The organism is Chryseolinea sp. T2, assembly GCF_037203685.1.
Lineage (GTDB): Bacteria > Bacteroidota > Bacteroidia > Cytophagales > Cyclobacteriaceae > Chryseolinea.
The window spans coordinates 749,730-865,072 of the sequence record NZ_JBBCAU010000001.1 but is presented as its reverse complement, the minus strand read 5'-3'; the positions used below and the strand labels follow the sequence as shown (position 1 = coordinate 865,072).

General features: G+C 47.5%; 88 protein-coding genes and 1 riboswitch (2 of these 89 cut by a window edge). Of the genes, 41 read left to right on the top strand and 47 right to left on the bottom strand.

From position 1 onward, the window contains the following. Positions 1 to 1,512, top strand: partial view of an ABC transporter permease gene (locus tag WBG78_RS03660; protein ID WP_337325012.1) — the 3' portion only. It extends 894 nt beyond the left edge of the window; only the last 1,512 of its 2,406 coding nucleotides appear in the window; the start codon falls outside the window, past its left edge; it ends in the stop codon at positions 1,510 to 1,512. A gap of 72 nt (positions 1,513 to 1,584) precedes the next feature. On the opposite strand, the gene WBG78_RS03655 is transcribed toward WBG78_RS03660, so the two are convergent. The 6 genes from WBG78_RS03655 to WBG78_RS03630 form a co-directional block, all read right to left on the bottom strand. Then, entirely contained in the window at positions 1,585 to 3,540 is a 1,956-nt protein-coding gene (locus tag WBG78_RS03655; protein ID WP_337325011.1) for a CehA/McbA family metallohydrolase, read from the bottom strand. A gap of 110 nt (positions 3,541 to 3,650) precedes the next feature. Beyond that, complete coding sequence (locus tag WBG78_RS03650) at positions 3,651 to 4,013, bottom strand: hypothetical protein (RefSeq protein ID WP_337325010.1); 363 nt, start codon at positions 4,011 to 4,013, stop codon at positions 3,651 to 3,653. Positions 4,014 to 4,073: 60 nt separating this feature from the next. Then, on the bottom strand, positions 4,074 to 5,198 hold the full coding sequence (locus WBG78_RS03645; RefSeq protein ID WP_337325009.1) for an adenylate/guanylate cyclase domain-containing protein: 1,125 nt from the start codon (positions 5,196 to 5,198) through the stop codon (positions 4,074 to 4,076). 41 nt (positions 5,199 to 5,239) lie between these two features. Continuing rightward, positions 5,240 to 6,484, bottom strand: a complete 1,245-nt coding sequence (locus tag WBG78_RS03640; protein ID WP_337325008.1) for an RNA polymerase sigma factor — start codon at positions 6,482 to 6,484, stop codon at positions 5,240 to 5,242. Between the two features lie 66 nt (positions 6,485 to 6,550). Continuing rightward, positions 6,551 to 6,895: a YciI family protein gene (locus tag WBG78_RS03635; protein WP_337325007.1), complete on the bottom strand. Its 345-nt coding sequence runs from the start codon at positions 6,893 to 6,895 to the stop codon at positions 6,551 to 6,553. A gap of 49 nt (positions 6,896 to 6,944) precedes the next feature. Beyond that, complete coding sequence (locus WBG78_RS03630; protein WP_337325006.1) at positions 6,945 to 7,394, bottom strand: carboxymuconolactone decarboxylase family protein; 450 nt, start codon at positions 7,392 to 7,394, stop codon at positions 6,945 to 6,947. A 165-nt stretch (positions 7,395 to 7,559) separates the two neighbouring features. On the opposite strand from WBG78_RS03630, the gene WBG78_RS03625 reads away from it, so the two are divergent. The 4 genes from WBG78_RS03625 (at position 7,560) to ppk1 (ending at position 11,226) form a co-directional block, all read left to right on the top strand. Beyond that, complete coding sequence (locus WBG78_RS03625; protein WP_337325005.1) at positions 7,560 to 7,895, top strand: hypothetical protein; 336 nt, start codon at positions 7,560 to 7,562, stop codon at positions 7,893 to 7,895. Between the two features lie 134 nt (positions 7,896 to 8,029). Next, positions 8,030 to 8,566, top strand: a complete 537-nt coding sequence (locus tag WBG78_RS03620; RefSeq protein WP_337325004.1) for a PPC domain-containing DNA-binding protein — start codon at positions 8,030 to 8,032, stop codon at positions 8,564 to 8,566. A 78-nt stretch (positions 8,567 to 8,644) separates the two neighbouring features. Further along, positions 8,645 to 9,088 (top strand): hypothetical protein, encoded by a 444-nt coding sequence (locus WBG78_RS03615; protein WP_337325003.1) that lies wholly within the window; start codon positions 8,645 to 8,647, stop codon positions 9,086 to 9,088. A gap of 122 nt (positions 9,089 to 9,210) precedes the next feature. Further along, complete coding sequence (ppk1, locus tag WBG78_RS03610) at positions 9,211 to 11,226, top strand: polyphosphate kinase 1 (RefSeq protein ID WP_337325002.1); 2,016 nt, start codon at positions 9,211 to 9,213, stop codon at positions 11,224 to 11,226. A gap of 376 nt (positions 11,227 to 11,602) precedes the next feature. On the opposite strand, the gene WBG78_RS03605 is transcribed toward ppk1, so the two are convergent. The 5 genes from WBG78_RS03605 to WBG78_RS03585 all read right to left on the bottom strand — a co-directional run bounded on the left by WBG78_RS03605 (position 11,603) and on the right by WBG78_RS03585 (position 17,560). Next, positions 11,603 to 13,183, bottom strand: a complete 1,581-nt coding sequence (locus tag WBG78_RS03605; RefSeq protein ID WP_337325001.1) for a Na+/H+ antiporter — start codon at positions 13,181 to 13,183, stop codon at positions 11,603 to 11,605. Positions 13,184 to 13,233: 50 nt separating this feature from the next. Then, positions 13,234 to 14,784 (bottom strand): glycoside hydrolase family 32 protein, encoded by a 1,551-nt coding sequence (locus WBG78_RS03600; RefSeq protein ID WP_337325000.1) that lies wholly within the window; start codon positions 14,782 to 14,784, stop codon positions 13,234 to 13,236. A gap of 119 nt (positions 14,785 to 14,903) precedes the next feature. Continuing rightward, on the bottom strand, positions 14,904 to 15,713 hold the full coding sequence (locus WBG78_RS03595) for an alpha/beta hydrolase (RefSeq protein ID WP_337324999.1): 810 nt from the start codon (positions 15,711 to 15,713) through the stop codon (positions 14,904 to 14,906). A gap of 39 nt (positions 15,714 to 15,752) precedes the next feature. Then, positions 15,753 to 16,550: a sulfite exporter TauE/SafE family protein gene (locus WBG78_RS03590; RefSeq protein WP_337324998.1), complete on the bottom strand. Its 798-nt coding sequence runs from the start codon at positions 16,548 to 16,550 to the stop codon at positions 15,753 to 15,755. A 47-nt stretch (positions 16,551 to 16,597) separates the two neighbouring features. After that, positions 16,598 to 17,560, bottom strand: a complete 963-nt coding sequence (locus tag WBG78_RS03585; protein ID WP_337324997.1) for a sulfurtransferase — start codon at positions 17,558 to 17,560, stop codon at positions 16,598 to 16,600. Between the two features lie 132 nt (positions 17,561 to 17,692). On the opposite strand from WBG78_RS03585, the gene WBG78_RS03580 reads away from it, so the two are divergent. The 4 genes from WBG78_RS03580 (at position 17,693) to WBG78_RS03565 (ending at position 21,944) form a co-directional block, all read left to right on the top strand. Then, a complete protein-coding gene (locus WBG78_RS03580; RefSeq protein WP_337324996.1) occupies positions 17,693 to 18,640 on the top strand; it encodes a GlxA family transcriptional regulator in 948 nt (315 codons plus the stop codon). 97 nt (positions 18,641 to 18,737) lie between these two features. Beyond that, entirely contained in the window at positions 18,738 to 19,070 is a 333-nt protein-coding gene (locus tag WBG78_RS03575; protein WP_337324995.1) for a DUF6958 family protein, read from the top strand. Further along, on the top strand, positions 19,067 to 21,205 hold the full coding sequence (locus WBG78_RS03570) for a histidine kinase (RefSeq protein ID WP_337324994.1): 2,139 nt from the start codon (positions 19,067 to 19,069) through the stop codon (positions 21,203 to 21,205). The genes WBG78_RS03575 and WBG78_RS03570 overlap by 4 nt, the downstream gene beginning before the upstream one ends. After that, positions 21,198 to 21,944, top strand: a complete 747-nt coding sequence (locus WBG78_RS03565) for a LytR/AlgR family response regulator transcription factor (protein ID WP_337324993.1) — start codon at positions 21,198 to 21,200, stop codon at positions 21,942 to 21,944. The genes WBG78_RS03570 and WBG78_RS03565 overlap by 8 nt, the downstream gene beginning before the upstream one ends. 21 nt (positions 21,945 to 21,965) lie before the next feature. Here WBG78_RS03565 and WBG78_RS03560 read toward each other — a convergent pair whose 3' ends face one another. Next, on the bottom strand, positions 21,966 to 22,214 hold the full coding sequence (locus WBG78_RS03560) for a hypothetical protein (RefSeq protein WP_337324992.1): 249 nt from the start codon (positions 22,212 to 22,214) through the stop codon (positions 21,966 to 21,968). A gap of 266 nt (positions 22,215 to 22,480) precedes the next feature. Between WBG78_RS03560 and WBG78_RS03555 the strand changes: the two genes are divergently transcribed. The 9 genes from WBG78_RS03555 to WBG78_RS03515 all read left to right on the top strand — a co-directional run bounded on the left by WBG78_RS03555 (position 22,481) and on the right by WBG78_RS03515 (position 31,831). Then, positions 22,481 to 23,233, top strand: a complete 753-nt coding sequence (locus WBG78_RS03555; protein ID WP_337324991.1) for a sensor histidine kinase — start codon at positions 22,481 to 22,483, stop codon at positions 23,231 to 23,233. Beyond that, the gene (locus WBG78_RS03550) at positions 23,199 to 23,921 is read left to right on the top strand and encodes a LytR/AlgR family response regulator transcription factor (RefSeq protein ID WP_337324990.1); all 723 of its coding nucleotides are present in this window, start codon (positions 23,199 to 23,201) and stop codon (positions 23,919 to 23,921) included. The genes WBG78_RS03555 and WBG78_RS03550 overlap by 35 nt, the downstream gene beginning before the upstream one ends. 103 nt (positions 23,922 to 24,024) lie before the next feature. Further along, entirely contained in the window at positions 24,025 to 26,304 is a 2,280-nt protein-coding gene (locus WBG78_RS03545) for a cation:proton antiporter domain-containing protein (protein ID WP_337324989.1), read from the top strand. Positions 26,305 to 26,385: 81 nt separating this feature from the next. Further along, positions 26,386 to 27,645, top strand: a complete 1,260-nt coding sequence (locus tag WBG78_RS03540) for an Ig-like domain-containing protein (protein ID WP_337324988.1) — start codon at positions 26,386 to 26,388, stop codon at positions 27,643 to 27,645. A gap of 67 nt (positions 27,646 to 27,712) precedes the next feature. After that, on the top strand, positions 27,713 to 28,264 hold the full coding sequence (locus tag WBG78_RS03535) for an RNA polymerase sigma factor (protein ID WP_337324987.1): 552 nt from the start codon (positions 27,713 to 27,715) through the stop codon (positions 28,262 to 28,264). Then, positions 28,248 to 29,522, top strand: coding sequence for a hypothetical protein (locus tag WBG78_RS03530; RefSeq protein WP_337324986.1), 1,275 nt, complete (start codon positions 28,248 to 28,250; stop codon positions 29,520 to 29,522). The genes WBG78_RS03535 and WBG78_RS03530 overlap by 17 nt, the downstream gene beginning before the upstream one ends. A 74-nt stretch (positions 29,523 to 29,596) precedes the next feature. Continuing rightward, positions 29,597 to 29,971 carry a cupin domain-containing protein gene (locus tag WBG78_RS03525; RefSeq protein ID WP_337324985.1) on the top strand — a complete coding sequence of 125 codons (375 nt, stop codon included), beginning with the start codon at positions 29,597 to 29,599 and terminating at the stop codon, positions 29,969 to 29,971. Between the two features lie 113 nt (positions 29,972 to 30,084). Further along, on the top strand, positions 30,085 to 30,981 hold the full coding sequence (locus WBG78_RS03520) for a hypothetical protein (RefSeq protein ID WP_337324984.1): 897 nt from the start codon (positions 30,085 to 30,087) through the stop codon (positions 30,979 to 30,981). Further along, positions 30,965 to 31,831, top strand: a complete 867-nt coding sequence (locus WBG78_RS03515) for a hypothetical protein (protein WP_337324983.1) — start codon at positions 30,965 to 30,967, stop codon at positions 31,829 to 31,831. Before WBG78_RS03520 ends, WBG78_RS03515 begins: the two co-directional genes overlap by 17 nt. A gap of 45 nt (positions 31,832 to 31,876) precedes the next feature. Here the strand turns inward: WBG78_RS03515 and WBG78_RS03510 are convergent, their stop codons facing one another. From WBG78_RS03510 to WBG78_RS03445, 14 genes are all read right to left on the bottom strand, one after another. Next, positions 31,877 to 34,369, bottom strand: a complete 2,493-nt coding sequence (locus tag WBG78_RS03510; RefSeq protein ID WP_337324982.1) for a PAS domain S-box protein — start codon at positions 34,367 to 34,369, stop codon at positions 31,877 to 31,879. Positions 34,370 to 34,436: 67 nt separating this feature from the next. After that, entirely contained in the window at positions 34,437 to 35,501 is a 1,065-nt protein-coding gene (locus WBG78_RS03505) for a protein-glutamate methylesterase/protein-glutamine glutaminase (RefSeq protein WP_337324981.1), read from the bottom strand. Beyond that, entirely contained in the window at positions 35,470 to 35,916 is a 447-nt protein-coding gene (locus tag WBG78_RS03500) for a chemotaxis protein CheD (protein WP_337324980.1), read from the bottom strand. Before WBG78_RS03500 ends, WBG78_RS03505 begins: the two co-directional genes overlap by 32 nt. 56 nt (positions 35,917 to 35,972) lie before the next feature. Then, complete coding sequence (locus WBG78_RS03495; protein WP_337324979.1) at positions 35,973 to 36,830, bottom strand: CheR family methyltransferase; 858 nt, start codon at positions 36,828 to 36,830, stop codon at positions 35,973 to 35,975. A 112-nt stretch (positions 36,831 to 36,942) separates the two neighbouring features. After that, a complete protein-coding gene (locus WBG78_RS03490) occupies positions 36,943 to 39,090 on the bottom strand; it encodes a HAMP domain-containing methyl-accepting chemotaxis protein (RefSeq protein WP_337324978.1) in 2,148 nt (715 codons plus the stop codon). A 26-nt stretch (positions 39,091 to 39,116) separates the two neighbouring features. Continuing rightward, entirely contained in the window at positions 39,117 to 39,593 is a 477-nt protein-coding gene (locus WBG78_RS03485; RefSeq protein WP_337324977.1) for a chemotaxis protein CheW, read from the bottom strand. Positions 39,594 to 39,597: 4 nt separating this feature from the next. Beyond that, positions 39,598 to 41,604, bottom strand: coding sequence for a chemotaxis protein CheA (locus tag WBG78_RS03480; protein WP_337324976.1), 2,007 nt, complete (start codon positions 41,602 to 41,604; stop codon positions 39,598 to 39,600). Continuing rightward, positions 41,597 to 41,974, bottom strand: a complete 378-nt coding sequence (locus WBG78_RS03475; RefSeq protein ID WP_337324975.1) for a response regulator — start codon at positions 41,972 to 41,974, stop codon at positions 41,597 to 41,599. Before WBG78_RS03475 ends, WBG78_RS03480 begins: the two co-directional genes overlap by 8 nt. A gap of 94 nt (positions 41,975 to 42,068) precedes the next feature. Next, the gene (locus WBG78_RS03470; RefSeq protein ID WP_337324974.1) at positions 42,069 to 42,956 is read right to left on the bottom strand and encodes a transporter; all 888 of its coding nucleotides are present in this window, start codon (positions 42,954 to 42,956) and stop codon (positions 42,069 to 42,071) included. 97 nt (positions 42,957 to 43,053) lie between these two features. Next, positions 43,054 to 43,797, bottom strand: a complete 744-nt coding sequence (locus WBG78_RS03465; protein ID WP_337324973.1) for a LytR/AlgR family response regulator transcription factor — start codon at positions 43,795 to 43,797, stop codon at positions 43,054 to 43,056. Positions 43,798 to 44,190: 393 nt separating this feature from the next. Beyond that, the gene (locus WBG78_RS03460; RefSeq protein WP_337324972.1) at positions 44,191 to 45,381 is read right to left on the bottom strand and encodes a trans-sulfuration enzyme family protein; all 1,191 of its coding nucleotides are present in this window, start codon (positions 45,379 to 45,381) and stop codon (positions 44,191 to 44,193) included. A 140-nt stretch (positions 45,382 to 45,521) separates the two neighbouring features. After that, a riboswitch (SAM riboswitch) is annotated at positions 45,522 to 45,625 on the bottom strand. Positions 45,626 to 45,750: 125 nt separating this feature from the next. Then, a complete protein-coding gene (locus WBG78_RS03455; RefSeq protein ID WP_337324971.1) occupies positions 45,751 to 48,666 on the bottom strand; it encodes a gliding motility-associated C-terminal domain-containing protein in 2,916 nt (971 codons plus the stop codon). 191 nt (positions 48,667 to 48,857) lie between these two features. Then, positions 48,858 to 51,155: an ABC transporter permease gene (locus tag WBG78_RS03450; RefSeq protein ID WP_337324970.1), complete on the bottom strand. Its 2,298-nt coding sequence runs from the start codon at positions 51,153 to 51,155 to the stop codon at positions 48,858 to 48,860. 184 nt (positions 51,156 to 51,339) lie between these two features. Next, entirely contained in the window at positions 51,340 to 52,563 is a 1,224-nt protein-coding gene (locus tag WBG78_RS03445; protein ID WP_337324969.1) for a multidrug effflux MFS transporter, read from the bottom strand. A gap of 247 nt (positions 52,564 to 52,810) precedes the next feature. Between WBG78_RS03445 and WBG78_RS03440 the strand changes: the two genes are divergently transcribed. Both WBG78_RS03440 and WBG78_RS03435 read left to right on the top strand, forming a co-directional pair. Beyond that, positions 52,811 to 53,503, top strand: coding sequence for a hypothetical protein (locus tag WBG78_RS03440; RefSeq protein WP_337324968.1), 693 nt, complete (start codon positions 52,811 to 52,813; stop codon positions 53,501 to 53,503). Positions 53,504 to 53,603: 100 nt separating this feature from the next. After that, on the top strand, positions 53,604 to 54,125 hold the full coding sequence (locus tag WBG78_RS03435) for a hypothetical protein (protein ID WP_337324967.1): 522 nt from the start codon (positions 53,604 to 53,606) through the stop codon (positions 54,123 to 54,125). A gap of 449 nt (positions 54,126 to 54,574) precedes the next feature. Here the strand turns inward: WBG78_RS03435 and WBG78_RS03430 are convergent, their stop codons facing one another. Both WBG78_RS03430 and WBG78_RS03425 read right to left on the bottom strand, forming a co-directional pair. After that, complete coding sequence (locus WBG78_RS03430) at positions 54,575 to 56,098, bottom strand: gluconokinase (protein WP_337324966.1); 1,524 nt, start codon at positions 56,096 to 56,098, stop codon at positions 54,575 to 54,577. Positions 56,099 to 56,107: 9 nt separating this feature from the next. After that, positions 56,108 to 56,998, bottom strand: a complete 891-nt coding sequence (locus WBG78_RS03425; protein ID WP_337324965.1) for a helix-turn-helix transcriptional regulator — start codon at positions 56,996 to 56,998, stop codon at positions 56,108 to 56,110. A gap of 505 nt (positions 56,999 to 57,503) precedes the next feature. On the opposite strand from WBG78_RS03425, the gene WBG78_RS03420 reads away from it, so the two are divergent. The 5 genes from WBG78_RS03420 to WBG78_RS03400 all read left to right on the top strand — a co-directional run bounded on the left by WBG78_RS03420 (position 57,504) and on the right by WBG78_RS03400 (position 66,132). Beyond that, a complete protein-coding gene (locus WBG78_RS03420) occupies positions 57,504 to 60,767 on the top strand; it encodes a SusC/RagA family TonB-linked outer membrane protein (RefSeq protein WP_337324964.1) in 3,264 nt (1,087 codons plus the stop codon). A 13-nt stretch (positions 60,768 to 60,780) separates the two neighbouring features. Further along, on the top strand, positions 60,781 to 62,391 hold the full coding sequence (locus WBG78_RS03415) for a SusD/RagB family nutrient-binding outer membrane lipoprotein (RefSeq protein WP_337324963.1): 1,611 nt from the start codon (positions 60,781 to 60,783) through the stop codon (positions 62,389 to 62,391). A gap of 137 nt (positions 62,392 to 62,528) precedes the next feature. After that, positions 62,529 to 63,644 (top strand): bile acid:sodium symporter family protein, encoded by a 1,116-nt coding sequence (locus tag WBG78_RS03410; protein ID WP_337324962.1) that lies wholly within the window; start codon positions 62,529 to 62,531, stop codon positions 63,642 to 63,644. A 123-nt stretch (positions 63,645 to 63,767) separates the two neighbouring features. Next, positions 63,768 to 64,718, top strand: a complete 951-nt coding sequence (locus WBG78_RS03405) for an RraA family protein (protein ID WP_443092760.1) — start codon at positions 63,768 to 63,770, stop codon at positions 64,716 to 64,718. Positions 64,719 to 64,851: 133 nt separating this feature from the next. Continuing rightward, positions 64,852 to 66,132, top strand: a complete 1,281-nt coding sequence (locus WBG78_RS03400; RefSeq protein WP_337324961.1) for a mandelate racemase/muconate lactonizing enzyme family protein — start codon at positions 64,852 to 64,854, stop codon at positions 66,130 to 66,132. Between the two features lie 136 nt (positions 66,133 to 66,268). Here the strand turns inward: WBG78_RS03400 and WBG78_RS03395 are convergent, their stop codons facing one another. Then, positions 66,269 to 67,252: a GlxA family transcriptional regulator gene (locus tag WBG78_RS03395; RefSeq protein ID WP_337324960.1), complete on the bottom strand. Its 984-nt coding sequence runs from the start codon at positions 67,250 to 67,252 to the stop codon at positions 66,269 to 66,271. A 691-nt stretch (positions 67,253 to 67,943) separates the two neighbouring features. On the opposite strand from WBG78_RS03395, the gene WBG78_RS03390 reads away from it, so the two are divergent. Together WBG78_RS03390 and WBG78_RS03385 are read left to right on the top strand one after the other, a co-directional pair. Further along, on the top strand, positions 67,944 to 68,099 hold the full coding sequence (locus WBG78_RS03390; RefSeq protein ID WP_337324959.1) for a hypothetical protein: 156 nt from the start codon (positions 67,944 to 67,946) through the stop codon (positions 68,097 to 68,099). 63 nt (positions 68,100 to 68,162) lie between these two features. Further along, entirely contained in the window at positions 68,163 to 69,470 is a 1,308-nt protein-coding gene (locus WBG78_RS03385) for a hypothetical protein (RefSeq protein WP_337324958.1), read from the top strand. Positions 69,471 to 69,600: 130 nt separating this feature from the next. Here the strand turns inward: WBG78_RS03385 and WBG78_RS03380 are convergent, their stop codons facing one another. Further along, positions 69,601 to 71,499, bottom strand: coding sequence for a sigma-54 interaction domain-containing protein (locus WBG78_RS03380; protein WP_337324957.1), 1,899 nt, complete (start codon positions 71,497 to 71,499; stop codon positions 69,601 to 69,603). 116 nt (positions 71,500 to 71,615) lie between these two features. Next, a complete protein-coding gene (locus tag WBG78_RS03375; protein ID WP_337324956.1) occupies positions 71,616 to 71,945 on the bottom strand; it encodes a VOC family protein in 330 nt (109 codons plus the stop codon). A gap of 153 nt (positions 71,946 to 72,098) precedes the next feature. Here WBG78_RS03375 and WBG78_RS03370 point away from each other — a divergent pair, with 153 nt between their 5' ends. After that, positions 72,099 to 73,064 (top strand): GlxA family transcriptional regulator, encoded by a 966-nt coding sequence (locus tag WBG78_RS03370; RefSeq protein ID WP_337324955.1) that lies wholly within the window; start codon positions 72,099 to 72,101, stop codon positions 73,062 to 73,064. Between the two features lie 27 nt (positions 73,065 to 73,091). Here WBG78_RS03370 and WBG78_RS03365 read toward each other — a convergent pair whose 3' ends face one another. Then, on the bottom strand, positions 73,092 to 75,137 hold the full coding sequence (locus WBG78_RS03365; RefSeq protein ID WP_337324954.1) for a PAS domain-containing sensor histidine kinase: 2,046 nt from the start codon (positions 75,135 to 75,137) through the stop codon (positions 73,092 to 73,094). A gap of 139 nt (positions 75,138 to 75,276) precedes the next feature. Continuing rightward, entirely contained in the window at positions 75,277 to 75,840 is a 564-nt protein-coding gene (locus WBG78_RS03360) for a Crp/Fnr family transcriptional regulator (RefSeq protein ID WP_337324953.1), read from the bottom strand. 271 nt (positions 75,841 to 76,111) lie between these two features. Between WBG78_RS03360 and WBG78_RS03355 the strand changes: the two genes are divergently transcribed. Beyond that, entirely contained in the window at positions 76,112 to 78,541 is a 2,430-nt protein-coding gene (locus WBG78_RS03355; RefSeq protein WP_337324952.1) for an ABC transporter permease, read from the top strand. Positions 78,542 to 78,637: 96 nt separating this feature from the next. Here WBG78_RS03355 and WBG78_RS03350 read toward each other — a convergent pair whose 3' ends face one another. Then, entirely contained in the window at positions 78,638 to 79,342 is a 705-nt protein-coding gene (locus WBG78_RS03350) for a DNA alkylation repair protein (RefSeq protein ID WP_337324951.1), read from the bottom strand. A 250-nt stretch (positions 79,343 to 79,592) separates the two neighbouring features. Here WBG78_RS03350 and WBG78_RS03345 point away from each other — a divergent pair, with 250 nt between their 5' ends. The 5 genes from WBG78_RS03345 (at position 79,593) to WBG78_RS03325 (ending at position 85,934) form a co-directional block, all read left to right on the top strand. Next, positions 79,593 to 80,753 (top strand): homogentisate 1,2-dioxygenase, encoded by a 1,161-nt coding sequence (locus WBG78_RS03345; protein ID WP_337324950.1) that lies wholly within the window; start codon positions 79,593 to 79,595, stop codon positions 80,751 to 80,753. Between the two features lie 43 nt (positions 80,754 to 80,796). Next, complete coding sequence (gene hppD, locus WBG78_RS03340) at positions 80,797 to 81,933, top strand: 4-hydroxyphenylpyruvate dioxygenase (RefSeq protein ID WP_337324949.1); 1,137 nt, start codon at positions 80,797 to 80,799, stop codon at positions 81,931 to 81,933. Between the two features lie 2 nt (positions 81,934 to 81,935). Next, complete coding sequence (fahA, locus tag WBG78_RS03335) at positions 81,936 to 83,222, top strand: fumarylacetoacetase (RefSeq protein WP_337324948.1); 1,287 nt, start codon at positions 81,936 to 81,938, stop codon at positions 83,220 to 83,222. Between the two features lie 131 nt (positions 83,223 to 83,353). Beyond that, a complete protein-coding gene (locus WBG78_RS03330; protein ID WP_337324947.1) occupies positions 83,354 to 85,171 on the top strand; it encodes an aromatic amino acid hydroxylase in 1,818 nt (605 codons plus the stop codon). Positions 85,172 to 85,280: 109 nt separating this feature from the next. Further along, positions 85,281 to 85,934, top strand: coding sequence for a methyltransferase domain-containing protein (locus WBG78_RS03325; protein ID WP_337324946.1), 654 nt, complete (start codon positions 85,281 to 85,283; stop codon positions 85,932 to 85,934). A gap of 5 nt (positions 85,935 to 85,939) precedes the next feature. Here the strand turns inward: WBG78_RS03325 and WBG78_RS03320 are convergent, their stop codons facing one another. Then, positions 85,940 to 86,296: a DUF4907 domain-containing protein gene (locus WBG78_RS03320; protein ID WP_337324945.1), complete on the bottom strand. Its 357-nt coding sequence runs from the start codon at positions 86,294 to 86,296 to the stop codon at positions 85,940 to 85,942. Then, positions 86,293 to 91,473: a kelch repeat-containing protein gene (locus tag WBG78_RS03315; RefSeq protein WP_337324944.1), complete on the bottom strand. Its 5,181-nt coding sequence runs from the start codon at positions 91,471 to 91,473 to the stop codon at positions 86,293 to 86,295. Before WBG78_RS03315 ends, WBG78_RS03320 begins: the two co-directional genes overlap by 4 nt. 622 nt (positions 91,474 to 92,095) lie before the next feature. Here WBG78_RS03315 and WBG78_RS03310 point away from each other — a divergent pair. Then, a complete protein-coding gene (locus tag WBG78_RS03310; RefSeq protein WP_337324943.1) occupies positions 92,096 to 93,649 on the top strand; it encodes a GAF domain-containing protein in 1,554 nt (517 codons plus the stop codon). A 28-nt stretch (positions 93,650 to 93,677) separates the two neighbouring features. On the opposite strand, the gene WBG78_RS03305 is transcribed toward WBG78_RS03310, so the two are convergent. Next, complete coding sequence (locus WBG78_RS03305; protein ID WP_337324942.1) at positions 93,678 to 94,208, bottom strand: DinB family protein; 531 nt, start codon at positions 94,206 to 94,208, stop codon at positions 93,678 to 93,680. A gap of 230 nt (positions 94,209 to 94,438) precedes the next feature. On the opposite strand from WBG78_RS03305, the gene WBG78_RS03300 reads away from it, so the two are divergent. The 4 genes from WBG78_RS03300 (at position 94,439) to WBG78_RS03285 (ending at position 98,223) form a co-directional block, all read left to right on the top strand. Further along, complete coding sequence (locus tag WBG78_RS03300; protein ID WP_337324941.1) at positions 94,439 to 94,855, top strand: BlaI/MecI/CopY family transcriptional regulator; 417 nt, start codon at positions 94,439 to 94,441, stop codon at positions 94,853 to 94,855. A gap of 5 nt (positions 94,856 to 94,860) precedes the next feature. Continuing rightward, the gene (locus WBG78_RS03295; protein WP_337324940.1) at positions 94,861 to 96,417 is read left to right on the top strand and encodes a M56 family metallopeptidase; all 1,557 of its coding nucleotides are present in this window, start codon (positions 94,861 to 94,863) and stop codon (positions 96,415 to 96,417) included. A gap of 117 nt (positions 96,418 to 96,534) precedes the next feature. After that, entirely contained in the window at positions 96,535 to 96,942 is a 408-nt protein-coding gene (locus WBG78_RS03290; protein ID WP_337324939.1) for an SET domain-containing protein, read from the top strand. Positions 96,943 to 96,993: 51 nt separating this feature from the next. Next, complete coding sequence (locus WBG78_RS03285) at positions 96,994 to 98,223, top strand: hypothetical protein (protein ID WP_337324938.1); 1,230 nt, start codon at positions 96,994 to 96,996, stop codon at positions 98,221 to 98,223. A gap of 5 nt (positions 98,224 to 98,228) precedes the next feature. On the opposite strand, the gene WBG78_RS03280 is transcribed toward WBG78_RS03285, so the two are convergent. The 3 genes from WBG78_RS03280 to WBG78_RS03270 form a co-directional block, all read right to left on the bottom strand. Next, positions 98,229 to 98,981, bottom strand: coding sequence for a hypothetical protein (locus tag WBG78_RS03280; RefSeq protein WP_337324937.1), 753 nt, complete (start codon positions 98,979 to 98,981; stop codon positions 98,229 to 98,231). 255 nt (positions 98,982 to 99,236) lie between these two features. Then, positions 99,237 to 99,809, bottom strand: a complete 573-nt coding sequence (locus WBG78_RS03275; RefSeq protein WP_337324936.1) for a hypothetical protein — start codon at positions 99,807 to 99,809, stop codon at positions 99,237 to 99,239. After that, positions 99,799 to 100,305, bottom strand: coding sequence for an RNA polymerase sigma factor (locus WBG78_RS03270; protein WP_337324935.1), 507 nt, complete (start codon positions 100,303 to 100,305; stop codon positions 99,799 to 99,801). Before WBG78_RS03270 ends, WBG78_RS03275 begins: the two co-directional genes overlap by 11 nt. Positions 100,306 to 100,732: 427 nt before the next feature. Here WBG78_RS03270 and WBG78_RS03265 point away from each other — a divergent pair, with 427 nt between their 5' ends. Continuing rightward, on the top strand, positions 100,733 to 101,467 hold the full coding sequence (locus WBG78_RS03265; RefSeq protein WP_337324934.1) for a DoxX family membrane protein: 735 nt from the start codon (positions 100,733 to 100,735) through the stop codon (positions 101,465 to 101,467). Between the two features lie 32 nt (positions 101,468 to 101,499). Here WBG78_RS03265 and WBG78_RS03260 read toward each other — a convergent pair whose 3' ends face one another. The 7 genes from WBG78_RS03260 to WBG78_RS03230 form a co-directional block, all read right to left on the bottom strand. Continuing rightward, positions 101,500 to 102,687, bottom strand: coding sequence for a VWA domain-containing protein (locus WBG78_RS03260; RefSeq protein ID WP_337324933.1), 1,188 nt, complete (start codon positions 102,685 to 102,687; stop codon positions 101,500 to 101,502). Continuing rightward, positions 102,659 to 104,923, bottom strand: a complete 2,265-nt coding sequence (locus WBG78_RS03255) for a DUF5682 family protein (RefSeq protein WP_337324932.1) — start codon at positions 104,921 to 104,923, stop codon at positions 102,659 to 102,661. Before WBG78_RS03255 ends, WBG78_RS03260 begins: the two co-directional genes overlap by 29 nt. 4 nt (positions 104,924 to 104,927) lie before the next feature. Continuing rightward, on the bottom strand, positions 104,928 to 107,924 hold the full coding sequence (locus WBG78_RS03250; RefSeq protein ID WP_337324931.1) for a DUF4132 domain-containing protein: 2,997 nt from the start codon (positions 107,922 to 107,924) through the stop codon (positions 104,928 to 104,930). Between the two features lie 12 nt (positions 107,925 to 107,936). Then, positions 107,937 to 109,016: an ATP-binding protein gene (locus WBG78_RS03245; RefSeq protein ID WP_337324930.1), complete on the bottom strand. Its 1,080-nt coding sequence runs from the start codon at positions 109,014 to 109,016 to the stop codon at positions 107,937 to 107,939. A 4-nt stretch (positions 109,017 to 109,020) separates the two neighbouring features. After that, entirely contained in the window at positions 109,021 to 110,592 is a 1,572-nt protein-coding gene (locus tag WBG78_RS03240; RefSeq protein WP_337324929.1) for a DUF5691 domain-containing protein, read from the bottom strand. Continuing rightward, complete coding sequence (locus tag WBG78_RS03235) at positions 110,592 to 111,938, bottom strand: SWIM zinc finger family protein (protein ID WP_337324928.1); 1,347 nt, start codon at positions 111,936 to 111,938, stop codon at positions 110,592 to 110,594. Before WBG78_RS03235 ends, WBG78_RS03240 begins: the two co-directional genes overlap by 1 nt. A gap of 154 nt (positions 111,939 to 112,092) precedes the next feature. Beyond that, positions 112,093 to 114,513: an ABC transporter permease gene (locus WBG78_RS03230; RefSeq protein ID WP_337324927.1), complete on the bottom strand. Its 2,421-nt coding sequence runs from the start codon at positions 114,511 to 114,513 to the stop codon at positions 112,093 to 112,095. Positions 114,514 to 114,849: 336 nt separating this feature from the next. On the opposite strand from WBG78_RS03230, the gene WBG78_RS03225 reads away from it, so the two are divergent. Further along, positions 114,850 to 115,343, top strand: the 5' portion of a protein-coding gene (locus WBG78_RS03225; RefSeq protein WP_337324926.1) for a hypothetical protein. The gene runs 187 nt beyond the window's last position; only the first 494 of its 681 coding nucleotides appear in the window; the start codon lies at positions 114,850 to 114,852; its stop codon lies beyond the right edge, outside the window.

The window sequence follows — 115,343 nt, the reverse complement described above, 5'->3', positions numbered from 1 at the left end:
GCGTGTTTCAATTACACGAATCTCTCCCTTGCGCGGTCATTCAGAAGAGCAAAAGAAGTCGGTATCAGAAAGACCATTGGCGCCGTAAAATACCAGGTGATCATGCAATTTATTGTTGAGTCTATAGCTATTGCGTTGCTTGCCCTGGTACTGGCGCTTGTGATATTCCAGTTTGTTAAGCCTCACTTTATCAGCATGGAAGAATCGCTACAGGATCAGCTCGTTCTCGACCTATCGCCGCAGATGGTGCTCGCATTCGTTGTATTTGCAATTGTTATCGGCGTCTTCGCTGGTCTGGCTCCCGCCATCTCCTTTGGCCGCATCAGCGCATTACGGGCATTTAAGAACTTTGCTTCAACGTCGACGCTACAGGGAATTTCATTCCGTAGAGCGCTGATCGTTTTTCAGTACGGCATCTCAATCATTGGTATTACCACAACGATGCTGATCTACACACAATACAAGCACTTCATTCATTATGACCTTGGATTTTCCACAGCCAATATTTTAAACATCGGCCTGCAGGAGAATGGAAACAGCGTCAAAGCAGATCGTCTGAGAAAGGAACTGCTGGAGTTGCCCGAAGTCAAACAAATTTCACAATCAGCGTTGGTAAGCAGTCTGGGAGGAATGTGGGTAAACAGCATGAAGTATACCAAACATCCGGAAGATTCTGCAGCAGTATACTACAACACCATCGATGAAAACTATCTGCCACTTCATGAGTACACATTGCTATCGGGACGAAACTTCAATTACAAAGCAACGGATTCTCTTGAATCGGAAGTAATTGTTAACGAAGCCGTATTAAAGCGTTTTAACATAGCTGGCGGCGACCCCCATAAGGCCATCGGAGAAGTAGTAACTGTGAATAAGAAGAATTTAATCATCGTAGGAGTTCTTAAGGACTTCGTTTACAGCAAGCCTACAGACAATGTAAACAAGGAGGTCGTCATGCGTTACTCAAAGCATCCCAATTACCTCAATGTAAAGATTGAATCAGAAGACTTGCCAGCAACCTACGCTCGCATTGAATCCATTTGGAAGAAGATTGATCCTGTTCATACTTACTGGGCCACATTTTACAGCCAGCAGATAGAAGACAGCTTCAAAGGATTTAATGCAAGCGTAAAGATTGGAGGTTTTCTTTCAACACTGGTGATTTGCATTGCTTCCATCGGCTTGTTGGGTATGGTGGTTTACACGACCGAGATCCGCATCAAGGAAGTAAGCATTCGGAAGGTTCATGGTGCAAGCGAAAGTGGGCTGCTGGTGCTGTTGGGCAAAAACTTTCTGTTGCTGTTGCTGATTGCTGCTGTTATTGCGCTACCTCTTACTTACATCTTCTTCACGCAGGTACTATTGCCCAAAATGGGCGACGCTGCACCCGTCACGTTGTTCGACATGCTGAGCGGAGCAGCCGCTATATTGCTACTCGCACTTGTTATGATCACCTCGCAAACCAGAAAAGTAGCAAGGACAAATCCTGCGGAAGTTCTTAAGAGCGAATAGGAGGTACTAAATGATGTGCACAGTTCTGCAATCAAAGTGCGAACTACAAAGAATGAAGCAACGATTAGCTGGCTAGTTCGCCTGCTTCAGAATCTCTTCATATACACGACGCGCCCGATCGTAAGCTTCTTTAGCTGAAGTTCTTTCTTCGCTGCGTATGTTTCCCTGTTTCGTCTTCCAGCATTGATCAAGTGCCTGAATGCACCATTCAACACTGCGTTTTTCAGCTATGGGTTTGTTGTCGATAATCACAAACACAGGATTGGTATGAGCGCTTCCGGGAATTCGAAGCGCTACCCATGACGACTGTTTGATAGCGTATTGAAAGTTGATGTCATTCCATTTGCCATCTGCAGAAACAACAGCGGTATCAACCGGTACTCCATTTACAATGAGTTCGACCGGGACAGTTCTCGTTGATCCGAGGCGGGCTCTTTCGATGTGCCAGTAAGGTTGTTTCGTAAAATCTGAATTGGCAATGCGTTTGCCTTCTTCCGTTTGCACAGCGGGCAGGTTGGCAATAGCTTTTGCAGATACCTTGACCGTTGCGGCCTTCTTAAGCATCAGACGACTATCCCTGACACCCATCTCTACATCATTCACAATGAAGTCTATGATATGCGAACCGCCTTCAGTCACATACGACCTCCCCGACTTGATGTTGGCGATAAAGTTATCATAGGTGAGTTCTCCCTGGGGTTTGAAATAGCTTCTGCCCAGACCGACCCGTTCATCGTAGATGCAGGGAAAGTCAGTCTCTCCGCTGAGCCGTGTGGTGAATCCGCTGTTGAGTGTATGATACCACATATTCAATTCCCACGGTAGCGGTGTGTCGCCGGCGCTGTAAAAGTCAACGGCGCGTTGCGTAACGGTAACGATATATTCATTGGCACCGATGTTATCCATTTTGGGCAGGACGTAATTCGGCAAATCTCGGGTTGGCGTAACAGGCTCCAGTCCCCATCCCGAGTGAGCATAGCCTGTAATTCCACCCTGGGAATGCGCCCATTCGAGAACAGGCAGTGTCCAGCTGGGCCATTCCTCTATGGTTTGCTTTCCCATGTAGTCATCGTCCTTTAACCGAAGCAAAACAATATGACCTGCATGCGAAGATGGAAATCCCGACACTTCAACATCCTGGCGAAGAATGTTCCTGCGTGTAGATAACGGGTTGTCTTTGCCGGTAAAGAATTGTTTCTGATAGTACCAGCTTGGTCCCCAGGCAAGAACTACGGCCACATTAACTGCTTCCCCCAATGACTGACGCCACATGTCCCCAGGCTTAACTCCCTCCTCTGGGCTTTCATAGTGCATACAACCCGCAGCATGCACATGATGATCGGAACTAAACCATCCCATTGAAGGCAGATCAACCCAGCGTTTCAACTGGAAGGTTGCCTCCATTTCTTTGACACCTGATGGAACAACCAGCTCTGATTGCTGTGGCGTGTACTCCGGTCCGCGTGTATAAGTGACGTTGTACTTTCCAGGAGGAAGCATGACGTGCTCTCCATTAGAGCGATAAACCTGTGGCTGAAAGAAGAAGTCAGGGTATTCGTCATAAGCAGCAACGCGACGGCCGGGCAAAGGATAAATCCCCGTTAATTGTTTAGGGACTTTATATCCGCTCTCCGGCCGGTCAAATATTGGAGTGAATTCCCTTTGCGCAGCTGCCAATCGTATGTCGCTGTTACCGATCGTTGTGACGCTATCGTCTAACAGGCGTTCGACGCCGTCGCTAATGATGAATGACGCCATCGTTGGATTTCCATCAACGTCTTTAACGTTCAGCTTCACCAGCACCGAAGGCTGAATGTCGAACAATATGTTCAGTGTATTTCTGAAACCAATGTCCTGCGTGCCCTGCCCGATATTGAAACCAAGCTCTGCTTCACGTCGGCCCGCATCCTTACAATAGATCTGTAAGACGGCATACTCGAGTTTCAATCCCGACAAATGCGGAAGCAAGGGACGATTCCGATAGATGGATAATTCAAGGAACCGGTTGGCAACCTGCCCTTCAGACAATCGCTTTTCGTCCTTTACTTTTGGATCAAAGGAGGGAGCAAAGATCGGACTTATTGCGTTGGGACTTTCAGCAATTAGCTGGGCTGTTGCTCCTGCATCGTTAACGACTTTTATAGGAAAGTTGCCCAGCCATTTTGAATGAGCTTCGCGGATGCCTGGCCACGATCAAGTTTCACACGTGATTCCGGGTTAATGCTGACAACGGCAAGGCAATAGGGGTCAAGGATCTCCTGTATCGCACTGGAAACTTCCTGACCCGGTTTCTGATGTTCAAGTGCCTTAAGCTTTTGCTCGTCCGCTTTGCTCATTGCACTACCCAGAAAGGCAAGTGCATCTTTTAACCGAAGTGCCTGCGCCAGCAACGGCTGTGAATCAACTTTTGAAGATGTGGGTGCATGTGAAGCGTGATCATGTTGTCCAAATGCAAAGGCGATGGGCAACAGCAGAAGGATAACAACCGAAGCCTTTTTCATATTACCAATGTACGAGTAAAGGGCGACGAAGCATTAGGTTTCTATCACAAACACTTTCTTCTACTCCGCCCATTCAACGCTTATAACATCTACCCTTGTCGCCTTACCTTTCAAAGAGAGCAGGCCGAGGTCCTCCGCCCTGATTGACGAGTGCCCGCCAACTTTATCATACAGATACTTCGAAATCAGAAAGCTCTTGCCATAAGTATTGCAGATGCTTTGGAGACGAGCGGCAGTGTTGAGGGTATCTCCGTGATAGGCGATGTCGCGTTTTACTTCCCCTATCTCGACGGCCGTTACGGTGCCCGCATGAGCACCAGCTTTAAATTCTGGAAGGTGGTCGTAGTTATCCAGGTAATATTGCCTCCGTTCCTGAAACTGCTTCTTACAAGCGAAGAAGAACATCAGGCAGGATTGATCCCGTAACCCCTCACTTTCGGGCCACATCACCACAATCTCATCGCCTGCGTACTGGTAGACCTGTGCATAGAAAGGATACAACACTTCATTAATGTCGTCGAAACAATCGCGGATGAAGGCGCTGTATTTCAGATGGCCCAACTCTTCTGCAGTTGTTGTTGATGATTTAAGGTCCATGAACATGAAGATCCGATCCTCTTCCCGGGGATCGCGATATCTTCCCATAAGCAACGGAACAATGATTCCCGGTCCGTACTTCTTGTTCACCTGATTGATGAAGTTGATCACGGCCGCCATCACAAAATAGTATACCACCAACAGCAGAAGCAATGCCTGCCAGGACTTATCATTCAATATAATGCCGTTGGCGTGCAATGTTGGCGCGAGCCACATGTCGACAATGACGTAGCGCAGGAGAGCAAGAATAATCACCTGCACCAGAAACGAAATGAGTGTCTTGAACAGAAGCAATTTTCCTAGAGGAAGCTTTCTCATGACATTCCTGTCGAGATAATAACCGGTCAGGCCTAGTATGAGTCCATAGACGATACCCAGTGAAATGGCGATTAACAATAACGTCCCATATTCCAATGCCAGCGGATTGTGAAATGTTGCTGTCAGTACACGCGACTGAAGGTGCATGATCGTGACCAACAGAATGTTTGCCAGTATCCAGAAGTTGGTTTGGGTGCCGAGGTAAGTAAGGAGAGGATATCTTGCTGTGTAGCGGTGTGCAAGTGTAGTGTACTCGAACTTCTTAGCCATGCTTTCGAAGATACGCAGAAATTACCATGTCCTGTAGCGAACTATGCGTTCGGGTTTTTACTAAGCTTATTGAGATGACGAAGTATGGTCAAGCGATTTGTTGGCGAAGACACAAGGTTTAGCGCCGTCTGAAAATTACTTCGTGCAAGGTCATTGTTGATGCCGGTGTACAGGTGCCCCAATAATGAGAAGTAGTGAGGATTGTCTGTCAGTTGTAACTTCTCAGCCTCAATGATGGCCACTTCCTTTCCGCGAACTTTTGAAAGCGCAAACGTTCTGTTCAAGGCTGCTATTGGTGAATACTCTAACACGAGCAGGTGATTGTAGTAATCCAGAATCCTGGTCCATTTTTCAAGCGTGTCTTCCTTGTGGGTATGCCAGTAGGCAATCGCTGCTTCCAGATGAAAGCGACTGACCTCGTCGCCAACTGAGGCGAAGTTCAGAAAGTAGCTCCCCCTTGTGATGAGATCCTTGTCCCATCGGGAATCATCCTGATCCTCGTAGAGGATTGTTTCGCCCATTTCGTCTTCGCGCGCATTGAACCGGGACGCGTGGAAACACATCAGTGCGTACAGGGCCTTCGTTGCAGGTGTGTCGGTAAGCTTGTTGTCGATCAGCATCATGTTTAGTCGCATGGCTTCGTCGCAGAAGTCACGTCGGAGGATTCTGTTCTGTGAGGCGGAATAATAGCCCTCAGAAAACAACAAGTACAATGTCATCAGCACATTTGGGAGTCGTTCCGGAATCTCCTCCAATAGCGGTTGGCGAATGTCGATGTCTGCATCCTTTAACTTTTCTTTCGCGCGATTGATGCGCTTGTACACAACATCTTTGCTGGTAAGAAATGCGTCGGCAATCTCCTGAACTCCGAATCCGCAGAGAAGATTCAGGGCAAGGGAAATCTGAGACTCCGAGGAATTAACAGGATTACATACTGTAAAGATCATAGCCAGCTGACTATCGGCGATGTTCTTTACTGAAAAATCAAGTTCAGGCTCTTCTGTCGTTTCCGTGAGAGTCGATATTTCCTTAGAAATCTTCTTTTCAAATAATGTGTCGCGCTTCAGATGATTCCTGATCTTGTTTCTTGCAACGGCATATAACCAGGCTCGCGGATTGTCCGGTGTGCCTTTCAAGGACCAGTCTTCAGTTGCTGATAAGAATGTATCGCTTACAATGTCTTCAACCAATTCGACATGTTTGATACCAAATGAATAGCTCAATACCGAAACGATGTTCCGATATTCGGAGCGAAACAGATCGGGAAGTAGCTCGGGTTGATTCATGAATAACAGTGCCTTCACCGGCTAAAGTGAAGGCACTAAATTAGGACAATAAGTTTGTGCCCCTAACTAAGCATTTGGAATGGCCTGGCGAATTTCCACCGAGGCTCCCCAGTTAAGAATCGGGCAACCCTTTGCTATATCGGAAGCCTCTTCATAGCTATTGGCGCGAACAATGATAAGGCCCCCGACAGATTCTTTTACTTCAGCATATGGCCCATCCGTTACCACGTTGCCTTTCACCACCCGGCCGCTGGTGTCCAGGCGTTTTGGAGGAGCAACCAATTTGTTTTGTGCAGCGATTCCACCGATCCATTCCTGAAAGGGCTTGATGAGATCCTGCATTTGCTGAGGAGATGGCGCAGACTCTTTGTTGATTAGATCGCGATGAATGATCAATAAATACTCGTTCATAAGTAATGCTTGCTTTGCTTAAAAATAGGAAGTTTAGTTAATAGTCGGATCAGGCGAACTGACCTACCTGATAGGTGCCTACTTCGTTACCGAATGTAATGTTGAGGCGATTCCAGATGTTGATCGTTGACACTGCAATTGTAAGATCAATCAATTCGGCATCTGTAAATTGAGATTTTGCGGCTTCGTATACGGCGTCGGGAACATGGGCCTTGTTCACTGCCTCAGCAAAGGCGAGAGCTGCACGCTCGCGATCAGTAAAAAACGGTGTTTCGCGCCAGGCGCTAAGCGTATATAATCTTTGCTCGCTTTCGCCGCGGTGGCGAGCATCCTTGCCATGCATATCGAGGCAATAGGCGCAGCCGTTAATCTGTGATATTCTGAAATTAATCAGCTCACGAAGTCCGACTTCCAACGAAGATTTGTTCAAATGACCTGCCAATCCGAAAACGGGTTTCAATGCTGCCATGTGTTCGAAGATGTTCAATCTGGTTTCCATACGATAATTGTTGTTTTATGCATGGAGGACAAGCGATCCGGGAATTTTGGACAAGAACCTGAAAAAATTTCAAGAGAATTTTTCAATGGCTATTCAGGCCTCGTATGAGGGTATTCCGGTGCCTTTGGAACGAATGTTGTCCGAATTCCGGAAAAACCGTATCATATGAAAAGCTTGCTTTTATTAATGGCGCTCGGGGGCGCGAGCTATGTTGCCCATGCTCAAACAGATGCACAGCATAAAGGTGATACCACTACGCAGGCACCTTACGAAAATAAGGTTGACAATCTATATCGGCAGCAGGAAGACATGGTTGAAATCAAGCCAGAAGATATCCCGCAAGAACTTAAGACTACGTTAAAACAATCGCGCTACCAGGGCTGGGAACAGGGTTCGTTGACTCGTTCGTCTGATGGAAAAGTCTACGAATTGCACATGAACAAAGGCAAGAAAATGAAAGTCTATCGTTTTGATGGCCAGGGTAAGCTGGTGAACGATTAACGACAGGGCAGGATTGAATTTAACATATCAGGAAACTGTAGCCTATCGACACTAATTGTCCCACGATTGGGGTTATATCGGTACAACCTTTTAGTGGCTCTGTCACTTCAATAAAAACAATCAATTGAATTTCTATGACCAATGTACTCTCGTATACGTTGTGCTTCGCGATCATCGTTGCAGAATTTGTTGGCAATCTTCAAACATTTGCGCAGGCCATGACCACCAACTCAATTGTTGAGCAGAAAATTAAGCCCTACACCGCAGTGCCTGGTGGCTATCTAATTGTACTCCGGGAAGGCGAAAAATTATTCGATGCACTTGAACGGCTGGCTGTTGACGAGCATGTACCATCCGCCAATTTCACTGGAATGGGATTCGTAAACATAACCTTTGGGTTCTTTGACGCCAACAAGAAAGAGTATAAACCTGGAGAATTCCGAAATGTAGAGCTGGCCAGCATGCACGGAAGCATCGCATGGAAAGAAGGAAAGCCTTCTGTACATGCGCACGGGGTTGTAGGCGATCAAAACTTTGAGTCACATGCCGGACATATCCTCAACGCCACGGTAAGTACTGGTTCTCTTGAAATACTGGTGGCGGTTCACGACAAGAAGCTGGAACGAAAAAAAGATGAGCGGCTTGGGGCTGATGTTTTAAATCTTTATTAATTCAGGCATCAGCCAAAAATCACCCAAAAAGAGTGAAACCTGCGTACGGCCGGACCGTTATACGGTCAAAAATGCCTTATGAAGTTTCTGCCTGCAATCCTTTTCCTTTTGGTATCAGCTTATTGTTCCGGCCAGGTGGTCAAAGATGCGGATGTGCCAGCCGTTGTAAAGGCCACTGCAATAAAACAGAACAAGAATGAGGCAGTACAATCCTGGGTGCTGGACAAGAACCGTGGTAAATACATAGCAACAACCCTTCACGCCAACGTTCTTCGCGGTATAGAGATCAGCTTCGACGGTAAATGGTTACAGACAACGGAAAGCATTCTTCCCCAAAACATGCCTTCGGCAGTGATTGGAGCCGCTAAAAAGGAATATCCAGAGCATGAGCTCAGCAACCTTTTCTACATAACTCAGCCCGACAAAGCCTCCTATTACACAATTGACGCATCATCTGACGATGAAGATGTTACTCTTACCATAGATCCATCCGGAAAGATTTTGGAAAAGGAAGTCCAATAACGGACTCGCAAAGGCCAGTCGTCCGGGCCGTATTATGAAATTGTTATATTCCCCCGGTTCAGTTGCGCAGGCATTGCTCAAATGAGTGATCTTTGGTATCCGTGCCAAATGCGCGGACTCTCATGGATCAAAACAAACATTCCAACCGATACTTCGATCGCGACATCAGCTGGCTTAAGTTCAACGAGCGAGTACTGGAAGAAGCCGCGAAAGTTGACGTGCCCCTTTTCGAGCGACTGAAATTTCTTGCCATCTATTCTTCAAACCTGGATGAATTTTACCGGGTTCGTATGGCATCAATCATGGCCTTAAGCAAAGTTGTTAAAGAACGGAAGAGGTGCCTGGATTCCGTCCACTCAATTATCCGTAGTCAGCAAGACCAGTTTGGCGACATCCTCAGAAACCAAATCATGCCCGAGCTGAGCCAGAACAACATTGAGCTGCTGTATAATGTCGATATCCCTCCGGCGCTTTATCCTTCGTTACGGGAAATCTTTTACAATCAGATCGCCGGGTTTCTTCATGTTGAACAGCTTACGAAACACACGAAGCTGTTCCCCGAGAATAATAAACTGTACCTAACGGTATCGCTGGTGGAAAGCAATGATATGTTTGTAGTCAACATTCCCTCCGATAGTTTAAGTCGTTTTTACTCTATTCCGCTGGAAGGCAAAATCTTTGTGGTGATAATCGACGATATCATCTGTCACCATGTTTCGGCGTTGTTCGGTGGTCGGGAGGTCCGTGATGTGCATGCCTTCAAGGTCACGCGCGACGCGGAAATGAATCCAACTGACGAAATGGGGGTGACACCTACAGACCAGATGGAAAAACTGCTTGCCGTCAGAGATCTTGGATTTGCTACAAGACTGCTTTACGGGGCCGCCATGCCCGAGTACATGCTCCGTAAGCTGGTCAGGACTTTCAAAATGGACGACGCATCGCACATTGCCGGAGGACGATATCACAATCTGCGTGACTTCTTCTCTTTTCCCAAGGGAAGTCCTCATCTAAACTACGATGCTCAGCGGCAAATACGACTTAACATCCACAACGGACTTTCTATATTCGACAGGATCGATCAGGGCGACGTGATGTTGCATACACCCTATCACAGTTATGACATGATTCTTCGGTTTTTCAATGAAGCGGCAATCGACCCGTTCGTTGAAAAAATCTATGTCACACTCTATCGCATTGCCACCGACTCGGCCATTGCTCATGCGCTTATTTCCGCAGCTAAAAACGGAAAGAAAGTCTATGTTTTAGTTGAGCTGAAGGCGAGGTTCGACGAAGCTAATAATCTGCGCTGGTCGTCGAGAATGAAGGAGGCAGGAGTTAAGATAATGTACAGTGGTGCACGAATGAAAGTGCACGCAAAGACTGCTTTGGTCACACGCAGGCAGGATGAGTCAACGCGAAAATACGGCCTGTTTGCAACGGGCAACTTCAATGAAAACACGGCCCGCGTTTATACGGACCATATTCTGTTTACATCCAATACAAAACTTCTCAGTGAAGCACAATTACTGTTTAAGATCCTTATCAAGAACTCAAGACAACCTGATCCGGGAAAGATTGTGTTTAAGGAATTGATCGTTGCTCCATTCAACATAAGGGAGTCGTTCTTCGCTTTGATCGATCACGAAATTGAGTCAGCACAAAATGGACGACAGGCATCCATCATCATTAAGATGAATAATCTGGAAGAAGAAACGCTCATTGATAAGTTGTATGAGGCCTCTGCAGCTGGTGTTCAAGTCCAGTTGATAGTGCGAAGTATTTGCCGGCTCATTCCTCAACAACCAGGGTTAAGTGAGAACATCACTGTCCGACGCATCATAGATCGATATCTTGAACACGGGAGGGTGTTTATATTCCACAATGGCGGAGACGAGAAGATATACTGCGGATCGGCGGATTGGATGAATCGAAATATTTATCATCGGATTGAAGTGTGTTTTCCGATTTTCGATGCGCAGATCCGAAGTCAATTACTAGCGATTATTAAGTTACAGCTACGGGATAATGCAAAGGCTGTGATGATCGATCAATTGATGAATAATGTTCCTATTAGCAATGGCGAGGAGAAGGTCAGATCTCAGAGCGGGATTTATGATCTTGTTTACAACCAGTGATGAGTGGTGTATTACAGCAAGGAAGAGGCGCTTTTTGAGTAGGTGCGAAACAGGGTTCCGACTTTGTGAAAGTCGTTAAGTACGGGGTAGTAGCCAGATAGCTTAAACACCAATTAGACCAAGAGTACGCTCATCTTATAAAACACTGAATGAAAATGCCCAGAAGACAGGCACAAAGTCACTATAAGGTCACTATAAGGTCGCTATAAGGTCACTGTAAGGTGGTGGGAGTGGATTCCAACTGAGCATGTATACGTGGCGGATTTTAGGAGCATACCTTAGTAGCAAAATACAAGCCACTAATAGCAGCAAAGCGTTAAGCGCAAAATGTAAAACTCTAAATGTAAAATGTAAAAGTTTGGCGTCGATGGGGTTATCACATAAACCTTAGCTTCTCCTCTTCTATATCGAGCTGCTGAAGATACTTTCTGATCACTTCTTCGTCAATGTGTCCGTCGTCAGAATTTTTCGTGAGTAACCACTCGCGCTGTTGTTTGATCACATCAAGATAAATCGCCCGTTGCTCCTCAGGCATATCGAGATCCGCGTCGTTTCCGTTAGTCTTCGATTCCCACTTGTTAACCATATAACGAAGGGAGTTGTGTTGGGTTGCCTGATCACCGTATTGACTAGTCAGATGACCTAGTGCTTTCTGAGCGAGACCGCGCTTCAGCAATATTTCTGCGTCGTGATCAGGGATGTAGTCTTTGTAGTCGGGAAGTTCTATCTTCTTAATGAGCCATGGCAGCGTTAGCCCCTGAACGACAAGCGTTGCAGTGATGACAATAAAAGTGATAAACAAAATCAGGTTCCGGTGCGGGAAGGGAACGCCATCCGTCAGATGAATGGGAATAGACAGTGCCGCAGCGAGCGACACAACGCCACGCATACCTGTCCAACCCAGTAAGGTAGGTGCCTTGAGTCCCGGGTTCCGGTCTGCAACCGTAGCGAACCTGCCGACGATCACTGTTGTAAGCACAGCACCATAAGCTGCAAAAATTCTTACTAATATCAAGACGCCGGTGACCAGCAGTCCATAACCAATCGCCGCTGTGACGCTGACGCCTTCCTGGGCGAGTCCCCCGGTAATTTCAGAGAGGTCAAGGCCAATAAGCATGAACACCAATCCATTCAATACAAACACGAGGCTTTGCCAGACATTGCCGCCGCGTAGCCTGGATGAGCTTCGAAGGAAATCGTGCCGCTTAACCGATTGAAAAAGTCCGCCGCTTACAACGGCAAGTACACCCGAGCTATGCACTTCTTCCGCTGCGATGTACATCACGTAAGGTGCTACAAGAGTAAGGACTATATCCATGTTTTCGTCGGTCGGCAGATATCGATGCGCCTTCATAAACAACCATGCTACGAGCAGGCCGACGCCAACGCCGCCAATCACCATCCACACAAACGTCAAAGTTGCCTGAAGGAAAAAGAACTGACCGGTTGCTACGGCTATGAGCGCGAAGCGAAAGATGATGAGTGATGAAGCGTCGTTCAGGAGGCTTTCTCCTTCCAGTATTGACGACATGCGGCGAGGCACTTTGACGAACTTCAGAATTGCACTTGCACTTACGGCATCAGGCGGTGAAACGATTCCTCCGAGAAGAAATCCGAGTGCAAGTGATATACCCGGGATGAAGAAATTTGCTGCTATTGCTACTGACGTTGCTGTGAGGAAGACGACGATAAAGGCGAAGCTGCTGATGATTCTTCTCCAACGCCAGAGTTCCTTCCAGGAGATCGCGAATGCTGCATCATAGAGAAGTGGCGGCAGGAAGATAATGAAGATCAACTCAGGGTCTATGTGCAGGACGGGAAGTCCGGGAACAATGGAAATGAGCAGTCCCGCCATCACCAGTAGCACAGGGTAGGCTACCTTGATCTTGTTGGCCAGCATAATGATCAACAGGATGGCGATTATAAGTGCGAGATAAAATGGAAACTGATCAATCATTTGGATGCAATGTGAAATCGATTTAAAATGTTTTCACCTGATGCAATATACTACCAGATTGGTTTCAATTGTTGAAGTTGGATTGTTCCCGCGCTTATTCCTGAAGACTTTCCATACATTAAAATTTCATTGAAGACTTCGTCAGGGAACGTTATCGCGGTCAGCGTAGCAGATCCCTTGTCGAAGAACAATTCCACGGAGGCCACGTCGACAACGGCCCGGAAGGATATCGTGTCATCGTTTGCAATACGTGGAGCGCGTATACGGTTTAGAAAATCCTTGTGAAATGTTGATGGCATTCCGGTACCGCGGTCAATATAAAATTCATTAGCAACCGGGTCGAATCCGACCAGAACTTTTTGACCTCGGTCATTTCGGAGCTCAAGAACAAAATCGGATTTCTTTACTGATGCATCAATCACCAGAGGTATTGAAAGTGAATCTTCCTTTGTAACCAGATTCAAAGTATCAATATCCGATGCAGCATTCAACGTCTTTGATTCGGACACCAGTTCATCCAACTCATTGACGGGAAGTGAATTTACGACATAGCCATTCTGAGTCTTATGTAATGAAAGCGTACGCGGTATGGTGGTTGCACTTCGCCATGCGGTAGTTGGAACACGCTCTGCATAGATCCAATTGCTCATCCATCCGATGAAAATGCGCCTTCCATCAGTAGCCGGTACGTTGGCGAATGTAACACCGGCGTAATCGTCAGGGCCATAGTCTATCCATCCGGAATTTTTTCCGGGCGTATCAGAAATGAAACGTTTACCATCAAAGCCACCAATAAAGTACTGGGTTCCTGAACCGCCATTTGGAGCACCCGGATTAATGCTGACGAACAGTACATATTTAGTGTTGCCTGTTTCATCTCTAAGTTTAAAAAGGTCGGGACATTCCCACACGCCTCCATGGTCACCATCGGTTTTTCCAAACTCGCTAAGTTTGCTCCACTTCTTCAGGTCAGGAGATCCGTAGAACTCAATGTGGTCCTTAACGGCAAGCGTCATCACCCACTGCTTGGCCTCGTCGATCCATGACACTTTAGGATCCCTGAAGTCGCGAATGTTTGGATTTTTCAGGACCGGGTTGTTGTCGTACTTTTTCCAGGTCCTTCCTTTATCGGTGCTGTAAGCGATGCCCTGCGTTTGAAAGTCGTTCTTCCCCTCGCGTTCTGCTTTGGCGTCGTGATAGGTGAATATTGCCACTACCGGTGGATTGTCTTTGGTGCCAAATCCGCTGGTGTTATTAGTGTCGACAACCGCGCTCCCTGAAAAGATGTAACCAAGGGAATCGGGGTACAACGCGATGGGTAGGCGCTCCCAGTGTACAAGGTCCTTGCTGACCGCGTGTCCCCAGTGCATCGGTCCCCACACGGTTGTATCTGGAAAGTGCTGGTAAAAGAGATGGTACTCTCCGTCGAGAAAGAACATGCCATTCGGATCGTTCATCCATCCGCTGGCCGGAGTAAAGTGTATTTGTGGTCGATACTGTTCGACTGGCGGAGGCGCCGGGGAATTGGTTTCCTTGTTCTCCTGCCTTGGTGAACAAGCAGTAATGAAGGCAATGCAAATTGCAATCAGGGGAATTCTCATACCAGTCTTACGGATAAGTTGAGTTTGATTCAATTTAGGAATTTCGGAACAGCTTTACTGACATTTCCATATTCCGGATGCCTCTACAGCCATGTCCGCAGCTGATTCCAGGATGCTTTTTACCAGCTATCCGTACTTAAAATGCTTCTTATAGCCTGCAAATACGCAGGCTTATCGGTCATGCCATTATGACCCACGCCCTGAAGCGTGATCAGCGTATCGCCTGGCTTAAGCAGCGCCTTAAGTTTAAGCGACTGTGAATATGGAATCACTTCGTCACGGTCGCCGTGAATCAGCACGATGGGCATTTCACACTCGTGCAGACTTTCGTTGGTTGACAATTTATACTTCAAAAGGAAAGTGGGCAGAAATGGAAAGGAGTGCTTCATCATATCCGTAAGGCTGTAATATGGAGCCTGCATGATCAGCATGCGTGGATTGTTGCGTGCCGCCATTTTAGCTGCCAATCCGCTTCCCAAAGAATATCCCAGTGCTATCACATCATTCTCATGATAGTGCTTCAATAAATAATTGTAGTATAGCTGAACGTCATCGACGAGCTGCGACTCACTTTCTATGGCACCCTCGCTCTTTCCGTAGCCACGATAGTCCAGCATCAGGACGTCGTAGCCGAAATCCTGGTATGTTGAAGCAACACTACCCCATGAATCCAGTGCGCCGCCATTGCCATGCAGGTATAAGATAACACCCTTCGATTGTTCCGTCGTGAATAACAGACCGTGAAGTTGTATGCCATCGTCTGCTTTGAGAAATATTTCGCTGTAGGAACCGGGAAACTGAAACTGGTATTTCGCATGTATCCGATCAGGAAGAAAGATCAGTCGCTCCTGAAAGACGTAGGCCAGGATGCAAATCGCGAGATAGACGGCCAATATTACAATCAGTGCAACCAGCATGAACTTAGGCATGCATGCAAGATACAATGCGGGGGCGGACCAGGACAGCTGTTACGTTCCAAATACTGTTGAGAGATTATGAATTCCGATTGCAATTCCAACAGTGGAGACGACTATGGCAAAACCTGTCTTGAGCTCAGAGGCCTGTACATGGCTGTTCAACCATCGTCCTATCAGTACGCTCGGGATCGCTACAGCCATGAGAGAGGCAATTAGTTGGAAATTGATCTGTAGTCCCGCTGAAAGGTCACCAACGAACGAAACTGCTGACTTCATTGCAATGATTGTCAACGATGTGCCTACTGCGCTTCGGATTTCCAAACCTGCGAGTATTACCAGCGATGGAAGAATCAGAAATCCTCCACCTGCTCCTACAATACCTGTGATCAACCCGACGCCAAATCCAACCGGCACCAGCCATCGGTAACCGGTTCTCTGTACGGATTGTTGATGCCGGCGCAAAAGCATGCTTAGCCCTGATGATATCATCGTTATCGAAAAAATGAGCATCACAAATGAGTCGCGCGTGATGGTAAACATTTGAGCGGCCACTAATACATCAGGAATAATCGTTATGAGACAAACCCGTGCCAGACACGCCCCAACAATACAGGGAAGGCCAAAGAATAGCACCGCATACACATTGATGCTCTTAGCAGTTGGATCCCTGAGGGCTCCAACTGCTGCTGTTAGTCCCACAAGAATAGAAGTGTACGTGGTTGCCAACGTGGGCTCTACCCGAAACAAGTACACCAGGACCGGCAGGGCGAGTATAGATCCGCCCGCTCCGATCATTCCAAGGCACACGCCCATCAGGCTGATCACAGCATATCCAAAAAAGGCATCCATAAAGAAAGATTATTCAGCAGCGATTAAGTTGAACGGAGACAAATCCGTCACTTTGGTGCTTCTGTTTTCTCCATCGGCAACGATGGTATGCGGCTCCATTCCTGCATCGACCCGTCGTACAGTTTCATCTGATAGCCCAGCATCCTGCCGGCCATATATACAACACTGGCTGTTTGGCCTATGAAGCAATACGTAACCAACTCCTTGTCAGGTGATGCCACGGGCGAGAAGTAACCTCGTAATGAATCAAGGGATTTGAATTCATTTTTGTCGTTCACGAGATCAAAATAGGTTATGTTCTTCGCTCCTTTGATGTGACCGTCACGGGGGTTGCCTGTGGGTTCTCCGTCGTAGTATTGTTTTGCACGTGCATCCACAACGAGACCGCTATTGGAATCCAGCGTTTTCAATACATAGTTCTTGTCTACGAGACGATCTCCCTGGTGAAGTGTAACGTTACCCGTCTTTGCATTCTTCTTCACGGAAGTAACTGCGTAGCCTTCACGCTTCCAGGCATCAAAGCCTCCATTCAGGAATGATACTCTTCCCTGCAATCCAAGATTCTCAAGTGTGAGGAACATTCGCGCGGTCGGACTTACTTCATTTCGAACATTATATAAAACAATGTGAGAGTTATCGTTAACACCAAACGAACGCAAAAGATCTGTTGCCTTCTTAACATCCGGTGCATTGTAGCTACCCTGAGGAGAATTAGGAGCGAGATTTTCGGGCCACAGATACTGTGCCCCTTCTATGTGCTCCTGATCAAAATCAAACTGAAGAAAGCTTACATGAAGCACGACAAGATTGTTGTCCTTCAAATGCTCATGCAACCACTGAGGTGACACGAGGATTGGTTCTTCCGCGGCGTTTGCCCGGGAGACGGTGAACAATAGCAGAGTTATCAAAAGGGTGCGCATAAGTTTAGCTTTGGTTCCACAGGATTCAACGTTAAAGTTGCTTACAGAGACGCCCTGATAAGGCATCGGGATGAGCCAACCAGCGGACATATCCGGCCACTTTGCCATAACCAATCAAACACCCGCCACCATAAATTTATTCAATGCCCAAACCGATCGAAAGGGAATGTCAGTATAACTTTGGCAATCATCGGGATTCATCACCCAGAATGGGTCATCAAAATGAAAGTATCGGCACCACGATCTACAATATGCTTCCTCATTTTACCCCGTGTTCACCTCATGGATCTCTCTGGTCCGGTCCAGGTATTTTACGAGGCGAACAACCTCGCGTCGGGCAGTTACGACATTCAGTTCGCCGGCATAAATGTTCAGGAGCGATCAGAGCAAGGCCTTGCTTTGGCGGGATTAACCAACATCGATCAGGTCAGTCTTCAATCGTCTGATTTCATATTTGTTCCGGGCATTGATTTCAAAACCTTTGTTGAAGGGGGTTTATCCTCTTCAATTACAAGAATCCGCGAATGGCTCCGCTCTCACTTTGCACGAAAAGTAAACATTGCCAGTGTTTGCAGCGGATCCCTGGTTCTTGCTGAAGTTGGAATCCTCGATGAAAGACGATGCACCAGTCACTGGAAGTGTATTGATTATTTCCGTCAACGCTATCCCCGGGTTAACATCGTATCGGACTGTCTATACGCCAACGACGGTAACATATTCACCAGCGCCGGAATGACTTCCGGTATTGACATGGCTCTCTCTATAGTCGAGCAACAGCATGGCCCTATACTGGCAGCAAAGGTCGCGCGAGAGATGGTTGTTTACCTCAGGCGTCACGAGACGAACAAACAGGAAACCATTTACCTTGACTACAGAACCCACTTCAGTCCAGGTGTTCACAAGGTGCAGGATCATATTCTATCGCATCCATCGGAGAATTTCACGCTTGATGAGCTCGCGTCCGTGGCCAACATGAGCACGCGATCTCTTACGCGCCTGTTCAGGAAGTCGACGGGCCACACGATCAACGAATTTAAGACCGCAGTTCGTCTTGAGCTGGCCCGTACGCTCCAGGGCAACACTGATTATACGGCCGAAAAAATCGCCAGCCTCTGTGGATTCGAAAGTGCCCGTCAGCTTCGGAGATTGCAAAGCCGACAGCCAGGCTAAAATCGTCAATTGCTGCCCGCAGACGCAAGCCAATCAATGGTCCTTTTACGATCGCCTGCGTTACTCCACATTGCCATTTGGTAACAGCATCGTTCGAATGAGCAACTCAGAAATCCTGCTTTGGCGAAAGGGTGAAGCGCGTGGACCCGCAATTTCACTTCTCATTTACGAGCATGTAGCATTGGAAATACTCAGTGTTCTTCAAGCCAGGAAGTTGGAAATTGACTTGCGTGAATTAATTGATGAACTTACAACCAGACTATCGGGAACTTTCCGCGGTGACATTCAATGGTACATACTCCACGTCAAAGAGGATCTGGAGCAGCGGGGTTGGATCAGAACAAAAGTTAACCGCGATCATGTTCAGATTGTAGGCCTGTCACGATCAAAGTCGGCCACCCTCAAACGCGCGCCGATCGTTATACAATGAATAGCGTTTCTAAAGCTTTTCTACTGGTTGTATTTGCGCTAACCTTTAGCGGGATGTCTCTGCTGGCGCAGTCCTCAACGCAGAGCCTCCGTACGATTGCCGGAGCAAAATATACTTACGAGACCGCAAGAATTGATTCACTTAATCAGGCAAGTTTATTTTATCTCAATCTAGGGATGAAAGACAGTTCCGACTATTTCGCGTTGCACGCATTAGCTGAGGCAAACCACGCAGGATATGTTCAAGGAAAGTTCGAGGCAATTAATAACCTTGGCAGCGTCGAATTGCTGCTAGGGAACTTCGCCAAGGCCGAAGAATACCTCACTCAGGCGACCGATTTATACGAAACTGTTTCTCCTCGAAATGACTCTGTTCTGATTGCGTGCTATACAAATCTCGGATTGGCACGGTGGGCTCAGAGCAAATTCGAGTCGGCAGTAAGCGTATATCGGAACGGAGAGAAACTTGCGATGATACGAAAGGATCAGAAACAGTTGAGCGCCTTATATGTGCATCTCAGTGCGCTTGAAGCACAACGTGGACACTACCGAACCTCCATCGAATATGGACTAAAGGGCCTACCGATCTGGCGAAATCCGGCCACTTTCGATGCTGGCGGATTCTGCACGTTGTCATTTGTATATAATTCATTTGGTGATTACAGATCATCGCTTGCATACTATCACGAGGCGATCAGGATGATGAAGGCCCAGGCAATCGACTATGATCGCACACTCTACACATTTATAGGCGAAACTTTTCTTCTGGCTGGAAAATATGACTCAGCGATGTACTACTACAATGTGGTTCACGAAAAATCCATTTCCCATAGCGTGACCCGGCCTGCGTTAAACTCTCGTGATACCTACTGGTGTGATTCGAGAATGGCTGAAGTGGACGTTATGAATGGCGACATTGAAGTAGGAATAAACAAGTTGAAGAAATCGCTGACAGGCTTCGCAAGTATAGATGATATTAATCAGGTGATGTGGACGCTCCTGAGGATGATGAAGGCATATGAGCTAGCCAATGATCCTGCGCTATCAATGGAAGCTGCTCGCAGTTTGTTAGCGCTCTCTGCTCAAAAGGGAGCGCGACAGTATGTCCGGGATGCAAGTAGTATGCTCTCAAAGTTGTATGAGCGTGAAAGCGAGTATGATAGTGCATACAAGTATCTTAAGCAATACATCCATTACAAAGATATCATTGATTCGGATCAGGTGCAGCAGCAGCTCGCCGCATTGCAGTCTCGTTATGAGCAGCAGGAACTGCAAGCTTCACTGGGCAAGAGCGAGCTTCAGTTGCATCAGGCCAGATCTCAAAAAATCTACTTTGCGTCAGCGCTGATGATGGTGGTGGCAATAGGCATGATTGCGTTCAGGAATGTATCCCTTAGAAGAAAAGCAGAAAACCAACGTCTCGCTACGATTCAAAATGAATTGCGTTTGCAGAAGCTTGAAGGTGATTCAACGAAGGCGGCGCTGCAACACCGGGCTGCAGAGCTCGAAATGCAGGCATTGAGGTTGCAGATGAATCCTCACTTTATATTCAACTCACTAAACTCCATTAATCGATATATCCTAACTAACGATAGAGCCCTGGCATCCGATTACCTCACTACATTTTCAAAGCTCATCAGACTTATTCTTTCCAATTCACAGTTTTCTCATATCGGCCTTGACAGCGAACTGGAAGGACTGAACCTCTATCTGAAGCTTGAGTCACTTCGCTTTGAAAACAGATTTGTCCACAGCATCACAATTTCGGAGGATATCGACCCTTCGGAGTTGAAAGTTCCGCCGCTTTTTCTGCAGCCTTACGTTGAGAATGCCATCTGGCATGGATTGATGCACAAGTCAGAATCTGGAATTCTTAACATTGAAGTCAGGAAGACAGACCAGCAATTGCAATTCACAATTACGGACAACGGTGTTGGCAGAGCACAGGCTGCCGCTTTGTCGAGCAAGTCGGCAACGCGACACAAATCGCTTGGTCTCAAGATTACCGCCGATAGGATTTCCCACATGCTAGGCAATGCTTCCGACTACCCAATTTCAATAAAAGATCTGGTTAATATCGATGGCTGTGCTGCCGGCACTGAAGTTACTATCAAAATCCCTGTAATGTATGATTAAGACGATTATCGTTGACGATGAGATCCATTGTCTTGACACACTGAATATCCTGTTGAAAGAGCATTGTCCAACCATGAATGTTGTACAGCAATGCAAGTCAGGGGAGGAAGGGTACCAGGCTATCAACTTTCATAAACCTGACGTAGTATTTCTGGATATTGAAATGCCCGGAATGAACGGCTTCGACATGCTAAAGAAGCTCAGCGATGTCAACTTCTCCGTGATCTTCACGACGGGGTATGACCAGTATGCAATCACGGCCATACATCTTAGTGCACTTGATTATTTATTAAAACCTATTGCTCCATCTGACCTCATAGGGGCAGTCCGCAAACTGGACAGCAGAAAACAGTTTCCCTCAAAAGAACAGTTCGGTATACTTCTTGACAAACTCAGTAACCCGAGAGGCAGCATTGCCCGGTTCGCCATCCCAACATTTGACGGGTTTGAGTTGGTTAGCGCCGAAGCAATCATTTGTTGTACTGCTGATGATAATTACACCCGCTTTCAACTCAAGAACGATCGTGAGATCATTGCATGCCGTACTTTAAAACAGATAGAAGAGAGTCTCGAATCGTTTCCATTTTTCCTCAGGGTTCACCACTCGTACCTGGTGAATATGAATGAGGTCGTTCGTTATGTGCGTGGCGAAGGAGGATACCTTGTGATGAGCGACGGCAGATCGGTGAACGTATCGCGGAGCAGGAAAGAATCGTTGCTTCGTTTGTTCGTCACTTAGGGACAAAATTATCGGCGGTGGTTAGTTAACCCAGGGGCTCTTGTTCCGGTTCCGGTTTAAAGGGGCAGCATCCTTCTTTTTGGCTGCCTTTCGCTTGGCCTTCTTTGACGACCTCTTTGCTTTCTTCTTGCTTTGCCAAACATCCAGCGGTTCGCCGTATGCCGCCTTGGCACCCCGTGTCTTTTGAGGGGACTTTCGCTGACCGAAAGCGTTCGACCCCACTGCGGTCATGATAACGATAAATAAGACGACGAACGGAAGCTTCCTCATAATGCTAGAACGTTTCAGCGAACAATCCATTGCCTGATCCTGAATCAGGGCATCAAATATAAGACTTCCTGGCAATGGCAAAGAAGGATGCGGGGAACTTAACGTGGCTGCTGGGCGCCGGCGCGGGCCTGGCTTGAATCAGTGACCCTGCATCCGCAGATCCTTCCCTGCATAAACCGGGCCCTCCAACAGCCAGGGGAGGCAAAACCCAAACGAACCGCCATCTCCACAATCTTTAGTAAATTTCCGCCCGGTCGACAAAATCCATGAACGACACATTGTTCTTCATTCTCCTATTAGTTCCGGCGATCCTGCTTGTCGGGATGATCATTCTGTTCATCAGGCTGAGGCAGTCGGATGGGGAAAAGCGCAAAATGGCTGAGCAGATCGAGCAGCTGCAGGGAACCTTCAACACCCTTCAGCTTGAAACTCTGGAGTCCAAACTCAATCCACACCTTTTAAAGAACATTCTCAACTCGATTCAATCACACGCCTATCAAACTTACTTTGCTCTCGACAAGCTGGGAAGCGTTCTGGACTACATTTTATATGAAAGCAAAAGCAGGTTTGTTACACCAAGAGAAGAAATAGACTTTGCGTTAAACCTCATCGAGATCAACAAGATCAAGATCAGCCCGCTGTTTGAATTAAAAGTAAAAAACCGGATTGATGAGACAGAGCCGCTGTTGCATCAGAAGCTGATGGCACCAATGGTCTCAACTGACCTTATCGAGAACGCATTTAAGCATGCCGATTTGCAGAGCGCTGACGCTTTCATTTCTATTGTATTTGAATTCAAGAATGACACATTCCAGCTGACGGTGTCGAATAAGATTTCAAGGCGACAACCTATAAAGAAGGAAAGGAGTGGCATTGGAAAGAAGACTCTGGAGCAGAGATTGAATATCATCTATGGGAGTACATATTCCCTTGACTCCTTCATTGAGGGAGATGTGTACATTGCACACCTAAAAATCAACTTACTTGATCACAAAGTTAAGATGCTTACTGTTGGATGATGAGCTGCCCGGGCTTTCTTATCTCAAAATGATATGCGATCAGCTGGAGGAACTTGAGGTTGTAAAAGCGTTTAATGATCCAATAATCTTTTTGCGGGACCTTCCGAATCTTGAATTCGATCTTTGCATCCTGGATATTGAGATGCCCGGCATGAACGGACTTGAGCTTGCCACGATGCTGAAGGACAAGATGGTAATCTTCACGACTGCCTATAACGAATACGCCGCAGAGGCCTTTGATCTTAATGCCGTTGACTATGTACGAAAGCCCGTTCAGCGCGAGAGGTTACACCAGGCTGTTTTAAAGGCCCGGGCGCGACAACAGTCTCTTCCGGGTGAAAAGGGCTACATTCAATTGAACACAGACAAGGGAAAATCCCTCATCCACGTTCGACAATTGCTTTACTGCACCGTTTCCCAAACCGATAGCCGCGACAAGCTCGCCTACTTGTCTGATGGCTCCCAGTTGACCTTAAAAAACATTTCCTTTGAGCGCCTAGCTGAATTACTGCCGAAAGGGCAGTTTGTGCGGGTAAGCAAGAAGGACCTTATTGCAGTGCGGGCAATTCAAACCTTTGCGTACAACGAAATTACGACCACAGTGTCAACCCAGACTGGAACACCCCTTAAATTGCCTCTGAGCGACAGCTACCGCAAGGAATTTTTGCGAAGCGTTCAGCCCGACTAGTCATTACATATTTTAGCCGACTCGTTACAAAAAGCCGCGCTTTTCAGGAATGGACTTTTCTGATAGGATTTAAAGGTAAATTTTTGCGCCAAACAAATTTGAGATGAAGCTCTCCACGTCCAGGAACCTGCTCTTTTACTTGTTCATAATTGGCGCATTCGGTGCTCTGATTTACTGGATCGCCAGTGAGGGTACGGCGATGGAGGCGGGGCGCAGCATTGTGAAACCGGAAGCGGGAGATTCATTCGAAGAATTTGTCTCAGGTTTTCTTCACAACCTGAAGCATCCGCTGGCCATCCTGCTTGCTCAAATTGTATCGATCATTTTAGCAGCACGATTTTTCGGATGGATCTGTCAGCGCATAGGCCAGCCGTCGGTGGTGGGTGAAATCATTGCAGGTATCGTACTCGGTCCGTCACTGGTCGGCTTATACTGGCCCGAATTTTCAGCTGCCTTATTCCCCGCGCAGTCACTCGGCAATCTTCAGTTCCTCAGCCAGGTGGGCCTGATACTGTTCATGTTCATCGTGGGCATCGAACTCGATCTGAATGTATTAAAAACAAGAGCGCACGAAGCGGTTGTTATCAGTCACGCAAGTATCATCATACCGTTCGCGCTTGGAATGGGCCTCTCCTATTTTATCTACGAGTCGCTCGCTCCACAAAACATCAACTTTCTATCTTTTAGTTTGTTTATGGGGATTGCGACCAGCATCACCGCGTTCCCTGTACTGGCGCGTATTGTCCAGGAACGAGGGATTCACAAAACGCGGCTCGGTGCAATCGCCATTACCTGCGCTGCTGCTGATGACATCACAGCATGGTGCATACTGGCGACTGTCATAGCCATTGTTAAGGCGGGTTCATTCCAGAGCTCGATATATGTTGTCATCCTCGCGCTTGTATACGTGTTTGTCATGATCAAGCTGGTGAGACCATTCCTGAAAAGAATTGGCGACTTACATGCTTCGAACGAAAACCTGAGCAAATCCGTAGTCGGGATCTTCATCGTTACGCTGATACTTTCATCATACGCGGCAGAAATAATTGGTATTCACGCGCTGTTCGGCGCGTTCATGATGGGAGCGATCATGCCTGAAAGCCCCAAGTTCAGAAGTGTATTTATACAAAAAGTTGAAGACGTGGCAGTAGTTCTTCTGTTGCCGTTGTTCTTTGTCTTTACTGGTTTGCGAACACAAATTGGGTTACTGGATGATCCCGCGTTGTGGAAGGTGACAGGATTTATTATTCTGACTGCCGTGGCCGGTAAATTTGTAGGCAGTGCAATAGCGGCAAAGTTTGTAGGTCAGAGTTGGAAAGACAGCCTGACTCTGGGTGCATTGATGAACACCCGGGGCCTGATGGAACTCGTTGTTCTCAACATTGGATATGACCTCGGTGTTCTTGGACCGGAGATATTTGCAATGATGGTGATCATGGCATTGGTTACCACTATCATGACTGGCCCGGCACTTGACATCATCAACTGGTCATTCAAATCGACGCCGGAAGTTGTATCCAATAAGATCAGAGAGATAAGTCAATACAAGATCCTGATATCCTTTGCCAATCCGGAAACAGGAAGAACGCTCCTTCGTCTTGCAAACAGTTTGATGAACAAAGTAAAAGACAACTCATCGGTTACTGCCATGCATCTTTCGGCTGTCGACGAGCTTCATTACTATAACATGGAAGAATACGAGCGTGAAACGTTTCTTCCTGTAGAGAACGAATCTCAGCGGTTGAAGCAGCCTGTCGTCACACTGTTTAAAGCTACCAATGATATCGAAAGCGAAATTGCAGAGGCAGCAAACACAGGAAACTTCGATCTGCTGCTTATTGGTTTAGGGCAGTCTATTTTCGAAGGAAGTCTCCTGGGGAAGGTGCTCGGATTTACGACCCGGTTTATTAATCCCGGAAAACTTATACAAACAGTTACGCGCAAGGGGAAAATATATAACAACCTGCCCTTTGATGAACGCACCGTTCAGATACTGACGCGCACAAAGATCTCGGTGGGAATCTTAATCGACAAGAAGGTTGAAAAGGTTCAGCGGATATTCATGCCGTTGTTCAGTGCAAATGATGCCTTTCTGATCCAATACGCGCAGAAATTCATACATAACGCTGAGGCGCAGATAATCGTACTTGATGCTGCCGGGAAAGTGAGGGCCAGCACTGATATGAAAGAGTTGATCCATTCCATCGAACAAAAGGCACCCAATCACATCGCCGTATTGCAGGAAAAGACCATTGACAAGTCTCTGTTCGAAGGGTGCGACCTTATGGTGCTCAGTCTTGACAGCTGGAGGATGGTGGTTGATGCTAAAAGCCGCTGGCTTTCAGACATCCCCTCTACGCTGATTCTGAGTCATCAATCATAAACAGAGGCACTAACAAAAAACTTCAAAGGTTTCCAACGTTTGGCAATGGGGCTCCGTCTAACCCCATGAAAAGCCACACGTATGAAACCTCATGAAATAACTGATCGTCGCCCCTTTCGGGCATCCATACTCGCTGTATTCCTGTTCTCGTTGCTTGTCGCTGGTTGCGACAGTTTTGAATCCGATGTTACTGATCCGACGGTCAAGGTCTCCGAAGACGAGCTTTACGTCCTCGCCGATGGTGAAACAGTGATCGATCTTAAGTCACTAATAGCTTCCAATTTCGCTGGCAAACTTTCCGTAACGGAACTGCCGCAACTCGGTACTCTGCAGCCTATCGCCGAAGGACTATTACGATATGCTCCCAACAAGGGCGTGAAACGATCACGTGATCGCTTTGAATTTACCGTCTTTAACAACAACAGCATTGTTACGAAGGACACGATCTATATAAACGTCGAGACAGACTCGACAAACCTTCCATGCAACATTTACCCAGTCGCTGACTATGTAAACCGGTTCGATGGAGAAAGCGTCAGTGTGCCCGTTCTCCGGAATGACATTCTCTGCGGAAAGTCCGTTAGTCTTTCAGTTTATCAACCTGTTTCTGGTTTCCTGCCTCATCATGGAATGGCAGAGGTGAACGGGACAACGGTTGTCTATACGCCGGGTGCGTCGTTTACCGGGAAAGATACCGTCATCTATAAAGTAACAAACGCGCAGAATCCGGCGTCATTCGGTTATGGATTCGTTTACATCAACCGCGACTCGGTATGTGGGTTTGCATTAGCGGATGATATCTACACTCTCGATACACTAAAACGGCCAACAACATATTTCCTTGATGTATTTGCGAACGATGTGCTTTGTGATTCGCTTGACGACTACAGTATCAGCGTTGTTACAGCGCCCTGGAACGGAACTGTAGCGCGTAGCGGAAGAGGATTCACCTACAGCCTTAAAGCACAACGCACCACCGTAACTGATGAATTCACTTATGCAGTGAGCAAAGGCGGAGTTCAAAAGACAGCGAGAGCTGTGATACGACTCACGGGAAGCCAGGGACCATGCTCCTTCCAGGCGCTGTCTGATTCGCTGGACATTACAGCTCTTAGCACTTCAATTGTTTATATCGATGTATTGAAGAACGATCAGCTCTGCGATTCGCTGAAGACGTTCACAATAACGCGGCAACCAAAACATGGAAATGCCACTATTGACAATGCTTCGAAGAGAATCAGATATGAGAGAGTAGTGTTAAAGTCTGATTCACTGCAGTATGAGATCTGCAACGGCAAAGTTTGCACACGGGCTACAGCCTATATCAAGCAACAGGATTAGCACATTTTGATCAGACAACAAACTAAATTTCCCGGCCCGTTGACTATTAGAAGAGACCCTCGCGGTAATGCAACAATATAAGGAGCTGTTGGCAGGATGTCATAGAGAGGATGCGAACTCACAGCGCATCCTCTATGACCTTTTTAAGGCCCGACTGATGGGGCTATGCCGGCGGTACACCAACAACCGCGAGGAAGCAAAAGATGTATTGCAAGAATCATTCATCAAGATATTCCGGAAGATTCATCAGGTGACGGAATCAGGAAAGCTCGAATCGTGGATGAAGTCCGTGGTGGTGAACACGGCCATCGACCACTTCAGAAAGAAGAATGTTCTGAAAACCGGTCCGATCGATGAAACGGTAACGGAAGAAGTTAAGGCTAATGCCGAAGCACAAGTAAGTGACGAGATTCTGATGACTATGGTTAATCAGCTGCCAGATGGATGTCGTCTCGTGTTTAACCTCTACGTTGTTGAGGGATACAGTCATGCCGAGATTGCCACGATGCTTGATATCACGGAGAGCACGTCGCGTTCGCAGTTAAACTATGCTAAGTCGGCGTTGAAAAACAAACTTAAATGTCACGACGTGACACAGTATTATGAAAAATTTGCCTGACGAAGAGCTGTTCGAAAGAATAAAAGTCCGGCTTCAGAATTTCGAAGAAGCACCGGATGAAGACGTTTGGGCGGGCATCGGGTCTGCCATATCGAAGCCCACGTCATCCACACAGACCAGGAACAGGTATGCACTCATACTTGTGCTGATGCTTTTGAGTGTCGGGCGCGGTTATCTGTTTCAGACCAGTGATCCGGATGCAACAATAACATCCTCTTCTTCATCAGCTCAGGCGTCATTAAACGCCGACACGAACACTCCTACTAGTAACAATGACATAGCCAGCGATATAGACAATAAGATAAAGGACCAGTCGCCTGCGCAGAACGAGAACATGACTGAATTGAAAGACATGAATCTGACATCAACCAGTCAATTGCGCGAAGCGAAATCTGCAGGCGTCATCAAGGAAACGGCCGGACATACAATGCCCATTGTTTTGCCGGATGCCTCACCAGGAACCAATTCCGGTTTGCACATGGATTCAGTAAACCACTCAATAGTATATTTGGACTCATCATTACTCATAGACTCCATAAAGATCGATGATGTCAGTGTAAAACGTGATAGCATAACTCAGGAGGAAATCATTGTATCTGCGAAGCCCCGTAAGCATGAAAGCCGATGGCGGATTTACGGCATGGCGACTCCATCACTGACTTTTCAACATGTTAATCCATCTACGAGTGATGACGCGACCTTCGACAAACTCAATAGTCCCGGTGTTCTTTCCAGCGAGCGCCTTTCATTCTCTTTCGAAGCCGGCGCTCAGTTTCTCGTTGCCAGACGACTTAACGTCTTCGCGGGCCTCTCCTACTATCAGCAATCGGCAGAATTATCGCTGGACCAAATCATCTCGGGCTCTTCAAACATTGCCTCCAATGGTGGACTTGAATATGAAGTTCAGCCTAACACCATAACAACTACGATTGATTACCACATGCAAAACATCGGGCTCATTGCTGGCGCATCATATGTTATCAGCGTTGGTAAACTTGTGCATCAGTTGGGTGGAGGCATGCAGTACGAATACGGTTTGATTAACCGCTCAACCGAAACTGATAGTCGTTCGACAAAGAACTTTGTGAATTTTAGGATCTTCTATCGCGCCGAGTATGGCCTGAATGAACGGATGAGTGTGTTTGTGCAGCCCGTATTCTCGCGTTCATTGTTGAATGACGAAGTAATGAATGGTGCACTCAATGTTAAACAAAGTCGCGCAGGGATTGGATTCGGAGTACTCTATCGCTTCAGGTAGATCTCCGGAATGTTCGCACTTGATTGTGCGATCTGCTATATTGAGTCGCGGCCGCACATTAAACGGCCCTGACTATGGAACCAATCAACTCTATTAATATCGCCGAAAAGTTCTCTCTGTTTGAGTCGTTGTGGACGCCGCATATTATCGGAGAGCTTAATGGGCAGTACGTAAAGCTTTGCAAGCTAAGGGACGACTTCGTTTGGCATAGTCATGAAAACGAAGATGAACTTTTTATGGTTTTCAAAGGAACGCTGCTCATGGACTTCCGCGATGGAAGAACCGTTGAAGTTAAAGAAGGTGAGATCCTTATCGTTCCCCGTGGCGTTGAACATCGTCCGCATACGAACGGTGATATCGTGTTTAATCTGCTGTTCGAGCCGAAAGAAACACTGCATACAGGTACCGTTGAAAGTGAGAAGACAGTAAAGAAGTTATCCTGGATATAGTTCACGAGGCCAATCAGATAGTGCTAATCAGCGGCTTAGGCGATCGCCTGAGGAGAGGTCCGATTTCCGGATGTTCGAATTTTCCTTAAATTTAACAAACCCCTCAGCCTCTCATGCTTCCACTGGCGAATCCGTTGCGCGAAGAAAAGCCATTTGAGATTAATGCCTGGGCTATTATTACGTCTATCGGCTGCGCGCGGATGCTGAAGGATATCATTCAGGATCTGTTTCTAAAGCAGCACTCGCCCACAAACCTTCTTATCGACGTGCCCGTGCTGGCAGTATTCATAATGTTATTGGTCTTCATTCTCCGGGGACAAATAAAGACGGTACCGTTGTGGGTAGGCTTCGTCCTGCTGATTTTTGCAGCGTGGAGTTTTATCAGGCTAGGAGGTGTTGAAGGAAGTTCGGAATACAATTTCATGGCATTGGGAGTAGCCTTTGCGTTGTGTTACCGGGGCAAAGAATTGGTTATTATACTGAGCAGCCTTTTCGTAGTAATTGTCTTTATAAATCTTGATCAAATGGTTCAGGGCCGAATCACTACGTCTCTGTTCAGGGCAGCAACTCATAGTTATGACAGCTACTTCACGTCGATGTTCGCGATTTGCGTTGTGCTGCTTATTTTCAAAGGCATGCTTAAAAGGGAGACGCGCAAAGTGAGACAAGCTCGTGAACTCATAGCGGCACAGCACGCCCTCATTCGCAGGCAGCACGAAGAACTGCGGCGTCATCGGATGGTACTGGTCGAAGCAACCAGGAGGCTACATGAAGATGTCCAGGGTTACGACGACGATATCCGCGGTCAGGATGAAGCGCTGAATAATTACATCTACCTGTCAACACAAAACCTGCGACTATCAATGTCGCGAATGAAATCAGCGCCGGGTGCGCTGCTCAATTCCAGGGGCCTTACTGACAACCTAAAGGACCAAATTGACGAACTCAACCTTGTTGTTGCAAATCTCATCACCAACCTAGAAAAGACAGATCATGATCATCGGAATTAACCGCATCATGTCTGCTCTGGAGAGCCGGATCTTTTATTATGGCCTCGTGTTGTGTGCGATTTTCAGATTGATCAGGTGGATCAATGAATTCTCCACCGGCCAACCCGAACTGGTGCTCTGGCTTGGTGTTGTAAACATGGTATTGCTGGCTGGAATGATATTTCTCAGGCGATATAAAACCGTCTCCTTCATTGCCCTGCATTTCATTTTTCTCGTCACTACGTGGTTTACCTGGCAATCGTCCGGCGGCTATCAGGGCATAATCCCCTATGCATTTATAGCGATGATGGCGTTCGCCATATTTACTTCACATGGGACCCTACTCGGCATCACTCTCGCCACCTATGCATTTCATGCGATCTACCTGACACAAACCTATGAGAATGATATCAATTACAGTGAACCATTGCTGGTGACACAGATCAACTACCTGGCCTGCGTATTCGTGCTGATCAGCCTTTGCCTGTATGCAAAGAATAGATTCTCACGATACAGAGAATACATTCAATCAGTTAACAACAGGCTCGATTTATCTGCGAATACTCTTAGTGAACAGGCTAAACAACTAAGAGTTCAGGGTGAACAATTGCAAAAGCTTTTGTCCGAACTTGAAACCAAGATTCTGGCCAAGCACCTCGAGCGCGACGAGAAGCGAGCGATACTATCGAAGTATGCTTACGTTAATGCCCATCACGTGCGCGGCCCATTGGCGCGCATTCTCGGGCTCATTGCGCTGATCGAAAAAGAAAGATTACCGCGCGATCGCCGACGCAATATTGAAGAGATCAAATCAGACGCGCTTGAAATCGATGGCGTGGTGCGGAAGATCAGCGAAGTGCTATCGGATTAATCTGAAAATAAATTTCCCCGGCAGGGCCATGAGCAGTATCCGGCGTTAGCAGATAACCTGTATCCGAACGCGTGTCCCGGCAGGCTCACCGTTGCTGAAAAGATCCTCCACTTCAAATCCAACGTTGTTTTTCTGATTGATCAGCTGCAAACGTTCTTCGGTCAGTTTGATTCCCATCGATTTGTGAGCAGGAAAATTCTGCTGGCGCAACGCCGTGGCTGCTGCTCTACCAATTCCGTCGTCCTCGATTTCAAATATGACGGCGTCACCTTTTTCGAAAATTGCCAGCTTTAAAGTTCCGCGGCCGATCTTATTGTATAGTCCGTGTAAGATGGCGTTTTCAAGGTAAGGCTGAATGAGCAGCGAAGGAATATAAATTGCCTCCGTTTCAAGACTTTGATCAACCGTGCACTCGAAGCTGAACTTATTTTCGAAGCGCACCATTTCCAGCTGCACATAGTTCTTAAGCAATTCTATCTCGTCCGATAACTTTATCCTGTTGTCCACCGAGTGAGTCAGGATGCTGCGGATCAGTTTGGAGAATGTAGTGAGATAGGTGATCGCATTTAGACGATCGTTCTTTGCAATGAAGTATTGGATAGAATTCAGCACATTGAAAATGAAGTGAGGGCTCATGGCCGAACGAAGGGCCATCAGCTTCAATTCACCAATCTTTTTATTAGCCTCAGCAAGCTGACGGTCCTTGGTACGACTCTCAGTAACATTATCACCAAAGACACTGACACCAATTACCTGATTGTCTTCAATGATTGGACTGAGTGAATACTGGATATCCTGCCCGTGTCGCGTGTCATACAGGGTAACAATCTCGCCCGCCAATGCTCTTGTATAATGTGAGTTCCACATCTTTGCTACTTCGGCGCCCTCTGTAGCCCGCGTTCCTTCCAGTACCGCGTCGCCGATCGCCAGCTCCAGTTCGTAGTGATGAAGCATGTATTTTGCGAAAGGAATATTGAAGGTGATCAGGTTAAAATCGCGATCAACAGACCAGATCAAGAGCTCTGTATTATTGATGGTAGCCCTAAGGTTGGCCTGTGAGGAAAGGAACGAATCGCGGGCGGCCTCTTTCTCCTGTTCGGTTCTCTTCTGCTCGGTGATGTCCTGGACGATTGACATGCGATAGTACTTGTCCTCGATTGAAATTCTGGTGCCGGTAACTCTCACCATGATGGTCGCTCCGTCTTTTCTCTTCAGGACGCATTCCTTTTCAGCATATCCGATGGCATCATTCGCCTGAATAAAGAACTGACGGACGTCCTCCGTCATGAAGGTCTTTAATGAATGCAACGGAAGCCCTACCACTTCGTGCTCATGATATCCCAGTACCTCTATTATCCTTTGATTCACGTCGAAGACAATCTGATCTACCTCCCGCACCACAAGGATCATGTCAGGATAAGACTCGAATACCTTTGCAAACTTCGCCTCGCTCGAACGAAGTTTTTCCTCCGCCTCCTTGAAGAAAGTTATGTCGTGGCAAATGCCTCTGGCGCCAACTATCTTTTCACTTTCTAAAATGGGAAAGGCATTGACGCGAAACCATTTCTTATATCCAATCGGTGTTCTCGTTCGGATCGTGATATCGAATGGGCTACCGGTTTTCAGGAGCTCGGCTGTTGCCTGCGAAACGTGAACAGCTCCTTCATTTCCCAGTGCTTCACTCAGATTGGAGACTTTCAGTTCGAAGCTTTCCTTATCCAATCCAAAAATGGCGTACATCTCATCCGACCAGAAAACAAAGTTGTCAGCGACATGGTACTCCCAGCTACCTATCCTCGCTATGCGTTGTGACTGGCTGAGAATAAACTCCCGTTCGCTGAGCTGTTGGAGGTTTGCATACAGTTGCTGATTAAGCTGATGAACTTCGCTCTTGGCCTGCTGCTGCATCATCACGTTCATAGCTTCAACCTCTTTCAGGAGATTGGTATTGGCATCTTCACTCCTTTCGAAGGCGCGTTTCAGAAAGTAACATCCTGAACCGATGATGCCAAACGAAACGATGGCACGCACGGTGTTATACATGTAAGGGAAACTGTTCAATGTCTGTTCTGGATATCCAACGCCGAAAAAGTCAAGGATCGGATCGAAGAACAGGATAGTAAAGAACGGAACTGTGAGACCGGCAATCAGTTGTTTAACGTTGCCCAGGCTGAATACCAGGAAAGGATAGTAGCTAAATGCTAAAAGGAAAAAGCGGAGACCGATATATGCAGATACTTCGTTCTCCCGACCTTGTTTTACAGCAAGCACAAAGAGCGCGAGAATGAGCACGGGGGGTATCCAACTCAGTAGGAAGCGGCTCGCCCAAATGTAACCGAAGTAGTTAAGTAAGATCGGAATGAGGCAAAGAATCATACCGAAAGCCAGCCGCGTAATGAGCACCGGGTCCGCAGTAAGCAACACGATTCGTGCTGTCATGAGAACGGCGAGCATTGCAACCAGCGACAGCGACAGATTGTTCGTCATTATGACGTTGCGCTTGTCCTGGCTGGTGGTTGTATAAAACACACCACTCATGACAATATTATTCAAGAAAGACATCGAGCGAAGATCCCTAAAAAACGTCAAGGGTCGCAGGAAGTTATTAAAAAAAGGCGGACACCCGTTTGCTGATTTCTTCGAGCGAAAGTACCTGGCTGGCAGCACCCAGCTTGATCGCTTCCTTTGGCATGCCGAACACCACACAGCTGCTTTCATCCTGAGCAATCGTTTTTGCTCCTGCTTCCTTCATGTTCAGCAAGCCTTCAGCTCCATCACGACCCATTCCGGTCATGATGATTCCAACGGAGTTTTTACCTGCGTGATGTGCCACCGAATTGAACAACACTTCCACTGACGGTTTATGTCTGTTTACCAACTCACCGTCTCGTATTCTGATGAAATACTTGGCGCCACTTCGGTACAGTTCCATGTGTTTACCTCCCGGAGCGATATAAGCGTGACCGCGCATGACGCGTTCTCCGTCCGCAGCTTCCTTTACGGTAACTTCACAAATGGTATTCAGTTGGTCTGCAAAAGACTTTGTAAAACCTGCAGGCATATGTTGTGTTATCAGAATGCCTGGCAGGTTTGCAGGAACCTGTTTAAGGAAATAACGGAGTGCCTCGGTGCCACCTGTGGAGGCGCCGATTGCAATAATTTTATCTGTAGTCTGGTCTAAAGAAGGATTCAGTGTACGCGACTCGGCCTTTTTTGCCGACGAATGCTCCAGCCGTTCCGTTGTTATGGGCTTTCGCTTAAGCGGCACCATATGGGCGGCCTTGATGGCATCCGTAATCCGGATTCGTGATTCCTCAAGATGCTCCTTCGTGCTTCTGATCTCCGACTTTGCCACGATCTCAACTGCTCCCAGATCAAGGGCCCGCAGTGCCAGCTGGCTTCCGTTTTGAGTAAGGCTTGAGATAATCACCACCGGGATAGGATACTGCGCCATGAGGGTTTTGAGAAATGTCAACCCATCCATGCGCGGCATTTCGACATCAAGTGTTATGACGTCCGGAATGAACGAACGTATTTTCTGTGCTGCGAAGTAAGGATCTCCCGCTGTGCCCACAACCTCAAGCTGCTCATCAGAATTAATGATATCCGTGAGCGTTTGACGCACAAGCGCAGAGTCATCAATAACTAAAACCTTTATCGATTTCTTCATTTACTTCAATCGTCGATTTCTTCAATAGTCGCATGCGTACTTTCCCGGTAGCCGTATTGAAGACAATTTTACGGCCGAACTCCCCTCCCACGTGGTGCGCTACAACACTGATGCCATATTGCTTCAACAGTTCGAGCGCCATGGCAACATTGCGCTCACCGATCTTATAAATGTCTTTCTCCTTATATAGTGAGTTAGAGCCTCCGAAGACTTTCGCCTCAACATCGCGCAAATTTACCTTTCGGTTTTTTAATGAGCGAACCATCAAATTAATGGATAAATATCCACGGTTTGCATCACCAGTGTGGTCTTCTGACGATCCTGGCAACAGATAGTGATTCATGGCTGCCACTTTCGAACGTTTATCCCACAGACAAACGGAGACGCAGGAGCCCAATACCGTGAAAACCAGCATAGGCACCGTTGTGATAATAAACTGCCCAGGAAATACCGTGTGTCTTCTGGCGGCAATCACTCCATGAGTTTGTAAACAGTTGGTCTCAACTGTATCAATGGAAGATTCATTCCGATTATGGATTCGCTGTGACCGAGGAACAAAAGTCCTCCTGGACGCAGGTGGCTACAGAATTTCTTTATGACGGTTTCCTGGGTAGCCTTGTCAAAATATATCAAAACGTTTCTGCAAAAGATCACGTCCAGGTCCGACTTCAGCAATCCAAACTCATCGTCCATGAAGTTGATCCTTCGGAACTGTACCTTCTTTCGATATTCAGGCTTAATGCGAACCAGGTTTGCGTTCGTATTGCTCCTGAGAAAATACTGGCGCTTCACATCCAACGGTATTGGCGCTGTCTTTTCAATTTCATAAATGCCCTGATACGCAGCCTGTATAACACGCGTCGACAGGTCACTGGCCAGTACACTATACGTAAAATCAGGCTGCCTCTTCTTCAGCTCCTCCAACGTCATAATAATGGTGTAAGGCTCCTCACCAGTTGAGCAGCCGGCAGACCAGATCTTCAATGATCTCCGATTCAAGTCATTGATGTACGAAGGAAGAAATTGTCCAGTGAGAAACTGGAAGTGTGCAGGTTCGCGAAAAAAATCTGTCTTGTTGGTCGTGATCAGATCGATCACCTGCAACAGCTCGGCACTGGCCTCTTCTTCAGAAAGTATGAAGTCAAGGAATTCTTTGTAGGACAAATGACCAAGACTTCTAACCTTCTTGTTCAGCCGGCTTTCCAGCATTGATTTTTTTGCTGGCGGCAACTTGATGCCGTATTCCCGGGTAACATAAGTACTGAGTCGATTAAAACTTTCGTCATCCATGCGCAGAGGCGCACTCATCATCACACTATCAACACTCACGCTAGACCAGGTATTAAAGATGAACAGAATCCAATAAGCGACTTCACAGCACCTCCGAGTTGACCCCTCAATCAGCAGCGCGGAAGCTCGCTTAATGGATTCTTAAAAGCTTTTAGAATTCTGAAAAGTCGGAATCAGAAGGACCGTCAGCAAGCTTCAGGTCAAATCCGTTTACATGCCCGTTTTTGCCTTCGTGTGCATCGGCCAACTGTGCCTTTGCATGAGGACGTTTCATACCGGCAGGTCGTTGCGTCTTCTTCGCAGCACGTGCACGACTATCAAGTTTGAAGTAGCTTACTGCAGCTTTCAACTCTTCGGCCTGGCTGCTAAGTTCCTCTGCATTCGACGACATTTGTTCTGCAGCGGAAGCATTGCCTTGTGTTACAGTTGAAAGTTGCTGTATGGCGCCGTTGACCTGATCAGCACCAGTGTTTTGCTCAACGGATGCTGCAGCAATTTCCTGAACGAGTTCAGCTGTCTTCTTGATATCCGGAAGGGTATCGATAAGCAATTGCTTGGACTCTTCGGCAGACTTTACAGTCTTAGATGAAATCTCCGTGATCTCAGCTGCCGCCTTCTGACTTCTTTCTGCAAGTTTGCGCACTTCTGCCGCTACAACTGCAAATCCTTTACCGTGCTCGCCAGCGCGTGCTGCCTCAACGGCTGCGTTAAGCGCAAGCAGGTCAGTCTTCGATGCAATCTCTTCGATGATCGCTATGCGTTCTACAATTGTTTTGATTGCTTCCACTGTATCAGATACTGCGCTGCTGCTCACCTGAATATCTTTAGCAGCTTTATTGGCGATCTTCTCAGTTTCACGTGAGTTGTCGGTATTCTGTTGAATGTTGGCAACCATCTGTTCCATCGATGATGAAACTTCTTCAGATGCGCTGGCTTGCTCCTGTGCACCCTGTGACATTTGCTGTGAAGCAGAGGCAACCTGGAAAGAAGCGCCCGACACATTTTCAGCACCGTTGAAGATGGTGGTAGCAATCTCCCTTAGATTGTTAACCATCTCCTCCAGCGCTTCATCCAGATCTCCACCCTTATTCTTCATTAACCCAAAGTCCATTGTAAGGTCACCCTTCGATACCAGCTTCGCCACATTTACACTGGCGCGCAGTTTTTCAATCATATTCTGAAGTTCGAACAACATCAGTCCGATCTCGTCCTTCTTGTCCTGCTTCACGTCTGCAGAGAAATCACCTGCGGCAACCTTCTTAATTGCGTCAGTGGCTATGCTCAGGGAGCTTGTTACATCTTTCAACAGCCATGTTGCGATAAGTACACCAAGCACGATTGCTACCAGGATTACTACGATCATCGTTACGACAACGCTGTCGTACATTTCGTCCATGTCGGTCTGATCCTTCTCCAACTGCAGATTGATGATCTCGTAAATCTTTCCAATCACTTCGTCGGCCTGATCATCTACACGCTCGCCCTCGTTCACGGAGATTTCTTCAGCTTTGCCGCCTGAGTTCGTCTTCGCCAGGTTGCGTACCTGCAAATGATAGTTATAGTACGAAGCATATTGTGTCTCAAACTTGTCGAAGATCGACTTCGCGTCGCCAGTGAGCTTAAGGCCCAATTGCCCCATAGTTTGTTCAACAATTCTCTCAGCCTCCGCTGCCTGTGCGACGTGCTTGTTCATATCATCGTCCGTCTTAGCGATGATCATGTCCCGTTCAATGGAGTTGATTTGTGACACCGCCTGCTTCAACTCAATAACCGTACGAACCAGTTCCTTCGAGTTTAATTCAGCTGAAATCAAATCCAGCGTGGCGAGGGATTTCAGGAAAGCGCTGCGCGACTCGTTGTCGGCAATCTCTTCTGCCTTTATCTCAGTATTCTGTGTTGCTACGCGCTGGATGTTATCCTGAATCTTGAAATACTCATCCAGAATATCCTTTAACTCACGAACTAATCCGAGTGTCTCGCCTGTGCTAAGCGTCTCGAGCTTTTGCATGTTCTCGTTGATTGACTTGATCGTCTTTTCGATACCGCGACCGATATTGACCATCTTTTCATCATCAACGGTGGCGATCATATTTTTCTGATCGCGCGAGATCGCTGTAATGTCGTGCTTGATCTGTCCGATAAGCAATACTTTGTGAGCTGTAACGTCGGTGATTTCATTCACGCGGACATTGATTTCGCGAAAGCGAAGAAACGCAATCGCGAAGATCACGACCATCAACACGATGAGTGTTGTGAAGGCCATGACAAGCTTTTTTCGAATTGTAATTGTGCTGAACATCTTTATTTAAAAAATTGGGTGTGGTTTCAATTCAGTGACTTATTCAACTCTGCCACCTCAGCGGTGGAGAACACTTTGGCGATATCCATAATCATGGTGATGTCGCCCTGGCGGTTTACGATGCCCTTAATAGGTGCCGTTGATTTGAGATCCTCGAATTCGGGAGCGTCCTGAATCTCATTGCTGTTAAGTTCGATAACCTCGCGCGCATGGTCTACCATAGCGCCGATTTGCAAACCTTTATCGTCTTCTAACAGCAGGTCAAGCACCATGATGCGGCTCTTCTGCGATTTAGCAGTAGCGGGCAATCCGAGCTTAAGTTTCGTATCAAGCAGTGGCAAAATCTTACCTCTGAGATTGATGATGCCCAGCATGTACTCGGGTGAATTTGGAACTTTTGTAACGTGTCCGAATTCTACTACTTCCTGTACATGATCTACCGGAATAGCAAACTTCTCGTCGCCGAGCGTAAAAGTAAGGTAAGTGTTGGTTGCGTTTTTCATCGCCTTAATTCCAGTGTAGTTGAAAAAGTCTTGATGGATCCAGCACAAGTGCCAATGTGCCATCGCCAAGGATCGTGCTGCCAGCAATAAAGTCCTGCTGTTTATATGCGTCACCCAATGGCTTCATCACGGTTTGCATCTTCCCTTCGATACGATCGACTGCAATACCGCGCTTCACTCCGTTTACAGTTATCGATATGATGTCCGTTGTTTTTGGAGCCGTTGTGTCACCGTGAAATTTCTGGCGCATTGAAAACACCTGCAGCAACTCTTCATTCACAACAACCGACTTGTTTACCTGATGCTCACGGTCCAGCACATCGTATGACAACCGGTCGATACGATCAATAACATTCAAGGGCACCACGTAACGGGTTTCATCAACCTTTACAAGAAGTCCTTCAACGATCGACCTTGACAGCGGCAGCTTGATATGTATTGAAGTTCCCTTGCCAGGAGTGCTTTCGATCGCGACGTAACCACGAAGCTCATTTATCTTTTGCTTCACCACATCCATTCCTACGCCGCGACCAGAAACCTCAGACAGCTTTGACGCCGTCGAAAGGCCGGAGTGAAATATGAGATTCAGAATCTCTTCATCCGAAAGCACGTTCTCTGCCTGTACTATTCCCTTCTCGATTGCCTTCTTTAAAACTATTGCCTTGTCAATACCCTTACCATCGTCGGAGATTACGATGTTGACGTATGAGCTACTGTTAAATGCTTTCAGCTTTACAGTACCAAATTCAGATTTACCGGCAGCCTTGCGCTCCTCCGGTGTCTCGATTCCGTGATCTATACTATTTCGGATGATGTGAATCATCGGCTCCGCCATCAATTCGATAACATCCTTGTCCAGTTCCGTCTCAGATCCTTCAGAAAGAAAGTTTACCTTCTTGTTCAATGTCTTTGAGAGATCCCGAACGAGGCGCTTGAATTTTGTAACGAGCGTCTCAATAGGTACCAGTCCAATTTCAAGCGAAGTATCCCGCAGGCGGTTTGTTATCATCTCCAACTGCTCCGCCACGTCTGTGATCGCGGCGGAGTTTATGTGAGAGGTAGCGTTCACCAGTTGGGCCTGAAGAATGATGAGCTCGCTGATCCAGTTCAGCAAGTCATCAATCTTCCGCTTGCTCACCTTGATGTAGGTGTCATTGAACGCCTTCTTTTTAGATATGGGCTCCTCGTCGTATTCTGTTGTATCGCTGTTCACGATGACAGCGGAGAATTTGCTAACGAATTCATCAAGCGATGAAACATCGCAGGGAACGTCTGCAAATACTTCAATAAAAGTTCTGAAGTCGTCTGATTCAAAAAGATTGCCTGCTGACAGTCTTTTATAAGTAACCTGGCATTCGCCTTCTACGAAAATAAAATAGCTTTCGATCTCAGACTGCGCGGAAGTGGTGGATAAAAAGATGTCCCAGTGCGCAACGTCACCATTGTCCTTCCCGTAAAAAAATGTTCTTGCAGTTCCGAGTGCTTCAAGGTCTTTGATAATAAAGACCAGGGGATGAGTTCCATCTGCGGTCATGCTTATGCCCGGTTCGACCCGAACAAAAAAAGTAACAACCTCATCCTTCTGGATCTTTCCAGATGCCGGTGACAGTACATCAACTGTTGAGGTTGCTTCTACGTTCTTTAAAAAGTTTGCTGCTATTTTGAGATGATCTCTGAGCTCTTCGGAGCTGTTGATTTTCTCAACTTCCTTTTCCTTCAGCAGGTCACGAACTTTGTCGAATGCGTGAAGTGTAATGCTGATGAGACCATCGGTGATTTGAGTCTTCCCCTGGCGAACCAGATCATAGAGCGTTTCGAGTTGATGCGTCAGCTCACCGATCAGGTCGAAGCCAAACATGTTGGCGCCACCTTTAATGGTGTGCATTGTGCGGAAGACCTGTTCGAGAGGGGAAGTAGCCTGAGGGTTGGCCTCCAGTTGCATTAATCCATCGTCCAGCTCGTTCAGCAGGTCAAGGGCATCTTCAACAAAACGCTGCTGATGGCTATCCATTGACAATGGCATTCTCTATCTGTGCGAAAAATGATTCTGCACGATATGGTTTCTTTATCCATGCGGCCAAACCGGCTTCTTTTGCACTGCGCATTTTATCCGGGTTTGATTCGGTCGTCAGGAACACCACGGGAACATTTGACGTTTCCGGATTGCCTTTGATTTTCTTTAACAGTTCGAATCCGGTACAGTCGGGCATGTTATAGTCCGTCAGTACCAGATTCACTTGTGAGAGGTTTTGAGAGAGGATTGTATAAGCCTCGGTGCCATTAGTAGCACCCAGGGTATCGTATCCCTTACGTTCAAGAGTTTCGCAAACAAATTGGCGGATGCTTGCGAAATCATCCACAACCAGGATTGTCTTCTTCATAATACAACTGCGTCTTTTTCTTTATAAAATTGTCCAAACCATTGCACCGGAAATAGCGCAAATGAGTACTGGGGAGTTTCTTTGAGCAAGTGGGTCAATATGCCGGCTCGATGGAGAGGTAAATGAAACCACCGGTAGATTCGTACTTGCCGTTGGCAAAGTTCAGCGGCACACCCACGCCAGGTACAATCTGGACGTTTCCGATGTCGATAGCCATGCGGAAGCCTGGATTAACGATTGAAGTATTCAGCTTCGTCAGCAATCCGTCATCTTCCATCTCCTTGCCGTAGGCGCTGATGTATTCAACCATCAGGTTAAATTTCTTCGCCACGAGCCAGATAGCGCTCATACCAACGTTTGCTGTCGACATGTTCTTTTCGTACAGTAATACGGGCTGACCGTCGCTGGTGATCGTGTAGTGATCCGCCTTAGTCATCAGGGTGTATCCGGCGTTATAGTGCGTTGTGATTTTGGGGCCAAGACGTTTGGTTACTGCCAGATTAAACTGACCACCCCAGCTGCCGCTGCCAAGCCCATAGCGTGAATTGCCGGTGGGCACAATGAGGCTGAAGCGCGGAATAACAAGTGCCCAATCATACTTGCCCAGCAAAAGAGGACGGTAGTTGATGAATATGTCACCCAGACCATTAGTGATGTAAGAATGCGTGAGGTCCGTGATGTTAGTTGGTTTCTTCAGCGATGCGTACGAAACGCCGAAGCTCAATTGATGTTTCTCGTTCTTTAGAGGGATCTCCTGTGTGTAGTTGTAGGCGAAGTTTCCGTCATTGAACACAAAATTCGAGATGTGCTGAATGATTCCTGCCTCCTGATTGAAAGCCTCTTCAATAAACATCGAGTTATCTTCAATGGATGGCTGACCATAATACAGGTAGCTTCCCCTCTTGGGAATTGTGTCTGCTTCCTGTGCTGATGCGCTGAGGGTGACTACTGCTGCAGTCAATGCGAGTATCAGTGTTTTCATATTGCGATTTTTCCTTACCCAAATTTGCCAACGGGATGGCCGGCAAGGAATCGCAACTGATTAACCGGGCGGTTAAATTGATTAGGTGGGACCTTTGTTAATGTCCGAATCGTTCGAGGAATGCTTCCTTTCTTCGTTTGGACACATCAAGTGTGGCATCGTTATTCATCACAACATAGCCTCCATCACCACGAACGTATTTCTTTATTGCGTTGAGATTGATAACAAATGAATTGTGTATACGGAAGAAATCATGTTCCGAAAGAAGTTCTTCATATTCTTTCAGCGTGCGGCTTACGACATACTTCTTTCCATCGTTGAGAAAGATCTGCGTGTAGTTACTGGAAGCTTCACAATAAAGGATGGTTTCAATATTTACGAATACCAGTCCGTCAGCAATGGGAATTGCAATCTTATGCGCATTGCCATTTTTCGATTTCAGATTTTGAAATAGCTGTTCGAGACGGCCAGCCATATCGTTGTTTGACTTCTTCTCGACTTTCGTCAGAGCGCGCTTCAGCTCTTCGATGTCAATAGGTTTCAGAAGATAATCTATAGCTGAGAATCTGAAGGCTTTGATTGCGTATTCTGAATACGCGGTAATGAAGATCACGTCGAAGTCTACGTGATCGACTCGTGTAAGGAGATCGAATCCCGTCTCACGCTGCATTTGAATATCCAGGAAGACCACATCGGGTCTGTGCGATCGGATGGCGACTAAAGCTTCATCCACTGTCTGGCAGAGTGCCAGCACTTCCACATTCTGGCAAAAGTCCTGGAGAAGGATCTTGAGGTTCTCCAGATTCTTTGCCTCGTCATCGACAAGTATACAACGAATCATACAATCGGTTGCGCCAACTTGTATCCGATTTTTCAGTACACTTCGGCGCCAGGGGTTTTTCGATGTGCAACCAAACAAAATTTTAAGGTTTTATTAAGGTAGAAACATGAAGGACCTTACCTCGTCAATTTTTTCCACGGGTCAATACTTAATCGCATTAGATTCAGCGTCACGTACGCGCACACGGGCTCGAAAACGAATGTGTATGGTGTCCTGCACCTTCATGGCTCTCTTCGCACACGATTATAACACGGGAAAAATTTTACCTTTTGAACGAAAACGCATGCTGACTGTCGATCGTGACTTGAATCGGAGCGCGGTTCGCTCCGATTAATGTAATTTCATGCAAACGTTTCGAAAAAGTGACGATGTTACAAAACATGGTCCTGGTGTTTACGCTCCAATAGATACTTCATGCTTCGTGTTGTTATGAGTTTGGAGAGTCAATTCGTTCAAGGCCCGCGAAAGATCATCAATGAGATCATCAGCATCTTCGAGACCAACCGATAGCCTGATGAGTCCACCCGATATACCGAAGTCAGCATGACGGGAAACAGGTATCGAAGCATGAGTCATTGTTGTTGGGTGTGCGATCAGGCTCTTGATGCCGCCGAGACTTTCAGCCAGTTTAAAGATCTTCGTTGACGAGACAACCTTAGATGCGGAATCAATGTCGTCTCTCTTCAAACGGAATGAAACCACGCCGCCAAAGTACCGCTGTTGAGCTTTTGCAAGTTCATAGTGTTCATGGGAGGGTAATCCTGGATAATACACCTCAGCTACCTCGGGACATGATGATAACCATCTTGCAACAGCAAGTGCATTTTCTGAATGTTGTCTTACGCGGAGATCAAGGGTTTCGAATCCGCGAATGAGCAGCCAGCTTTCGAATGGACTTAATACTCCACCTGATGCATTCTGAATAAACAGAATGTCTTTGCCAATCTGCTCGTCTTTCGTGACTACGAGGCCTGATATTACGTCACTGTGTCCGCCGATATACTTCGTTGCGCTATGCACAACTATGTCGGCACCAAGTAATAAAGGTTTTTGAGAAACAGGCGAAGCAAACGTGTTGTCGATGGCAAGAAGAATGCGATGTTCCTTTGTAACCTTTGCCAATGCAGAGATGTTGATGATGCGGAGCAAGGGATTGGTGGGAGTTTCGGCCCATAGTAATTTCGTTTTGTGCGTGATAGCTTTTCTTACTGCAGCAGTATCATGCAGGTCGACGAATGTTGTTGAGATGCCAGCCCGATGAGCGAGCGTTGTGAGCAACCGATAGGTTCCTCCATAAATATCGTTACCTGCTATTACGTGGTCGCCAGCACTAAGCAGTCGAAGTACTGCGTCGATAGCGGCCATGCCACTGGCAAAGGCCGCGCCTGTGGATCCGTGTTCAGCTTTTGCAACGACCTCTTCGAGTACTTGTCGTGTTGGGTTGCCGGAACGTGTGTAGTCAAAGCCTTTGTGGTGACCAGGAAGGTCGTGTACGAAAGTTGTGGTTTGATAAATGGGAACTGATACTGCGCCTGTGAGTTGGTCAACCGGAATGCTTTGAAGGATTTTAGTTTGCTCTTTCATGATTGTAATTGGTTAAGTTTTGCGTTTTGTGCGTCAACTAAAACCTTACCATGAAGCAGCCGGAGGAGCAATAAAAAAGCTCTTCCGACAAGTCAGAAGAGCTTTGATGATATCTGAGATCTGATCAATCGCTAATTCATAACTTATCTTCCCCTGTTTCCAGGGCTGGAATTGGCACCATTCTTCTGAGAAGCGGTTGCCAAGACATCATAGGGCCATATCCCTCCGTCTTTCGTGATAAGATTCTAAAGAACGACAATGCAAAGGACAACAAGCTGGTTCAGAAATGCAAGCATCAGATGTATATTTTTATTTAAAGCGATAAAAAGGGCCGTCCGACCACAAGCCATACCGTTGTGAGGTCAAAAATCACCTGATCAAATGGACCCAACCTTTCAGCATTTGAGTGTTGTTAGCGGGATCCACGGAATCGAAAGTCACCTCGGCAACATAGTAATACACACCAGATGATAGGTCTTGTCGATTGGAATCCTTTCCATTCCAGTCTATATAAATGGACTGGCTATCGTTACCAACGCGGGCATATTGGGTGTAAACTTCCTGCCCCCAACGATTGTACACTGTGAAGTTCACCGTCTGTACAAAGCGTGCGCATTTCAATCTCAGCTCTGCCGGGATACAATCGCCTTCACCACAATCGAAGCCACGAATACTGTATGCGCTGAATTCATCATTAACATTGTCGCTATTGGGAGTAAATACATTCGGCAACTCATAATAAGGACAATTGTCAATGCACAGCTCATCACTTTGTTCCCCGATGTTTCCGGATACATCGACCGCAGCGATCTTATAACATCGCGCGAACGATAACAGGTGATTGTCTATGAAGAAAGTATCTCTGACATTTTCGGCAATGAGTGAGAACTCTCCTCCTTTTATTGAAGAGGCGTAAACATTATAGGCACGAATGTCGCGCCGGCATGGCGCCTCCCCGGGCGCGTTCCACATGATCACATTGCTGAACGATTCTTTATCACAGTATTTAGTGTAGTAGTCCTGGCAGTCGACAAAGTCAAGCGTATTGCGGATTGGGGGCAAGGGTTTGCAGGGAGGAATGGTATCCCCAGGCTGAGCGCAGATGATCTGTGAGAAATTGTTGAGCGGCTGAGGGATCTTTGGATTCCCATAGCCACCCCGTGTCATGATGCGATAACAATAAGTTTCATTTTCGACCAATGGCGTCTTGTTCCATTGTCCTTCATCCAGGTATATAAATCCCGACGTATTCGCATCGACGCTGTCTATTAATATCAGATCTGCTTCCGTTGCTCCCTCCGGACCGCGGTAGATCAGATGTTTGTTTGGTGTAGTGTTGATCTTGTTCGACCAGGGCACTGTTGCGCTCCAGCTCAGAGAAATGCGTTGATAGGAAGCATTTGCATCATTGCGCACAGCCGAGGCAACGGCAGATGTGCCAATAAATGTTCCGTCCGATGCGTAGGCCTTAATGCTATAGTTGTACACGACCTCAGTAGTATTGAGATTGTTATCGACGAACGTTGTATTGGTGAAATTGCCGGGAGGCGAAACATTAACTGCATCTTCGCCCCGTGTGAATCCAATTGAGCGAAAGATCTCATAATGATAAGGAGGCGGAAACTGAACAGTGTTTGCATCGAACGGACTTATCCATCTGACACTGATCTGGCCATTTGAAATATCGGTGTGATCAACAGAAACATTGGTGATGACAGGAACGTCGGCGAGAATGGGGCCGACGCACGTATCCTTCGATACATAACTCTCGCCTCCGCGTGGCGAAGGAAAAACAGCAACCAGGCGATAACAATAGCGCGCACCCGGCGCGAGTCCGAGGTTATTGTTGTTGTCGATGAATTCAGTGATGGGTACAGATAACGGTCCCGAGGGATGCAACACAACAGTGCCGATGAGATCATATCCCAGGGCTGGCATTCCCGTCTGACAATTGTCGGGTTCGAAAGGAGCACCATCAATCTTTCTCCACACCTGCATGGTTTCAGCCTGTGTACACCAATAGTTGTCCCATTTAAGAGTAGCCTGTCGTTGCGACAGGTTGAGGGAGGCTTCTGTCCAGTCCGGCGCCGGGGCAACAACAGTGATGAACCATGTTTTGAACGTAACAAGATGAGGACCGTTCTTCGGCTTGTCGGTTATCTTGAATACGACCTGATAAGCCTGTTCCCGCACGTGAGCGCAGTCCGTTTGCCAGTGAAAAATTGTAGTTGCCGGTGAGGGGCGGAAGTCGTCTACTTTTGGAACCGGACTATAGGTTGCCGGCGACATAGACACCGGATAATTAAAGATCTCCGAGAACGCTTCTATCTTCACGGCATCATTATCCGGATCGATGCCAAGGATTGTTTCATCCAACACTGTTCCGGCAACAACGCAAGTGTCTTTTGGTATCATAAGGTCAGGCCGTTTGTTTGAGCAGTCATCGACAATGATCTGCATGTCGCGCCGGACATAACCCATCTTATACAACACGCCATTCTTTCGCCGCCACTCTGTAATATGAAATGCAATGTTGTATTCTCCTATGGCGCCGGGTGCATCCCAGGTGAGTGTTCCATCGAGCGGGTTGATAATAAACCTCGGTCTGCCTGACCCAGCTTCATTGGCGGTCTCATAGTTAGTATAAAACTTAGGATCTGCTGGTGATTTGTAATTTACAACCGTAGTGTTAGGTGCCATGAACGGAACCTCGAGGCTATAAGATAAGCTGTCGCCATCAATATCGTAAGCTCCCGGGTTGTGAGTAAAGGCAGCACCCTTGCATGCGATATCTATGGGAGCAACGAGGAGCCGCGGCGAATTGCTGCATCCCAGGTATGAGTCTACAAGAAATTGTGTCTCCAGGTAAAACGGAGTGTTCACGGAGGCATCCATGTTGAGGACGTCGCGATTACGATTGGGCTCCTGGTAACGTATGGTGTACAGGCCGGTACCCGGATATGTATGGCGGATTACATAGGTCGCCGTAGCGACACTGCCGTCAGGGTTGAGATCGGATCGCGTTGTATTCTCGATCAAAGGAACTTCTACCCATTGGCCGTCGCCAAAGTATAGTATCTCACCCTCACCCCCGACGCGAACATCACTTTTTGTATTTGTATAGAGTGTGAGTGTAATGGTAAAAACCAGACCTGTACAGTTGTCGCGCTGAACGGTGATCTCTCCCGCGCGTAAGTGTGTGGCCTGGGCCTGATGAGCAAAGACAGCTGCCAGCGCAACCAGCAGCGCGCATGCAGTGATGTGTCGTGAAGGCTTAGGGGTCATGTGGCTTCATGTATTATTCAAACGATCTCCTGAGGCTGGCTCGGAAAATTATCAGGTGATCATGGCAATAGCTTCCGGATAACGATGGAGGCTATATTGAATTGTACTGAAACAAACTTTATTCGTAAGAAATTTGAGACTATGACCTGGCACACGACTCTTCCGGTCTGGATGTAGCCGGCAATCACCTATCAATCGTTCTTCAGCTCATTAATCGGACTGCTCACTGCAGCCCTGAAGCTTTGTACACTCATAGTCAGGAGAGCAACTACCGTAACGGCTATACCAGCTGACGCTAACGTAATGATGTCCATAGGAATCTTCCTGGCAAAGCTCTGCAACCATTGATTCATGAGATAATAGCTCATCGGCGCAGCGACTATAAAAGCCACGACGATACGCTTCAAAAAGCTAGCCGTGAGCAGCCGCCCAATATCACGAACGCTTGCTCCCAGCACCTTACGAATCCCAACCTCTTTCATTCTGTTCTGTGCCACGGCCCATGACAGGGCAAACAATCCAAAACAGGATATGATCATGCTCACGATTGAATAAGAAACAACGGTCCTGTACAGGAACGTGTCGTCTTTGTATTTGTTCATGAGTTCATCCTGGATGAGATGATACGAAAAGTATTCCGCGCCATACACCTTTCTCCAGGCTTCTTCAACAGAAGGTCTTACATCGGCGAAGGAAGTTCCGCTGTAGTCGATGAGCAGTTTGCTGTTGTCTTCAGTATATGAAATGATTGCTGGCTGTATTTCATCTTTGAATGATGTTGCCGTGAAGTCTTTCACGACACCAATAATTACATCCTTTGTCCCGGGAATAATCTGCCCGATAGGATTTTTGATATCGAACATTTTGACCAGCTTCTCATTTACGAGTCGTCCGGGCTTGTTTGCAGCTGGCATCGTTCCTTCGATGAGTTGAAGGTCCAATGTCTTCATGAAGTCCTCATCGCCACTAAACAATCGCGGTGAGTATGTTGATTTGTCCTCAAGTTCGTAACGCGCCATCCAATGCCCGAAAATGGGACCTCCGTTGGAAACAGCAGCATTTTTGATAGCCGGTATTTGCAACAACAATGTCTTAAGGGCAGGTAACTGTTTGCTTTGCTTCTGATCTGCTACAATAACAGCAATGTTACGATTGAATCCGAGTGGAGCGGTCTCCAGATAGTGCATCTGCCGGATGATCGTTACCGCGCATACCGCCAACGTTATGGAGATCACGAATTGAACAGTAAATAACGTCTTACTGAAAACAACTTTTGACGTGGTGTTCTTCATCAGACTTAGCGGCTGAACGCGACGTTGTTGTATGAGCGAGAATCCAATGACCACCATACCAACAGCAAATACTGTAACACCACAGATGGCTACAAGATCCCAACGAGAAAGATATTGTATGCTTAATGAAGTGTTGAGAATGGAATTGAAATGCGGCAACCCGAGTGTCATTATTCCAAGCGCGAAAAACATGGCGATGCACATGTAAAGCACCACTTCCGCTGTTTGTGACTTTACGAGGCGCCAAAGGGTCACACCCAGTGTCTTTCTGATTCCAGCTTCTTTTTTCCTTTCCTGCAGCGACAACAGATACAAACTGCAGAAGTTGAAAGCGGCCATGAACAATATTAGTCCGCATACCAACCCTGCTGCCCGAAGGAATGGCAGACTCCGTGTTTGCATGTACGTAAATTTGTTGAGCTCATTGAAATAGGATTGTCTCAGTGGTTCGATTTTAAACTGTTGTGATCCTTCACCCATTAGACCTGGTACCTTTTTATCCTTATTGATCTTGTCCACCAAAGCCTGAACAGACGCCCCCTTTCTCATTAGTATGTAGGTTCCACCACCCGGAAAGGGTCTTTTTCTCAATGCGTTGTGTGAGACAAGGACATCGAAAACCAGATGGCTTTTTTCAGGGAAATTGTCAAGGACGGCCGAGACCATGAGCGTGCGGGAGGTATCAGGTGTTTGTAAGGTGATCAGCTCACCGATGGGCCGTTCATGACCAAAAAGTGCCTTTGCCTTAGCGCGGGAAATTACAAGCGTTTGGCTCGTGAGTGCATTCGTGGCGCTTCCGGCATACAGAGGAAAACCGAAGATCGACAAGAATGTACTGTCGACCGTCAGAAGTTCAGGACTATTGACCGTTACATCCTTTGCCGTAAGACTTCGGAGTTCGATAGTACCTACCTGCGCGATCCCTTCTGTTTCGGGATAATTGTCGCGCAGATATTGCGCCGTGGCGCCAAGCACATAAGGAGTGTCACCTTTCTTCTCAAAAGGATCGGAGCCGAACACCTGAAATGTTCTAGAGGCTTTACTATGAAAAGAATCGACAGCAAGCTCACCTAATAAAAACGTAAGCAACAACGCCGTGCAGGCAAAGCCAACGGCGAGGCTAAGCACGATGATGAACGAATACACACGGCGACGCCAGATGTGACGGATCGCCAGACGCAGGTTATAAAGTGCCATAACTGATGTGGTGAGTTTGTTCAATGAAGATATCAACACACCGGTTTAATTACAACAGCTGAATGTCCGAACGGCAAAACGAAAGCACGGACAACGTCTGTTCGAATGATTTATTGGCGCCAGCAAAATTTTTGTCAGGGAACAAAAGAGAAAGCCCACAAGAAGGACAACGCCTGCTTGCTGATCAATCCGGCAATGTGGTCAGCTTAGAGGTACGCGCTTGTGACCCGGTTCCTATGATCGTAACGATCCACGCGCCGAACGAGCACACAAACATCATGAGTGCAACGGGAAGACTACCATGAGCATCAAACAAACCCACTGCTGCCGACATCAGTCCGCCGAGACATGTTTGTATGAAACCCATAAGCGATGACGCACTTCCCAGGTTATTGCTAAAAGGCGCCATTGCCGATGCTGATCCATTGGGAAAAGTCATGCCCAGACATAGCAATAGCACAAAGAAGAAAGCAATAGTTGAGTAGACCCCATACCAATCAAATATGGATCCCGTAAAGAAAAGCAATGAACTCACCAGTTGAATGGTTACGGCAATCGTAAACAACCGCTGGCTGCTGAAGCGTTTTAGAAGGAGAATGTTAATTTGATTACCTACGATCAAACCGATCGATTGCAAGGCAAACAGTATTGCATAAAAGCGGGGCGACACCTGAAAGCGCTCCTGAAGTATGACAGTCGAGCCAGCGAGATAAATGAACAGCCCTCCGAGGGCAAACGAACTCGCTAATGTGAAAGTGAGGAACTGACGATTGCGCCCGATCATCATGAAAGTATTGATCATCGGCCCAGGCGCCAGTGACACCGTTGGATCGGCCGCGTGTCTGAGAGGCAGGTATCGTCTCATCAAAATCAAAACAATTACAACGATGATTGCCAGTATGATGAACACCCATTGCCACGCGAGCCATTGCATGATGACACCTCCTAATGATGGTGCAAAAAGCGGTGATACAGAAAGAACCAGCATCAGCATGGAGAATATCTTCGGACTTTCCTCGACAGTAAAGTAATCGCGCACCATTGCCCTAACTGCTACTGCTGATACGGCACCTCCAAGTGCCTGAAAGAACCGGCAAACGATAAGCATCTCTACCGTACCCGAAAGTGCGCAACCAAAACAGGCCAGAATATAGACGAACATACCCAGGTAGACCGGATTATGTCTTCCATACCGATCCAGGAATGGCCCATAAATAATCTGTCCGACACCGAGGCCGATGAAGTAACTCGTTAGCGAAAGTGATACACGTGCCGTTGACGTACCAAAATCCGCAGCCATCTCAGTAAAGGCGGGTAGATACATGTCAATAGTTAACGGCGTAATGGTGTCGAGCGCGCCGAGAATGAGAATGGCGACAGTACGGTTATAGGCTTGTTGCTGAGACATGGAAATTGCTTGCAGTATGGGCTTTACTTGCTACATCAGCCCCGATCTGCATTTCTCAAACCAAAGGCATCCCTAAAAGTACAAAGTCTGCGATTGATGAACGGGGTGCGGAACGGACAAAAATAAGGGCTATTTGCGAAAGGCAAGCCGCGACCGCCATGGCAATCCATTCATTCACATTAACGGCAGGTTTAGCATGTGACGTCAGGTGATGCAGAGCATCATAATATTAACCAAATGATTTGTTATGAAAATCAACAAAAGACTCCTCATGTCGGCATTGGTAATGTCGACGCTGCTCGCGGCCTGTGACCGCAAGCCTGAATATGTGACCCAGGTAGCTAAGCCATCGGGTGAGAAATCTGAAGTGACCGTTAAGGAACTGGAACCGGACAGTCAATTGTTCCGGGCAATGGAAGCATTCGCCAAAGGAGAGAACGAACAATGCGCTACTGACATCAGGGAAGCTGCCGCTACCATGCGAACAATTGCCGCTTCAAGCGCGGTGACAGACAAGACCGACATCCTGAATTCGGCGGCCGACATGGATTCACTCGCGGCGCGCATCGCCGAAAGAAAAGTAAATGACATCGAATCGATCGATGCAATTCTCGGCAAGGCAGGAAGAGCACTCGCTCAATTCAGATTGTCGGTTACTGAGAATGAATTCTTCAAACACTCAGAAGGCGATACAGGTGATCTTCTTGCACGTACCATACATAACCTGGAGAAGTCCGTTACACTTCATCATCGCTCATTGAACCCTGAAGAGAAGGAAGTGCTTAATGATGCACTAACGCTTGCTCAGCAAATGGAGCACGGAGCGAATGTAAATGAAGACGATCTGAAGGCCTCATTACAGCAGGTGAATCGTGAGATTGAAAAATGGAACCGCGAGTTTGCTTCGCGTCCAATGCTTTCATCTCATGAACCCAAATAGTGCAGTAAAAAAAAAAGAAACGAGCTGCCAGCCGTGACTTTGAAGTGTTCTCAACATCTCAATAACAGTTAGCAGGACACGAAGTACCAAATCAACCAATATGAAAACGGTAGTTTCAACTTTAGCGCTGACGATGACAGCTGTTGTCGCCATTGCGCAGACGGCGCAATTAACGATCAAGTCAAAGGAATCAGACATTCCTATTGCTGTAGTTCAATCATTTAAGCAGGATTTCAAAAGTACATCTTCTGATTGGATCGTGGTACCACCGCAGTTGGTGGGGGACAAGTATATGGTATCGCAATACAATAACCTTAATGGTGAAGCACCGAAATCATATTCTGTATTGATGAGAGGACCCGAAGTTTCCGGAGAAGCATTGTATAACGCATCAGGCGATCTCATTTATTTAAAGGAGCACATCAGCAACACAATGTTGCCACCGGCAGTTACGAATGCAGTGTCGGCAAAGTATCCAGGCTACTTGATTTCAAAGGACCAGGAAACGGTGAAGCAGGGAAAGAACAAGCTCATTCACTACAAAGTATCGATTCAAAAGGGAAACGATAAAAGGATTTTAGCGATCGACGAATCGGGAAAGATTCTTCGCGAACGCAAGTAGGTAACGAAGAGAACGAAGGCAGAAGGGTTTAATTTTTTCAGGTTTAGGGTTAAGGTAAGGGTCATTGGAAACGATGACCCTTCGCTATTGATATTCGCCATTCTTGTCGGTTCGAACATTATTGTCTTACAAACAGCAAACAGCCAGGGGGAGAGCAGCTTGCAGACAGCCAGTCGCGAATCAGTCGCCAATCGGTGGCCAATCCGTCGCCAATCAGCAGACAGCCAGAGGCCGCTTCAAGGCCGCTAAAGGGCCACTTAAAGGCCACTTAAAATCCACTAAAATCGCTATAACATCGCTGTAAGGTCGCTATAACATCACTGTAAGATCCCATCAATAAGGGTCGTTTTGGAAGGTGGCATCCAAACAATTGGAATTTCGTAGGATTGGATACCCCTGTTGTAGTACTCCGGAAAGAAACAAAAGGTAACACTGTTATCGCAATATACCTACGGTTGCTCGTGTTGCAGTTCGGAGAGTTCTTCAAACTCGGCACTCAATCTCGTACTCAGCTTTTCGAAAACTGAAAAGTATCGCTGATATGAGCGATGATGATTTGTGTTTGGCGAATAGGTTGTTGAAAGCACGACCGTGCGTGCCGCTTCGTCAAGTGAATTGAAGATGCCCATATCGGTTGCACTTAACAGATAAGCACCCTGCGCGATGCTATCGGGATTCTTTCCTATACTTACGGGCATGCGGAAAAGATCGGCAATGATTTTCGCGCATAGCGGTATCGATGCAAAACTACCATTCACGGTAAGATGGTTAATTGTCCGATGTTCCTGCAGTGTTTTACCGATGCTGTACATTTCATAAAGGATGCCTTCGATCACCGCTCTTACAAAATGTTGTTTTTCATGCTTGATGTTGATGCCGAAGAACGTACCCCGTGCATTGGCGTTCCATATAGGTGCGCGCTCACCCAGCAGGTAAGGAAGGAATAACAGTCCGAGCGATCCTACCGGCACATCGGATGCCTCGTGAATGAGATGCTGAATAGTATGCTCTATATCAAAAGGATTTCTGAAATCTCCGAACTGCTTGGCATACCATTCGAAGATAACGCCACCGTTATTGGTCGGACCGCCGGAGACATAACAGTCTTGAGTCAGTACGTAATTGAATAGCCGTTGATTGGCATCGCGTATGACATGGCGTCCAATGGTTCTAACGGCCCCGCTATCCTCAACAGTGATGATTGCTTTTCCTTCATCCCAAACGCCTCCGCCCAGCGTAGCCAGACAACCGTCGCTGGAGCCAACCATGATTTTTACCGTGTCCTTAAGTCCAAGCGACGTTTGAAATTCTTTTCTGAGTTTGCCCGGGGAGTGAAATACGGGTACCAGTTCAGGCAAACGTTCCGCGTCGATTCCAGCGTGATCGAGCGCTGCCTGTTCCCACTGCAGCTTCTGATTGTTAAAAAAACCAGTTGCTGATGCAAGACTGTAATCAAGAACATAACCGCTGGTGAGTTGTTGAAGCACGTAGCTTTTGATTGACAAAAATTTGCTCGTCTTCTTAAAGCGCTCCCGATCGTTTCTTCCCAGCCAGGTTACTTTCACCAATGGCGACATCGGGTGAATGGGTGTGCCCGTAGACTCGTACAACTGTCTGCCTAACTCTGAATTCTTTAACTCCTGAGCTTCCTTCTTTCCGCGATTGTCGGCCCATGTAATGGCATTGCCCATGGGTACTCCACTCTTGTCGACCATGAGAAGGCTATGCATCGATGCACTGAAGCAGATTGAAACTACCGTGAAGCCCTTAGGATGAATCTTTTCGGTAAGGAAGTTCTTGAGTACATAGAGCATCGTGATAAAGATCTGCTCCGGATCCTGTTCACTGTAGTCGGCTTCGACATGGAATGTGGGGTAAGTGCCTTTCGTCGAGGCTATAACATTGCCCTTGATGTCGAACGCCATGACCCGCACAGCGTTGGTTCCGAGGTCGATAGTGATAATACATTCCATATTCATGGCCTAGGTGTTGTCATTAAGCAGGCTTCGTTTTCTGAATTGTCCGGGCGTATAGCCTGTGAGTTTCTTAAAGGTGGTAGAGAAATGCTGCGAGGAATAGAAGCCTGTATCCAGTGCGATGTTTGTAAAGTTTACATCAGGTCTTTTCAGCAGCTTTATCGCTTCAGAAATCCGAATGTTGATGAGATAGTTCAATGGTGAGAATCCTGTATGGTGTTTCACCTTCTCCGTAAACGCCGTGGTACCGAGTCCGAACAGCGCGGCCATTTCCTCAACGGACCATTGGTGTGACAGGTTCCTGCGCAGCTCCTGTTCGAGTTTCATAAAGGTTCTGGGAAAGTCGCGACGGGGATCTGCCTGTCGCGTCGATTGCCGCGCGATGATAATCAGCAGCGAATCGATAAAATGATTGACGCGGGTAACGTGACCAATCTCCGGATTGATCAGCTCATTGTGTATCTGATGAAGGATCTCGATGCCCTCCTTTACTTTCAGGAGTACCGACAGGTTGTTAACCAGCAGCATCTTTTCTATTGAAAGACTTTCACATGAGGAAAGGCTGCTCCATTCACCGAGCGAAAGATCAGATTCGTTTCTGTGAAGATCGAGGTGAAGACGGAAGATGGTACCGATCTCGAGAAAGCCTTTAGCCCCTCCTATTTTCTGTCCCGGCAGAACAAAGGCAATGTCGCCCGGATACAGAATATACTCGCGGCCATTGACAAACCATTCAAATTTACCCTCAACGACACAATATATAAGTAGCTGTTCGGCTTCAGATGGAATGAATGAGTCCAGTTGAATGGTAGTGTTCTTGGCCAAGGCGAACTCCCTTATATGCGGAAATGACTCCAGCTCGCGCGACGGCCCTTGAATAAGAGTGAACTGGTTCATGCTCGCCTATCAGGTAAGGGAGAGTTTTTCTCCAAAAAGAACTCTAAACCAAAAAAATCCGTGAGACAGGGCCATTTAGCTCTTTGGAGGATCGCGTTCCGAAAGATCGTTCTTTGAGCTTTAAGTGTGTCGTTTACAATTATAACCCAGTGACACCAAAAAAGCAACATCGATTGCACAATCGAAATCTACAGAAGAGGCCGGCCCGTTCATCAAACATCTGATTGATAAACAAGTAGTTACACACTTTGACGGCTGTCTGAATTCTGCGCTAAGCAGGCGAGAGCTGTCCAAAATTCAACGGTGGTGGTTATTGGAAGCACATTTTTCAATCGTTTGAAATCTTTATCAATCGTATGCATTTACTGCTGGGGTTCTGGTCTTACCACTCCGAGTGATCGAGGCAGTTGAAGGAGCAGGGTGTCAGCAGTTCGGATAGTCGACGTTCACCGGCCTCCCGGAGACTTAAAAAACATCATGTCATATTTACTAACCCCAATAATCTATGCTCAAACATTACTTGCTGTATGGCATACTAATACTGGTATGCTGCCAATCGAACATTGCTGTTGGCCAGGCCCTTACCGTAAAAGGTGTCGTCAGGGATGAAACCAATACGCCCCTTCCAGGTGTGAACGTCGTGGTGAAGGGCACCACGGGCGGAACAATCACGGATGGAGATGGAAGGTATACGGTGAATGTGCCGGACGGCAGTGCCGTGCTCGTATTTACTTTTATCGGCTATGCCGATCAGGAGGTTAACGTTGGGGGACAGACCAATCTTGATGTGTCAATGGCGGCTGATATTACTTCGCTCGATGAGGTTGTAGTTACGGCATTGGGTATTGAGAAATCGTCGAAGAGTCTAGGGTACTCGACAACTAAGGTGAATGGTGATGCTATCGCAATAAACCGCACGCCTAACCCGATGAACGCGCTGACCGGCAAAATTGCAGGTGTAAGTATCACGGCGCTTGGTACCGGCCCTGGCGGCTCATCAAAGATCCGCATACGCGGACAATCCTCCATTTCTGGGCAGAACAATCCTCTGCTGGTAGTAAATGGTATTCCTATCGACAACACGAACTTCGGGACCAACCAGGGAAATAACGGCTCCGACACTTCCATAGGAAATCGCGGCGGTGGAGCATCGTTTGACGGCGGTGACGCTTTCTCCAGCCTTAACCCTGACGACATCGAAAGCATGACTGTGTTGAAGGGATCAACGGCGTCCGCCCTGTACGGATCCCGGGCGAAAGATGGTGTAATCATGATCACAACCAAGACCCGTGGCACAGGCCGTGGCATTGGCATCACTTACAACCTTAACTATTCCAATGACACGCCCCTGGACTTTACTGATTATCAGTACGAATATGGACAGGGTGAATATGGCATCCGCCCAACAACTCCTAATCCTCAGTCGGGACAGTGGTCATTTGGTGAAAAGATCCAGCCTGGTATGACACAGATTCTGTTCAACAACCAGACGGTACCTTATGAAGCCCAAAAGGGTATTCTTAAAGACTTCTATCGCAACGGACAAAACCTCACTAACACGATCGCAGTGTCATCTAATACTGACAAGGGTGGTTTCAACCTGTCGGTAGCCGATGCGCGAAGCAATGGTATTACGCCGAACAATTCCTTTAACCGTCAGACAGTCAATCTGGGTATAACCCATGATTTCACTCCCAAATTCCACTTTAAGACAAACATCAATTACTCTAAGGAGGAGAACACGAATCCGCCTGTAATTGCAGATCAGGACAACTCTATGCCTACAGCACTGTTTGCGATGGCAAACACGATGCCACTGTCTGTGCTTGATGAAAACAAGTACAATGCGGGAGGTGGTGAATATCTCTACTCGCGTTTCACCAACAGAACGAATCCTTATTGGGGTCTTGCTGAAGTTAAAGGTAACATCAGACGTGACAGGATACTCGGCAATGTGACGATTAAGTATGATATAACTGACTGGCTATCGGTACAGGGACGTCTTGGATTGGATTTTTATACACGGGCGTCTGACTACAGAAACCTGCCAACCGGAAAGGCGTCAATCAATGGTGGTTCGATCTATTCTTCATCGGCACCTGCATTTTACAACGGTCTTTATACGCAGGACAACAGGTCATTCCGGGAAAACAACTCCGACTTCCTCGTAACAGCGATTAAGGATTTTGGCGATTTCGGAATCAACATTAACGCCGGAGGAAATATTATGCAACGCTATGCCGATGTTGCCAGCACACAGGTGACTGACTTTTCAGTTCGCAACCTGTACGTGGTTGGCTACGGACGTGCAAAAGATCCCACGTATAATTTGAGCGAGAGGCAGGTTAACTCTCTCTATGCAGCAGCCGAGGTAAACTTCAGGGAGTGGCTGTATTTAAATGTTACTGCACGTAACGACTGGTTCTCGACACTTTCTCCAGCGAACAGAAGCATTTTGTATCCATCAATATCGGCCAGCTACGTCTTTTCCGAATCTTTCGCGACCAAACCATCATGGCTGAACTCCGGTCGCGTGAGGGTTGCTTACGCGGAGGTAGGTAGTGATACTGATGTTGCTCCATACTCGCAGCAACTGATATATTCAGTGAACGCAAACCAGTTCCAGGGACAGGCAGTTAGTTCTTTGCCGGCAAGCGTTCCCAATCCTAACCTGAAGCCTATGCGCACAGGTGAAACAGAAATCGGTTTGGAAATGAAAATGTTCAACAATCGTGTCAATGTTGACGTGGCGGCCTATCGAAAGCTGACAAATGATCAGATTGTACAAGCACAGATCTCGGATGCTTCCGGTTACGTGAATACGCTAATCAACAGCGGTGAGAGCGAAAACAAAGGTATTGAGTTGATGGTCAATCTTATTCCAATAGAAACGGACAACTTCTCATGGGATTTCACCTTTGCGGGAGCCTACAACATTACAAAGGTGATGAGTCTGCTGAACGATACAAAGGGATCCAACATTACAGTGGGCACTCACGTGTTTAATGGTTGGGTACAACAAATCGTTGGAGAAGAGATGGGACAGATCGTAGGTTATGGATATCGTCGTTGGGGACATGACCCTGCAACTAATCAGCCACTGGATCCTGAAACGGTTGCCCACCCTGAGAACATTGGCAAGATCATGATCGGAACGAACGGTATACCACTCGCAACAACACGACCAATACCTTTTGGAAGCGCGTTGCCCAGATGGACTGGAGGTTTCACCAACAGTTTCACTTATAAGGGAATCAGCCTTTCAGTACTGATTGATTTCAAACTGGGTGGCAAAATGCTGTCCGGTACGAACTTCAACGCATACCGTCACGGTCTGCATAAGAACACACTGGTGGGACGCGACAATTTAACCAGCGATACTGGCGCCAGCGACCCAGGCGGTTATGTGCTGAATACGGATGGGGTAGACGCCAACGGATTACCAAATACAAAGGCAGCTAAGGTAGAGGACTACTACTCTGTAGTGCGCGGATCGGGACTTGTAGAGCCTGTAATTTACAACGCTGGTTTCTGGAAGCTTCGTCAGATCACCATCGGTTACGACTTCACAAAGTACCTTCCTGAAAATCTTTTCGTGAAAGGGGTAAAACTCAGCGTTTTCTCTAACAACGTTGCCATGCTGAAGAAATGGGTTGACAACATCGATCCGGAGTCCTTCGGTTACACCTCCGATAACGTTGTTGGTTTGGAGTCACCAGGTGTTCCAACGACAAGAAGCATCGGTTTCAATCTTAATGTTAAATTCTAATTCAGACTGAGTTATGAAAAAGATATATCAAGTTGCTCTGCTCAGCCTATCCTTTTTGATCGTGGCGTCCTGCGACGATGGCTTTGACGAGTTGAACAAAAGTAAAACAGGTGCAACGTCTGTCGATCCGATCTCTGTCTTCAATAACGCGGTTGTCTTTTGCTCGCCGCCAGCAGGAACACTCGTGTATGAACTCGGCGCAGTACAGCAGATAATTACATCAAACTCTGGTGTAAACGTCGGTGCCAATTACAACCAGGTAAACATCGGTTCCACTCCAGCCAACTGGACGAATACTTTTCAGAATACGATTAAGTATTGCGCAGATGTGATCTCGTACACTAAAGATGATCCGACGCGTGCAAATCTTTATAACATGGCCAGGATCATTCAACAGTATGGTTTCATGGTATTGACTGACACGTATGGACCGATTCCATATTCCGAGGCGGGTAAAGGTGTTACTGACCAGTTATTTCTTCCTGCATACGATACGCCCGAAGCGGTTTATGATGGTATCATCAGTGAATTGACTGCAGCAGCCGCGGCTCTCGATCCTGCCGGAAAAATTGAAACTTCGGATGTTCTTTATAAGGGAGACATTGCGAAATGGAAGAAGTTTGGGTATTCACTCCTTTTGCGCGCCGGTATGCGGCTGGTGAATGCAAACGCAGCAAAAGCTGCAACTACAGTCGCCGCAGCATTCAACGGAGGTGTCATACTGGATAATGCTGACAATGCCGTAATCCGGCACGATGCCAACTTCATGAATGGTGTGGGCAATACGCTGAACGGAACTGAAGCTGCGAATTTTTATCTGGCAAAACCGTTCGTCGATGCGCTTAAGGCTAACAACGATCCGCGTCTTACGGCATTGGCTGTACGTTATGTTGGTGCGAACTCAGGACCTGCGCAGATCTACACTGGCACAGGTGCAAATTCCACATTCCTTCCTGCAAACCAATACGGTATGCCTATGGGCAGTACAGATGCTACAGCCGACGCATCGGGAGCAACATTGCCAGGAGGTGGTAATCGGTACGCGCATAGCCAGGCCGATAGAACCCGCGTCGTTAGCAGAGCATCTCCCATGTATCTGGCAACTGCCGGTATGTCAAATCTCCTTCTCGCAGAAGCTGTTGAAAGAGGTATCGCCGGAGTTACCGGTACGTCTGCAGCATATTTTGCTGCCGGCATCACTGCTCACATGGTTCAGATGTCAGGTTATGGAACCGCGTCTACTGTTCCTGCCGGAGATATAACCACCTACGTCACCGCGAGAGCAGCGACGTTTCTGGCGGCGCCTGCCGGAGCAGCATTGGCTGATTCGCGTGTTAATGAGATCAACTATGAATACTGGGTTGCCAGTTTCCTGAACGGCAATGAGTGCTGGGCAAACTTCCGTCGCGTCGGTATGGAACAACGAAGCTATAGAACACCGAATCCGGCGGCCGCTGCTCCTCTGTTCCTCGCGAACCCGTACTCTGGAAAAGTAGTTGACTGGATCAATCGCATTACCTATCCGCCATCGGAAAGCCTTGTTAATACTGATAACTATAACGCAGCCGTTCAATCCATGGGTGGCAAAGACGAACTGGGAGTCAAGTTATTCTGGGCACAATAAAGTGCATCTAAAACCTGGAGCTTAGCGCTCCAGGTTTTTTTATTCCGTAATCCCATCACCAATTTAATTTAACACCTGGTCGCTGCTTTCAGTGGTGACAAACAAGAGAATTCATTTCCAAATCGACTATTGTACGAATGTCAAAACGCCAAATCCTCTTTCTTGTTGCCGGACTTGCATTGATCGGCTATGTGATAGTCACGCTGCGGGGAGAGCATGAATACGCCGGCTGGTTGTTAATGTTCTTCTTTCTCATGATTGCTCTCGGTTTTCGTCAATACGAGATTTTAAAGGGCTATTCTTTTACTGTGATGATATTCGCCGCGGTTAGCCTGTCGATGTATTATCCTCATTACTTCATAAGCATTGGGGATTTCAAATTGTCGAAGCTGATTGTCCCGCTAATGCAGATCATCATGTTCGGCATGGGGACCGGACTCAGTCTTAAGGACTTTGGTGCTGTAGTCAAAATGCCCAAAGGCGTGATCGCGGGAGTACTTTGTCATTACATTATCATGCCGCTGGTCGCATTCACGATTACGAAGATCTTTTCGTTTCCCGATGAAGTTGCTGCTGGTATTGTTCTCATAGGAAGTTGTCCTAACGGACTTGCCTCCAACGTAATGACCTACCTCGCGCGTGCCAACCTTGCGCTGTCGGTTACGCTTACCGCTATATCGACGTTCATTGCGCCATTTGTAACGCCGCTGTTCATGCAGCTGCTGGCAGGACAATACGTTCAGATCGATTTCTGGGCGATGGTTTGGGATATCACCAAGATCGTTATCATTCCTGTAACGGCCGGGCTGGTGTTCAACTACTTTCTCCACGGCAAATTCAAGATCCTCGACGACATCATGCCCATACTTTCAATGGTAGGGATCGGGTTGATCATTGTAGTCATTACGTCTGCGGGTCGGGATGCGCTGCTTGTCGTTGGTGTGTCTCTCGTGGCAGCGGTACTACTGCACAATATGAGCGGATACTTCCTTGGATACTGGTCCGCGCGTTTGCTGGGATTAACGGAGCGCGACTGCCGAACGATTGCTATAGAAGTAGGGTTGCAAAACGCCGGACTCGGTTCCGGGCTGGCACTCGCGATGGGCAAACTATCAACGGTAGGGCTGGCGCCCGCAATATTTGCTCCTGTCATGAACATCACCGGGTCTTCACTGGCATTGTGGTGGCGGGCACGTCCAATTCAGGGTCAGGCAATCGACGAGTCAGAAGCAGAATTGGCGCGTCGTCATTAAGGGCGCATCGATTTCCCGGTTACCAGAATTGTCGCCAACTACATTCTGCAGACGAGGCTAAAATACCGCAGACGGGAACCAACTACGAACGAAGACTTTGATAATCAAACAACAGTTTGTCATATGAACTACTTTAAAAAGATATCACTTTTTGCCCTCATGCTTGCTGCATGTTTCAATTCGCCTGCGCAGCAGATCTCAAAGGAAGAGCTCCTCTTTCTCACGCCGGAATGGAAGGGTGAGCGTTTCCCTGACGGCCGGCCCAAAGTGCCGGATGCCATACTCAATCGGATGAAGGCCGTAACGCTCGAGGAAGCATGGGCTGTACTTCGGAATGAGAATTATAAACACGAATACGAAGACGGATGGCTGATGATCAATCCCGACAGCGTATTGGTAGGTCGGGCAGTCACGGCAACGTTCATGCCCGGTCGCCCCGATATACATCAGGTGATTGATGATCGCGGCCACAACCGCGACAAGCGCGTCAAGTCTCAAAACTCATGGCCGATAGACATGCTCACAAAGCGCGATGTCTATGTTGTGGATCAGTTCGGGGCGCATGAGGATGGTCCTACCATCGGCGACAATCTAGGAAACTCTATCTATACGAAAACAGGAAACGGCATTGTTTACAACGGGGCCGTCAGGGACATCAACGGTCTGAAAGAGATTGGTTCATTCACATCGTTCTTCCGCACTTATCATCCCTCGCATCACCTCAACGATCCTAAGGGACAGTTGAATACAACTCTTGTTGGGATCAATACGCCCACCCGCATCGGAGGAGCTACTGTAATGCCTGGTGATGTCGTATTGGGAAGAGATGGCGGCGTGATCTTTATCCCGCCTCACCTTGCGGAAAAGGTAGTAAAGACATCAGAGATAGTTCGTCTGCGCGACATGTTCGGTCATCAGCGTCTTCGAGAGCAGAAATATACACCGGGGCAAATCGACTCGCGGTGGTCTGATGAAATTGAAAAGGACTTTTCACAATGGCTGAATGCCAACATCGACAAGCTGCCCGTTCCAAAAGAACAGATCCAGGAGTTGCTGAAACAACGTACCTGGTAGACGCCGAGAACAACTTCGACGCGCCCGAATCCGATGACCTTCTGTTTCCCGGACTTAAAATCAAATACGTCGACATCAAAAATGTCGAAAGCAATGCAAACATCAATTGCCCTAACTAAAACTGAAATCCATTATGTCAAAGAATAACAACCGAAGAAACTTTTTCAAGAAAGCGATAACAGCAGGAGCAGCGCTTGCTCCCCTGGCTACGTTTGGAGACGGGATGAAGCAGGCCGCCGAAAGAATACCCATGTATTCAAAACCCGCCGACCTCCAGATCACAGAGGTGCAATGCGCTTATATCAGATTCGGCCATGGTCTCTTCATACGCATAAAAACCAACCAGGACATTTACGGCGTAGGTGAAGGAGCTGATTCGGTTCCAGGCACATATCATTTTGTGAAGCTGCTTGAGAACAGGTTGAAAGGAAAGAATCCTTTGAACGTTCATCGTCTGTTTGATGACCTTAGGAAGTCAGGCATATTTGAAGGCGCTCAGGCAGGAATGTACATAGGTGTACTTTCGGCGATTGAGGCTGCTTTGTGGGACGTGGCGGGTAAGGCCCTGAATGTTCCCGTTTATCAGTTGCTCGGTGGCAAGTTCCGAGACAAGATCCGGGTCTATTGCGACACTGCATTGTATCAGCAAAACCTTCCGACGCCTGCTGATTTTGCCAAGGCTGCTACCCAGGCAAAGACCATGGGCTTCAATGCTATAAAGTTCGATCTCGATCAGCGCAACGATCCGGCAAAGTACGATCTGTACAATTGGACGGCCAGTCCCGGAGAATTACAGCGCATGGTTGATCAGGTTACTGCGGCCAGGGAGGCTGTTGGGCCTAACATCGACATTTGCTGTGACATGCATGGCCGCTATGACGCAGTGACAGGACAGCAAATTGCCAAACGACTTGAACCGTTAAACCTCATGTGGCTTGAGGAACCCATACCGGCGGAAAATGTTGAAGCATACAAGATCATTTCGGATTCTACAACTACCCCTATATGCGCAGGAGAAAATCATTACCTCGCTTATGGCTTCAGACGAATGCTGGAGATTGGAGCGGTGGATATCATCATGCCTGACTTGCAGAAGGCCGGCGGCCTTGGCGAAGGGCAGCGCATAGCAAACCTCGCCAGCCTGTATTATGTGCCGTTTGCTCCGCACATGGTAGCGTCGTTTCTGGGTGCTATGGCATCCTGCCACGTATGCGCATCAGTGCCGAACTTTATGATACTGGAATGGCAAAGCTATTTCCATACCGATCCAATGTTCAAAGAGATTATAAAGTACGATGGAAAGTGGGTTGAGAATGGATTCATTCCTTTGTCTGAGAAGCCTGGCATTGGAGTGGACATCAACGAAGAAGGGATGAAGAAGTACGCAACACCAGGGTATCCTTTCTTCAAATAGAAACACCAACCTTTACCTGATTGCAAGAAACTGAAAGAGTCGCACCAACACGCGGCTCTTTTCATTTCGGCCGATATTCATGTCGGTGTAGCAATGTCATGCAATCGACGCATCTCTTTAGTGCGACAGTTCAGAGTCAGTTCAACACTGCGGTGTTCCGGTTGTACTTGTTTCTGTAATCGAGCGGCGACAGCCCCGTCACCCTTCTGAACACTTCGCGGAATGCTTTATCGTCGGCGTATCCAACATCAGTCATAATTTCGAAAATCGCTTTACGCCCCTTTTCGAGCTCCTTCTTAGCGGCCTCAACTTTTACGCGCTGAAGATATTCAACTGGAGTATTGCCGGTCGCCTTGACAAAGCGGCGATCAAAATTCCTCCGGCTGATGGCCAGCGATGAAGCGAGTTCCTCGAAAGAAATCTTCGCGTGGATGTTACTCTCTATGTATGTCTGCGCCTTCGTTATCAATTCGTCGCCATGGCTCTTCTGAATGTGGAAGATACTAAACTGAGATTGTGTGGTACGTTCAATGTCGATCTGAAAGATCTTCGAACAAAATATGGCAGTAGGTCTGTCGAAGATGTGCTCCACCAGATACAACATGAGGTTAAGAAAGGAGTATCCTCCACCGTTTGTATAAATACCGGACTCCGCGGTGATGATCTTGTCTTCCGCAATCCTCACCTTTGGAAACATGCGTTTGAATTCTTCAATGGCATTCCAGTGTGTTGAGCATAATTTTCCGTCCAGTAGTCCCGTTGCGGCGAGCAAGAACGCGCCGGAACACATGCTTGCAACTTCAGCTCCTCCGTTGTATTGATCATGGATCCAGGTGATCATCGACCTGTTCTTTTCGATAGCTTCGGTATAGTCGGCGAAAATCGAAGGGATGATCACCAGGTCAGATTTCCTGACCTTGTTCAAAGGAGTGGGGCGGATAGTAAAGTATCCGTCGTCCATGCTGACCTCCGGTATACTTCCAGCGATCTGGACTGTTATCCGTGAGCTGTTGCCTGCCCGCTGCCAAAATTCATTGGCACTGGAGAGTATTTCATATGCGCCGGCAATACTGTTGAGATTCACACGGCAATTGGGGACAAGTACAACTACGTTTTTCATTGGTTGATTTGTTGATACCGCCTGCTGCGGGACAGGCCCCGCCTGAAGCGGGACAGGCTTTTTAATTGTTGATTGAATTGGACCAAACCATATGGAAGGACATCATAGTCACTTACTTTTTAAAACAATACGTAATAGTCATGTACTCGCATACGCCAATAATTATTACACTATTGCATATAGTTGAACGCTCTGAACGGTGCATTCGTTCCGGGTAGCTGTCGCGTTATGGATACTTTGCTACCAATGAATCTTTCCATACTTGTTTTTACGGATACTTAATAATGAACGATGCTTTGCTATGTTTTAATATTCCAGCAATCGGTTATCAGCGAATTCTGAGACGAAAATGCAAAAGCCGGATATCAGGCAGGCTCTGAAGCCCGGTGGATCATGGGTACATACCCGATGCATATTGGATGCATATTGGATATATAGTGGATTTAATTGGATATGTATTGGGTAGAGTCCATTTTGCTCCGGCAGTAAATCAACGTCGGAATCGCGCCTGTTCCAGAGCGCGTATCGCAGAAACCCGTCTCAGGCATTGCGAAATTCCAGAATCCGGCCTTACGAATATTCAGGATTTATGAAATCTCGTAAATCCATTTGCCTTCTAACAATATGAAAATCAATCGTTTAGTTGCTGGCATTCGCCATGTAATGAGACAGCCAAAGACGAAATAATCAGATGAAAGATCAGGCAAACCAAAAATCCCTGGCGGATCATCGATCGGTGCTTTTGGTGTCGGGCGTAATTGTAGGACTGATCATTCTCCTGTTCATCCTGCTGACCGACGACATATCCATACAGCAAATGATAGCGACGACGATCACCCCGAGGTAATGAGCAACGCAAGGCGATGCATCATCAAAACAGACATTTAAAACATTATACATACCCATTACAATGAACTACATCGAAAAACAACTTCTGCTTTCCAGCGCAGTTAAAGCAATAGATTTTCTGGGGAGCACAACCTCCCAAAGCACGACACCACTGTCGCGATTTAAATTCGAAGAGGAATCCTTGTCGGCAAACGGAGCCGACCCAATGCAAACCCTTGACCTTCTGCATCAACAGGCTGGCTATACGCATGAGCAACTTGGCGAGTTTGCCCTCTGCATGGCCGAAACGGTGACTCCGGCTTTGGCAACCAACTGGCTGATATCTTCCTGGAACCTCCGACTGCGATCTCAGATGTTGAGCAACCGTGATGTCCTTGCAAGAATTAAATCAGCAACGGGCCGGTGGCTCAGGCAACTGCTCCCTGTTGACGCTGAATCATCATTCCACTTTCTGCCGGACCGGCTCACCGCCAACTTTCGCGCGATAGCGATTGCGCGCGATGCGCTACTGGAGCAAATGCATTGGGACACTGCTGCGCGCGGCATGTTTAACGCTCCATCAATCTCCATCGTAGCGAGCTCCGCGTTGAGTGATCATGCGCAAGCTGCTTTGTCGCTCGCGGGGTTCGGACGAAGCAATATCTCCTATGCTCCAACGCTGGATGATGGCACCATCGACATGGACAAACTTCCAGCGATACATGAGCGTACCATTCTCTACCTGCAGGCAATGCATCCAATTACAGGCGCCATTGAAAACGACGCTGTCATTCAATTTGCCAAAAGCAGGGGAGCGTGGGTGCACGTTGATGCGCCGGTAACATTGTGGATGAATCTGTCGGCGAATAAGAGAGGTTTGTTCTCCGGCTATCATCATGCTGACTCGTGGGTGACGGACACAAACATGTGGTTTGAGAGTCCTGAAGAGTTGGGAATACTCGCCTGCAAACAGATGCATAAACATCAGGGCGTCAATCCAATGTTACAAAACCGGGACAGTGCCATGACCACGCTGTGGGCGTCGCTTCGTTCCTTAGGTCAATCAGGACTGCAGTCCAGAATCGTTCGCACTACGGTGTACTCGGATTACATTGCCCAGAAACTTGCTGAGTGTCCCGTTGAGGTATCGGGAGGTGGCCAGGCCTGTTTTGTGCTCCTGGCTTTTGAAGTGGATGAAATGGCGAAGCTGACGTGTGAATCATTAATCAAGGCAGGCGCGCATGAAGTGGGACTGGTATACTGGCGGGGCAAAATGCGTGTACGAATACCGTTGCTTTCGTGGAAGCAAACACCGGAATGGATTGAATCGATGATCAACATCATTCGTGATATCGCCGGAACGCGTGCGCAGCTGGCATCGGCATCGTGAACACGATTTACAAAGGGCTATTCATAAAAAGAATGAGGCTGTCTTATCAGGACAGCCTCATCAATTTGTTCTGATTCGAACAAACTATTCCAAACATTTTCAAGATTAAATTATCGCCCGACATCTTGTGCTAACCCATCGAAGGCCGTCGTGTGAGCGAGATCCCCAGAGCGTTAATTCGCGAACTTAATGTCGACGGTACCATATCAAGCAAAGCAGCGGCGCCGTCCTTACCGGACACCTTCCAGTTCGTAGCCTCGAGCGCGCGAATGATGTTCTGCTTCTCAAACTCCAGAAATTCCTTGCGAGTCAAAATGGGTTGTTCAGTCTTTATCTCAGTACGCGGTGTCAGCTGGCGGTTAAGGGCGGAAAGATCAATCTGTCCCCCTTTTGTCATAATAGCCGCGCGCTCAATCACATTCTGGAGCTCGCGGACATTGCCTGGCCAACGATAACTCTTAAGAATGTTACGCTGCGATTCATTTAAGCGATCAAACGATCTGTTGAGACGCTTCGCGTGTTTGTCGATAAACTTCTGTGCTATCAGTGCGATATCGTCGAGTCGTTCACGAAGCGGTGGCACTTCGATCGGAAAGACATTCAAGCGATAATACAAGTCTTCGCGAAACAAGTTCTCACAACTGAGCTGAAAGAGATTTCTGTGCGTTGCAGCAATAATACGCACATCCACTTTAATAGTCTTCGAGCTGCCCACTGGTTCAAACTCTCCTTCCTGAATCACGCGCAGTAGTTTCACCTGGAGTTCGGGAGGCAATTCGCCGATCTCATCCAGAAATATAGTACCTCCATGTGCCAATTGAAATCTACCCTTTCGTTCGGACGTGGCGCCAGTGAATGCGCCTTTCGCGTGTCCAAAAAATTCACTCTCTATGAGGTTCGCAGGGATAGCTCCGCAGTTAACGGCAATCATTGGCTTGTTCCTCCGATGGCCGGATTGATGAATATGCTGTGCAACGAGCTCTTTGCCGGTTCCAGTCTCGCCGTTGATCAGTACCGTGGCATCTGTGTTAGCTACCGTGTAAATACTTTGAAGAAGCCTCTTCATCACCTGGCTCTCTCCTATCAGCTGACAGGATTGTTGCAATTCATCGAGTTCCTCACCCAGGTGCTCGGTCTGATGAATAAGATCCTTCGACTTATCGCCTGACTGATTACCTATCTTTCTTCTCAGCACCAGCGTATAATAAATCTGCGTACTGAGTTCATACCTGCTTAAGGTGCCCTCGGCGTCAAATGGATCTCCGACCCGGGGCAACAAAGTCAGATCACCCTCGAGCCACCCATAGCGACGACCCGTTTTTTGCAATTCTTCGATCGTACTTAAGACATTGCTCTTGCCCGCATCAGAAAGAAAAGCAGCGATCGGCATTCCAATCATCGACGATGAATCAGTCTGCAGTTGTGATTCGGCCGTTGCATTCACCATGACGATCTGACCGCGCTGATTCAAATTGATGAGCAGGTCCTGAACACCATTAATGAGACCCAACAGCTGGTTTTCGCGGATACGAATCTCACGCTCTCTCTTAAATCGAACCAGTTCACATTCTGAGCGAGACTTGATCGTGCTCAGCATGTAATGTATTGCATCATCAAGCATCACGGGTTGACTATGGAGAATCGCTACACTTCCTACTACCGATCCTGCGCCATCGCATAACGAAGCTCCCACGTAGCTTTCGCTTGAGAACCTTACCATTATACTATGCTCACTTGGAAACAGATCGCGGATTGCGCGGGGATAATGCACAGTCTCATGCGAACGAACTATCGCTTCGCAGGGAGTGCCCTCAATCAGATAGCTCATGTTATTCATGTAGGCACCCTTGTGCAGGAAAGCAACCGTCGACATGGCGTTCTGTTCGGGATGATATTCTGCCATCCAAACTGTGTCAACGTTGAGCAGGTCACTGATCTGCATCACGAGCTGCTGAAAGTATTCCTCTCCCGTTAGAAGGGAGATCGTATCGAAAGATGATCTGAATCTTTCACGGGTATAGGTAGACATAACGGCATTCATGTAAGGCCCATACGATGATTAAGGCCTAATTGTTTGCTGAACGCTGTCACCAAATACGAGTCAGACCGGCTGCGGTGGTGGCTGCGACCTTGCTTTCAGAAGTACTACTTCGCTTGTCGAAGGCAAGTACTGTTTCCATCGGGATCCTTAAGCCAGGCGAATTTTCCCCATGGTGTATCGTCAACCTTTCCAACGTCAATTCCCTTTGCCTTAAGTCCGGAGATTGTTTTCTGAATGTCGTCTGTTTCGCAGATCACTGCGGAAAACGATCCCAACGAGATCGTAGTGTGATCGCCTGGCAGGCCCATTTGCAGCCATATTTCACCCTGACCCATTGGTTGCTCTACAATCACCTTATACCCCAGCTTCAGGTAAAATTCCTTTGCACGTTGTTGGTCTTTGACCGCCAACATGACTATTTCAATTGATTTCATATTTCAAATTCCTTCTTATGTGAAACACGCAATTAATACACAGTCGTACGTCGTGATGTTTCAAAGGTAGTATCGCTCCACCATCCCTGGCCCTTGTCGATTCCGACAATCTTACAGGTTGATCGCGACAGCTGGTTTGCTTTCCTTTGATGAATGAAGCACGTATCCATACTCACATTGTACGATGCGACTTTGACAAGCATCGATAGCAGTCACCAGATTTTTACCCGGGTAAACGATTTCATGAGTTACCAGGGAAGGCCATCATTCTATGAGGTAGAACTCGTTGGACTGCACTCAGACATGAATCTCGGTGGTGGTCGATATAACATTCGTGCAGACAAAACGATTGACGATATAAGCAAAACAGACGTTGTTGTGTTGCCGTTGTTGTGCGGTGATTTCGGTGCAGCAATTGATCGCAACCGAAAGTATCGCGACTGGCTGATCGCGCAGTATGAACAACATGCCGAAGTAGTCTGCCTTTGTGTTGGATCATTTTTTCTGGCATCCACGGGTCTGTTAAACAACAAGCGGTGCGCCGTACATTGGGCAGCGAGAAATGAATTTGAAATACGCTTTCCGGAAGTTCAGATTGTTGACGACAATATCATTACAGACGAGAACGGAATGTATACGTGCGGAGGTGGATATTCGTATCTGAATCTGCTGCTTTATGTCCTCGAGAAACATCTGGGAAGAGACATTGCCATTCTTGCTTCCAAGATGTTCGAGATAGACCTTGACCGGAAAACGCAAAATCCATTCACGATCTTTATAGGGCAAAAGGCGCATGGCGACTCCGTTGTTCTGAAGGCACAGGAGCTCATCGAAAGTAGTCCAGCTTCAAACTTTATGGTCGATGAGGTATGCAACGCCGTGGGTATCGGTCGGCGAACATTCGAACGTCGTTTTAAAAAGTGTACCGGCAACTCCGTCGTGGAATACGTGCAACGGGTAAAGGTGGAATACGCAAAAAAACTTCTTGAAGGGGGTTCAAAGACCATTAATGAGGTTACTTACGCCACCGGTTATAACGACGTAGATGCCTTCCGAAAAGTGTTTAAGAGATTTACCGATTTGTCGCCGCTGGGCTATAGAAAGAAATATGCGATGTGACGGATTCGCATTAAGCGTGAAAGTACATTAAGCGTGAAAGTATAAGTGAAAAGTCGCACCTTCGCCGGGGTTACTCATCGCATTAACGGCGCCTCCGTGGTTCTCCATTATTCGTTTTACGATTGCCAGTCCTATGCCTGTCCCCGTTACCTCTTTACTTTGATGCAACCGCTGAAATACGTCGAAGATGCGGGCCGCATCTGACTGATTGAACCCCATTCCATTGTCGGAAACGGTTATCTTATGATAACCAGATGTGCCGTTCACCAGGCCCAGCGGTATGTCCTTGCCGCGAATGCGCGCTGATGATATGATGATCTCTGGTGTAACCCCCGGTCTGGAAAACTTCAATGCATTGGTGAGCAGATTAGTGAACAGCTGATGAAGCTGAAACTCTATCCCCTTAATCACCGGAAGATGATTAACATTGATCTGAGCATGCTTCTCGGCAACCTTTAGTTCAAGATCATTTAATGAAGCCTTCACCACTTCGTTAAGGTCAACATCCTTTGTAAGCGATTCGGACTTGGAAAGCCTGGAGTATGACAGGAGATCATCCATCAACTGCCTCATTCTTGTAGCACTCGTCAGAATTTTTTCCGTAAAGTGCCGCGTTTCGTCACCGTCACCTCCGTCGAGAATACGATTGGCGAATGTCTGTATCTTACGAAGCGGCTCCTTGAGATCATGGCTGGCCACGTATGCGAATGATGAAATCTCCTCGTTCAGGCGCTGCAGGCTTCGGTTCTTGTCCTCAAGCTCTACGGCATTTCGTTTGATCTGATCATCGGCTTCCTTTCTCAGGGTGAGGTCTCTTGTTACTTTAGAGAAACCGATAATGTTTCCGTTGTCGCCATGCAGAGCTGTAATCACTGTATTTCCCCAGAATCGCGAACCGTCCTTTCGAACGCGCCAGCCTTCATGTATGGCACGGCCGTTTGTCGTTGCCTCCTCCAGGAGTCTTTTAGGCAACCTGGAAATTCTGTCTTCCGGAGGATAGAAGATTTCGAATGAGGAGCCAACTATTTCCGCTGCGCGATAACCCTTGATCTTTTCTGCACCGGCGTTCCAGTTTTGAATGATTCCGGATTCATCCAACAGAATGATCGCGTAGTCCTGCACCTCGGCAATCATGCGATGGTATCGTTCTTCACTACGGCGCAGCTCTGCGTTTTTGAACTTAAGTTCGTCGGCATAGTTAGCCAACTTGTCTTCGGCAATCTTTCTGTCAGTAAGGTCGCGGGTTACCTTCGTAAATCCCATAATTTTGCCGTGGTCGTCATGAAGGGCAGTGATCAGCACGCTGCCCCAGAATCGCGATCCATCCTTTTTTATACGCCAGCCTTCATGAGTAACGGACCCGCTATCGGCTGCTTCCTGTAAAAGCCTGTCGGGGAGTCGCGCCTCCTTGTCCTCTTTCGAATAGAAGAGACGGAAACTTTTACCTATGATTTCAGAAGAACTGTATCCTTTGATCCGTTCGGCACCTTTGTTCCAATCCATGATATGGCCCTCGCGATCAAGCATAATGATTGCGTAGTCTCTGACTTCCGAAACCATCTTATGATACCTCTCTTCGCTCTGTTTAAGAGCTTCGTTCTTCAGCCGAAGGTCTTCTACATGGTTGCTGTAATTGTCCTCGACGACCTTACGCTCAGTGATGTCTCTGGTGAGTTTAAGAAAGCCATTGAGGTTTCCTGCAGAGTCATGAAGTGCTGAGACGGTCACGGAACCCCAGAATGTTGAGCCGTCTTTCCTGACACGCCAGCCTTCGTAGGAGACACGCTTCTTGTCTGCGGCATCCCGCAGCAATTGCGCGGGCAGATCCTTGTCGCGGTCCTCGCGGGAATAAAACATGCTAAAATTCCGTCCGAGCATCTCGTTGGCAGCATAGCCTGTCAACTTCTGGGCGCCCTGGTTCCAGGATACTATCGTTCCGTCCTTTTCCAGAAGTACGATGGCATAGTCTTCCACCTCCGCGACCAGCTGCTGAAATCGCTCCTCCTGTAGTTTCGAACGAAACACAATACCTTTACCTTTTTTGTCGGACAATGGTGCAAACTCGTTCTCCATACAGACTTTGCCGATGTCTTAATTTGCCGGTCTTAATCAAATATACCGATATACATACCACAAACACATACTGCTGTCCACAACTGTGACAATCTATTCCAGAGCGAGAAGGAAAGCCACGCAGAAATGACCAGGCCTACTACTTTTCCCGTACGCGGCTGAGCGTAGCTGTATTTATATCCAAGTATGATGCCACAACGTGTCGTGGTATTCGGTCGAACAGTCCCGGGTATTGTTCATTAAAAGCGATGTATCGGGAGCGCGCATCTGGTTTCGATGATGGCGCTCTCTTTCTTACCCGGTCTATTAATGTTTGATTGGCGACTTTCCTCCACATCTCGTCCCACCAGGTAATTGATGCCGAAAGTTTACCTATCCCTTCTTTCGTGAAAAATACAACTCTTGTGTCAACCACAGCCTGAATGATTCCACGAACGGCGCGTCGTTCTTTGAAGTCATTGACATCAACTACGAAATCACCGGGAACAATGAAATATGAAATTACGTCGGATCCATCTGCTCTGTAAGTTCCGACACTCAGAGCACCGCTGGCAACAAATGCGATTGCCTCGGGTATCTGACCTTGCTCATACAATATGTCGTGGCTACCTATTACCGCTTCCCTTACATGACTTCGCAAAATACGCTCCGCGTCCGGATCAAATACTTCTAATTGTCGCAGGTAATTGAGTAGCTCGTCCATGACCCAAATTCGAAATCCTGATGCAATGGCGGCACTTTCAGTTCAACACAAAACCTGGTAAACTTTCGTCAGATATTCCCGGATAAAATAAATTGGTCAGAAGGTGAAACCTCGCACTGCCATTTGCTCTCTAATGATTGGGCCAGTAAGCTGTTCGAAGAGAGCCGCCTGCAACAATGGTACATCATCGGACTAACGGCCGGGTATGCATTGCTAGAGGAATTCCTTGTAACCAGACTCATCATCCTGAAACCACAATACGTGAAGAAATATGTTGTCGAATTATGTTAAAGTAGGGATACGAACCCTTTCGCGTCACAAACTCTTTTCGTTAATCAATGTTCTCGGTCTGGCTATCGCCATGTCTGTTTGCCTGCTGGTGATCATGCTTCTTGCCGACCAGTTTGCGTATGACGATTTTCACCCGGAACAGAAGAGGATCTTCCGTGTTCTATCGGTTCGCCCTGACTCGGATAGGCCCTATGCGAGTACGCCGCCCTCATTAAACTCGACTCTGAGGACCGAATTAGCTACGATTGAGACCAGCACCAGTCTGGTTACCGGTGTTGGTGGCGACGCCGTTGTGGGAGATAAGGCAGTCGAAATGCGTGGTTTCTTTGGTGATGAGAACTTCTTCAAAGTTTTCGGATTTAAGCTACGCGAGGGCGATTCACAAACAGCATTAAATGAACCTCACTCGATCATCATTTCAGAACCCGTAGCGCGGGCGTTGTTCAAGGACGCCGATGCATTAGGTAAGACAATTAATTTCTACGACCGCGGCTTACACTATCTGAAGCAGGGGAAAGATTCCAGGCCGGTTGCCTGGGGAAGCTTTACAATTACTGGTGTAATCGACCCGAAAACAACGAAGTCACATTTGCGCTTCGACGTACTGATGTCGAAATCAACGCAGAGACTTTTGCTTGCCGACGGGAAATCGAATGACAGCGACGGATGGGACAAAGCTTTCACTTATGTACTTGCTGCCGAAGGGCAGACGAAGGAAAACATTGACGTTGCACTTCAGAGTGTTTTCGAATCGCGTTTCGGATCGAATGAAAGTCTAAAAGGATTTGGTTTGTTTGCCCAGCCATTGCCGGAGGTAACGCCAGGCATAATAGTCAACCAGCATACCAGCTTTCAACTGCCAGCAATGGCCTTTTACGTGTTGGGATTCATTGCAGCTATCATTATGATTTCTGCGTGCCTTAACTATGCGAATCTCTCTGTTGCAAGATCCCTGACCCGACTCAAGGAGATCGGTGTACGAAAGGTTTCCGGTGCCCGCAGAAATGATCTGATCATGCAGTTCCTCACAGAGTCCATGATCACCACGGCGCTTGCATTCTTTATAGCCTGTGGCATTCTGTTTTTCATTCTGCCGGCGTTTACAAGCTTATGGCTTAATCGATATCTGGAATTGACACCTGAATTGAACTTCGCCGTGATAGGTTACTTTGCAATATTCGCCTTCCTCATTGGCATCGGTTGTGGAGTTTCGCCTGCTATTTATCTCTCGCGGTTTCAACCCACGAGAGCATTGAAGAATATGGTTTCAACATCGGGCGGCAAGATGGGCATGAGGAAGTTTCTCAATGCTATGCAGTTTGTGATTTCGTTGTTCTTCATTGTTACAGCACTCCTGGTGTATGCGCAATACAAGTATTTCATGAACTTCAGATACGGATTCCAGGCAAAGGGCATTGTAAATGTTGAACTGCAGGGCAACGCCTTCGATCGGGTGTCACAGGCATTCGAAGCAACGTCGGGGGTAAGCGCAGTGTCGGGATCGCAGTATGTGCCTGCAACAGGTCGTACCAGCGGAATGGAACTTGATAATCCTAAGGGTGGCGATCCTATTGGCTTTCGGCATCTTGCAGCAAGTGAAGGGGTGATTGACAATCTGGGATTGAAATTGATTGCAGGCACGAAGCTCCCGCCTTCTGCTGATTCTATCAGCCGATACATATTGCTAAATGAAACAGGTGCGCACCGGCTGGGCTTTGCAAATGCGGCCGATGCCGTCGGATCGACGGTAGTTCAAACATGGGACCGCGAGCCGTTCCAGGTTGTAGGTGTAGTGCAAGACTTCTGGGTTAAGCTTCCTATCGGAGGCGATCCACTCGATCCCTTGTTCATCCAAAATCTTCCGCATCTGTTCAGCTATGCCAATGTCCGCATTGAAGCTGAAAGCGAGAAAGAGGTCCTGTCAAAGCTTGAACGCACATGGAAACAAATCGATCCGCTGCATCCGTTTAAGTATCAGTACTACGAAGATGAGTTGGATTCTACACACGCCGGCATCTATGATGTTGTATCGATCGTTCGGTTTCTTGCTCTCATTGCTGTGACGATAGCCTGTATGGGCATGCTGGGCATGGCGGTTTATACTGTAGGTAAGCGGCGGAAAGAAGTCGGGATCCGAAGAGTATTGGGTGCCGGGCAACGGTCTCTGGTTATTTTGCTTTCGAAAGAGTTTCTCTGGATACTGGGCATCGCGGTTTGCATAGGCGGTCCGTTAAGCTGGTTTGTGAACAATGCCTGGCTGCAGATCTTTCCTACGCGCGCTCCGTTCGGCTGGGAGATAATATTGATGTCTGTGGCCCTCCTGCTTACTCTTGGTCTTTTGGCAATAGGATCGCAGGCGTTATCTGCTGCCCGGACGAATCCTGTGGATACGATACGTGAACAGCTTTAGGCGGGGTGCCCTTTCCGCGGCATCTATATCTTTCCTGCTTGTATGGAAGCGGCCTTCGCTTCCATACGTGCACACCATATTATCGAAGTGCTTTTTTCACTTTCCGTTTCGAAGTCCGAGGTAATGCTTTCGCCGACCGGCGTCAAGCTTTTCGATTGCATATCGCAATGTAACGGATGGCATATGCGTTGCATGCTTGTCCAGGAATGCGGAAAGTTCTTTTGGCGCCTTCTTGCCTGCTTCCCGCACCCAGCTGCCTACTGCTTTGTTAACGTATTCATCCTTATCGTCAACAAGCATTTCAGCAATCTTAAAAGTATCGCTTACGTCGCCTCTTTTAATAAACGCGTGGGTGCTCACGATCGACGTACGCCTTCTCCATGGATCATTGGCCTTTGCCAGTTTGTATAAGATGTCCCGCTTCTTATCGAGCAGATATTCGCCGATGACATGTGGTGCCGCGCGATCAACGTAGTCCCAGTTGTCGATCTCATCGTGATGATCGATGTAGAAATCGAAGAGCGCTTTCTTTTCCGATTCGGTTAGCTTCTTGTTACGTGCCTTGAAATCGAGTATGCTCAATGCTCCCATGCGCACTTCGTAATATTTGCTTTTCATCAGCTTAGCCAATTCGCTCAACGGCAATGCGCTGAATTCCTTTGCTGTTGAGAACACGTCTCCGAATTTTACTCCCAGAGCTTTGACCGTCCGATCTGATCCTCGGTAGAAACGGTCGACTTTGTCCAGCTCGGACTCTTTCTTAAAGAGCGTGAGCGTTTCGATGAAATCCTTAGCTGTCATAGAGTGAGAATTAAGAATTAAGAATTAAGAGTTAAGAATTAGCAGCCAGCCTGCGGCTGATTGACGGCCACGACCGCAGGTCGTGATAGCCAATTCATAATTCTTAATTCTTAATTCTTAATTTCTATTCGGAAGGTAGGCAAAGTGATAGAGAATCCGAACCACTTCCGTGCCGCACAACCCCCTTTCCGTTGGTTACAAAAAGCCAAAAACCCTTCACTGAAAACGTTTGCATTGCTATCTTTGAGGTATGCCAGTGTATCACTCTTTGGGTAAGAAGCCGTCGAAGCGGCATACGATTTTCGAGAAGCCGAATGGCGGTTATTACTATGAGCAGCTGTTCGGAACAGAAGGCTTTCATGGCATGTCGTCGCTGTTGTATCACACACATCGCCCCACAGAAGTGAAGCAGGTCAAAGAGGTGATCGATCTGTCACCTCAGATAGCGGAGCAAAAGAGTCTCTTCAGCCGCAAGCTGCTGGCGTTCGACATTGCCCCTCAGGATGACTTTCTTAAATCACGAGCTCCACTCCTGGTCAACAACGATATCCATATTGGTGTTGCGGCCCCGCGAAAATCGATGACGTCTTATTTCTATAAGAATGCGAGCGCTGACGAGTTACTCTTTATTCATCGCGGATCAGGTAAGCTTAAAACGTTCGTGGGGACTATACCTTTTCAGTACGGTGACTACCTTATCATTCCCCGTGGAATGATTTATCAGATTGAGTTCGACGCAGAAGACAACCGCATTCTTTATGCGGAGTCTTTCAGTCCCATCTACACACCGAAACGTTATAGAAACGAATTTGGTCAGCTGCTGGAGCACGCACCTTATTGTGAGCGCGACCTTATCCTTCCGCAGGACCTCGAAACACATGATGAACGCGGTGAGTTTGTGATGAAGATCAAAAAGCAGAACAATCTCTACCACTATGTATACGCAACCCATCCGTTTGACGTTATCGGATGGGATGGTTTTAACTACCCTTATGGATTCTCCATTCACAACTTTGAACCGATAACGGGAAGGGTACACCAGCCGCCGCCAGTCCATCAGACTTTCGAAGGACATAATTTTGTTGTCTGTTCATTTTGTCCGCGACTGTACGATTATCATCCGCGTTCCATTCCCGCTCCATATAATCACAGCAACATCGATTCGGATGAGGTGATCTATTATGTAGATGGAGATTTCATGAGTCGCAATGACATTGGTCCCGGACAGATCACTTTGCATCCCGGAGGCATACCGCATGGACCTCATCCCGGTGCGATGGAAAGGAGTATCGGAAAGAAGGAGACGAAAGAACTGGCTGTCATGATCGATACGTTTCATCCGCTTATGCCTACCACGGATGCGCTACGGGTCGATGACGGGAAATACTATAAGTCGTGGTTATCGCAATGAAACAATTCCCGGGCTTCCGGGAAACCAATAAATCAAATTCGTTATGACAAGAGACATGTCAACTTTGCAGGAAGTGCACAGGGATTCGGGTGATGATTTTCTGCCTCTGAAGGGAACGGACTACATTGAATTGTATGTGGGCAATGCGAAGCAATCGGCGCATTATTATCAACACGCCTTTGGATTTGATCGCGTTGCATATTCCGGACCGGAAACGGGGAATCGCGATTTTGCCTCCTATGTATTGCAGCAGGGCAAGGTTCGTCTTGTGCTCACTACAGCGTTAAATCCCGACGGCGATATCGCTGGACATGTACAGCGCCATGGTGACGGAGTGAAAGTGCTGGCATTGTGGGTTGACGATGCCACGAAGGCCTATGATGAGACGATCAGACGCGGTGCGATCTCCGCGGCAAAGCCCAAACGCATAAAAGACGAATATGGGGAAGTGGTCACGGCATCGATCAGAACCTATGGTGACACCGTGCACACCTTTGTTGAGAGAACGAACTACAATGGACCTTTCCTTCCGGGATACATGGCCTCATCAAGCACTTTTAAAACTTCACCCATCGGACTTCAATACGTTGATCACTGTGTGGGTAATGTGGAGCTCGGGGATATGAACAAGTGGGTAAAATTCTATGAAGACGTGATGGGTTTTAAACTTCTCATCACGTTCGACGACAACGACATCTCAACGGAATATACGGCATTGATGTCGAAGGTGGTATCGAACAGGAACGAGTACATCAAGTTCCCCATCAATGAACCTGCGCAGGGGAAGAAACGGTCTCAGGTCGATGAATACCTCGACTTCTACCAGGGAGCGGGTGTTCAGCATATTGCCATTGCCACAAATGACATTCTTAAAACCGTATCAGAACTTAGGACGCGCGGCGTAGAGTTCCTGACCATTCCTTCAAACTATTACGAGTCACTGATGGAGCGCGTAGGCAAAATTGATGAGGACATTAAGCCACTGAAAGAGTTAAACATACTGGTTGATCGTGACGAAGAGGGATACCTTTTGCAGATCTTCACAAAGCCAGTTGAAGACCGTCCGACGCTGTTCTTTGAGATCATTCAGAGGAAGGGAGCAAAATCATTCGGCAAGGGCAATTTCAAAGCTTTGTTCGAAGCTATCGAACGCGAGCAGGAGATACGGGGTACGTTATAAGGATGCCGGGCAGGGTCGATATTACTTCAGTTGGTCAGCGGACATCATGGATTGATGTGCCGCGAGATTGTGACTTCACCATATTCAACATTCCGTTTGGTGTATTTCGGGCGCAAGATGGTACTTCGAAATGCTGCAGCGCCATCGGGAACTTCGTTATTGACCTTAGCGTAATATCCGGCGCAGGTTATTTTGACGAAGCCGGTATTCCGAAAGAAGTTTTCGGAAGTGGTACGCTGAACAACCTCATCGCTCTGGGAAAGGAGCGTACAAACAAAATCAGAACCCGCCTAATTGAACTGTTGTCGGAGGACAATGTTGAATTAAAATCCAGGCAGGACATCGTGTCAAAAGCATTGATTCCGATGCAGACAGTGTCCATGCAAATGCCGCTGACTATTGGTGACTACACTGATTTCTACTCCAGCAAGGAGCATGCGAGCAATATTGGATCATTGCTAAGAGATCCAAATAATCCATTGCTTCCAAACTGGAGACACCTGCCTGTGGCCTACCATGGAAGGGTATCGTCGATTGTTATTTCAGGAACTCCGGTGATCAGACCATCTGGTCAGTTCAAAAGACTGCCAACCGATTCATCACCCGTGTTTGGTCCAACGGAGCGGCTGGACTACGAGCTTGAAATGGCGTTTGTCATAGGTAGGAATTCCGATGTGGGGGAACCCATTCCGATAGGCAAAGCGGAGGAGTACATTTTCGGCTTTCTTCTTTTCAACGACTGGTCTGCCCGCGACATTCAAAGCTGGGAATATGCTCCTCTTGGTCCCTTTCTCTCGAAGAACTTTATGTCGTCGGTATCGCCATGGATCGTAACCACTGAGGCGATGGCACCTTTCCGGGTCCGGGGTCCTGAGCCGGAAGTACAACTGCTGCCCTATCTGCAAACGGAGGGCGAATTAAATTATGATATAAGACTGGATGTTGAATTACGTACAGGCCAGGGCGCATCAAGGCATTTATCCACAGGCAACTTCCGGCATATGTACTGGAACTCGGCACAGCAGCTGGCACATCATACTATTACGGGTTGCAATGTTAGAATTGGAGACCTGATGGCATCGGGGACGATTAGTGGTCCGGAAGAAAATGCCAGCGGATGCCTCATGGAATTAACGCGAAACGGACAGACACCTATTCAACTCCATGATGGTTCCATCCGGACTTTTCTTCTCGACGGAGATACGGTGATCATGAGGGCGCACGGGCAGAAGGAACACATCCGGGTTGGGTTTGGTGAAGTGACAGGAACCGTGAGTGCGTTTCGTTAAGTGTGGTGGAACCGTAAGTGCGTTCAGTCAAGGACAGTGGAACCGTGAGTGCGTTTCGTTAAGTGTGGTGGGAACTGTACGGACGTTCAAGTAAGTGGTGGACTTATAGTGACGGATTGAAAAAGGAATTTATGGAACTGAATGAAGTGACCAGTAAGCTGCCGAAACATCTGTTGCAGTTTGTTGTGGACCAGCCATACAATGCATACACACCAATCGATCAGGCCGTGTGGCGGTACGTCATGAGGCGCAATTGTAAGCATCTAAGGAAGATTGCGCACGCTTCGTATTTACATGGCCTGGAAGTGACGGGTGTAGAGATCGATCGCATTCCAACTATGTATGGAATGAATCGCATATTAAAAGAGATCGGATGGGCGGCTGTAGCCGTCGATGGATTCATACCTCCAGGCGCATTCATGGAGTTCACTCAGTACAACGTACTGGTTATTGCTGCTGACATCCGCACCATTGAACACATCGAATACACACCTGCACCGGATATCATTCATGAATCAGCAGGACACGCTCCTATTCTTGCCGTTCCCGAATTCGCCGAATATCTCTGCGCCATCGGGGAGGCTGGAGCAAAGGCGTTTTCATCGGCGAAGGATGTTGAGTTATATGAGGCAATCCGTCACCTGTCCATAATCAAGGAGGACCCAGCTACAAAAGATGACGAGGTTATCGCTGCCGAACGTGACATTGAACGTATTCAGCAAAACATGGGCGAGCCCTCGGAGATGGCCCAGATCCGAAACCTGCATTGGTGGACGGTCGAATATGGTCTCATTGGATCATTAACGGACTTCAAACTCTATGGTGCCGGTTTATTGTCGTCCATTGGTGAAGCGATCAGTTGTCTGAAAGACGATGTAAAGAAACTTCCTTACACGCTGGATGCGATGAACTGCAACTACGACATCACTAAACCGCAGCCTCAACTGTTCGTTACTCCGGATTTCAAACATTTGATGAAGGTACTGGAAGAGTTCAAACAACGGATGGCCTGGAAGCAGGGCGGATTAACAGGAGTGCAAAGGGCCATTGAATCACAGCAAACCAGTACCCTCGTATTTAGTTCGGGACTGCAGTTAACCGGAACGATACGTGATGTCATTGTCGTGGACAATGCTCCGGTATTTATAAGAAGTGAAGGGGTGTCTGCTCTATCCTACAATGATGAAGAGCTGCCAGGGTTTGGCAAAGATCAGTTAACAGTGGGATTTGCATCGCCTGTTGGGAAGATCATGGTTCGCGATGCCCGTAGTACTTCCGGTAGCACGGGCGCGACGCCAGTGCTATCTGTGGAGGCATTAGATGAGTACGTTGATCTTGAAAGTCTTAATGACAGTGCCCTCAGGGCAGCCGGCATTGAAATTAATACGCAGGCAAACATTCGCTTCCAGAGCGGAATTGTAGTAGAGGGGTTGGTGAGTATGTTTATCCGAAACGACAAGGGTGCGTTAATGATGATCCTATTCAGGGAGGCGAAGGTTCAGTATCAGGGTAAGGTGCTGATAAAGAAGTCTGCATACAGCATGGCCGTTGGTTCATCCATCATTTCGGCGTTCGCTGGTGCTGCCGACATTGATGCCTTCGAGCCTCTCGTCTCAGTTCCCCGTGAAAAGATGCACAAGATTATCCACAGCGATGCATCGGTACGTCTTCAAAAGCTATATAGCGAAGTTCGGGCAATGCGTGAAACCACAGTTCAGGGTGATCGGCTAATTGAAATCTTTAATATCCTTAAACGGGAGTTCAGGAACGACTGGCTGCTGTCGCTGGAGGTATTGGAACTTCTGGAAATGCATCGCCCTGGGTCAGAGACTGCACATGATATAAAAGCCTATCTTGAACATAAAGCCTCAGAAGAAAATCGGTTGACTCAATTAATTCAGAACGGACTGGCCCTACTCGATGGAGATAAGGTGAAGGTTAAACGGTGAAGAATTGTTCCAACGGCCTGGTGATCATATATAAAACGCGCGATCTTGCGTATCTGACTTAAGGAAAGTTCGAACAAAAATTAAGCGATTCCATCGGAAGCATTCTACTATGTTACGGGCGCTGTTCAAATCATCGGCAAAGCAGATCGCATTACACATTGAGGGAACCGATGAAGAGTTTGATCGGATCTATCCGAGAAACATCCGACGAATATCGGAGCAACACTTCACTCCTCTTAATGTGGCGAAGACAGCCGCATCCTTTCTGGTGAGCAGGCCTGCCACACGCGTTCTTGATATTGGATCAGGGGCGGGTAAGTTTTGCTTCGTCGGTGCTGCTTCAACAAAAGGAGTTTTTGCAGGTATCGAACAACGCGAGGATCTTGTCAACTTATCCAATTCCATCGCCCGAAAACTTCACATTCAAAACGTACGCTTCATTCACACTAACGTGATGGGCATTGCCCTAAAAGAATTTGACGCATTCTATCTTTTCAATCCTTTCTATGAGAACGTCAAAGCGGGAGAGCGTATAGATGATACAGTGTTGGTGAGTCCTTCACTGTTTGCGAGTTATTCATCCTACACCAGAAGTCAATTATCGGAAATGCCGGAAGGCACGCGACTGGCAACGTATTACACATCACCTTCTTTCATACCCAACGATTATAGGCAGGTTGAATCAAGTAGTGATGGTCACCTGCTGCTTTGGGAGAAGTGCTTATTCAATCAAAAGACGCGGGAATCTCAGATGGCACCTTAAAGGGCTCAATTCTTCAGAATATTGGCTATCTCCTCTTCGCTGAGAGTCGGTGGCACAACACCATTCTTCATTTTGTCGATCATCAATTCTGCTGCCTTCTTAGCCTGACCCTCCTGTTCAAACCCCTTCACTCCAGATACTCCTGGCACATGTGGCTGGTGGATGAACAATGCATCATCGCGATAGACGTCGTAGCCGAAAGTATTCTCCGGTGCTTCGATAATCTGATAACGGAAATTTGATGGTGGTGCAACGGATGCACTATCAGGCAGGGGAGCCGATTGTTCGGCTGCGGTTTCTTTTTCCTGTTTACCGCAGCCAAACATCAGTGCTGCAAGGAGTACGACGTAAATCGATCTCACTTCTTAATGATTTTGATGTATTTGTTCGATGCACGCTTTGTGCTGACCAAATTTACAAAATAAATACCGGCAGGGTACGACGACATGTCGATGCGTGTTGTCGAGTTGAGCGGCTGAGCAAAGACCTTACGGCCATTGTAGTCAAGCAACTGCATATTCACTATTCCGTCCTGAGGGGCAACTTCAACAGTGATGAAGTCCGTTGTCGGGTTCGGATACACACCGATTTTAGATTCTTCTTCAACACCTGTCACCATTACCTCCACGATATTGCTGTACGTGGATTCGCCGCCAGAATTGATCGCCTTGACACGGTAACTCATAGTGGCAGCGACAATCTCCGACGACGTAAGAGTAGTAGATGTGGTCCTTCCAATCTCCTGGAAGTTCGAACTGTTCCCCAAAGCCCTCTCCACAACGTATGAGGTAGGAGTTGATCCAATGCCTGGTGACCAGTTGAGCACCACGTTATCTCCGATCACGTCACCCGTCAGCTGGACAGGAGCAGCAGGGACTGCATCAACGGTCAGCGACTGTTCTGAAGAAGTTTTGAACTGACCATTGTTGCTGTATGCGCGAATCTTATAATAGTATGTCGTGCCTGAGCCAATGTTATTGACTGCTGTGGTGTCGGATGTTATTACCACGCCCTGACGTGTACCCGCAACGTTAGGAATCTGACTGCGGAAGATTACAACGCTATCAGGTTGAGGAGTAATTCTCCTCCACTTGAGCCTGGCCTGGCCCGGGCTGCTAACCTTAACTTCTACGAGGTTTGGACCATCGAGGAGGGTATTATATCTCCATACCTTGTGACCCCATGTTCCAGTCGATACCATCACATATCCAAAGCCGCTTACAGGGTCCTGCGTCACTGTGAATACGTTGGACAGCCAATCTGTATACAAAGGTTTATCAACAAACGCCCACTTGTCAGTAGCCGGTGTGTAACCGTAGATTCTGATACCAATGCCTTCGTTTCCATATGCCCAGTTTGGCACGAAGAATACGAGTGCTTTGTTCGCGCCTGTGATTGAATAAGAGCGCGCGCCTGTGGTTCCGTCATTCGGAATATCCGTCAGCTGCGTCCAGCTATCATTGGCGAAATCATATGACCAGAAATCACGTCCGCCACTTGTTGTGGATCCGCTGTTGTATTTTGAACCACCGGCAACATACGCCTTACCATTAATCGTGAATGTAAATGGATCCTTGCGCGTCTCACCCGGAAGTGAAGTGAGCTGAGTCCAAGTTGTGCCGTCGAAGCGCCACAGCTCATTGATTGATGCAGTGCTATTTCGCACTCCGCCGATCAGATATACGTAAGCGCCGTTATTGAATACGCCAGGGCCGACGATTGAATTGCCGTTAGGATAATTAACAGATGCTGTCCATGTATTGGTTGTCGCCGAATACTTGTAAAGATCCTTAAGCGATCCACTCTTGCCTGTACCGAATCCGACATAAGAATCTGTGCCGAGTGTAAAGGTTGTTGCTTCAGCGCGTTCTTCACCGGGGAAGTCTGCCTTCTGTGACCAAACACCAGTAGCGGTGTTGTATTCCCAAATGTCCTTTAAATAGTTTCCGTCCTTTTTACCAGTGCCATAGTATAACTTTCCATCAGCAAAGAAAGAAATTGAATTCTCGCGCTGAATAGCCGGGATCTCACCTAATTCCGTCCACGCCGGGCCAGAATTTTCAAAGGTGTTGTTTGAAGGTATTGACTCGTCTCCATTTTCATTGACTGCAATAACCTGGAACTTATAGTTTGTGTTTGCCGTCAGATCAGTCACTGCGAATTGCGTAATACCAGCAGCGACGGTTGTTACGTCACGATAGTAGCCACTTCCAGTCTGATATTGGATCTTTGTTTTCACTGTAAGACTTGAAGTCTGGTTCCACGTAAGGAGAACACGGTCACCTAAAAACTTGCTATCCAGGTTCTCAGGTGGCGCCACTAGTGCTTCAGGGCTGTAGACCCACATTTCATAGTTGCTCGTGATCACATAGATCTTCTTGCTTATCAGGAATGACCGGCTGGAGTAGTAGCCGGATGCCGGCAAGGCGGGTTTGAGGGCCCACTGCTTCGACACGAAGTTATAGCTGCCCATTCCTCTCTCACTAAAGTAAGCGATGTTGTTGATCTGATGCACAGTACCTGTCGCGTCCAAGCCGGGAGGATTAGGGTTCTTTGTCCATGCACCTGTAGTAAGGTCCATTGAGTAAGCCTGAAGTACGCTACTCCATCCGCCGCCGCTTGATTTACGCCAGCCATTCATCAGGTATACTTTGTTGTCTTTGGCAAAAGCTGCAGCTGTTGAGAATCCAACCGGTGCGTCAATCATGCCGGCCCACGTGTCGGTTGATGGATCGTATTGCCATGCATCTTTGAGGAATTCGGCAGAGGTAGACCCGTCGTCACCCCCGATGAGATAACCTTTTGATTCAGTGCTGACAATAGACTGGTTACTACGTGCCACGCCAGGGAAGTCACCCTTCTTGGTCCATGAATTGGTCGCAGGATCGTACTCGTAGAAATCCTTGTAGTAAATTGTCTTCTGGTTAGTGTAATCGTACTTGGACCCCATACCAACATAGATCTTGTTGGCAATAGAAAATGTTATAGGATATGAACGTGGCTCACCAGGGAAGTCAGCCTTTTGAGTCCATGCATCACTCTCCGGATTATATTCCCACCACTTTTGCGTCCATAAGTTGATACCAAGATATGCGCGGGTTGATGTTGATGCAGCTGCGTCACCGAAAAGCTCGGTGGTAGCATTGGCGATCGTGCTTATTTTCTTCCAGCCACCGCGGTTAGAAGCCATGGCAACCTTCGAATAAGAAGATTCAAGAGAACCGTTTACCGCTTTTACCTTATAATAGACTGTCTTGTTTGAGCTGTTGAACTCATCAACGAAAGTTTTTTGGTTACCCGCAACCTGTGCCACCAGTGTATAAGGTCCCGCTTCGCTTTCTGCGCGATAGATCTGGATAGTGGCTGCGTCGCTGTATGCCTGCCACGTCAGCTTGATCTTCATTGGATCAAAAACCTCGGCCGCGAGAGACACGGGAGTTTTCACACCAAAGTCAGATGACCAGGAATAGGACGAGGTTCCGTTGAACAGATAGATCGCATTGCTTGTTGCCGATGTGATGCAGCTCCAATACTGGCTTCCGTCATAGTGTAAGGCCCTTTCAATCCAACGCTTATTGGCAACCTCGAATTCCCAGAGCATGCTCTTGTCCGGGGAATTGTTTGTAAAAATGTGAGCGAACAATCTGTTGCCCATGGCAACGAATGTATTGAATCGAAATGATGGGACGGGAAACTTAACAACTGCAGTCCATGTGTTGCCTGAAGGATCGTATTCATAAACCGTTGCAGGGCTGCCAGACTCGAGAACGTAACCCTTGTTATTATAGCCTACACCTTCGCTGGTGCTGCTGACGTTAGGATAGTCCGCCTTCTGGGTCCACACGTCCGAAGAAGGATCGTATTCATAAAAGTCTTTGCCGGCAGTTCCGGTGGTTGACAAATAACCACCACCGACATATCCCTTTCCTCCTGTTGTAAAGGAAAATCCATAGCTCCTTCCAACGGTACCTATATCCGCCTTCTGTGCCCAGGTATTTGTGGATGGATCGTATGCCCAGAAGTCCTTGAGGATATTTGCTGTACCTGATCCCTTCGTGCCGGCGCCGAAGTAACCTTTTCCATTCAAAGCAAAGCCAATTCCGTATAATCTGGCGTCGCCAGGAAACTCGGCCTTTTGAGTGTAGGTGCCTGTTGCAGGATCGAATGACCACAACTGCTTGGCCGCATTGCTGAGAACATTTGATGCATCCTGGCTCCCGGTAACATAAACGATGTCATTAATGGAGAAAGTGGGGGCATCAAGCAGATAGGGATTGCCACTATTGGAGTTTTCAGAGATCGTATTCCAAACGCCGTTGTTGTTTGAGCCTGTTATCTGTGACGCAACATTGGAAGCTGCAGATGGTCCGTCAGTGGATTTTGCTGCGCGCACCCGGTAATAATACGTCTGGCCATTAGACAGACCGTTGTCCGTATAGGTTAACGAGTTTGCGGGCAGTGTAGTGATCGTGGTGAATGTTGTTCCGTTCGTTGATCGCTCAACAATAAAGCCCGTCTCATCATAAGCGTTGTCCAACCAATGCAAGCGGATAGAATTCTCGCTATAGGATGTGACCATAGCATTTGTAGGAGGTTGGGGCGGCTGAGGAGCACTAAATTCATAGAAGTCCTTCGTGCTTACTCCGATTGCAGGAGCGTCAGTAAAACCAGTTCCAATATAAGCCTTGCTTGAGGTGGCAAAACCTGCGGCAACATAGCGACGGTCACCAATGAGCGGTGTCCTCTGCACCCACTCATCCTGGGCAGGATTGTATTCCCATATGTCGTTCTTTCCGGTGCCTCCATCGCCCGTGGCAATGTATCCTTTACTAAGCATTGAGAAACCAACCGCACTTTCACGAGTGCCACCGGCCATATCTGCCTTTTGTGTCCAGGTGTTTGTGGCCTGATCGTATTCCCAAAAGTCTTTCTTAAGTGAACCGTCGTTACCGGTTCCTATATATCCCTTAGTTCCAATGGAGAAGCCAACAGCGCGCTGGCGTGCCGTTCCGGCGAAGTCCGCCTTTTGCGTCCACGCGTTTGTTGTGGGATCATATTCCCAGAAGTCTTTACGGCGTGTGCCATCGTAACCTGTTCCGATATAGCCCTTGGTACCTATGGCAAAGGCAACGGCCTCGGTACGTGCCGTTCCTCCGAAGTCAGCTTTTGCTGTCCAGTTGTTAGCCAATGGATTAAATTCATAGATCTTTCTGTCGCGGGTAAAAGTGATGTCTTCGCCGGTACCTACGAATACACGGTTGCTGACAACAAATGCCACAGGATTTACACGACCACCTCCGGTCATGTTCGCTTTTTGTGTCCACACATTAGTGGTAGGGTCGAATTCCCACATGGCACCGTTCGGCGATCCACCAACAATACCAAGGCCTATATAGCCTTTCGAGTTGACTGAGAATCCGACAGCACTTTCACGGTTTGAAGTTCCAACATCGGCCTTCTTGACCCAGGAGCCGCCAGTTTGCGAGTAGGCGAGTGAGCAAATGGTAAGAAGGAAGGTAACGGTAAAGAGTCTCTTCATGCTAAAAATAAATGGTCGCCAAAATATCATGAAGCAGGCAATACAACTGCAACATGTAAGTTACTATTAGCAGCGTGTATCGTGCGCGTTGAACAGAGCTCATTGTCAATGCAGTACACATAACTGATTACATAATACTGACGTAAGGAGAGGGCATGATTATGTCAAAAAAGATTTTCTCTTCATCAGATGGTTACCTGACTTATTGTAACAACGCTATGGCTACGTACATCTTTTTGACAGATATAATAATGAGTGTTCATTATATACATACATTCGATAATAGAGACTTAACGAGGCGAACGAATACCCCCTGAAAACAGGGGACATTTTGATCCGTAAGACAACAAATGTGTAAGACAGCAAATGGTTATGGATACTGATGGTTGTTTAAAGCCCTTCCTGTATTGTCTTCCAGGATGGTCAAAGGTTGTAAGCAGTGACTACATACTAATGCATCCTTGATTCAAGTCTATCGTCACCGCAATCAATGAAGTTAATGCAGATCAACCACCAGTTTCTCCATTACACCGATCATTGGATACTCATGGACCGCTGTTGCTTTCGCGCCAGAACATAAAGGGGTAGTTTTAGGGAGTATTTTTTTATCGTTAGATTTTCAATGAAGCGATTTTTTCTGGAGAACTGGATCATTTTGGTGATCGGTGTCTCCCTGGTGGCGAGTATGTCGCTTGCCATACGTAACAACTATGTGATTGAAGAGAATCACGCCCTGCAGCAACAGACTCAGCGCATCCGGTCCCTCACACAAAACATCCTGTCGACCACTATGCATGGAGTTGACCTTGGCGTTCGCGGGTATGCTCTTACGAAGGACAACAACATGCTTAGGCCTTATGAAGAGGCAATTCAAACCACGCCATCCATATTTCGCCGGCTGGATTCACTTCTAAGTAAACAGGATTATCAGCAGCGCGGTGAGTTAGCGGCTGTTGATGAAGAGATCAGAAAGTACGTGAAGGCAAGCCAGGAAATGATTGGCATGGCACAACGCGACAGCATGAGGCAATTCACGGAAATGCTTCGCCAGGATAAGGGCTATGATGTATGGAAGAAATACAATGCGTTCTCCACACCGCTGTTTGCACGCGAAGACGAACTCAATAAGCAGGCGATCACCACCTATCGCGCAGCTATGCGAAACAATCTGATCCTTCAGATCTCCATATTGCTGCTTACGATGCCGTTGTTGTATCTCTTTATAGTGAAGATGCGCAGAGAGCGCGATCGCCGCTCGTCAGTGCTGAGGAAAGTTGATGACAATGACAGGCAGTATGTATTCAATTCGGGTGAGTACGCAAATGACGACTCAACCGAAATCAATGAAACGTCTATTCACAACGTAAAGAAAGCGTCCAGCTTCATTTCAAGCTTAACAGAAGGGAACTATCAGGTAGAATGGGATGGTCTTAACGAGAAGAACAAGAAATTAAACGAGACTACGCTGGCGGGTAATCTCCTTGGATTGCGTGATAAACTGAAGCGTGTAAAGGTTGAAGATGAAAGGCGAAACTGGGTGAATGAAGGCCTGGCCGAGTTCTCTGAAATTGTTCGTGCTCATCAGCAGAATATGGAGACCCTGTGTGAGCAAAGCGTTAACTACATGGTGAAATACCTGAACGCGCAGCAGGCAGGTCTGTTCGTTTTGAACGAAGAAGGCGAAGACCGATACCTGAAGCTGGCGGCCTGCTATGCCTTTAACAGGAAGAAGTACATTGAAAAGCGTATTAGTATAGGCGAAGGACTTGTAGGGCAAACCTATCTGGAAGGCGATCGGGTCCGTCTCAAAGAAATACCCCAGGGCTATACGCATATTACATCAGGTCTTGGCGAGTCAACGCCGCGGTTCCTCGCGATCGTTCCATTCAAATACGATCAAAAGATACCAGCGATCATTGAGATCTCTTCATTCCATGATCTTGAAGAACATCAGTTGCAATTCCTTGAACGCGCCGGTGAGCACCTTGCTTCGGCTATCGTAAGCTCTCAAAATACTGTTCGCATGCGTGAACTTCTTGAGTCGGCATCTCAGAACGAAGAGCAGATGCGTCAGCGCGAAGAAGAATTGCGTCAGAACATGGAAGAGCTTCAGGCTACCCAGGAACAACTCTTGCGACAGCAACGCGAGGCGACCACACTGCAGAAGGCATCATGAGTCTGGCTTGATGCGGAGTTACCTGTAGCTACCTGAGATGACTCTGTGTATCAGCGAAAGTCTTCAACATATTGCTGAGCTGATACTGATGACGCTTCAGGTGCATTTCTATAAACCAGAGCCATTCAAAGCGTGTGAGGTAGCCAATTGAAGGCAGTTCAAAATCGAGGCATACAAGGCTAAGATCTGCCTTATCTGCAATGGCGAGGTCCTTGGTGCGGACACGTTGTAATTCCTCAAGCAATATCTTCTTTGATCGCGGTTGATCATCTGGTTTCAGAGGTTCTGGTGATGTGAACTTTTGGTTCAGGTCTTCCCACCAGGGCCTTATCTTCGGAAGATTAGAATCATACGGACGATGGGCTGGCGAAGTACTTCCGTCAGGTACCCCATCCGTTGCCATGATAATATGAACAGCGCATTGTGCCGGCGTCCAGCTGCCAGCAAATGGCGCTTCGTTTACCACGGACTCTTCAAACAAAGACAAGGTTGAGCTGAATTCATCAAAGGCCTTCGCTAGCGCGGAGCGAAGTTCATTTTTATGTGTTGGTGTAACCATGATTGTTTCTCTTTGGACAAATATCCATGGACGATTCCAGAATGATGGGGCCCTTTTGTGTCAAAGAGAGGGGGGAATTGCGACGAGGGCTTGTTGGCTAAGTTGCCGTACTTCCGATGGTTGTGGACATCACAAATCGGGCGGGCGTTCGGAGGGCTGATCAAAAAACGTGGATCATCCCTTGCTTTCTATCAACTATTGTTTTAGTTTTAAACCTAAATACATAGTACATGAGCGAGCTTAAAGAACTTACCCGGGCGGAAGACCAGGTCATGCAAATACTTTGGTCGATCGGCCGCGGCGTGGTGCGGGACATCATTGAGAAGATGCCCGAGCCGAAACCTGCCTACAACACGGTGTCAACAATTGTCCGCATACTTGAGACAAAGGGGTTTATCGATCACAAGGCCTATGGCAAGACGCACGAATACTACCCTATTGTATCAAAGGAGAAGTACACCCGCTTCTATCTTAACAATATGATCCGCGGATACTTTAATGGTTCTTTTCAGAACCTGGTGTCCTTCTTTGCCCGCGACAACAAGCTCGACGCTGCAGATATTGAAAAGCTGCTCAACGAAGTTTCCAGCGAGGAGGAACAACCTAATGAGGTAAAGGGAAAGGATTCGAAGAACAAAAAGAAATAGAGGTTATGAATGCGTTTCTGAACTACTTCGTGGAAGCCAATCTGGGCCTGTGCCTCATGTTGCTTATGTATGTATTGTTCCTCCAGCAGGAAACCGACTTTGGAGTGAAGCGCACATATTTGCTGGTTTCAATTGGTGCGTCGCTCCTGTTTCCATTGATCCAGATTGAGGGAGTGCAGAATTCTTATCTCCCAACACTCATGGATGTGATGCCAACGACCTGGCTACCGGAGATAGTTGTAACGGCAGATGGGACATCGCTACCTCAAAAGAATCATTTCGACTGGTGGCTATTCGTGCAAGGCGTATACGTCGTTGGCGCAGGCAGCGCACTGATGCTCTTCATGATCCGGATCTTTATGATTGGCCGCACGCTGTTACCGCACCGATCATACCGTCTTGGCAAGCAGGTGATTTTTGAATCCGACGAAAACAACAGTTCATTCTCATTTTTCCGATGCATATATATCGGTCAGGCAAATAAGCTCTCTGTGGATGAAAAGGCCATGATCATTCATCATGAGCAGATCCACAGCAGCAGGCTTCATTCATTTGACATTTTATTGATCAATGCGGTAGGTGTGTTCTTCTGGTTCAATCCGGTGATCAGCATCTACAAAAAGATATTTGTTCAGCTTCACGAGTTCGAGGCGGATGCGCGCTCCGTCAGTTCACGGGATGTGGACAATTACTGCAGCCTGTTGGCGAAGGTTGCTTTATTGTCGGCCGACATCAAACTAGCCAACCATTTTAGTAATTCATTAACGGTTAAACGCATCGAAATGATGAGAACAATTAAAGCAAAGATAAAACGGTGGAAGTACGTCGCGCTGGCGGCTGTACTTCCTTCCTTATTCTTTGTTGTTGCCTGCCAGGAACAGGTGGCGACAGAGATGACAGAGATAGCTAAGAACACGAACAATGCAGTGCTTGTGCCCGCAAATGTTCAGGCACGGTATGATGAGGTGAAGGCGGCAAACCCCAACGGTAAGGTGTTGCTTCTTGATTTGAACAGTGAAGCTATGACGAGACTTCAGGCGCTGGAGGCAAACTACGGCAAGCCGAAGTCATTGGAGATCTTCGGGCCCGATGGAAAGGCACAACGAGCCAACTACACCAGCACCATGCTTCTCCATTCCGGACAGGCGCAGATGACAGGCAAGTCTGACGACAGACATTGGTATGCTATCATCGAATACAGTGAAGCGATGGACGATATTCTTGAGCAAGCAAAATCAAAGGACTTCGTGTATCCGGCTGTTGAACAACCGGCAGAGTTTCCAGGCGGATTTGACGGACTGGTAAAGTTTCTCAACGAAAATCTTGTATACCCTCAGGATGCCCGCATGCAAGGCCTTGAAGGAATTGTATATGTCACTTTTATTGTTGAAAAGGATGGTTCAATCAGCGCGGCAGAACCAGTAAAGGGTGTAAGTCCTATGCTGGACGCAGAAGCGACACGTGTGGTAGAATCATTTCCCAACTGGACGCCGGGAAAGAAAGAGGGTAATGTAGTGAGAAGTTCCTTCGTTATACCGATCAAATTCAAGCTTAACAATTAAAGGGGAACCTGGGACTAACCATCTCAACGAGGCGCTGTTTCTGACGGCGCCTCTTTTTATTTCATGCCAGCGCGGGAGTCGTTCTGGCAAATATATATTTGCAATTGAACTTCCACTATGATTAACAAACTCGACCTCCTCAACGACATCATCGACAATCACTACGTCGTGCTCAGACCATCGCCTATCGCTGGCGTTGGCGTTTTTGCACTCCGCGATATTCCGAAGGGCTGCCGCGACATGTTCAGCAAGCCGAGTCCCAACGACAATTGGATAAAGGTTCCACTGACTGAGGTTGAGCAATTGCCCGAACATGCGAGGTTTCTGATTTGGAATTACTGCCTGTTCGACGACGAGAATTACTTTGTCCCTGATACTGGATTCAAGAAACTCGATCTTTGCCTTTTTCTCAATCACAGCGATACCGCCAATTTGCAGTCGATAAATGGTGGCGATTACTTTGAGGCTATGAGGGACATCAAGGCAGGCGAAGAATTGTTCATTTATTACGGGGCTGAAGAGTAATGTGAAAATCACATAAGTGTTCTATCTTAATGTGGATACTCCTTCTGATCCATGCGAACGTTGCTAAACTTCCTATTTGCCTTACCGTTTATTGTATTGATCGTGATTATCGCCGTGATAAACGCACGTCTGCTCCTCGGACCATCATCTACTCCATCAGAGGCCAAACTCCTTAAGCAGTTGCGCAGCCTGAAAACGCAAATCAATAAAGGGGCAGATGAAGAAATGCAGCGTCTCTATCCCGAGGGTTATGTTTTCCTGAATGCGCTATACGGCCTCGCCTGGTGTAACTATGCAAAGTTGACCAATCACAATGAAGACACTTACGCGGAGTCGCAGTTGGAAATTAATTCGGCTTTGAGACGTTTGCAGTCTGAGAAGGCCCGCGCAACGTTCAGTAAGCACCTTTCTCCGGAACATGGAGCATTCTATCAGGGGTGGACGAATTACGTCCTTGCAAAAAAGCTGGAAATCGAACCGGAAGAAAGCCGGCGTCAGGAAGTGATTGCAACGTTCAAGGCTAACTGCGATTCAATAGCAAAAGCGTTTATCGAAAAGACATACCCCTTAAGCTACGGAGCTGCGGCCTGGCCTGCAGATGCGGCAGTTTGTATGGCTACGCTTGCTAAGCACGATGACCTATTTGGAAGTAAGTATGAGCCAATAATTCAGAAATGGATAGACGAAGTTAAAGATCGCTATGACGAAAATAGTATGATCCCTCATAGCGTAGCAGCTTCAAATGGTAAGCCAACTGAATCAGCGCGTGGCTCCTCTCAAAGTTTAATGCTAATCTTTTTGACAGATATTGATAACGATTTCGCTAATCAACACTACGAAAAGTTCAGGCAACATTTCATTGATACATCCTTCGGCCTAACCGGCATTCGAGAGTATCCAAAAGGAAAGTCAGGTTTTGGCGATGTCGATTCAGGTCCTGTAATATTTGGATATGGTGCAGCAGCAACGATTGTCGGCATGTCTGCACTTAGTGTTTTTGATGACCCTAACGCCAGACTAGTATCAGCAACTGTTGATGCGGTTGGCATCCCAATTGAAAGCTCTTCTGAACGGTACTACTTGCTGGGATTTCTTCCAATTGCAGACGCATTCATCGCCTGGGGTCAAAGTGTGAGACTACAGGAACCTTCGACAAAAGGATCGTTTGTTGCATTTCACCTCTATAGTGCTGTGATGTTACTAATTCTGGCTGCAATTGTCTGGATATTCATTAAGCCAACGAAGGCCGATTCAGCAAAAGCACTTACTATTCCCTGGTGAAGGCCTTAATGACCTGAAGCCGATGCCTCAGCATCCATCTTCGTCACGGTGTCTTTGTAATACGACAATGCGGTGATGAAATCCTCCTTCTCCCAAATGTCCAATTCCTTTTCATCTACATAGTCCATCATCCTGAAGTAAGCCTCATCGATAAAGTACGGCAACAACAACTTATCGATGATCTTACGCTTCTTCCTTTCGGAATCAAACACACCACCATCGGTAATAAATTCAGAGAGCCTGAAGATTGGCTCCATATCGCCTTCGGGAGTTAGAATGTAAACTGTTTCTGCGAGGTCAATGATCGTTCTTGGTGAACTTGTCGCAGGCATTGAGTTGAAGCTTACCGGTGCTACTACCTGACGCACATCCATAGGATCGAAGCGTGACAACAATGCATAGTCATCAAACTCCTTTAACAGTTCAAAGAGGAATGGACGCTTATTACCCTGACGTTCGGGATCTCCATATTCAATACTATAGAATGTGCGCCGGCGATTTATCTTTTCATCGAAGTATTCAAACGTCGATATCGTACGTGCCGTCAACGACCGACTGTCGCCTGCTCCATCTTCAAATGCCAGTAGTCCAACGCGATCGTTGTACTTTAACTTTCCTGTTAGTTGAGAACCATCGTTCAATACAATGTTTCCCGTATTCCATTGAAGCTCAGGAAGCATGGTCGTGGCGACATCGCCCTGACCGTAGCTTATAGTACTGATAACTATAAGCAGCAGGATTGCCGTTGGGGTTTTCATGAGAGGTTGGATTGAAGCCTTTACTATAATCGCTAACCTGCAAATAAATTCGACGAACAGCAATGAGCGGAGACGAAGATTCGTCATGATTTTGCCCCGGAAGGATAAGATTTTTAAAAAAGGAGACTCAACCTTATCAATCAGGGATGCGCATCTCAAATTGAGAGCATTTCCCGGTGATTTTGAGCCAGTTTGCTCGCTTGCCTTAGAGCGCCGGTTGCGCAGAAAACCATGCCAGAAAGTATACCTTTTTCATCAACGCACCTCGTCATCGATCTTCTTCTTCAATGACTCAAGCTCATCTCTCCGATCTATATATATACTGTTCTCCCATCCCGCAGCGATGTACGACAACACAAACAACAGGATGATTGCAATCAGCCACCAGCTGCTCTTACCTGACTCCCATAGTGCCAACAAAGTTAATACGCCCATGGGCACAACATTCCATCTTCCCAGGCGAGCGAGTCGAACCTGGTAGTTAGCAATTGAAAGTGCGTAGGTGACTTCACCCTGTATCGATCTGTCGAAGTTATCATCCCCTTTCAGTCTGCGATAACGCTGATATAGTATCCATGCTCCACTGATTAACAACCAGGCAGACAACACCAGCAATGATAAATTGTTCGAAGTGCCAAGCGTTGCGCCAAGGATAAATATTGCCGAACCGAGATTAACCAGTATCAGCAATAATTCGCTCACCCGTGCAAAATGCTTCACGCGTCGCTGACGATCGATGACCTGTTGATACAATAGTGATTCATTCAAAGTATACATAGGTTTTGAATTTTGTGTGTCCCAAATGGTTTTGATCTCTTCAAACTTCATAACGATCCACTTTACCTGACTTCGACATGAGTTGCTTTTTAATACGATGAATGCGAACCCCGACATTAGATTCGCTTATACCAAGTACGACGGACATTTCCTTATAGGAGAAGTCCTCCAGCAGCATGAGTGCCAGTGAACGATCGACATCGTCGAGCTTTGCAATTTCGTCGTATAGCCATGCCAGTTGCTGGTCAGCTGCAGATTCAGTTTCATGCAGAACCAATTGCACGTCGCGCATGTCAACTTTGGTGCGCCGCTTTTCAGCACGCAACCAACGGATGGATGTATTGATGGCAACGCGATAAATCCACGTGGTTTCTTTTGATTCACCTCTGAAAGATGAAATAGACTTCCACAGTTGAACAGCGATCTCCTGGAACAGATCCTCGCGATCCATTATAGTCTGAGTGTACGCGCGGACTATCTTGAAGATCAAGCCGCGGTGGTGCTCAAGCCAGCCCTGGAAAATGCGCTTCCTTTCCTCTTCGTTCACTCAGGTGAATTTTGTTTTGCCAGACTAGTACCGAAAGTTCCGGGATCCTTACAACAATTCCTGATTTTCGATGTCCCGGCGAGTGCCGGCCGACAGGTTGAAGCCAGTTCGAAGCCGCCCCGAAGCACCCCCGAGTGCGGAATGAGTGGAGGATGAGTGTAGGATGAGTGGAGGATGGCCTTTTGGAGAGCAGTTGCGGAATTGCGGTGCAGTGAATTGCGATGATTACCGCAACAAAACAGAGTTGGAGGTTGGAGGAACAGAGGGAGGAACAGTGTGAGAGTGAATAATGCCGTCGCTCTCACACTGCTCCTCACTCTGATTCTTCCTGTCTGTTAGTCGGTACATACCACCGGAACCACGATTGGTAATCCCCCGAAGCAACTTATCAAAGTTAACTTAAATTGATCCTGATCGCAGTTTTACTATGCCTGCACTTTCCGTTTTTACCCGCCTTTTCGCCTCCGCAATAGCAGGCATTGGAGTGCTCCAGTGGATCTTTCTTCAGGTTCTCGCAGGACGGCCGGCAGCGATTGTTACAAATCCGAATGTCATTGCAGCACTTGCCATTGTTACGGGACTGGCACTTGTCGCTTGTGCTGTTCAACTGTGGAGGGAATCAATCAATAGAATACTGCTCATCTCAACAAGCGTATTTGTGTTTACCTATAGCGGACTTTCCAACCTGTTCTTTGTTGTGTCTCAGGCCGACTATGGGGGTGTACTCACTTCGTTTGGAAAGGCAATTACGATAGGGTCAGCGTTGTTGCTATATGCAGACCTCATTGAGAAAGGGAGTCCTTCATGGTCGTTCAACTTAAGCCGTGTTTGTCTCGGAGTGTTTCTCACCATTGGTGGCGTTCAACATTTCCTGTTCGCCGACTTTGTTAAGTTTCTGGTTCCATCGTGGATACCATTCAATGTGTTCTGGACTTACTTCGCCGGCGTTGCTCTCATTGGCAGCGGGCTAAGCTTATTGATCAATTTCAGGATAAGGATAATTGCTCAGCTCGCGGGATGGATGGTGTTCACGTGGTTTCTCGTTCTGCATATTCCGCGTGGTATCGCCGATCCACATGCAAATGAGTTAACGGCAGTTTGTGAGTCGCTCGCTGTAAGCGCAATTCTCTTCACGCTGTCGAGGATCAAGCAATCACATTGACATCAATCGTTGATATAAATCAAATTAAAGAATCACTTCTTTAGCACTACATCTTCTTTAGCGGCCCACATCGCGAGGTCCTGCTTTTGAATGGCGGCCGCCATGAGATCGGGAAACAGATCTGGTGTACAGGCAAAAACCGGAATACCAATTTTGGCGAATTGAGCCGCATTCTCCTGATCATAGCCCGGAGTTCCATCGTCATTCAAGGCGAGTAAGCAAATTACCTGCACGCCTGAATCGACAAGGTCTTTAGCGCGCTGATGCATTTCCGCGACATTACCTCCCTCGATGATGTCGGAGATCAACACCAGAATTGTATCGTCGGGTTTTGTCACCTGTTCGCTGCAGTATTTAAGGGCAAGGTTTATGTCGGTACCTCCTCCAAGCTGAACGCCAAAAAGGAGATCGACGGGATCCTTGAGATCTTCTGAAAGATCGGCAACTGCTGTATCAAACACGACCATTCGTGTCTTCACATTGGGAAGTGATGACATTACCGCTCCAAAGATGCCTGAGTAGACAACGGATGTTCCCATTGAGCCACTTTGATCAATGCAAAGGATGATGTCTTTTAGTGACTTCCTCGACTTTCTTCCGTAGCCGATCCTGACTTCGGGGATGATGGTCTTGTATTCGGGTTGATAGTGCTTTAGGTTCTTTTTGATGGTTTCGTTCCAGTTAATCTCGTTGTGCTTGGGTCTTCTGTTCCTTGCGGACTTGTTGAGCGCACCTGTTACTGCGGCAATAGTTTTCTGTTCCAGTCGCTGCAACAATTCGTCAACGACTTTCTGTACGACTTTTCGCGCTGTATCTTTTGTCTTTGATGGAATGAGCTTTCCAAGTTCCATGATCGTAGCTACGAGATGTACGTCGGCCTCAGTCTTCTCCAGGATCTCAGGTTCGAAGATCATCTTCTGTTTCAACTCCGGATGCTTCATCGCATCGTTCTGCATCACGTTCACCACGGAGACAGGGAAGTATTTCCGAATGTCGCCCAGCCATCGCGATATGCCAGGATTGGAACCCTCAGAACCACCACGTTTTTCCTTTTCGCCGTAGTTAAAGTTCCGGTTGCTGCGCTCGAAATCATACAACGCCGTAAGCGCCATGTCGACCTGCGACAGGTCGCCCGACAGTTGTACTCCTGTTCCGTCGGCAGCGCCGCCACCAAGCATGAGGCGCCAACGCTCAAGATCCTCTGTTTCCTTCGGTGTCATTGATGAAAAACTGATTTATAGTTGGAAGGATACGCTCAGCAAGCGCAGTATTGAAATTCTCATTATCAAACGCAGTGCTCACCTCTACCTTTGCCAGCCCTCTTTTCGCTTTCTCTCCGATCTGACGTCGCTCGCCATATTCAAAGTTTGAGAATGCGCGGCGCAGCATAGGCAGCAGTTCATGAAATACCTTCTCCTCCAGGGAAGACACCCATGCATAGATGAGGTTCCAGAGGCGGTTGTCATAGATGAGAATCATGCCGCTGCCGCGCAAAAAGCCCTCTATCCAGAACGCCACATTATGGGGCTGATTGTTTATAGAAAGCGCGAATGAAATACGGCGGTCAGTTTCGGCGTCGGTCAACTGTCTCGCATCAACAAGCAGGCGGCAAACGCATCCAAGGATGATTGCATGAACTCCGTCCTTGTCGATGAGTGTATGTAAGGTATCATACCATTGTTGTTCGATGCTTTCATCCTCATAGAGACGAACGGCATTGTTTACTTCGGAGATCAATCCAAACACCTTGTTTGAGTTTTCTTCATCAAGGCCGTATGATGCGTTGGGGAGTCCGACGAAGATCTTGATCAGCAGTTGCTGAACGATTGTATTGAGTACCGAAAGATCAGACTTTCTAACATCGCCATATCTACTTACAGCAACTAACGGAGGAATTGCCTCCATGAGATCGATGATGTCGGCGGATATTGTTGACAGTTCTCCGATCTTCGACAGAAGTGCATCCAGTCCTTCATACAACGCGGCGGGTATACTACGCTGAATAAGCGCTGCAAGCTCCGATACCTTGTTCGTTTCGGCGCATTGCTTAAGGACGATTGCCTGTGCGGCGGACTCTACGGTGTTTCCATAAAATGCCTTGTCGATGAGTGCGATCATCATCTCCGGCTGCCATTCCGTTTTCCACGATTCTTTAAATGTTCCCCTCGTACGACCCGAAGTTCGCTTTGCCCAGGGGATGTCCAGCATCTCCAGGCGGAAGAAGAATATGCTCCGTGCCAGGTCGCCCTCCTTCCTCAGGTCGAGGTCGTGTTGCTTTGGCATCGCCGTCAGCTTAAGGCGAAGGCTCTTGAGGTTTTGTTCGAAGTCCTCTTGTAAAGGAACCTTGGGAATGTTGCTTGGAACTTTGCCCAGGCGGTGACCTACAATGAGCTTGTCATTGACAAGATCCAGCAGGATGCGGTCGCCCATGCACATGACTGCAAGGGTGGCTTCATTAAGTTCCTCGAGAGAGATCGTGGAGCGGTTCCTTAATACAGCAAGTGCACGTGACAGATTATAAGCCTCAATCACGTGTGCCGTGGAAATATCGATGTCTTTCTTTCTAAATGTGTGGGCAACTTTTGTAAGCCATCTTACCTCGCGTTGCTCTGTGGTTGTCCATTGATGTTCGTACCAGCCGGGAGAATAAATTCCCGCCCCATATCCGGAGAACATAGATAAGCGTGAATTCGTCCAGGGAATCCATGTCGAGGCAACTTTGATCTTTGTCTTCGGAAGGCCCTTGAGGATCTTTGCATCATTCTTAGCAGTGCCATCAAGGTCAGAAAGCGCGGGGGCATGCCAGGCACCACAGACGACAACGATGTTATCGTACATTTCATTCTGCGCCTGCCTTATGATGTTGCGCATGAACGCCTCGCGTTCGATGTTCTCCTTATCGAGGATTGATTCAATCTTTTCTGCGCGCAACGCATCCATAGCGTGCATTACGGCATCAAAATGCTCGTGATCGATTGTTCCTTTGTTCTCGAAATAGTGATCCCACCACGCCTCGCTGTTGGTATAACCCGCTGCTTCCGACAGATAACTCAACGGCTCGCGACCGTTCACCAGCTCAGCCGTCGCGGGCTCGCCCTCTTGTTCTTTGTCTTCTTCGGATTCATTCACGGCGGCCTTTCGTGCAAATCCCACCGCTGCAGGCAGATCCATAGCACGCACCGGAATCTTGTTTAGATTGGCGTATTCCACGGCAACCCACTCCGGACTGTATTCGGCAAAGGGATAGAAACTTGACTGCTTCGGCTCGTCGACGTGGTAAACCATGATCGCTACGGGTGGCACCAGATCGGCGTCGCCTATTGTGTTGAGGACTTCTGTTATCTCTGGCGGCCCTTCAACGAGCACGAGATTCGGCTTGATCAGGGCAAGCTGCTCCTGAACATGTCGTGCTGAACCGACGCCGTGATGCCTGATGCCGAGAATGTGAACCGCCATAATGCTAGTTCGCGTTAATCATTGATTCTATATCCGACATCACTTCTGAAAAGAAGACTGGCGGAAGGTCTTTCAACTTTATATCACTGCGCGCAGTTTTACTCCAGAAACTAACATCGTACATTTTGGCGGGTGTGGTGCCACCCTGATACCACGCAGTTGGCCCTTCGATGTTTGCCTGTGCCCTGATCAAACCATCCTTATATAGTTTCGCGAACTCCGACATTCCGCCATCGCCCGTACTCTTAATCCAGTTCTTTTTAACCAGATAGGTATTCACGAAATCGGCTCCTTTGGGAATGTTCTTGCTGAGAAACAATTGAGTGCGATTCAACTCGGCCTCCGCTGGAATTACTGTGATCACTGCTCTGTCGAGGATTGGGAACACAGTAGTCATGCTCATGTCGTAGAGTTTCTGTTTCCAACTCTCCAGCTGATCGGCAGAAAGATAGATGGGATGCAGTATCCCAACCGTATGATCCGCTTCAAGACTTACTTCTTCATCCTGTATATCATAGAGGGAGCCATCCTGCGAACAATAGAATGCTTTCAGGAGCTTGCCGTTTTGATCGAAAACCGACCACAGCAACTTCATGGCATACACTGACATAATCGGATTGTTGAAGAAGAAGCGCGTCCAGTCATCAGAGGTCCAGCGTCGCTCCTCAACCAGATACTTTTCGAGACGAACGGTTTGGGATTTGGAAACGACACCGATTTCTTTTTCAATGTCTTTGAACTCCGCTTTCATCTCCTTTGAAGCAGCCGATGGAAGTGACTTTCTGATCTTGTTGTCGTCTGTCAGGTAGTTCACCTTGAACTCGTCATTCACGAATGCACGGTACTCATCGCCGTCGATGGTGATTGTTTTGTAGATGCCATCAAAGTCGAAGTTCGGGATGATGCGATCTGAGAGCTCATCCATAGTGAGGTTCAGTTCCTTTGCTGCGGCATCAAGTGCTCCACGGGCTGCTTCACTAACAGCAGGCTTTTTGCTTGCATACTTGCGATAGATTGTCTCGACAAGTCGAAGTGCCTTGTCAGTTCCCACCATAGCGAGTGCGCCGACAACATACTCAGCCATTTTCATGCGCTTGTCGGTCATGCTCTTTGTGAACAGCGAGTTGAGGTTCGACATCATCTCGTTGTCGCCAAGCAAGGCAGCCATAGTGAGATAATATTTGATTTTCACATCCGCATTGCTGTCCTGAAATGCTTTCAATAAACTCTTTGCAAAGTCGCCACTTGTCTCGCGATCGATGTGAGCTATTGCCTGCCGCGCCTCGATGTCGGAATTCAATCCGGTGGCCCGCTTCATTCTGTAGAAAAGGAATCTCACCGCACTAGCATCGAGAATCTCGTCAGTCTCCTTCCAACGAAGTTCAGGAACCGCTGTTTCTTCAATCCACTTTTCGCTCCACTTGTTCAGCTTCTTTCGCTTCGAAGCAAGCGTGATCATTTCTTTAACCTGCGAGAGATTTAATGGCTTGGAGAATCGATCTTCGGCGAGTGACTCCAGCATGATGTCGCGGGTGTCGTCATTGGTCTCTTCGTCAACTCCTTCATTCAGCGCAGTTCGTGCCTCCAAAGAAGGGAACTGTGACAGGATCAACGCACCGGTTACACGCTCGCCAACAGTTTTGCCGCCCAAGAGCCTGCGGCCATCATCCAGTGCGGCATCGCCCATTTTAGCGATCAGCGCACAGGCAATTTCGCGGGTACGCTTTCCAGCAAGTTCGGCAGCAAACTGAACCAGGTCCGTCCTGGCTTTTTCAGCACCTACCTTCTCGAGAGATTCGAAAAGTACCCGGTAATATTCATCGACGCTGTACTTGACGATCTTATCCGGATCCTTGCGCACCGCAACGATCAGAAGATCGACAGCGAGGTCAGGATACTTCTGTACTATGTAGTAAAACGACTTATAGTTGAGGAACTCTGCTTCAGCGAAGAATCTCTTCAGTCTTTCAGTAGCTTCTGCCGGATCCTTACTGTGCAGATAATCGAAATACGCTTCGACAAGTTGCTGCGCCGAAACCATTGGCTCATGATAATAGCCACCACTCGTCATTCCTTTGAAATAGTCCAGATGTTTCTCCCCTATTGCTCTTAGTTCCTTATCGTATTTGCCGTTGAGTAAAGTGTTTAATGTTTGATAGATATAAAACGTCTTGCCCTCGTCGACCTGAGCAGCAACCAATGTGTTTAGCACGGCTGACTCGAACCGGGCAACATCTTCGCGAATCAGAAATATAGCGCATGGTATGTTGAGCTGGTCTTTTGATCCGTGACTTCGCCAAACCAAAAACTTGCTTACGTCCTTCGGCAACGAGTCCGGGGCGTACTTGCAAAGAAGGGCCAGCCAGCCGGTACGTGCACTCGCGTTCGCGCGGTGAGTAAGTGCCTCGTTAATGATCGGCAATACATCTGAGGACTTTCCAAATCCCAGGAACCCCGATGAGGGCTTGAGCAGGGGAACCAGATATTTTCCGAATGCAGACAAGGCCCGGTCGTACGGCTTCACCTCTTTATCCATTCGCCAGGGAGTTTCAAAGAACAAATCGTCTCCTCCTTCAATACTTATTGACACGATGTCTTTGTCGGAGAACTGTTGCTTGCGAAGAAAGTCAGCAAACGTATTTGCATCTTCATGTTCCCACCATTGTATAATGAACAGGCGAATGATGTTTGAAATCGCATCATCGGTATTGGAGAGGTGTCGCCGGTGAATGAACTGTTGCACGACAGGGCTGTCAAGTTTCCAGTAATTTACTGGTGCATTCCCCAGCCAATAATGATTGAAAACACTGTTGAAAAAGTTGTTAATATCATACGCCTTGCTGCTTTTGACTTTCGCAACGAGGCGGTCGTCCAGCGGAATTTCCTCCGTTAATACTTTCGCGAGTTGTTCAACCAGTTCTGCTGCAGCCGGGTCATTGACAAGGCGGGAAGTGTATTCATTTGCCTTTGCCTTTATAGCATCTTTAAAACTTTGTTCCACTGTACATTGGGGTTAAACGGCGATTTCTTTACAGGCGCGATAAATGTCTTTCCATTCTTCGCGTGTTTTTACAACGGTTTCAAGGTATTCCTTCCAGACCACAGCATCCTGAACAGGATCTTTCACTATGGCTCCAACAAGACCTGATGCAATATCATGGGCAGTTAACTTGCCATTTCCGAAATGTGCCGCCAGTGATAGTCCGCTGTTAACAACTGAAATGGCTTCGGCAGTACTCACCGTACTCGTCGGTACTTTCAGTTTGGTTCTTCCATCTTCAGTAACTCCGCTTCTTAACTCGCGGAAGATTCTAACTACCCGTTGAATCTCCTGCAGCGTTGGCAACTGTGCAGGCAGCTCAAGACTTTTAATCATGCTTGCCACGCGGGTCTGAACGATGTGAACTTCCTCTTCGGCGGTAGCGGGAACCGGAAGGATGACCGTATTGAATCTTCGCTTCAATGCAGAAGACAATTCATTCACCCCTTTGTCTCTGTTGTTGGCTGTGGCGATGATGTTGAATCCCTTTTGTGCCTGGATTTCGGTGTTCAATTCAGGCACCGGCATGGTCTTCTCCGAGAGGATGGTAATTAAAGTATCCTGTACGTCGGCGGAGATACGGGTAAGTTCTTCGATGCGTGCTATGCGACCTGTCTGCATCGCCTGCATGATAGGTGTGCTCACCAGTGCAGCGGCGCTTGGTCCTTCGGCGAGAAGGCGTGCATAGTTCCAACCGTATCGAATGGCTTCTTCACCGGTACCGGCGGTTCCCTGTATAAGCAAAGTTGAATTACCGGTGATAGCCGCGGTAATGTGTTCGGACACCCATGATTTCGCTGTGCCGGGAATTCCATAAAGAAGCAGTGCCCTATCCGTTGTAAGCGTAGCAACCGCGATCTCCATGAGCCGTTGGTTGCCGATATACTTGGGAGACACCTGGAATCCGTTGCTTAGTTTCGCTCCCATGAGGTAGGTCACAACCGCAGATGGCGATAACTGCCAATTAGTTGGCTTTGATCCGGAGTCTTGTTTCTTCAGGACCTCGAGTTCTTCCTGAAACTGCTCTTCGGCATGCTGACGTAAAACATTCATGTCTTTACTTTTTGATTGCGTTGATCTTGTTTCTTATATCCATGGCCACATGGGCGACCTGAAAGATTCCTGTGTTCCAGACATTGTAGGAGCTTGACTCCCGTGCCTTTTCATTGAAGCTGTACAATGTATCAATGCTTTCCGTGTGAGCGAACTGCGCTATTACTTTTCCAAGGTGTGACGACGATTTGTTGCGCATAGCCTCATCGTAGGCCTGTTCAATTACCTGCTCAGAAAATGCCCGCGACCAGCTCCGTTCCTGACTGAAGGGCCCGTTGCTGAGAAACTCAATGTCATTCCAGTATTTGTTCCTTTTGATGAAGGCCTCAAAGTGCTCGGGTCTTATCACAGGCAGTAGTGATGTAACCTCGGCGGAATTGATTTTATTTACCAGGATCCATGCCGACTCCGGGTCGCGATGCTTAAGCGCATTCTCCACCAGTGACTTTCGAAAAATAGGAACGACCTCTCCATTGATGATTGTCTGATAATCCTTGTTCGTGAGCCAATAGTCAATAGATCGTTCGTAGTCATTATCAAAATGTTTTGCCCAGTACGACATGGGTATCCATTCCAGCAGACAAGACAGCCAATATAGTTGAGGGGAATTGAACAGAGCGATGTCGAAAGATTTGGATTCAAGTCCAAAGGCCTGTTCGAAATGTGCCGCATTCCAAAAGCTATCTTCCGAAGCCGGAATCTGGAAGGACACTGCTTCTTTTCCGGTCACGAAACCCATTATGCCCTTCTTACCTTTAATATGGTATGCATACAGCGCTGCCGTTACGTTTTTATACAGTGCAGTGTCTGTTAATGATAGCAGCATTTCGGCCAGCAGCCTCCTGCATTCGCGTTCGGTTTTCTTTTCTTTTGGCTGATGCTTGAATTCTTCATTGTAGCACGCTTCGGCAAACGATACATCTGATGCCACAAAGTCATCCTTCAATAAGTCCAGAAATACTTTCTTCGTGACGACCGACTCAGTTGCCCACGTGCGCTTCAGTAGTTCAATCGCTTCGATGGGATGTTGCGTGTGGAGGTTTGCAAACAGGATCTTTCGCTCGTGCGTTGTTCCATCCTCCCAGCTCCCGGCACCTGAAGGCAACACAGGATATGAGAGTGCACTATCGTTCCGAAGGATCCAGGCGCCCTTGTTGCCGATTACACGAAGGATCTTTGCCTTGGTAAGGGCTGAGGCATTTTGTCCATCACGGATGAGGCCCACAAGGATGTCGGGGCCAACGATCGCAGACTGATCAATCAATGCGTTCAACCACAAGCCGATCATTGTATCCCGGATCTGATAGTCCACCATTCCGAACTTTGCATAGAGGTCAAGGAGTTCTGACGGTGCCACTGGCTTGTCTTCCTCAATTACTGCTTCGTCAACGACACCTTTATACGCAGTCGGATAAGTTCCTGCCTGTTTATAAAAATTGAGTAGCGTAGTGGCCTGCAGGAACTGGGTTTCAGGATCGGTTGCTGAGAGCAAGTGTTTCACCGCCTCAGGGAGAGCCGTTGCATCCAGTGGTTTTTTTTCTGTTCCGACGAGTGCAGTTTCGCGAAGTAGTTCCATCAGAGCAGGTGATAATGGTTATTGTTAAACACGCCCATCGGCATCACGACGTTGTTTCTTAAGATCAGCACCATGTTGAGCCTTCGGTTACCGCTAATTGCGACCCAGCGAAGGGTCTTTTCAATATCGAAGTCAGAAGGAAGTTGCTGAAAGTGCTTCGAGCTGTCGCATACGATCCATGATGTGCTGCTCTTGATCAGCAGCGCGTCCTTAAGGACGACGACAATGTCGTTCAACCAGGGATTTACCTGGAGCTGTTCAGCTTTATATTCGTGAACATCCTTCCAGGTTTCAAAAGCCATTGGCTCAGCGGGAAGTGAGTTGGTGACTGCGCGCTGAATTTTCAGTGCACCACGCTGTGGCCATACCGATGGAAAGAACGCCATCTCTCCTTCTATTATCGTTCCCGGCAGGATGTTGCTTTCAATGTTCGTAAATCTTGTCCCGAAGTTCAGGATCATGCTCTGACGATTGTGCGTGCATCCCATCAGCCAATTGCGTTGAATGGTAATGTCTTCGGATGTCGTCTCGACCTCCTGACCTACAACCAGCCAATGATCCTTTATGGTCTCGGCCTCTTTGTCGGCCAGTAGCTCCTTCGTTGACTGACTCCAGCCTGCAAGATTCCGTATTGTCTGTTGCCATAGTGGAGAAAGCCGATCGAAGTTCTTTAGGGCCGAAAGCAACAGAAACAGCTTTGAGATAATTCCCAATGCTTCGTCCTGCCATGCCTGACCCTGATCATAATTCAGGCGGCCCAATGCACGTACCCAGCCTGCAAGGCCGGGAGCTTTCGCATCAACCATGCGTGCGGCCATCCGATCAAACTCCTGCTGGTTCTTTGATGGCAGTTCAAGCAGACCCATTCGGACAAGGTCTTTCAACCACATCGTTAATTCGGCTGCTCCTTCCTGAACACCCAGCAAGCGGTTTGTTTGTGTCTTTTCACGGTTCTTATCCAGCTGCTCCTGCTCCTCTTCCGTGCGTACCTTTTCTTCCGTCTTCGGTTTGGGAGGTGTTCCCCGTTTGTCCATCCAACCCTTTACCCATTCCGGTTCTTCTTCCTGCGTTGCAAAGTTCTTTTCGCTTGCGGCATGCAGGAGCATCAATGCGATGCTGTGCTTACAGGGAAATTGTCTGGATGGACATGTGCATTTGTAGGCAAGCGAAATGGTATCGATCTGAACGAGATACGGACTTGACCCACTTCCCTTGATGGCTCCCCATATCGCGCGATCGCTTCGGCCGAATGATTGCCACTGCTCTTTGCTGGAAAGTTTCTTGCCCGCTGTGAATGCAGCAGGGTTAGGTGCTAATGATTGAACTTGAGATTCCGAAAACTGCAATAGGGCACAATTAATTGTCGATCTTATAAAAAAGCATCGATAATCAAAAGAGGAAATCGACAGATGTATTTCGTAGATGTTGGATTGAGTGGAAATAAAAACGGCGCCTCAACGGTGATACCCATTGAAACGCCGTTTCCGGAAGTTGCTGTATTTATTCGTACTTCAGGGCATCTGCCGGATTGGTCCGGGCGGCATTAAGAGAATGAAATGCCACGGTCAGGAACGAAAACAGCAGAGCGAACAACGCCACGACGACAAATAACAAAAAGTTAATATCGGTCTTGTATGCGAAGTTGCCCATCCAGCGTGCCATGAGCCAGTATGACAATGGTACAATCAGGATTGACGCAATCAGGATCAGCACCATCACATCGCGATAAAGCAATATGATGATTTGTGGTATCGTCGCACCGTGTACTTTACGAACCCCAATTTCTTTCGTACGCTGAGACGCCGTGAATGCTGACAATCCAAGAAGACCAAGCAATGAAATAAAGATGCAGACATAGGAAAGGTTGGTCAACAGCGTGTGTTGAGTTTCATCTTCCTTGTATTGCTCATTAAATCGCTGATCCAGGAAGAAATACTCATATGGATGATTGGGATCATATTTGCCCCATTGCTCCTTGATGTACGCCATCGTCTCGGTGAGGTTCTCGCCCTTTACCTTCAGATAGAGAAAGCCTCCCGGTCTCTCCTGCTTGATCATCAGCAGTGGCTCAATAGGATTGTGGAGCGAATTGAAATTAAAATCTTTCACGATGGCAATCACCTGTCCGTCCTTCTGGCTATGAAACCACTTCATCTTCTTTCCCACACCTTCATCTTTCCAGCCCATGAGTTTCGCCGCTGCCTCATTGGCGATGAAGATATGATCCGTATCGGTATCAGGCCCTTTTTGAAAGTCACGCCCCTGGACTATTTCGATTCCCATGGTGCTGAGAAAATCTTCTCCAACACCCATCATGGTGAATTGCTGCTGCTGCATTCCCGACGCACCCTCCGCCCACATTACGGGTCCGCCATTAACGTTGTAGCCAGGCACCTGATAGCTCGTTGTGGCCCCGGTGATTCCAGGGTAATTTAAAAATGCACTCTTGATGCCACTGATCTGCCGCTCCACCAACGTATCCTGTATAGGAAGAATTACTGTATTGTCACCACTGAACCCAAGCTCCATGTTCCTCACATAGTTGATCTGCTGTTTCATAAGCAACGTGCAGGCTACTACAAAGATTGAAATAGCGAACTGAAGGGTGATCAGAACGCGCCGCAGATGGTGGCTTGATTTCCTGTTTTTGAAAGCACCCTTCAATGCCTGTATTGTTGGTACACTCGGAAGATAGAAGGCAGGATACAAACCCGAGACTATGCCAATCATGAGCGCAATGCCTACGGACCCGAACAACAACAAAGGATTATGCAGGAAGTCAGGGGTCAGGTTCTTACCGATAAGATCGTTAAACGCAGTGGCCTTTAATACGAAGATGACAAACCCAATCGCAAGTACTAATGACATGAACGCGAGGAAAACTGATTCACTGAGGAACGCCAGTCGCAGGGCGCCTTTTCCTGAACCCAAAGTTTTCTTCATCGCAATCTCTGAAGCGCGGTTAACCGCTTTCGCCGTTGACAGATTCATGTAGTTGATACACGCCAGCAGTATGATGAATACTCCGATACCGGTGAAAGCAAACAGATAAGAAAGATTGCCATGAGCCTCATCACCACTCAGATCTGAATGAAAATGGATGTCGGCAAGGCCTTCTAAAATAGGAGTGTATTTTCCGCCAACCTGTTCGCCGAATTGTTTGAAGTACTTATCATAGATGGCAGGAAACTTCGCATAGAAATCCTGCGTGTTGTAGCCTTCGGGGAAAAGCAGGTAAGTATATACATCGGGGTTCCAGAACGCTTCTGATTTAAGCTGACCTTTGTCCATCACCCATTCACGGTCGACAAGTCTTGATAACAGAAAGTCAAACTTAAGGTGTGTGTTTTCAGGAACATCTTCGATCACGCCCGTCACCTTCCACAACTCATCCCCGATGGTCAGCGACTTATTGAGAGGATCTTCATCCCCGAAATACCGCTCCGCTGTTGATTTGGTGACAACAACGGTGTTGAGATCTGTGAGGCATGTATTAGGGTCGCCCGCTATGAACTTATGTGTGAATACCTGAAAGTATGTTGAGTCGGTGCGCACAATATCTTCCTCGTAGTATTCACGCGCATTGCCTTTCCCATCATCATATTTAATAAGGGTATGGTCCCAGTTGTTAGCGCGAACGAAGTTCTGAACCTCGGGAAATTCAGCTTTAAGTATATTGCCCAACTCCCGGGCTGAGCGCGCTGTTCGGGCATCAACGCCTGTCGCTTCAAGGTGTCCTCCGAGGCGATAGATGCGTTTATGATTAACGTGATACTGATCGTACGTGAGATCATTTTGTAAGATGAGCAGCAGGACAATGCTCACGGCTATTCCGAGAGCTAGTCCTAAAATGTTCAGAACTGAAAAGAACTTGTCTTTCAGAAAGACTCGTGTAGCAAACTTAAGGTGTGTTCTCAGCATGGTACCTGGTTGAGTTTAGATAGGGTTTTAGTCAAGACGTCGGCCTGGAATTCAATAACGTTGCCATTTCAATAATGTGATTTTTTGATGCTGAAAGCGAGATAATAGTTTCCTTCTCTGGTCAGAACTGAACAGAAAAGTGTCCGGAAGCGTCCATAATTAACTATGTGTTAAGGGGCCTGGAGCGGTGAAATTCGATGATTTTGAACGGGAAAAGGGTATTTGATTTCCGTGAAGGCGAGTGGTCGGGAAATTGCATCCGGAAAAAAGAACCCTGTGGCTGTAACTTTTACCGTCCCTGAAGGTACTTGTAGGTAAATCCCTTAACCAACGCGTATGAACCGCTTAAAAATAACACTGTCGGCCGGCTTGATGGCTGCCCTGCTGGCATCCCCGGCATTCGCCCAGAATACTAATAAGAGCTCAAGCAAAGCAAAGCAAACTGAAGAATCACGGCCCGATGGACTGCGCAAGATTGCCAGCGGTTCCGGCGTTCAGGACATCGATATTGACATTGATGAAGAAGAACTTGAAGCCTCCATTGAGTCAGCAGTTGAACAGGCGATGCAAACTGTTGAGTCTGTACTCAACAATCTGGAGATCCATATTCCACCAATTGATGTTCATCTCGACAACATGAACTTCAACATGGAACCTTTGAACATTCACACCGAAGATATTGACATTGACATCCCTGATATGGATATCGAGATGCCAGACATTGATGTTCAAATCCCTGATATCGACGTTGAGATTCCTGAAATTGACATAGACATTCCTGAGATCGACATGGATATGGACATGGACTTCGATATCGACGACGATGATGA

Excerpts from the sequence above, each read along its gene's own strand:
- WBG78_RS03230 (WP_337324927.1), bottom strand. The coding sequence starts at position 114,513 with ATGCTGAGAACACACCTTAAGTTTGCTACACGAGTCTTTCTGAAAGAC.
- WBG78_RS03480 (WP_337324976.1), bottom strand. The coding sequence starts at position 41,604 with ATGGATAGCCATCAGCAGCGTTTTGTTGAAGATGCCCTTGACCTGCTG.
- WBG78_RS03285 (WP_337324938.1), top strand. The coding sequence starts at position 96,994 with ATGCGAACGTTGCTAAACTTCCTATTTGCCTTACCGTTTATTGTATTG.
- WBG78_RS03355 (WP_337324952.1), top strand. The coding sequence starts at position 76,112 with ATGTTGTCGAATTATGTTAAAGTAGGGATACGAACCCTTTCGCGTCAC.
- hppD (WP_337324949.1), top strand. The coding sequence starts at position 80,797 with ATGACAAGAGACATGTCAACTTTGCAGGAAGTGCACAGGGATTCGGGT.
- WBG78_RS03245 (WP_337324930.1), bottom strand. The coding sequence starts at position 109,016 with ATGAATGTTTTACGTCAGCATGCCGAAGAGCAGTTTCAGGAAGAACTC.
- WBG78_RS03635 (WP_337325007.1), bottom strand. The coding sequence starts at position 6,895 with ATGAACGAGTATTTATTGATCATTCATCGCGATCTAATCAACAAAGAG.
- WBG78_RS03595 (WP_337324999.1), bottom strand. The coding sequence starts at position 15,713 with ATGCCTAAGTTCATGCTGGTTGCACTGATTGTAATATTGGCCGTCTAT.
- WBG78_RS03265 (WP_337324934.1), top strand. The coding sequence starts at position 100,733 with ATGCCTGCACTTTCCGTTTTTACCCGCCTTTTCGCCTCCGCAATAGCA.
- WBG78_RS03475 (WP_337324975.1), bottom strand. The coding sequence starts at position 41,974 with ATGAAGAAGACAATCCTGGTTGTGGATGATTTCGCAAGCATCCGCCAA.
- WBG78_RS03640 (WP_337325008.1), bottom strand. The coding sequence starts at position 6,484 with ATGAATCAACCCGAGCTACTTCCCGATCTGTTTCGCTCCGAATATCGG.
- WBG78_RS03350 (WP_337324951.1), bottom strand. The coding sequence starts at position 79,342 with ATGACAGCTAAGGATTTCATCGAAACGCTCACGCTCTTTAAGAAAGAG.
- WBG78_RS03290 (WP_337324939.1), top strand. The coding sequence starts at position 96,535 with ATGATTAACAAACTCGACCTCCTCAACGACATCATCGACAATCACTAC.
- WBG78_RS03405 (WP_443092760.1), top strand. The coding sequence starts at position 63,768 with ATGAACTACTTTAAAAAGATATCACTTTTTGCCCTCATGCTTGCTGCA.
- WBG78_RS03615 (WP_337325003.1), top strand. The coding sequence starts at position 8,645 with ATGAAGTTTCTGCCTGCAATCCTTTTCCTTTTGGTATCAGCTTATTGT.
- WBG78_RS03520 (WP_337324984.1), top strand. The coding sequence starts at position 30,085 with ATGCTTCCACTGGCGAATCCGTTGCGCGAAGAAAAGCCATTTGAGATT.
- WBG78_RS03380 (WP_337324957.1), bottom strand. The coding sequence starts at position 71,499 with ATGTCTACCTATACCCGTGAAAGATTCAGATCATCTTTCGATACGATC.
- WBG78_RS03490 (WP_337324978.1), bottom strand. The coding sequence starts at position 39,090 with ATGTTCAGCACAATTACAATTCGAAAAAAGCTTGTCATGGCCTTCACA.
- WBG78_RS03605 (WP_337325001.1), bottom strand. The coding sequence starts at position 13,183 with ATGATTGATCAGTTTCCATTTTATCTCGCACTTATAATCGCCATCCTG.
- WBG78_RS03470 (WP_337324974.1), bottom strand. The coding sequence starts at position 42,956 with ATGAAAACACTGATACTCGCATTGACTGCAGCAGTAGTCACCCTCAGC.
- WBG78_RS03620 (WP_337325004.1), top strand. The coding sequence starts at position 8,030 with ATGACCAATGTACTCTCGTATACGTTGTGCTTCGCGATCATCGTTGCA.
- WBG78_RS03515 (WP_337324983.1), top strand. The coding sequence starts at position 30,965 with ATGATCATCGGAATTAACCGCATCATGTCTGCTCTGGAGAGCCGGATC.
- WBG78_RS03590 (WP_337324998.1), bottom strand. The coding sequence starts at position 16,550 with ATGGATGCCTTTTTTGGATATGCTGTGATCAGCCTGATGGGCGTGTGC.
- WBG78_RS03510 (WP_337324982.1), bottom strand. The coding sequence starts at position 34,369 with ATGAGTGGTGTGTTTTATACAACCACCAGCCAGGACAAGCGCAACGTC.
- WBG78_RS03415 (WP_337324963.1), top strand. The coding sequence starts at position 60,781 with ATGAAAAAGATATATCAAGTTGCTCTGCTCAGCCTATCCTTTTTGATC.
- WBG78_RS03445 (WP_337324969.1), bottom strand. The coding sequence starts at position 52,563 with ATGTCTCAGCAACAAGCCTATAACCGTACTGTCGCCATTCTCATTCTC.
- WBG78_RS03310 (WP_337324943.1), top strand. The coding sequence starts at position 92,096 with ATGAAGCGATTTTTTCTGGAGAACTGGATCATTTTGGTGATCGGTGTC.
- WBG78_RS03365 (WP_337324954.1), bottom strand. The coding sequence starts at position 75,137 with ATGGAGAACGAGTTTGCACCATTGTCCGACAAAAAAGGTAAAGGTATT.
- WBG78_RS03370 (WP_337324955.1), top strand. The coding sequence starts at position 72,099 with ATGAAGCACGTATCCATACTCACATTGTACGATGCGACTTTGACAAGC.
- WBG78_RS03565 (WP_337324993.1), top strand. The coding sequence starts at position 21,198 with ATGATTAAGACGATTATCGTTGACGATGAGATCCATTGTCTTGACACA.
- WBG78_RS03440 (WP_337324968.1), top strand. The coding sequence starts at position 52,811 with ATGAAAATCAACAAAAGACTCCTCATGTCGGCATTGGTAATGTCGACG.
- WBG78_RS03275 (WP_337324936.1), bottom strand. The coding sequence starts at position 99,809 with ATGAAGTTTGAAGAGATCAAAACCATTTGGGACACACAAAATTCAAAA.
- WBG78_RS03390 (WP_337324959.1), top strand. The coding sequence starts at position 67,944 with ATGAAAGATCAGGCAAACCAAAAATCCCTGGCGGATCATCGATCGGTG.
- WBG78_RS03345 (WP_337324950.1), top strand. The coding sequence starts at position 79,593 with ATGCCAGTGTATCACTCTTTGGGTAAGAAGCCGTCGAAGCGGCATACG.
- WBG78_RS03555 (WP_337324991.1), top strand. The coding sequence starts at position 22,481 with ATGAACGACACATTGTTCTTCATTCTCCTATTAGTTCCGGCGATCCTG.
- WBG78_RS03645 (WP_337325009.1), bottom strand. The coding sequence starts at position 5,198 with ATGGCTAAGAAGTTCGAGTACACTACACTTGCACACCGCTACACAGCA.
- WBG78_RS03505 (WP_337324981.1), bottom strand. The coding sequence starts at position 35,501 with ATGAAGAAATCGATAAAGGTTTTAGTTATTGATGACTCTGCGCTTGTG.
- WBG78_RS03425 (WP_337324965.1), bottom strand. The coding sequence starts at position 56,998 with ATGAACCAGTTCACTCTTATTCAAGGGCCGTCGCGCGAGCTGGAGTCA.
- WBG78_RS03570 (WP_337324994.1), top strand. The coding sequence starts at position 19,067 with ATGAATAGCGTTTCTAAAGCTTTTCTACTGGTTGTATTTGCGCTAACC.
- WBG78_RS03430 (WP_337324966.1), bottom strand. The coding sequence starts at position 56,098 with ATGGAATGTATTATCACTATCGACCTCGGAACCAACGCTGTGCGGGTC.
- WBG78_RS03580 (WP_337324996.1), top strand. The coding sequence starts at position 17,693 with ATGAAAGTATCGGCACCACGATCTACAATATGCTTCCTCATTTTACCC.
- WBG78_RS03410 (WP_337324962.1), top strand. The coding sequence starts at position 62,529 with ATGTCAAAACGCCAAATCCTCTTTCTTGTTGCCGGACTTGCATTGATC.
- WBG78_RS03485 (WP_337324977.1), bottom strand. The coding sequence starts at position 39,593 with ATGAAAAACGCAACCAACACTTACCTTACTTTTACGCTCGGCGACGAG.
- WBG78_RS03385 (WP_337324958.1), top strand. The coding sequence starts at position 68,163 with ATGAACTACATCGAAAAACAACTTCTGCTTTCCAGCGCAGTTAAAGCA.
- WBG78_RS03330 (WP_337324947.1), top strand. The coding sequence starts at position 83,354 with ATGGAACTGAATGAAGTGACCAGTAAGCTGCCGAAACATCTGTTGCAG.
- WBG78_RS03240 (WP_337324929.1), bottom strand. The coding sequence starts at position 110,592 with ATGGAACTACTTCGCGAAACTGCACTCGTCGGAACAGAAAAAAAACCA.
- WBG78_RS03460 (WP_337324972.1), bottom strand. The coding sequence starts at position 45,381 with ATGAAAGAGCAAACTAAAATCCTTCAAAGCATTCCGGTTGACCAACTC.
- WBG78_RS03465 (WP_337324973.1), bottom strand. The coding sequence starts at position 43,797 with ATGATTCGTTGTATACTTGTCGATGACGAGGCAAAGAATCTGGAGAAC.
- WBG78_RS03650 (WP_337325010.1), bottom strand. The coding sequence starts at position 4,013 with ATGAAAAAGGCTTCGGTTGTTATCCTTCTGCTGTTGCCCATCGCCTTT.
- WBG78_RS03450 (WP_337324970.1), bottom strand. The coding sequence starts at position 51,155 with ATGGCACTTTATAACCTGCGTCTGGCGATCCGTCACATCTGGCGTCGC.
- WBG78_RS03575 (WP_337324995.1), top strand. The coding sequence starts at position 18,738 with ATGAGCAACTCAGAAATCCTGCTTTGGCGAAAGGGTGAAGCGCGTGGA.
- WBG78_RS03525 (WP_337324985.1), top strand. The coding sequence starts at position 29,597 with ATGGAACCAATCAACTCTATTAATATCGCCGAAAAGTTCTCTCTGTTT.
- ppk1 (WP_337325002.1), top strand. The coding sequence starts at position 9,211 with ATGGATCAAAACAAACATTCCAACCGATACTTCGATCGCGACATCAGC.
- WBG78_RS03545 (WP_337324989.1), top strand. The coding sequence starts at position 24,025 with ATGAAGCTCTCCACGTCCAGGAACCTGCTCTTTTACTTGTTCATAATT.
- WBG78_RS03500 (WP_337324980.1), bottom strand. The coding sequence starts at position 35,916 with ATGCTGGTTTTCACGGTATTGGGCTCCTGCGTCTCCGTTTGTCTGTGG.
- WBG78_RS03260 (WP_337324933.1), bottom strand. The coding sequence starts at position 102,687 with ATGACACCGAAGGAAACAGAGGATCTTGAGCGTTGGCGCCTCATGCTT.
- WBG78_RS03315 (WP_337324944.1), bottom strand. The coding sequence starts at position 91,473 with ATGAAGAGACTCTTTACCGTTACCTTCCTTCTTACCATTTGCTCACTC.
- WBG78_RS03585 (WP_337324997.1), bottom strand. The coding sequence starts at position 17,560 with ATGTCCGCTGGTTGGCTCATCCCGATGCCTTATCAGGGCGTCTCTGTA.
- WBG78_RS03305 (WP_337324942.1), bottom strand. The coding sequence starts at position 94,208 with ATGGTTACACCAACACATAAAAATGAACTTCGCTCCGCGCTAGCGAAG.
- WBG78_RS03280 (WP_337324937.1), bottom strand. The coding sequence starts at position 98,981 with ATGAAAACCCCAACGGCAATCCTGCTGCTTATAGTTATCAGTACTATA.
- WBG78_RS03400 (WP_337324961.1), top strand. The coding sequence starts at position 64,852 with ATGTCAAAGAATAACAACCGAAGAAACTTTTTCAAGAAAGCGATAACA.
- WBG78_RS03395 (WP_337324960.1), bottom strand. The coding sequence starts at position 67,252 with ATGAAAAACGTAGTTGTACTTGTCCCCAATTGCCGTGTGAATCTCAAC.
- WBG78_RS03530 (WP_337324986.1), top strand. The coding sequence starts at position 28,248 with ATGAAAAATTTGCCTGACGAAGAGCTGTTCGAAAGAATAAAAGTCCGG.
- WBG78_RS03625 (WP_337325005.1), top strand. The coding sequence starts at position 7,560 with ATGAAAAGCTTGCTTTTATTAATGGCGCTCGGGGGCGCGAGCTATGTT.
- WBG78_RS03435 (WP_337324967.1), top strand. The coding sequence starts at position 53,604 with ATGAAAACGGTAGTTTCAACTTTAGCGCTGACGATGACAGCTGTTGTC.
- WBG78_RS03360 (WP_337324953.1), bottom strand. The coding sequence starts at position 75,840 with ATGGACGAGCTACTCAATTACCTGCGACAATTAGAAGTATTTGATCCG.
- WBG78_RS03325 (WP_337324946.1), top strand. The coding sequence starts at position 85,281 with ATGTTACGGGCGCTGTTCAAATCATCGGCAAAGCAGATCGCATTACAC.
- WBG78_RS03560 (WP_337324992.1), bottom strand. The coding sequence starts at position 22,214 with ATGAGGAAGCTTCCGTTCGTCGTCTTATTTATCGTTATCATGACCGCA.
- WBG78_RS03535 (WP_337324987.1), top strand. The coding sequence starts at position 27,713 with ATGCAACAATATAAGGAGCTGTTGGCAGGATGTCATAGAGAGGATGCG.
- WBG78_RS03600 (WP_337325000.1), bottom strand. The coding sequence starts at position 14,784 with ATGAGAATTCCCCTGATTGCAATTTGCATTGCCTTCATTACTGCTTGT.
- WBG78_RS03300 (WP_337324941.1), top strand. The coding sequence starts at position 94,439 with ATGAGCGAGCTTAAAGAACTTACCCGGGCGGAAGACCAGGTCATGCAA.
- WBG78_RS03255 (WP_337324932.1), bottom strand. The coding sequence starts at position 104,923 with ATGGCGGTTCACATTCTCGGCATCAGGCATCACGGCGTCGGTTCAGCA.
- WBG78_RS03540 (WP_337324988.1), top strand. The coding sequence starts at position 26,386 with ATGAAACCTCATGAAATAACTGATCGTCGCCCCTTTCGGGCATCCATA.
- WBG78_RS03455 (WP_337324971.1), bottom strand. The coding sequence starts at position 48,666 with ATGACCCCTAAGCCTTCACGACACATCACTGCATGCGCGCTGCTGGTT.
- WBG78_RS03375 (WP_337324956.1), bottom strand. The coding sequence starts at position 71,945 with ATGAAATCAATTGAAATAGTCATGTTGGCGGTCAAAGACCAACAACGT.
- fahA (WP_337324948.1), top strand. The coding sequence starts at position 81,936 with ATGCCGGGCAGGGTCGATATTACTTCAGTTGGTCAGCGGACATCATGG.
- WBG78_RS03420 (WP_337324964.1), top strand. The coding sequence starts at position 57,504 with ATGCTCAAACATTACTTGCTGTATGGCATACTAATACTGGTATGCTGC.
- WBG78_RS03630 (WP_337325006.1), bottom strand. The coding sequence starts at position 7,394 with ATGGAAACCAGATTGAACATCTTCGAACACATGGCAGCATTGAAACCC.
- WBG78_RS03295 (WP_337324940.1), top strand. The coding sequence starts at position 94,861 with ATGAATGCGTTTCTGAACTACTTCGTGGAAGCCAATCTGGGCCTGTGC.